Origin of the sequence: Anditalea andensis (assembly GCF_000714815.1) — a bacterium.
GTDB classification, from domain to species: Bacteria; Bacteroidota; Bacteroidia; order Cytophagales; family Cyclobacteriaceae; genus Anditalea; species Anditalea andensis.
In genome coordinates, this window is the sequence record NZ_JMIH01000018.1 from 1 (window position 1) to 115,343 (window position 115,343).

General features: G+C 39.9%; 81 protein-coding genes, 1 pseudogene and 1 riboswitch (1 of these 83 running past the window's edge). Of the genes and pseudogenes, 27 read left to right on the forward strand and 55 right to left on the reverse strand.

Features of this window, described 5'->3' with window-relative positions:
• Positions 1-202, reverse strand: a 202-nt coding sequence (locus tag EL17_RS10455; RefSeq protein WP_035073597.1) for a transposase, incomplete at its 3' end; no start/stop codon positions are given.
• A 153-nt stretch (positions 203-355) separates the two neighbouring features.
• Here EL17_RS10455 and EL17_RS10460 point away from each other — a divergent pair.
• Together EL17_RS10460 and EL17_RS10465 are read left to right on the forward strand one after the other, a co-directional pair.
• A complete protein-coding gene (locus EL17_RS10460) occupies positions 356-715 on the forward strand; it encodes a hypothetical protein (protein WP_035073599.1) in 360 nt (119 codons plus the stop codon).
• 4 nt (positions 716-719) lie between these two features.
• The gene (locus EL17_RS10465) at positions 720-1,163 is read left to right on the forward strand and encodes a BAR domain-containing protein (RefSeq protein WP_164675052.1); all 444 of its coding nucleotides are present in this window, start codon (positions 720-722) and stop codon (positions 1,161-1,163) included.
• Positions 1,164-1,589: 426 nt separating this feature from the next.
• Here EL17_RS10465 and EL17_RS10470 read toward each other — a convergent pair whose 3' ends face one another.
• Entirely contained in the window at positions 1,590-2,615 is a 1,026-nt protein-coding gene (locus EL17_RS10470; protein ID WP_035073605.1) for an alpha/beta fold hydrolase, read from the reverse strand.
• A gap of 194 nt (positions 2,616-2,809) precedes the next feature.
• Positions 2,810-2,899, forward strand: a riboswitch (TPP riboswitch).
• On the opposite strand from EL17_RS10470, the gene thiS reads away from it, so the two are divergent.
• The 6 genes from thiS (at position 2,859) to EL17_RS10500 (ending at position 7,017) form a co-directional block, all read left to right on the forward strand.
• Positions 2,859-3,161, forward strand: a complete 303-nt coding sequence (thiS, locus tag EL17_RS10475) for a sulfur carrier protein ThiS (RefSeq protein WP_051719941.1) — start codon at positions 2,859-2,861, stop codon at positions 3,159-3,161. It overlaps the preceding riboswitch by 41 nt.
• Positions 3,162-3,164: 3 nt before the next feature.
• On the forward strand, positions 3,165-3,779 hold the full coding sequence (locus tag EL17_RS10480; protein WP_051719942.1) for a thiamine phosphate synthase: 615 nt from the start codon (positions 3,165-3,167) through the stop codon (positions 3,777-3,779).
• Positions 3,776-4,417, forward strand: a complete 642-nt coding sequence (gene thiE, locus EL17_RS10485; protein WP_035073607.1) for a thiamine phosphate synthase — start codon at positions 3,776-3,778, stop codon at positions 4,415-4,417. The genes EL17_RS10480 and thiE overlap by 4 nt, the downstream gene beginning before the upstream one ends.
• On the forward strand, positions 4,392-5,162 hold the full coding sequence (locus EL17_RS10490; protein WP_035073609.1) for a thiazole synthase: 771 nt from the start codon (positions 4,392-4,394) through the stop codon (positions 5,160-5,162). Before thiE ends, EL17_RS10490 begins: the two co-directional genes overlap by 26 nt.
• Positions 5,163-5,176: 14 nt before the next feature.
• Positions 5,177-6,301 (forward strand): 2-iminoacetate synthase ThiH, encoded by a 1,125-nt coding sequence (gene thiH / locus EL17_RS10495; protein ID WP_035073611.1) that lies wholly within the window; start codon positions 5,177-5,179, stop codon positions 6,299-6,301.
• Positions 6,268-7,017, forward strand: coding sequence for a HesA/MoeB/ThiF family protein (locus EL17_RS10500; protein WP_051719943.1), 750 nt, complete (start codon positions 6,268-6,270; stop codon positions 7,015-7,017). The genes thiH and EL17_RS10500 overlap by 34 nt, the downstream gene beginning before the upstream one ends.
• 76 nt (positions 7,018-7,093) lie before the next feature.
• Here EL17_RS10500 and zupT read toward each other — a convergent pair whose 3' ends face one another.
• Both zupT and EL17_RS10510 read right to left on the reverse strand, forming a co-directional pair.
• Positions 7,094-7,918: a zinc transporter ZupT gene (zupT, locus tag EL17_RS10505; protein ID WP_035073614.1), complete on the reverse strand. Its 825-nt coding sequence runs from the start codon at positions 7,916-7,918 to the stop codon at positions 7,094-7,096.
• A gap of 153 nt (positions 7,919-8,071) precedes the next feature.
• A complete protein-coding gene (locus EL17_RS10510; RefSeq protein ID WP_035073624.1) occupies positions 8,072-8,404 on the reverse strand; it encodes a four-helix bundle copper-binding protein in 333 nt (110 codons plus the stop codon).
• 207 nt (positions 8,405-8,611) lie between these two features.
• Here EL17_RS10510 and EL17_RS10515 point away from each other — a divergent pair, with 207 nt between their 5' ends.
• Together EL17_RS10515 and EL17_RS10520 are read left to right on the forward strand one after the other, a co-directional pair.
• Entirely contained in the window at positions 8,612-9,241 is a 630-nt protein-coding gene (locus tag EL17_RS10515) for a Crp/Fnr family transcriptional regulator (protein WP_035073627.1), read from the forward strand.
• A gap of 123 nt (positions 9,242-9,364) precedes the next feature.
• Positions 9,365-10,699: an MBL fold metallo-hydrolase gene (locus EL17_RS10520; protein ID WP_035073629.1), complete on the forward strand. Its 1,335-nt coding sequence runs from the start codon at positions 9,365-9,367 to the stop codon at positions 10,697-10,699.
• A 77-nt stretch (positions 10,700-10,776) separates the two neighbouring features.
• On the opposite strand, the gene EL17_RS10525 is transcribed toward EL17_RS10520, so the two are convergent.
• On the reverse strand, positions 10,777-11,055 hold the full coding sequence (locus tag EL17_RS10525) for a CBU_0592 family membrane protein (protein WP_035073631.1): 279 nt from the start codon (positions 11,053-11,055) through the stop codon (positions 10,777-10,779).
• 90 nt (positions 11,056-11,145) lie between these two features.
• On the opposite strand from EL17_RS10525, the gene EL17_RS10530 reads away from it, so the two are divergent.
• The 4 genes from EL17_RS10530 to EL17_RS22630 all read left to right on the forward strand — a co-directional run bounded on the left by EL17_RS10530 (position 11,146) and on the right by EL17_RS22630 (position 16,841).
• On the forward strand, positions 11,146-12,030 hold the full coding sequence (locus tag EL17_RS10530; protein ID WP_035073633.1) for a LysR family transcriptional regulator: 885 nt from the start codon (positions 11,146-11,148) through the stop codon (positions 12,028-12,030).
• 322 nt (positions 12,031-12,352) lie between these two features.
• On the forward strand, positions 12,353-14,611 hold the full coding sequence (gene katG / locus EL17_RS10535) for a catalase/peroxidase HPI (RefSeq protein ID WP_035073636.1): 2,259 nt from the start codon (positions 12,353-12,355) through the stop codon (positions 14,609-14,611).
• Positions 14,612-15,744: 1,133 nt separating this feature from the next.
• The gene (locus EL17_RS10540) at positions 15,745-16,257 is read left to right on the forward strand and encodes an RNA polymerase sigma factor (RefSeq protein ID WP_035073638.1); all 513 of its coding nucleotides are present in this window, start codon (positions 15,745-15,747) and stop codon (positions 16,255-16,257) included.
• A 143-nt stretch (positions 16,258-16,400) separates the two neighbouring features.
• Positions 16,401-16,841: a hypothetical protein gene (locus EL17_RS22630; protein WP_164675053.1), complete on the forward strand. Its 441-nt coding sequence runs from the start codon at positions 16,401-16,403 to the stop codon at positions 16,839-16,841.
• A 118-nt stretch (positions 16,842-16,959) separates the two neighbouring features.
• Here EL17_RS22630 and EL17_RS10550 read toward each other — a convergent pair whose 3' ends face one another.
• A complete protein-coding gene (locus tag EL17_RS10550; RefSeq protein WP_035073650.1) occupies positions 16,960-17,586 on the reverse strand; it encodes a hypothetical protein in 627 nt (208 codons plus the stop codon).
• A 358-nt stretch (positions 17,587-17,944) separates the two neighbouring features.
• On the opposite strand from EL17_RS10550, the gene EL17_RS10560 reads away from it, so the two are divergent.
• Positions 17,945-18,877, forward strand: a complete 933-nt coding sequence (locus EL17_RS10560) for an alpha/beta hydrolase (protein ID WP_084166188.1) — start codon at positions 17,945-17,947, stop codon at positions 18,875-18,877.
• A 317-nt stretch (positions 18,878-19,194) separates the two neighbouring features.
• Here the strand turns inward: EL17_RS10560 and EL17_RS10565 are convergent, their stop codons facing one another.
• Positions 19,195-19,833 (reverse strand): fasciclin domain-containing protein, encoded by a 639-nt coding sequence (locus EL17_RS10565; protein WP_035073656.1) that lies wholly within the window; start codon positions 19,831-19,833, stop codon positions 19,195-19,197.
• Positions 19,834-20,158: 325 nt separating this feature from the next.
• Here EL17_RS10565 and EL17_RS10570 point away from each other — a divergent pair, with 325 nt between their 5' ends.
• Both EL17_RS10570 and EL17_RS10575 read left to right on the forward strand, forming a co-directional pair.
• Entirely contained in the window at positions 20,159-22,069 is a 1,911-nt protein-coding gene (locus EL17_RS10570) for a sensor histidine kinase (protein WP_035073660.1), read from the forward strand.
• Positions 22,066-22,698, forward strand: coding sequence for a response regulator (locus EL17_RS10575; protein ID WP_035073663.1), 633 nt, complete (start codon positions 22,066-22,068; stop codon positions 22,696-22,698). The genes EL17_RS10570 and EL17_RS10575 overlap by 4 nt, the downstream gene beginning before the upstream one ends.
• Positions 22,699-22,891: 193 nt before the next feature.
• Here the strand turns inward: EL17_RS10575 and EL17_RS23490 are convergent, their stop codons facing one another.
• The 6 genes from EL17_RS23490 to EL17_RS10605 form a co-directional block, all read right to left on the reverse strand.
• Positions 22,892-23,068, reverse strand: coding sequence for a hypothetical protein (locus EL17_RS23490; RefSeq protein ID WP_164675054.1), 177 nt, complete (start codon positions 23,066-23,068; stop codon positions 22,892-22,894).
• A 484-nt stretch (positions 23,069-23,552) separates the two neighbouring features.
• Positions 23,553-24,032, reverse strand: a complete 480-nt coding sequence (locus tag EL17_RS10585; protein ID WP_035073668.1) for a MarR family winged helix-turn-helix transcriptional regulator — start codon at positions 24,030-24,032, stop codon at positions 23,553-23,555.
• A gap of 30 nt (positions 24,033-24,062) precedes the next feature.
• Positions 24,063-24,497, reverse strand: coding sequence for a DoxX family protein (locus EL17_RS10590; RefSeq protein WP_394332161.1), 435 nt, complete (start codon positions 24,495-24,497; stop codon positions 24,063-24,065).
• A 107-nt stretch (positions 24,498-24,604) separates the two neighbouring features.
• Complete coding sequence (locus EL17_RS10595) at positions 24,605-28,021, reverse strand: VCBS repeat-containing protein (RefSeq protein WP_051719946.1); 3,417 nt, start codon at positions 28,019-28,021, stop codon at positions 24,605-24,607.
• Between the two features lie 365 nt (positions 28,022-28,386).
• The gene (locus EL17_RS10600) at positions 28,387-29,898 is read right to left on the reverse strand and encodes a RagB/SusD family nutrient uptake outer membrane protein (RefSeq protein WP_035073678.1); all 1,512 of its coding nucleotides are present in this window, start codon (positions 29,896-29,898) and stop codon (positions 28,387-28,389) included.
• A gap of 31 nt (positions 29,899-29,929) precedes the next feature.
• Positions 29,930-33,061, reverse strand: coding sequence for a SusC/RagA family TonB-linked outer membrane protein (locus tag EL17_RS10605; RefSeq protein ID WP_240485974.1), 3,132 nt, complete (start codon positions 33,059-33,061; stop codon positions 29,930-29,932).
• Between the two features lie 931 nt (positions 33,062-33,992).
• On the opposite strand from EL17_RS10605, the gene EL17_RS10610 reads away from it, so the two are divergent.
• A complete protein-coding gene (locus EL17_RS10610) occupies positions 33,993-35,819 on the forward strand; it encodes a 7TM diverse intracellular signaling domain-containing protein (RefSeq protein WP_084166197.1) in 1,827 nt (608 codons plus the stop codon).
• Between the two features lie 87 nt (positions 35,820-35,906).
• The gene (locus tag EL17_RS10615; RefSeq protein WP_035073682.1) at positions 35,907-39,353 is read left to right on the forward strand and encodes a ThuA domain-containing protein; all 3,447 of its coding nucleotides are present in this window, start codon (positions 35,907-35,909) and stop codon (positions 39,351-39,353) included.
• Between the two features lie 430 nt (positions 39,354-39,783).
• Here EL17_RS10615 and EL17_RS10620 read toward each other — a convergent pair whose 3' ends face one another.
• On the reverse strand, positions 39,784-40,590 hold the full coding sequence (locus EL17_RS10620) for a hypothetical protein (protein WP_035073684.1): 807 nt from the start codon (positions 40,588-40,590) through the stop codon (positions 39,784-39,786).
• A gap of 207 nt (positions 40,591-40,797) precedes the next feature.
• On the opposite strand from EL17_RS10620, the gene EL17_RS10625 reads away from it, so the two are divergent.
• Complete coding sequence (locus tag EL17_RS10625) at positions 40,798-41,133, forward strand: hypothetical protein (protein WP_035073686.1); 336 nt, start codon at positions 40,798-40,800, stop codon at positions 41,131-41,133.
• Positions 41,134-41,522: 389 nt separating this feature from the next.
• On the opposite strand, the gene EL17_RS10630 is transcribed toward EL17_RS10625, so the two are convergent.
• The 25 genes from EL17_RS10630 to EL17_RS22635 form a co-directional block, all read right to left on the reverse strand.
• Complete coding sequence (locus tag EL17_RS10630; RefSeq protein ID WP_035073689.1) at positions 41,523-42,854, reverse strand: sensor histidine kinase; 1,332 nt, start codon at positions 42,852-42,854, stop codon at positions 41,523-41,525.
• A 682-nt stretch (positions 42,855-43,536) separates the two neighbouring features.
• Positions 43,537-44,652: a Gfo/Idh/MocA family protein gene (locus tag EL17_RS10635; RefSeq protein ID WP_035073692.1), complete on the reverse strand. Its 1,116-nt coding sequence runs from the start codon at positions 44,650-44,652 to the stop codon at positions 43,537-43,539.
• Positions 44,653-44,698: 46 nt separating this feature from the next.
• Entirely contained in the window at positions 44,699-45,541 is an 843-nt protein-coding gene (locus tag EL17_RS10640) for an alpha/beta hydrolase (protein ID WP_035073695.1), read from the reverse strand.
• An 89-nt stretch (positions 45,542-45,630) separates the two neighbouring features.
• The gene (locus EL17_RS10645) at positions 45,631-47,109 is read right to left on the reverse strand and encodes a Gfo/Idh/MocA family oxidoreductase (RefSeq protein WP_035073698.1); all 1,479 of its coding nucleotides are present in this window, start codon (positions 47,107-47,109) and stop codon (positions 45,631-45,633) included.
• A 59-nt stretch (positions 47,110-47,168) separates the two neighbouring features.
• Entirely contained in the window at positions 47,169-48,533 is a 1,365-nt protein-coding gene (locus EL17_RS10650) for a glycoside hydrolase family 43 protein (protein ID WP_035073711.1), read from the reverse strand.
• 30 nt (positions 48,534-48,563) lie between these two features.
• Positions 48,564-50,519 (reverse strand): glycoside hydrolase family 97 protein, encoded by a 1,956-nt coding sequence (locus EL17_RS10655; protein WP_051719947.1) that lies wholly within the window; start codon positions 50,517-50,519, stop codon positions 48,564-48,566.
• A gap of 98 nt (positions 50,520-50,617) precedes the next feature.
• On the reverse strand, positions 50,618-51,826 hold the full coding sequence (locus EL17_RS10660; RefSeq protein ID WP_035073714.1) for an esterase: 1,209 nt from the start codon (positions 51,824-51,826) through the stop codon (positions 50,618-50,620).
• Positions 51,827-51,838: 12 nt separating this feature from the next.
• Positions 51,839-52,951, reverse strand: a complete 1,113-nt coding sequence (locus EL17_RS10665; protein ID WP_035074038.1) for an alpha/beta hydrolase — start codon at positions 52,949-52,951, stop codon at positions 51,839-51,841.
• A 249-nt stretch (positions 52,952-53,200) separates the two neighbouring features.
• Positions 53,201-54,940 (reverse strand): glycoside hydrolase family 43 protein, encoded by a 1,740-nt coding sequence (locus tag EL17_RS10670; RefSeq protein WP_035073717.1) that lies wholly within the window; start codon positions 54,938-54,940, stop codon positions 53,201-53,203.
• A 34-nt stretch (positions 54,941-54,974) separates the two neighbouring features.
• The gene (locus EL17_RS10675) at positions 54,975-55,787 is read right to left on the reverse strand and encodes a sialate O-acetylesterase (RefSeq protein WP_240485975.1); all 813 of its coding nucleotides are present in this window, start codon (positions 55,785-55,787) and stop codon (positions 54,975-54,977) included.
• Positions 55,788-55,816: 29 nt separating this feature from the next.
• Entirely contained in the window at positions 55,817-58,321 is a 2,505-nt protein-coding gene (locus EL17_RS10680; RefSeq protein WP_051719948.1) for a glycoside hydrolase family 95 protein, read from the reverse strand.
• Between the two features lie 263 nt (positions 58,322-58,584).
• The gene (locus EL17_RS10685) at positions 58,585-60,153 is read right to left on the reverse strand and encodes a glycoside hydrolase family 43 protein (protein ID WP_035073722.1); all 1,569 of its coding nucleotides are present in this window, start codon (positions 60,151-60,153) and stop codon (positions 58,585-58,587) included.
• Positions 60,154-60,235: 82 nt separating this feature from the next.
• On the reverse strand, positions 60,236-61,384 hold the full coding sequence (locus tag EL17_RS10690; RefSeq protein ID WP_035073725.1) for an endo-1,4-beta-xylanase: 1,149 nt from the start codon (positions 61,382-61,384) through the stop codon (positions 60,236-60,238).
• Between the two features lie 835 nt (positions 61,385-62,219).
• A complete protein-coding gene (locus tag EL17_RS10695) occupies positions 62,220-64,328 on the reverse strand; it encodes an endo-1,4-beta-xylanase (protein WP_164675055.1) in 2,109 nt (702 codons plus the stop codon).
• Between the two features lie 27 nt (positions 64,329-64,355).
• Entirely contained in the window at positions 64,356-65,384 is a 1,029-nt protein-coding gene (locus EL17_RS10700; protein ID WP_035073731.1) for a DUF5627 domain-containing protein, read from the reverse strand.
• A gap of 45 nt (positions 65,385-65,429) precedes the next feature.
• Positions 65,430-67,193 (reverse strand): RagB/SusD family nutrient uptake outer membrane protein, encoded by a 1,764-nt coding sequence (locus tag EL17_RS10705; protein ID WP_035073734.1) that lies wholly within the window; start codon positions 67,191-67,193, stop codon positions 65,430-65,432.
• A gap of 21 nt (positions 67,194-67,214) precedes the next feature.
• The gene (locus tag EL17_RS10710) at positions 67,215-70,208 is read right to left on the reverse strand and encodes a SusC/RagA family TonB-linked outer membrane protein (protein WP_035073737.1); all 2,994 of its coding nucleotides are present in this window, start codon (positions 70,206-70,208) and stop codon (positions 67,215-67,217) included.
• 43 nt (positions 70,209-70,251) lie between these two features.
• Entirely contained in the window at positions 70,252-72,120 is a 1,869-nt protein-coding gene (locus EL17_RS10715; RefSeq protein WP_240485976.1) for a RagB/SusD family nutrient uptake outer membrane protein, read from the reverse strand.
• Between the two features lie 59 nt (positions 72,121-72,179).
• Positions 72,180-75,590, reverse strand: coding sequence for a SusC/RagA family TonB-linked outer membrane protein (locus EL17_RS10720; RefSeq protein WP_084166191.1), 3,411 nt, complete (start codon positions 75,588-75,590; stop codon positions 72,180-72,182).
• 235 nt (positions 75,591-75,825) lie between these two features.
• Positions 75,826-75,954, reverse strand: a complete 129-nt coding sequence (locus EL17_RS24180; protein WP_262482683.1) for a hypothetical protein — start codon at positions 75,952-75,954, stop codon at positions 75,826-75,828.
• Positions 75,955-76,668: 714 nt separating this feature from the next.
• The gene (locus EL17_RS10725; protein ID WP_035073743.1) at positions 76,669-77,070 is read right to left on the reverse strand and encodes a hypothetical protein; all 402 of its coding nucleotides are present in this window, start codon (positions 77,068-77,070) and stop codon (positions 76,669-76,671) included.
• A 73-nt stretch (positions 77,071-77,143) separates the two neighbouring features.
• Positions 77,144-77,806, reverse strand: coding sequence for a class I SAM-dependent methyltransferase (locus tag EL17_RS10730; protein ID WP_051719949.1), 663 nt, complete (start codon positions 77,804-77,806; stop codon positions 77,144-77,146).
• Positions 77,807-77,860: 54 nt separating this feature from the next.
• Positions 77,861-79,693: an ABC transporter ATP-binding protein gene (locus EL17_RS10735; RefSeq protein ID WP_084166192.1), complete on the reverse strand. Its 1,833-nt coding sequence runs from the start codon at positions 79,691-79,693 to the stop codon at positions 77,861-77,863.
• A gap of 153 nt (positions 79,694-79,846) precedes the next feature.
• A complete protein-coding gene (locus EL17_RS10740) occupies positions 79,847-80,179 on the reverse strand; it encodes a hypothetical protein (protein ID WP_035073746.1) in 333 nt (110 codons plus the stop codon).
• 329 nt (positions 80,180-80,508) lie between these two features.
• The gene (locus EL17_RS22635) at positions 80,509-82,299 is read right to left on the reverse strand and encodes a DUF2207 domain-containing protein (RefSeq protein ID WP_051719950.1); all 1,791 of its coding nucleotides are present in this window, start codon (positions 82,297-82,299) and stop codon (positions 80,509-80,511) included.
• Between the two features lie 146 nt (positions 82,300-82,445).
• On the opposite strand from EL17_RS22635, the gene EL17_RS10750 reads away from it, so the two are divergent.
• Positions 82,446-83,876: a PQQ-dependent sugar dehydrogenase gene (locus tag EL17_RS10750; RefSeq protein WP_035073749.1), complete on the forward strand. Its 1,431-nt coding sequence runs from the start codon at positions 82,446-82,448 to the stop codon at positions 83,874-83,876.
• A gap of 150 nt (positions 83,877-84,026) precedes the next feature.
• Here the strand turns inward: EL17_RS10750 and EL17_RS10755 are convergent, their stop codons facing one another.
• The 9 genes from EL17_RS10755 to EL17_RS10795 form a co-directional block, all read right to left on the reverse strand.
• Positions 84,027-84,323 (reverse strand): hypothetical protein, encoded by a 297-nt coding sequence (locus EL17_RS10755; RefSeq protein WP_035073752.1) that lies wholly within the window; start codon positions 84,321-84,323, stop codon positions 84,027-84,029.
• A gap of 15 nt (positions 84,324-84,338) precedes the next feature.
• A complete protein-coding gene (locus tag EL17_RS10760) occupies positions 84,339-84,608 on the reverse strand; it encodes a hypothetical protein (RefSeq protein WP_035073755.1) in 270 nt (89 codons plus the stop codon).
• 453 nt (positions 84,609-85,061) lie between these two features.
• A complete protein-coding gene (galB, locus tag EL17_RS10765; RefSeq protein ID WP_084166194.1) occupies positions 85,062-87,503 on the reverse strand; it encodes a beta-galactosidase GalB in 2,442 nt (813 codons plus the stop codon).
• 90 nt (positions 87,504-87,593) lie between these two features.
• A complete protein-coding gene (locus tag EL17_RS10770; RefSeq protein ID WP_035073758.1) occupies positions 87,594-89,009 on the reverse strand; it encodes a hypothetical protein in 1,416 nt (471 codons plus the stop codon).
• Between the two features lie 72 nt (positions 89,010-89,081).
• Positions 89,082-90,674 carry a RagB/SusD family nutrient uptake outer membrane protein gene (locus EL17_RS10775; RefSeq protein WP_035073760.1) on the reverse strand — a complete coding sequence of 531 codons (1,593 nt, stop codon included), beginning with the start codon at positions 90,672-90,674 and terminating at the stop codon, positions 89,082-89,084.
• Positions 90,675-90,904: 230 nt separating this feature from the next.
• On the reverse strand, positions 90,905-93,982 hold the full coding sequence (locus EL17_RS10780; RefSeq protein WP_035073763.1) for a SusC/RagA family TonB-linked outer membrane protein: 3,078 nt from the start codon (positions 93,980-93,982) through the stop codon (positions 90,905-90,907).
• A 46-nt stretch (positions 93,983-94,028) separates the two neighbouring features.
• Entirely contained in the window at positions 94,029-96,878 is a 2,850-nt protein-coding gene (locus tag EL17_RS10785) for a TIM-barrel domain-containing protein (protein ID WP_035073766.1), read from the reverse strand.
• Between the two features lie 232 nt (positions 96,879-97,110).
• Complete coding sequence (locus EL17_RS10790; protein WP_035074051.1) at positions 97,111-98,535, reverse strand: cellulase family glycosylhydrolase; 1,425 nt, start codon at positions 98,533-98,535, stop codon at positions 97,111-97,113.
• 228 nt (positions 98,536-98,763) lie between these two features.
• On the reverse strand, positions 98,764-102,906 hold the full coding sequence (locus EL17_RS10795; protein ID WP_035073768.1) for a hybrid sensor histidine kinase/response regulator transcription factor: 4,143 nt from the start codon (positions 102,904-102,906) through the stop codon (positions 98,764-98,766).
• Positions 102,907-103,387: 481 nt separating this feature from the next.
• Between EL17_RS10795 and EL17_RS10800 the strand changes: the two genes are divergently transcribed.
• Positions 103,388-104,434 carry an AI-2E family transporter gene (locus tag EL17_RS10800; protein ID WP_240485979.1) on the forward strand — a complete coding sequence of 349 codons (1,047 nt, stop codon included), beginning with the start codon at positions 103,388-103,390 and terminating at the stop codon, positions 104,432-104,434.
• 193 nt (positions 104,435-104,627) lie between these two features.
• Here EL17_RS10800 and EL17_RS10805 read toward each other — a convergent pair whose 3' ends face one another.
• Entirely contained in the window at positions 104,628-105,383 is a 756-nt protein-coding gene (locus EL17_RS10805; protein ID WP_035073773.1) for an LOG family protein, read from the reverse strand.
• A 519-nt stretch (positions 105,384-105,902) separates the two neighbouring features.
• On the opposite strand from EL17_RS10805, the pseudogene EL17_RS24345 reads away from it, so the two are divergent.
• From EL17_RS24345 to EL17_RS10820, 3 genes and pseudogenes are all read left to right on the forward strand, one after another.
• Positions 105,903-106,038 (forward strand): annotated as a pseudogene (locus tag EL17_RS24345) (PadR family transcriptional regulator); the annotation flags it as partial.
• 837 nt (positions 106,039-106,875) lie between these two features.
• On the forward strand, positions 106,876-107,397 hold the full coding sequence (locus tag EL17_RS10815) for a peptidylprolyl isomerase (protein ID WP_240485977.1): 522 nt from the start codon (positions 106,876-106,878) through the stop codon (positions 107,395-107,397).
• 268 nt (positions 107,398-107,665) lie between these two features.
• Entirely contained in the window at positions 107,666-108,739 is a 1,074-nt protein-coding gene (locus EL17_RS10820) for a Gfo/Idh/MocA family protein (RefSeq protein ID WP_035073782.1), read from the forward strand.
• A gap of 1 nt (position 108,740) precedes the next feature.
• Here the strand turns inward: EL17_RS10820 and EL17_RS10825 are convergent, their stop codons facing one another.
• Complete coding sequence (locus EL17_RS10825; protein ID WP_035073785.1) at positions 108,741-109,757, reverse strand: hypothetical protein; 1,017 nt, start codon at positions 109,755-109,757, stop codon at positions 108,741-108,743.
• On the reverse strand, positions 109,744-110,286 hold the full coding sequence (locus tag EL17_RS10830) for an AAA family ATPase (protein ID WP_051719952.1): 543 nt from the start codon (positions 110,284-110,286) through the stop codon (positions 109,744-109,746). The genes EL17_RS10825 and EL17_RS10830 overlap by 14 nt, the downstream gene beginning before the upstream one ends.
• A gap of 200 nt (positions 110,287-110,486) precedes the next feature.
• Between EL17_RS10830 and EL17_RS10835 the strand changes: the two genes are divergently transcribed.
• The gene (locus EL17_RS10835) at positions 110,487-111,314 is read left to right on the forward strand and encodes a universal stress protein (RefSeq protein WP_035074055.1); all 828 of its coding nucleotides are present in this window, start codon (positions 110,487-110,489) and stop codon (positions 111,312-111,314) included.
• A 161-nt stretch (positions 111,315-111,475) separates the two neighbouring features.
• Here the strand turns inward: EL17_RS10835 and EL17_RS10840 are convergent, their stop codons facing one another.
• A complete protein-coding gene (locus EL17_RS10840) occupies positions 111,476-112,561 on the reverse strand; it encodes a quinone-dependent dihydroorotate dehydrogenase (RefSeq protein WP_051719953.1) in 1,086 nt (361 codons plus the stop codon).
• A gap of 388 nt (positions 112,562-112,949) precedes the next feature.
• Here EL17_RS10840 and EL17_RS10845 point away from each other — a divergent pair, with 388 nt between their 5' ends.
• On the forward strand, positions 112,950-113,183 hold the full coding sequence (locus EL17_RS10845; protein ID WP_035073787.1) for a hypothetical protein: 234 nt from the start codon (positions 112,950-112,952) through the stop codon (positions 113,181-113,183).
• Positions 113,184-113,336: 153 nt separating this feature from the next.
• Here EL17_RS10845 and EL17_RS10850 read toward each other — a convergent pair whose 3' ends face one another.
• The 3 genes from EL17_RS10850 to EL17_RS10860 form a co-directional block, all read right to left on the reverse strand.
• Positions 113,337-114,200 carry an IS3 family transposase gene (locus EL17_RS10850; protein WP_164675056.1) on the reverse strand — a complete coding sequence of 288 codons (864 nt, stop codon included), beginning with the start codon at positions 114,198-114,200 and terminating at the stop codon, positions 113,337-113,339.
• Complete coding sequence (locus tag EL17_RS10855; RefSeq protein WP_035073789.1) at positions 114,197-114,595, reverse strand: transposase; 399 nt, start codon at positions 114,593-114,595, stop codon at positions 114,197-114,199. Before EL17_RS10855 ends, EL17_RS10850 begins: the two co-directional genes overlap by 4 nt.
• Positions 114,596-114,674: 79 nt before the next feature.
• A protein-coding gene (locus tag EL17_RS10860) for a DNA polymerase III subunit alpha (RefSeq protein WP_035073792.1) crosses the window boundary here: on the reverse strand, positions 114,675-115,343 show its final stretch. Its footprint extends 2,250 nt past the window's final position; 669 of the gene's 2,919 nt are visible here — the last part of the coding sequence; its start codon lies beyond the right edge, outside the window; it ends in the stop codon at positions 114,675-114,677.

Here is a 115,343-nt window from a genome sequence, read left to right on the forward strand (position 1 = left end):
TCTGTTCATCTGTCAAGTGCTGCTTCCCTTTACCGGGGAAGCTCTGTTTTTCTCCAAATTTAAATTCTCGTGTCCAACGTCGGACCAAATCAGGGCCAATACCAAGTTCTTCACCTACTACCGTACTTGTTTTTCCACTCATGTGAAGTTCAACTGCCATTTTCTTGAACTCTACGTCAAATGTTCTTCTTTCCTTATTCATTGTCTCAAATTTAAGAAAAAGGGCTTAACTTATTGTCCATTCAAATATATACACTTCAGTCCCCACAATATCACCCAAACCTCGCTGGTTAAATTAAACCAAAAAACCACCCTCTCCCTGCTATGGACCTATCAGACTGGCCAGCCCATCACTTTGGGACTGCAAACTTACCGTGCCATCAATAACCACCGGATCTCCTTGGCACATTATGCCGATCAACAGGAGAATTTAAATCTTCGCGATCCCAACAGGGTATTCTTTGAAGAGGTATTACTGGTAGATGAGCTGAACAATTACAGGATGCCGGATTACCATCGCCTGGATCTGGGGCTCACCCATAAGAAAAGATGGGCCAATGACTGGATAAGAACGGTGAGTGTATCCGTATATAATGCCTATAACAGACAGAATGCCTATTTTATATATACAGAAAAAAGTGAAGCATCATTGAAATTTTATCAGTTTACCTTATTCCCTATATTACCGAGTGTAGCATATGGGATTAAATTTTAAAATCATGAAAAAATCAATTGGTATGTCGAAATTCTATTTACTTATCTTGTTGGTGGCAGGAATGATCAGCTGTCAGGAAAAAAACGAAGTGGTCCTATTTGAACCTTCTTCTGTGAGTTTTGATCCGGCACTGGACAACTTTAAAGGAAGCCCCGGCGATATATTAAATATGAATGTGATCGTAGAAGGTGAGTCGAGCTTTGTGAATTTCAAAAAAATCAAACTTGTAGGAGGACAGATGGAAGAAGAATCATTCCTATTAGAAACAATGGACGAGCAGTATCCGGTGCCTTATCATTATGAATTTTCTTATGTGCTTAAGGAAGATGAAATAGGAAAAGCCATAACTTTTTCTTTCAGAATAGAATCCGAAATTAGTGATCCCCAAAGAGGCAGAATGACTATCATGGGGCTGGAGGATTTAAAAATAATAACAGTAGCACCGTAAGGAAGTATTGAAATATCTACCTCAACCCTGATAAGAATCATACGTCAGTGTTTTAAAAGATGAATACCGCGGATATTTGTGTGAAACACAAGGTATTATTGCGCCCCTTCAGGGCTTATTTTTATACTGATCTTATTGCGATGGGCTGCACCCATCGCTATATTATTGGGCTCTTTCAGGGTTACAGTTTTGAAGCATTTTAATTACAGAAAGCCTAAAAACAAACTTATCTTTATTATAATGGAAAGCACCCCTCGCTATGTTAATGGGCCCTTTCGGGGCTACAGTTTCGAAGCATTTTAATTACAGAAAGCCTAAAAACAGTCTTATCTTTATTATAATGGAAAGATTCATAGAAAATACATACATCCAGAAACCTGAACAAAATGGGCCAATTCATGACTCATCCTACAAAGGTATAATGCATCAGCCTTGGTCAAAAACATCTTTTTTCATCAGTGAAAACATTTCCTTATGAATCTCCTCCGTATGCTCATCACTAAGGTCATGCCCCATTCCTTCCAGAAGTACCAGACGGGCACCTGGAATAATAGAGGCTGCTCTTACACCATGTTCTACTGGAATTAACGGATCATGTGTACCGTGCAGGACCAGGGTAGGGATGTTAAGTTTACTGAGCGGCCCATATCTGGATTCCAGCTTATTGAGTGCCTGGATTTGGTGCTGAAAAGCCTTAGGGTTAAAACCTTTGCGGTAATTTTCATTATATAACCCCTGCTCTACCAGTGATCTAATTCTCCTGTCTGATAGTTCTTGGGCCACTACTTTTCTTACACTAATAGTGGATTTTAAAGCATTCATCTGGGTATGGGGTATTCCATGTCTGATCCCCGTAGCTATAAATTTTGCAAATGTGCCCCTTTCTGTACTTGGCAGGCCCGGATCATTAAGATGGGCTGATGAGATGAACAAGGTCAGGGTGCTGACCCGTTGGGGCTGGTCTATGGCCATCATCTGTGCAATCATCCCTCCCATGGACATGCCCATGATGTGTGCAGCAGGTATATTGAGATTATCCATTATCAGAAAGGCATCATCGGCCATGTCCTCCATACTGAAAGGCACATCGGAGGATGATGAAAGTCCAGTGCCGCGATTGTCAAACCTGACCACCTGATAACCTGCTTCCACTAAAGGCTGGACAAAATACAAAGGCCATTCGAGGGCATTGCCACCTAATCCCATAATCAATAATATAGTGCCTTTAGGTTCACCTTTAGCTGGTATAGATTCATACCAGATCTGCAGGTCCCCAGCTGCTACCCTGCCCGTGTCACCATGGATCTGTTCTGGCAAATTTCCAGAAAGCACCTCCTCTATAATGACTTCTGCCCTATCTGGTACCGGTTCTGCTAAAGCAAAAATCATCACAATAACAGTCAGGAATAGTGCCCCTATTATGGCCAAAAAGTTTAACAAAAATTTCTTCATGAATCATTTCAAACAATATCCATCCCAAAATTTAAAGCCTAAATATTTAATGCAAAAAATCTATAAAAAATCAGGTTACAGGCATGATAGCCGAGTTAAGGTATTCTCTGGCGATTCATTGGGCCAAACTCCCTTTAAAACTAATTTCATAAGATTATTTTGATAATGACATAATCCTGTTAACTTTGTATCTAAGCGTACTTTAGGGGTGCCGTAAGGCTGAGATGATACCCTTTGAACCTGATGCAGTTCATACTGACGAAGGAAAAAGTAAACAGTCTTCCCTCCTGTTGCCATTCACTAAAGTATGATGTATATATATCAAAATCCTACGGAATGGAAGTCATCATCAATGACCAACGTAAAAATTTCCCAGATCATCATCAGATCAGTGCGGAAGAACTGGTTTCACTTACCTATCCACAAAGTCAAAAAGGAATAGCCCTCGCTATTGGAGATAAGGTGATCCCAAAAGAGCTATGGAAAGCCACCCTTATCCAGCCTGAAGACCAATTGCTTATATTCCGGGCTACCCAAGGCGGATAAAACATGGAGCTGATCCTTATTTCCTCACCCGTATCTATGCCCGATGAGTCCGTCAGGTTAAATGACTATTTTCATATGGGTCTAAAACGTTTCCATTTGAGAAAACCCTATTATTCCATGGAAAAAACAGCTTTATTCTTAGAGGGAATAGAGCCAAGGTTTTATTCCAATATCACCTTGCATACCCATCACGCTTTAGGCCAGCAGTATGGAATGGATAGGTTTCATTTTTCAGAAGGATTGAGAAAAAGTACTGCCCATGAACATTTTGATCATTTAATGGCTTCTGGTAAAGTACTTTCCACCTCAGTACATCAGGCAGAAGAATTTAATAACCTCCCCTCCATATTTTCCTATGCTTTTATTGGTCCTGTTTTCCCCAGTATCAGTAAAAAAGGGTACGGAGATCCTTTTGAACCCAAAAAATGGAAAGACTTTAGCCACCCTTCCGTATCTTCCATAGCCATAGGCGGAGTGGATAAAAACAATTTACCAAAAGTAAAAAAATTGGGATTTGAAGGTGCTGCCATTTTGGGAGCCATATGGTCCCTTCCCCATGAGGTAGCTTTAAAACAGCTCGAAGATTGTATCCGACAGCTTGAACCACCCCTACTATGAACAAATTACAATATATCAGCCAAGGTTCTACAGCATCGCTACAGCTAAACGGTATCCAAACCGTACTGGATGGCGGCTGCAAATGGATACAGCTGAGATACAAAAGCAGCTCATTGACCGATATCCATGACCTGGGTGTAAAGGTCAGATTACTTTGCGAAACATATGGTGCTACTTTTATTATTAACGACCATATAAGGATAGCCCATAACCTGGATGCAGACGGGGTCCATCTGGGCCTTAGTGATGCTCCGGTATTAGAAGCCAGAGCTCTTCTGGGCGATCAGAAAATCATAGGAGGCACTGCCAATACTTGGCAAGATGTCCTGCACAGAATAAATGAAAAAGTGGATTACATTGGACTGGGCCCATTGAGATTTACCAGCACCAAGGAAAAATTAAGTCCAATTCTGGGCATGGAAGGGTTTCAAAACATACTTTCCCAAAAAATAGCACTGGGCAACACCACCCCGATATATGCTATAGGAGGTGTGACCGGGGAAGATATTTTCGATTTACTATCATGTGGCGTATATGGAGTGGCAGTCTCCTCTGCCCTGCTGGAGGGAAAAGTGGCTGAGCGCATAATTCAAACCTTTAACAAAAAACTATATGGATCAGTTGATCATAGCGGATAAAAAATTTAATTCTAGGCTGCTGTTAGGTACCGGGAAATTTGGGTCTAATGCCGAAATGGAAGATGCCATACTGGCTTCGGGTAGTGAAATGGTCACCGTAGCATTAAAAAGAGTAGACTTGGAGACGGATACGGAACAGATCATCACCCACCTTCAGCACCCGCACCTCACTTTGCTTCCCAACACCTCAGGCGTTCGAAATGCCAAAGAGGCTGTCTTTGCAGCCCAACTGGCAAGAGAAGCCCTGGAAACCAACTGGCTAAAACTGGAAATCCACCCTGATCCCAAATACTTAATGCCAGATCCTATAGAAACATTAAAAGCCACTGAGGAACTCGCAAAACTAGGATTTATCATCCTGCCTTACATCCATGCTGATCCCGTACTCTGTAAAAGGCTGGAAGATGCCGGTACTGCGGCTGTGATGCCATTGGGTTCTCCCATCGGCACAAACAAAGGGTTGAAAGCTGAGGTGTTTTTAGAAATCATCATAGAACAAAGCAGGGTGCCTGTCATTATCGATGCCGGTATAGGCGCTCCCTCAGATGCTGCCAAAGCCATGGAAATGGGTGCGGATGCCGTGCTGGTCAACACTGCCATCGCCGTGGCTGGTGATCCTTCCAAAATGGCTGAAGCTTTTAAACTTGCTGTCCTGTCCGGCAGAATCGCCTATGAAGCCAAACTGGGTAAAATCAGTAAGTTCGCAGCTGCTTCAAGTCCGCTTACGGCATTTCTGAACGAGTAACATAAACCAGCATCATGACCATTGCTTCAAACTTCATAGACTGTTTTTCCCAATATGATTGGGAGGAGATCAAAGCATCTATCTACCAAAAAAACGAAAAGGATGTCCTGACCGCACTCTATAGCACCAAAAGAAACCTAGCAGATTTTATGGCGCTGATCAGCCCGGCTGCGGAACCCTACCTGGAGCAGATGGCACAGATCAGCCACCAGCTCACATGCGAAAGGTTTGGGAAAACCATACAGCTATTTGCTCCGATGTATGTCAGTAATGAATGCCAGAACATTTGTACTTACTGCGGTTTCAGCTTTCATAATAAACTTCCCCGTAAAACCCTTTCAGATCAGGAACTGCTAGAGGAGGTAGCTGCCATAAAAAAACTGGGTTTTCAGCATATATTGTTGGTTTCCGGAGAGGCTAACCAGACCGTGAATATCCAGTATTTCTCCAATGCCATTAAGCTGATCCGGAAACATTTTGCCAATATCTCCATAGAGGTGCAGCCATTGGAAGAAGGGGAATATGCCCAATTGCAGGAGCTGGGTGTATATGCCGTACTGGTCTATCAGGAAAGCTACCATCGGGAAACGTATAAGACCTATCACCCCAAAGGAAAAAAGTCGAATTTCGATTACAGATTAGAAACACCAGACCGCATAGCACGGGCAGGGATACATAAAATTGGCCTGGGGGTACTGCTAGGTCTGGAAGACTGGAGAACAGAATCCTTTTTTTGTGCCCTCCATCTGGATTATTTGCAGAAAACTTATTGGCAGAGCAAATATGCCATCTCCTTTCCCAGAATGAGACCGGCGGAAGGGATCATAGAGCCAAATGTCATCGTGAATGACCGAAACCTGGTGCAGCTCATCTGCGCCTATAGGCTGTTCAATCCAGATGTGGAGCTCTCCATTTCTACCAGGGAATCTGAAAAATTCAGGGAATCAATTATTCCATTGGGAGCCACCAGTATGAGTGCAGAATCCAAAACCAATCCAGGGGGATATGCAGTGGAAAAAGAATCACTGGAGCAGTTTGAAATCTCAGATGAAAGATCGGCACTCATCATAGAAAAAATCATTAAATCAAAAGGATACGAAGCAGTATGGAAAGATTGGCAGGCAATGCAGCCCCTGTAGATAGGGAAATATCTGATGGAGATTTCATAAGGTTTGAAAAACATCTGCTACTTGAGGAGGTAGGATTTGACGGACAGAGGTTATTAAAAAATGCCAAGGTCTTAGTAATAGGCGCCGGTGGTTTGGGCTGTCCCATCACCCAATACCTGGCCAGCAACGGAATCGGTACTTTAGGCATCGTAGACCACGATACCATTGCCCTCAGTAACCTGCATAGACAAATACTTTATACCGAAAAGGAAGTAGGACTACCAAAGGTCCAGGCAGCAAAGGAAAAATTACAAGCCTACTATTCTGAAATCACCCTTCATATACACGAAATCAAACTGACGAGAGAAAATGCCGCTTTGATGATCAAAGATTATGATCTGATAATAGATGGGAGTGATAATTTTGCTACCCGCTATATGGTAAATGATATGTGTGTACAACTGGATAAGCCGTTGGTCTATGGAAGTATACTAAAATTTGAAGGACAGGTCGCTGTGTTCAATCACCAGGGAGGTAAAAACCTCCGAGACATCTTCCCAGAACCTCCGAATCCTGAAGATGTACCCAGCTGTTCAGAAAACGGGGTTTTGGGTACACTGCCCGGAATCATTGGTCTCCTTATGGCTCAGGAAGCGTTAAAGTTAATACTGCAATTGCCCGTTTTGCACAATGAATGGGTAATATTTGATACGCTTCAATTCCAGATGAGAAAAATCAAATTTTAAATGATTTGTATTTTTAAATAAAGGATGCTGCTGTATACGTACCTTTCTTCCTATTCTATCCCCGTTATATAATATTTTACATCAGATAACTCAGGGTCAGGCCCATTATCACCATACCTACCAAGATGCCCCACTTGGTATGATGGGGATGATCCAGCTGGAAAGCAGTAGGCAGGATTTCAAAAAGTGAAACATATATCATAATGGTGGCCAAGAATATACTCACCACCTCCATGGCTTCCTCGCCCACGTTTTGAAAAAACAGGAAATATGCCAGAATTGCACCTATCGGTTCAGAAAGCCCCGTAAGGAAAGTGATTCCTATAGCTTTTTTCTTGTTTCCGGTCGCCCGGTAAATGGGTAAGGATACCGCCATTCCCTCAGGAATATTATGTATAGCGATGGCTATCGCTATGCCAATACCCAATTGAACATCTTGAATAGTGGCCAGAAAGGTAATCAGGCCTTCGGGAAGATTATGTACCCCAAGGGCTATGGCTGTGACAATACCTGATCGGTAAAGCTTTTTGGAACTGCCGTTATTTTTTTCGTTTGAAGTGATGCCAGATAAATCAGATGTTTTGATACCTTTATTTTTCAAAATATATTCCACCGCTTCCGTTATGATGGCTATGACCATTAATCCACCCAAAAAATAGAGTGAAGTCATGGTAAATGCCGCAGAAAAACCTCTCTGCTCAGTGAGAAAATCCAAGGCACCATATAGCATTTCGAAGAAAGAAATGAAAAGCATGGCCCCGGCGGCTAGCCCCAGACCAAAGGCGAGAAAATTATCTTTTTTGGCATAAGGTGTAAAAGCAATAAGCCCTCCTACTCCTGTAGAAAGGCCCGCTAATAATGTCAAGAAAAATGCAAAATACAGGGTACTGTCTAATTCCATTTAAAATAGTATTGGTATGTTTTAATGACAAATAAAAATAACATAGATATATACTCGCTAGATACAAAAATGTTACCTAAGTACATAGCGATATGTTTATCTTGCATAAAATAAAAAAGTGCCTGGCCCATCTATTCTATACCATAAAAGATATTAACTTTTTGATACCAGATAACCCCTACAGGCTTCAGCACATGCTTTACAGGCTTCAGCACATTGCTGACAGTGCTCATGTTCGTGTTTTTCACATTCATCAGCACATTGCCCACAGATTTCTATGCATTCTTTAAGTACATGTAGGGCATGCTGTGAATTAGCCGATATGAAGCTGGCTGTGAGCTGGCATATCTTTGCACAGTCACGGTCCAACCTGATGCATGGCACCATCATACTTATATCATCTTCCGAAAGGCAGGCATCCATACAATTTTCACATGCTGCTGCACATATGGCCAACTTCTGAATCAATTCTTTATTGTAGCTCATCGTTATAGTATTTTGGTTTATCTTTAAAACCTGCTCTTAACCAAATTGTTATCTAAAACACCAAGTTGACCTATGATACCCTTCAGATAATTGACCACGGGACTAATATGGTTTAGAGGAATTTAATGTTTTATGTATCCGAGAACTAAAACCGGTTTTTATGCCTTATTGGTTTTATTGGATTAATTTAGATGTAACTTTTCAGCTATGCATAAAAATCTTCCTTTCACCTCTCCCCCACTGATAGCCGCCATCGGTCAATACGGAATACTGCAAGAATATAAATGCGGACAGACCATCATTGAACCAGGGCAGTATATAAAAATGATTCCCATCATTTTGGAAGGCACAGTAAAGGTAATGAGGCGTGGCGAGGACGGGGATTTGTTTCTATACTTTATCAAAAGGGGAGATACCTGTGCCGTTTCGCTGACATGCTGCAGCAATGCCCGTCAAAGTGAGGTATTAGCTATAGCGGAGGAAAAAGCTACTATACTGGGGATACCCTTAGAAAAACATGAAGCATGGACCGATGAATTTGCCCAATGGAAAGAATATGTAGCATCTACCTACCAAAAAAGGTTTCAGGAGCTATTGGGGGTCATCGACGATATAGCTTTCAAAAAAATGGATGAGCGGCTGTTAAAATATCTGGTAGTAAAATCTAACCAATTGAATACCCTGGAACTGCAGGTCACTCATCAGGAAATAGCCAAGGAATTGGGATCATCCCGTGAAGTCATCTCCAGGTTATTAAAGCAATTAGAAAAACGCAAACTGGTGGAACTGGGACGAAACATCATATATATCAGAAATGGTATCGAAGAATTTCTTTAACCCTTCAGTCCATTTTATCGCTTGGTATTGCTTTTAAAACCCTATACTTTGAAGCGATAATAAAGTCACAGATTCAGGTCATTTCCTTTATTATTTTCAAATTAAATTATAAATTTAAATTACATGAAGATAAAACAATTCGAAGATAAAGGCCTGTCCCATTATTCATATGCAGTAATATCGGATAAGAAAATGATACTGGTGGACCCGGGAAGGGACCCCCAGCCATATTATGATTATGCACAAGAACAGGGGGCAGAAATCATAGGTGTGATAGAAACACATCCCCATGCGGATTTTATCAGTTCACATTTAGAAATATATCATACCACTGGAGCTACCCTATATACCAGCGGGAAAGTGGGAGCCGATTACCCTCACCGGGCTTTTGATGAGGGAGAGGAGATAGTACTCACAGAAGATGTAAAATTGATAGCGCTCTTCACACCAGGACATTCACCAGATGGAATCAGTATCCTATTATCCGAAAATGGAGCAGATAAAGCAGTATTTACCGGAGACACTTTGTTTATCGGAGATGTGGGGCGTCCTGATCTGCGTGAGAAAGCTGGTAAAATGCAGGAAAAACGTGAAGCACTCGCCAGGATGATGTATCAGAGTACCAGACAAAAACTCATGAAACTTGATGATGATGTAGTGATATATCCTGCCCATGGCGCAGGATCCCTCTGCGGCAAGGGAATGAGTGATGCCAACAGCAGCACGATCGGAACTGAAAAAGCTACCAACTCCGCCCTTCAGGAAATGTCTGAAGACCAGTTTGTAGAATTTCTTTTAGAAGATCAGCCTTTCATTCCCAAGTATTTCCCGTACAATGTAAACCTAAATAAACAGGGTGCACCGGGATATCGGGAAAGCATACATAAAGTAATCCGAATGAAGGCCAACTTCCATCCTGAGCAAGGAGCTGTCATTGTAGATACAAGAAAAGCCGATCTATACAAATCATCCCACCTAGACGGTGCTATCAATATTATGGAAGGGGATAAATTTGAAACCTGGCTGGGAAGTATCATAAGCCCCGAGGAATCCTTTTATATGGTAGCAGAAAATGAGGCTATCCTGGAAACCGTCATTCAAAAAGCTGCCAAAATAGGATATGAGCTGAATATCAAAGGCGGGTTCATATATGATCAAAAAGATGGAAAGGGGTTTGATATCTTTGACAAAGCGACATTTAAAGACAACCAGGGGGCTTATACTATAGTGGACATCAGGAATATCAGTGAGGTAAAAAATGACATCAAATTTTCAACAGCAGTAAATATTCCCCTTCATGAATTACGTGAAAGAGTGGCAGAAATTCCTAATGATAAGCCTATAGTGGTGCACTGTGCTGGCGGATACAGATCAGCAGCAGGGTCCAGTATAGTAAAAAACCATTTTCAGGATAAAACAGTGATGGATATGGGAGAGGCTATCACCTCGTTTTCCTAACCTATATCCATCAGCAGAAGGGCATATCTGCAGATAGATCCATATGTAGAAAATTTCCGGCTCTTTGCAACCAATACTTATATAGGCAAATAAGTCTTGGCAAAGGCCACTAAAGTCATCAATATCCAGATGGAATTCAATACCCAGCTGGCATGTGCTTTTTTATGGACAGCATACAGGATCAATAAAAAGCATCCTGCTATATTGAGGGATAAATATTCTATAGACTGACTGCCTACCAGGTTCAGGCTGTTCAGGCTAAATCCAAGTAATGACAGCATGGCGCCTACCCATCCTATGGCTTCGTTTTTATATTTCCGGATAGATTCTAATTTATACCTTCTTACTGCAATCATAGCCCTTATATTTTTTACAAAAGAATAGAATAATAACCCCTCTAAAAATGCTAATTTAGACTTGAGTAATGCAAAAAACAGATTAATGAAATGGAACTTCAGCAAATCAAATATTTTCTTGCCCTGGCCCAAGAGCTACATTTTTGGAATACAGCCGAAAAAATCTTCATTACCCAGTCCGCCCTGAGCAGGCAGATAAAGGCACTTGAAGATGAATTGGGCCTAAAACTTTTTGAACGGACCAAGAGAAGTGTCAAGCTGACTGCCGCTGGTGCCTTCCTACGTGACAAATGGGAACTGATGCTGGACGAAATAGACCTTATTCACAGACAGGCCAAAAAATTACAGGACGGAGAATCAGGATCGATCAGGATAGGGTATGCCGGATCGATCGCCTATGGATTTTTACCAGACCTCATCGCCAGTATATCTGCGCATTTCCCAGAACTTAAAGTCGATCTGGTAGAGCCTATCGATATCAGTACTGAAAAGCAACTATTGAATTATCAGATGGATCTGGCATTCCGAAGGGAACCTGCCGGTAACCCTGCCCTCCAGTCGGTATGCCTCTATTCCGAAAACATCTCCCTGGTGGTACCTGAAAATCACCATTTGAATGAAGAAAATTTTGGGAGCATACTGGATGTAAAGGATGAAAAATTTATCCTCAGCGGCCTGCATCACCAAACCTATTACGTGGCTAGTCTCCGTCAAATGTTCAATGAGTGCGGTATGGAGCCGAATGTTCACATCGAATCAGACTTCGGTGGGATGATCTTAAGTTTGGTATCGAAAGGTTTGGGAATATCTATCCTCCCTCACTCCTATGCGATCAACAATTTACAAGGGGTGAGGTTTATCAGACTTCCTACACTGGTAAGCCTATATGTAACCTGGAGAAAAGACGATCCCAGTGCTGTTCTTAAAAACATACTTAGACAGGTAGAGCAGATTAGTTTTAATTACAAGCAATGAAAAGTACAGGTATCGATCAAATAAGCTGATAAAATGTCCAATAAATTAAAGTTTTGTAGGTAGGCGATTTAGCTGGCCTTCCGCTTTACGCTGCAAGAAAAGGAGGGAATCACTTTTCGTTAATCAGTTGGTTTGCTAAAAAAAGACAAAAGATAAACCATGATTTAGCTCATACTTTTAAAGCTGGGCCTACTATAGGGACATCAGCGGATATCATTATAGATTTTATCTATCACTGATAGTTATAAACCATGGTAAATTGAAAACTATCTATAGAATTTTTAGTAAATTGAGCAGAGGAAATCACAAAACGCAAAAATAAATGGAAAATAAAAAGTCAAACACAGAAGGCACCCATAAGGTCTGGGAAGTAAATGAGTCCAGCAGATGCCCTTTTATGGGAGGAGCTTTAGATAAAACAGCAGGAAGCGGTACTTCCAATCGTGATTGGTGGCCAAATCTTTTAAATCTACAAATCCTCAGACAGTTTTCAAATCTGTCTGACCCCATGGATGAAGACTTTAATTATGCAGAAGCGTTTAAAAGCTTAGATTTGGCAGCTGTTAAAAAAGATTTGGCGGCACTTATGACAGATTCCCAGGAATGGTGGCCAGCAGATTACGGTCATTATGGTCCTTTGTTTATCCGTATGGCATGGCACAGCGCCGGTACCTATAGGATAGGAGACGGCCGTGGCGGAGCGAGTTCTGGATCTCAGCGGTTTGCACCGCTGAACAGTTGGCCAGACAATGCTAATTTAGATAAAGCACGTCTATTGCTTTGGCCTATCAAACAAAAATACGGTAAAAAGATATCCTGGGCTGATCTGATGATCCTTACCGGCAATGTGGCACTGGAAACTATGGGACTTAAACCTTTTGGTTTTGCAGGAGGCAGGGAAGACATATGGGAATCCGAAGAAGATATCTATTGGGGTTCTGAAGGTGAGTGGGTTGGAAACAAGGAGCGGTACTCAGGAGACCGAGAGCTGGAGCATCCACTGGGAGCCTCTAATATGGGACTTATCTATGTAAATCCGGAAGGTCCTGATGGCAATCCAGATCCTATAGGGGCTGCCCGGGATATAAGGGAGACTTTTGGCCGAATGGCTATGAATGATTATGAAACCGTAGCACTCATCGCCGGTGGCCATACATTTGGTAAGACGCATGGTGCTGCCGATCCTGTAGAACATGTAGGTGCAGAACCCGCAGCAGCCGGTATAGAAGAAATGGGGCTAGGCTGGAAAAACAGCTACGGCAGTGGCAAGGCAGAACATACCATCACCAGCGGTATAGAAGGCGCCTGGACACAGACCCCTACACAATGGAGCAATAATTTCTTTGACAACCTTTATAATTTTGACTGGGAATGTCACAAGGGGCCAGGTGGAGCATACCAGTGGAAACCTAAGGGTGATGCCGGGGCAGGTACCGTACCGGATGCACATGACCCCAATAAAAAGCATGCACCATTCATGCTGACTACGGATATTGCTTTAAAAGAAGATCCTGAGTACGGAAAAATCTCAAAACATTTCCATGAAAACCCTGAAGAATTTGCTGACGCGTTTTCGAGGGCATGGTATAAGCTGACACACCGGGATATGGGACCCATAGCCCGATATCTAGGTCCTGAAGTCCCTTCTGAAGAACTCCTATGGCAAGACCCAGTGCCAAAAGTTAATCATGAACTCATCAATGATAGGGATATATCCAAACTTAAATCCAAAATCCTTAAATCAGAGCTTTCAGTAGCCGAACTGGTAAAGACCGCATGGGGATCTGCCGCTACTTTTAGAAATTCAGATAAAAGGGGCGGTGCCAATGGTGCACGTATAGCACTGGAGCCTCAGAGACACTGGGAAGTAAACAATCCCCCTGTTTTACAGAAAGTTATCACCACCCTGGAAAGTATCCGCGATGAATTCAACAAAAACGAGCTTTTTGACAAAAGAGTATCTCTGGCCGACCTTATCGTATTGGGTGGATGTGCCGCGATAGAAAAAGCTGCAAAGGATGCAGGGCATTCCATAGAAGTCCCCTTTACCCCAGGAAGGACAGATGCTACACAGGAACAAACAGATATAGAAGCCTTTGAACCACTGGAGCCTAATGGTGATGGATTCGTAAACTATGTAAAAAGAAGACCCACCCTATCTGCCTCTGCAGAAGAAATGCTGGTAGATAAAGCCCAGCTTCTCACCTTAACGGTACCAGAAATGACCGTGTTAGTCGGAGGAATGCGCGCATTGGGAGCAAATTATGATGGGTCTGTAAAAGGTGTTTTCACTGATCGGCCTGGACAGCTTACTAATGATTTCTTTGTCAATCTACTGGATATGCGTATTAGCTGGAAAGCTACAACCGATGATCAAGATGTATTTGAAGGCAGCGACCGTACCAATAACCAAATCAAATGGAACGGTACAAGAGTAGATTTGATTTTCGGTTCAAACTCCGAGCTAAGGGCGATAGCTGAAGTTTATGGCAGCTCAGATGCTCAAGAGAAATTCGTAAAAGATTTTGTCAAAGCCTGGACCAAAGTTATGAATCTAGACCGATATGATTTAAAAAAATAATTGTTTAACTCATTTTTCAAAAAAAGGTGACCTGAAAGATGGTCACCTTTTTTTATTTAAATCCAGACCCGATACGATAACTACTAATGCAATCAATGTATTTTTTGATTATAAAATTTAAAATGTACTTAAAAAAAGTATAAAATTCATAAATCATATTTTTTTTATACCGTCAAAAGCATTTCTAAAGACAAGATTCATATCTGATTGAATTCATAAATATTTGTTTGGCTAATGTATTTTCAATACACATTTGCTATTTTTGTTTAATAATATTTAAATAATATAAAACAGAAAATCATATCTTCATTCATTAAAAATTACCGTTTTTAAGGAATCCAAATAAATTTCGTATGGAAAAATACGTAGTCAATGTAATTTCTTCTACTCAGAGGACTCATACCTTACATAAAATACAGTGTCAGCATTTACCAAAATATTTTAATGATATAGGCACATTCAAATCTTATGAACTTGCTGTTGAAAGTATCTCCAAAATAATACCACAAATACATCTATGTCCCTATTGTATAACTGAACATTCAAAGGGGTAACGAAACCTTGTTCTTTAATTAATGTCAGCATACACGATCATCTTTATATAACTAGATTTCAAATGGAAATAGGAACTTCATGCCTTAACACTTATGCATCTAGCCTGAAATAAAAAATCCACAGATATCGGTGGGGATTATCGTGCCTTTAATAACTCAAATTTACGCGTTATGTCAAAGGGTAGTTAAGGTCACACATTTGTTACCGGCTGGGCCGATTTATAGCGAATAACCTAAAATTCATATTAATGTTAGAAATTTTTATGATTTTTTTTATGTCAGCGTAACATATAATTATTTTAATATTCAAGTAAATTCAATAAATTATTTTATAAAAAAATAAATAACAAATTAAAATACCGAATTTATTATTGGAGATTTTTTATTGGGTTCTATTTAAAACTTTTTTGGCAACAGAAAGATACCTTTCTTGGGTCTTGGTATATTATTTGTAACAAAATAATAAATATTTATTCTATAATATCGATTAAATATTCAAATATCTTAATTTATTATAAAATAAGTTCAATTTTTGCTTAATCCTTTATTCCAAACCACTAGAACCTAAACATTTGATCTATGACTACTTTAGAATTCAGTTACTCGCTAAATAAGTTATCCAAATCTTTAAAGCCATTTGCGCTCAAACTAACAAGAGATTCTGATGATGCCAATGACCTGATGCAGGATACAGTAGTGAAAGCTTTTTCCAATAAGGACAAGTTCACTGAAGGAACAAATCTTAAAGCATGGTTATACACCATTATGAAAAACACCTTCATTACCAATTATCAAAAAATGGTGAGAAGAGGTACTTTCATAGATACGACAGATAATCTCCATTACATTAATTCTGGATCCAACATGATCGAAAATGAAGCCTATAGCAACTTCACTATGGAAGATATCAATTATACTTTGGATCAGTTAGAAGATGTTTATAAAACACCATTTTTGATGCACTTTAAAGGCTATAAGTACCATGAGATAGCCAAAGATCTTACCATTCCTATAGGCACTGTCAAAAACCGAATTCATATTGCAAGAAAAATTTTAAAAGATGAGCTGAACATTTACAAAACAAAATCATGAATTTTTTTATGGAAGTAACAAAGGGAATTTTAAACCAGTAAGTTTGATTCCCTTTGTTCATTTAAAAAAATCATTGCCTACTTTACAAAAATCTTAATATATAGTGGTTCTCCAGTATTATATATCGATTAATGTCAAACCATATGAATGTATACCAACTGCTTAGCTCCACATTGATCGGCACTACAAGCATGACTTTATATAGTTATCTAATATCAAAAATTGAGAGAAAAAACTATAGAGAGCCACGACTGTTAAATAAGCTAATCGAAAAATTGCCAATCCCTAGGGATGTACACCCATCCACGGGATGGATACTACATTATAAAGTTGGTTTTGGATTTGCACTTTTTTATCATCTCACATGGAATAAGTATAAGCCCTTTCGAAATATGCCTACTGCCATAACTATGGGACTTATCAATGGACTGCTCGGCATTGGCGTTTGGGATCGTGTTTTCAAGATCCATCCACATCCTCCAGACATCGATCACCGTGCTTTTTATCGACATTTAATCATTGCTCATGGTATATATGGTGCCGGGGCTTATTTTGGATATCTATTGACCAGGGAAAGAAAATAATGGATTAGAGATAGGTAAAGTAATAACGCAATATCAGAAAGTATAAAAATTACACTAACACCTAACAAGAAGGTTTATGTGTTTATCATTATCGGTATGACATAGAACATATGGTTTTTCATACGTTTTCCTGATTATGGACCAGATAATTGGTCAACTTTTCCCATTGAAGCTTCTGTAATCCTAAAGATCCGGTTTCTGCAATTATGGTGTTGATCACTTTTCTGCTTCCGGCCTTTTTACCACTGTTATTGATCTCCTCCTGCTTACCTATTTGATAGGCATAAATGGTTTTACCCGATCTTCTCACCCTAAATGTACTGGTAGCTTTATCTGTAAAGAAATGTTTGATCTCTGTCTGATCAGATATTTCTGCCCGTGGATCTGCACTGGGGCGGACTGTAAATTCAGCTATGGTTTGGAGTTCTGACACATCGATAATCTGCACCCAGTTGACGGGATCAGGCCCGGGCAGATCTATATAGATATGATAGCCTTTTTTAGGTTTCTCTTCTTGAGTGCTTTCACCATTAGTATCATGAAGGTAAAAGGCGCTGCTGATTCCGGGCAATGATGACCATTTGTTGATATCGAACAATTTGATCTTTGACTGCTCAAAAGCCAATATGGCTTCTTCGATCGATCTATATCTGTGGAAATTTGAAAACTTTTTGTTTTTGGCATGGATACCTTCCAAAAAGCCTATTTCATCCCATATATTTTTTATCCTTTTTCTTATGTCCATACCATATTATTATCGTCATTCATCCTCTATCAAAATGGATACCCAGGTCACGCTAACCCAACCTGTTCCCAATTGCATAAAAAATTTTATAACCTATAGATTGGCTGAAAAGATTTTTGATACGGTTTTTGGGATAACTTGGGTAGATAGCAGCACATTCCAGGCCCACCGTTTCAGGGAAATATTTCCAAGAAATTATATTTATTTTATCCCATATCTAAGGGTAGTGTAGCACTCTGGTTAATATTGGCACCAGTACGGTAGCAAATTGATGCACATAGAATGAGGGTCTATTTTCAGTACATGAAAACTAAATGCTGGACCCACAGGTTCATGAACTAGTGCTTCCTTTTAAGTTATGAAAATTAGTTCATGGATAATAATTACACTCTTGGCTCACTGCCCGTTGGCATTGGCACAGGAAACTATATTAAAAAACAACAGTAATGGTGATAAAATTATGATGCATCTCAATTTCTCTTCAAAACATGTAGCCAATAGATCTGTTGAAGTTTGGTTACCTCCTGGTTATGAAGGTAAAAAAGAAAAAAAATACCCTGTCATCTACATGCATGATGGACAATTCATATTTAATTCAAAGAACAACAGTCAGGCCGATTGGGGAATGGACCAGCTGCTATCCACATTAATAAGCGAGGGAAAAACTCCTGAAATCATAGTGGTGGCTATCTGGAACACACCTTATAGGATAGCCGAATATATGCCCCAGAAGGCATTTGATCTCCTGAGTCACGAACAGCTGGCCAATATCCCTAACATAAAAGGATTTAGACCACAGTCTGATGAGTATCTGAAATTTATAGTAACAGAGCTTAAACCTTTTATAGACCATACCTATCCCACTCTCCCGGAAAGGGAAAACACTGCCATCATGGGGGCTAGCATGGGAGGGTTAATATCTCTATACGCCATATGTGAATATCCTGAGATATTTGGCTATGCAGGCTGCCTTTCTACCCATTTCCCTATAGGCAATGGTATTATGTTGGAATATTTGAAAAGCCATCTTCCAGAACCTGAACATCATAAAATATACTATGATTTTGGGACCAGAACCTTAGATGCCCAGTATGAACCCTATCAGAGAAAAGTAGACCTAATGATGAAAGAGCAAGGATGGGTGGAAAACAAAAACTGGATAACTAAAAAATTTGAAGGCCATGACCACTCAGAAAAAGCTTGGAGATCCAGGGTACATATCCCCCTGATTTTTTTCTTTGGACTCAAGGAAACAGCAGGACAGCTGCAGGACCACATAGAACCGAAATGAGCTGATCACACTACTATAAACTAATGCCCACGTCCTCCCATGAATTCAATGATACGATCTTAAAAGATTCATAAGCAAAATATATAGTAATTTTAATGGTGCAGGTTATCAGCACAATTGAAAATAAAAACAATTTATTTTAATTATAGATAAATAAAAAATGGGAATACCTTTTCATAAGAGCGGTGAAACCTATGAAGAAACAGGATGATCCGCATCATAGCATTTAATAATGTATGATGAAGAAAAGTTAATATAGGGATAAATAAAATAAGCCTACCGGAAGGCAGGCTTATTTAGGTCAAAATTTTTAAAAATCAATAAAAGGCCGTAACATTTCCATCTGTTCGGACAATCCGATTGGTGATATGAATCAGTCCGTCATTGGTTTCTACATCATGTCGCATAATCTGCGCCCCTCCCACTATAATCGCATCGGGCATGGCTCCAGCTCCTACTTCACCAGCAGTCTGTATTTCGATATCATCTCCATCTGCACTTTCTAGCACATGGTTGCTCTGAAATTCACTTGCATATATTTTTCTTGGTACCATATGGGCCTGAATGACCCTGATCAGATCCCCTCTGTTTTTATCATCAAGTAATCGATCATATTCTGCTTTTCTCATCTGTTTAAATGCCTCATTGGTAGGAGCAAAAATGGTGATCTCCTCTTGGGCTTTTACTGATTTTTCAAGACCGGATTTTTCTAACAATTCTATAAAGGTGGAAAAATTGTCATCTTGCTTTAACAAATCTAACGCGCTGTGGTTTTCGGTATCCGTTACATCCTTAAATATATCCTGATAATCCATCTGAGTATCAATAGTAGCGGCTGGGCGATCTGCGGACTGTGTCTGCATCCCTCCTTGAGCATGAACTTCACCGGTAGCACCGATCATCAGTATCACCAAGGATACCGTTCCTATTTTTAATTTGTTATTAATAAGTTTCATAATGATAATATTATAAGGTTATTGAAAACTAATTTTATTATTTAATAACATAATGTGTTCCAAACTATACTACAATTAATAATTATAAGTATTTATTAAAAATATATAAGTTTAAAATTTAAAAAAACCAATTTCATAAGCACTGAACGTAGATATTCGCCATTTGAAGAATTCAGATCATTAAAATGTAATATTAGATATTGAATAATCCCTTTCAGCAAATGTACTTACCAGGCTAAAAAAAAAACACCCCGCAATAAAGGTAACAAAAAAACATATTGTGATAAACCACAATTATTTATATATTGATCACAAATTCACGTCAATGAGAGAATTTATTTTTCCATTTATACTTTTGACAGTTGTTATCTTTTCTTTTCCCTGTAAGATAGCCATAGCTCAGGATGTCCTTTCTATTACAGACCGTCCAAAGTATCCGGTTAGAAGTTTTCTCCAAGTTTATGAAGCTAAATCTTCCGAAGGTATAGCAGAAATCTTCCATAAATATGAAACGGGGCAATTTAGAAACCTCAACACAACAAGAACATTCAATATAGGAGCTACCTCCAGTATCTGGTGGTTTGCGCTTCCCCTCAAAAATCTACAGGAAACCCATAACCATGTAATCTTCATCCTAGCCACTCAAAATGCCTACCTTATAACCCTATATAACGAAGTGGAGGGAAATTTATCTGCTACTGATTATACAGGGTATTCCATACCTCTTTCAGAAAAAAAACTAAACACAAGGCTTTTTTCTTTTGAACTCTTACTGGAGCCGAAGGAAGAAAAAGTCTATTTTGTAAGCGTGGATACAAAGGGGGGAAATCTTTACTTACCATTTTATATGGATGCACCTCATCATTATTGGGCTTACGAAACAAAAAGGGCTACGCATTATGGCATTTTTAGCGGAATATTTATCCTAGCTTTAATGATATCTTTTGTACTGTGGTTTAAAACCAGAGAGCCTATATATGGATACTATGCCGCTTATATCGTTCTGAGCTTCTTTTTGATACTTGAGGAAGATGGATATGCATTTTGGTGGATATATGGGGACCATGTTCCACTTTTATCGATGATCCTAACGACTTTTAGCGGTACTCTTGGAATGGTATTCATGCTACAGATAATGTTGGCATTTCACGGATTTTCGCGGAAAAACTATATCATATATACATTTGCAAGGGTTTCTCAGGTCATCCTTCTCATTTTGGCTTTAGCAAACCTGCTTTATCTACTGGTCCCTTATCCCAATGAAATGAGGAGTATTGTCTACAATATCAGCTTCATCGGTATTATAATAGGTTCCTTTACAGCGCTGGGGGGTAGTATTTTTAAATTGCTCCAAGGCTTTAAACCAGCAAAACTTTACCTGCTGGCCATAAGTGTAATGATACCAGGGCTGCTCAATTATAGTTTAAATACATTGGGTATCACCAATTTTAATATGCTATACCCCAATGGGATAGTAGTGGGCATTACACTGGAAATTATCATTTTGATTTTTGCACTGGCCTATCGGTACCAGGATATCAAAAAAGAAAAGGACACTTTATTAGAAACCTTGAACCAGGAAAGAAAGGCGGCAGCTGACCAGATTCTGCAAACATTGGAAAATGAACGGGAAAGGTTAGCCAAAGACCTACATGATGATCTGGGAGGTCTCTTGGCACTTATCAAAATGCAACTGAGTCATTTAACCCAAATATCCCCTCCGCCTCCTTTGCTGACAGACACACTTTCGCTAGCCAGCAAAGCCTGCAATGACCTAAGAGCCATCTCCCATGACCTCATAGTAGAAAGTCAGGAATCCCGTGATTTACCTGCTATGATCAATGAAATCATCCGCTTCTATGAAGATAACCATTCCCTGAAATTTTATACTTATTATAAAGATATACCTGAACTGGAACTCAATGTCAAAATCACCATTTTCAGAATGATTAAAGAACTGATGCTGAATGTAATCAAGCATGCCGAGGCAACAGTATGTAATATTCAGCTGATTTATGATAAAAACATACTGAGAATCATGGTAGAGGACAATGGTGTAGGTTTTGATAAATCGCAAACCGCCCACCCGTCAAATGAAGGCATCGGGCTGAGCAATATTAAATCAAGAGTAGATTTCCTTCAAGCAGCAATGCACATAGAAAGTAACTTCACGGGTACTACCTTTATTTTTGAAATACCTTTTTCCATCAATGTCAGCCCATCGGTTTTAAAATGAACCTCAATACCATTCATATAGCCATAGTAGATGATCATGAACTTTTTAGCTTGGGCATGAAAGCGCTTATTGCTGGGTTTATCCCCCCACAGCACATATCAGTAATGCATGATGGTAAGGAGTTGATTAAAGCTATTGCATCTGGAACCCCTATGGACCTAGTATTATTGGACCTCCAAATGCCGGATATAGACGGGAAAGCAGTCATTCGCCACCTGCAAAACACTGGCAGCGTTATAAAAGTCATCGTGATCTCTATGCATAATGACAGGTATGTCATCGAGGAATGTAAAGAAATGGGAGCTGATGGCTATATAAAAAAAGACTCCACTACCATGATCTTAGAAGAAGGAATAACACAGGTACTCGAGGGCAAAAAATACTTCCCTGCTTTATCCTGCAAACCTGATGATTCTCCAGTTTCAGATATTATAAAAACATACGGACTGACAAAAAGAGAAATCGAGATCATCAAAATGGTCAAAAACAATTACAGTTCCCATAGAATAGCCGATATCCTGCACATCAGCTACCAGACCGTAAAAACACACCGTAAAAATATTAACCAAAAACTGAACATTACCAATGTGGTTGCTTTAATAGAATTTGCACATAAATATAAACTGTAAATCTAAAAATCCTGCCTGTATGCTACTTCTTCAATAGGCTAATGGTATGAAATTGATTAAAATCTATTACCTCATAACCTTGATTGATTTATATCTACCTATACAGTTTTTTGATTTGTCTTTTCTCCAACAAGTAAGCTGGCAGGCATGAAGTTCATTATCTATCCTAACACCAAACTTTTAGGATTACCGGCTAATTATTAGAAGTTTCCACTATTTCTAAGGCTTTTATGGCTTTTTCCCAACCTCTTTGATAACTGCTCGCTACTCCTATAAAATTCTGAAAGTCAAATTTCCACATCATTATATTCATATTCTGTAAATCATTAAAATTATGGTCTGTCCAGACTGCCATCAGACTGGTGTTCATCACATGATTGCCACATTACCTGATGGCTATAGGGCAGATCTATAGGGAGACCTTCATCATCCTACTTTTCATCTGTTTATATGTTATTTTTTAAAGGTCATATGTTGTCCCGTACCGGCTGTCGGGATAGCCTGTCCCGAATTTATTCGGGAGAATCTCGCAGGATATATAATCACCCCAGTATGTGAGCTTTTGCTCATGCTCGATTTCATAGCATTATATATGTATTTTATCTTCCCACTTTGTAAAACTATAAATAAAATTGTTTGCATGCTTCTTAAGAAATATTAATTGGAGTTAATAAATCCAAAACAGGAAACTTTACCCATTACGTATTTCTGTAAGTAAATGTCTTATCAAAATTATAATTAAAACATCACTTACTCATAAATAATGCATTTTCAGTATAATCATTTCACGTGGTCATGAACTTTCATTTACCTAAGGTGGGTAGTCAAAATCAGGGCATTCTACTCTATAAAGCCTATATGTTATCTTGCTTGGTATCATTTGGTATTTTGGCGTTTAGGGCATCTACTAACTTTAATAATGTATGCTGGAAAATTCTTATTTCTTCTGCTGTCATAGTACTGCCGGAAATGTCCCCTAAAATCTTGTCTGGAATAGACACTGCCTTCTCTTTAAGTATCTCCCCCTTTGGATATAAACTCACCACCACACTCCTTTCATCTAAACTGGAGCGTTTTCTCGAAAGAAGTCCTTTTTGTTCTAAACGCTTCAGTAAAGGAGTCAAAGTATTAGACTCTAACAAAAGTCGTTCTCCTATCCTATTTACAGTCTGATGATCCTCTTTCCATAATACCATCATCACCAAATATTGAGGGTAAGTTAGATCCAGTTCTTTTAGATACGGGCCATAAACTTTGGTAGTCAGACGAGAGGCTGCGTATAAAGGAAAGCAAATTTGATTCTCTAAATATAGTTTTTTAAAATGCTGGTTCATATCACTTAGAAATTTGGACCGACTGTATTATTATTCAGTTAATTTCGACTTTCGGGTAAGTAGATGCGTTAGTGCTCCCGTAGACCACAGCGCCCACAGAATCAATACAGGTTGAAAGAACAGCCTGATAAGTCTTTTATTATCGGTGTCCAGACCAAAACCGTCTATGGAATTGGTATATTGGGAAATGTTACCAGGAAATATAAGTATATAAAAAATGGCAAGCACAATTCCTACTTTTACCCTATATAGGTATAAAAATATCAAAGATAGCCCCAAAATAATTTCCACTATTCCCGAAGCTACTACCACCAAGTCCTGAAATCCAGGGTCACTTGGAAGCCATCGAGGCACCTGTGCCTGAAACTCTTCCCGCTGAAAAGTCAAATGGCCCAGACCTGCCAAAGTCATAAAGCTTCCCAATACTATCCTTGCTGTTTTTTGAATCCAGGTCCTTCCCATCATTAAATCGCTTATGTTTATATCGTGTACGATTTAATATGGGAAAAGTTTGATGATTTCCCTAAAATTAAAGTTTATAGATATAATATTACCATTAGGCCAAGCTAGCCTTAAGGCTCCCGAGTCCTGCTCTCCCCATTGAACTTGGTGATTTTTATATTTTGGCAATTTTCGGGTATCGTCAATGTACGGGTAGACTGGGAAAGGTATCCTGATCCATAAGGTGTTTCAAGGGTCTTTGTCATTCCGTTTTTTAGAAAAAAGGAGATCCTAAAATCATCTTTTTCTAATGGCAGGAAATTTTTAACTGCCTTTTCTCCTACTTCCTTAAATATCTGTAGCGGGCCTTGATGTGATTGTACAGCTAATAAGGTCTGACCCTTTACAGTGGAAAGGCCAGCCAAACTTCTTCCTTCTCCTGATACCAAAAAACCGCTATCTGTGACTTTTATCGTTTCATTAGTTCTACCGTCCATGACGGTTCCCAGTGAAGCATCATATCTTCCTGAAACTGTTTCATTTCCGTAAAAATTGCCAACAGTAAAGACAAGGTCACTATATTGATCCATATAAATACCATAAATTGGGGAAAATTGGGCTTCCATGGGCAAGGGTTTAATCTGAAAATTTCCTGAATCATCCATTTTCATAGCTACACTGGAAAACTCATGAACCCTTAATTCAAGGGCATTTCTTTTTTCCTCCTCAGTAAAAAAACTGTTAAAGTTTATTTTGGCAAATTCATTGTATTTGAGAAACCTGTTTCTCCAGGATGGGACCTGGCTGACCAGCATATTCCTACTGGCCACCGGATACATTCCATCCACCAGGTGGCCAAACATCACAGGATCTATACTCCCATTGCCATCAAAGTCATCGGCCAGCATGATAAGCGGATGCTCTTCATCTGCCTGCCACCGGATATTTTTTCCAAAATTTCCCAGAATATATTCCGGTTTCCCATCTTGATCTATACCCACTGAATATATACTGTTCCACCAGCCTTCAGATAATTTAGGTCCTATCTGATCGGATACATCTTTGAAAGTTGTTTTGCCATTTATGCGTCCCTGTTTGAAAAACGTAATAGGCATCCACTCTCCTACCACTATTAAATCCACTAAACCATCCTGATCAAAATCAGTCCATATAGCACCAGTTACCATTCCTATATTTTCTAAGTCTGGAATATATTGCCTGCTTACCTCTTCATATTTACCGTTGCGGTATTTTAATAAAGCCGATGAAAGGGGCTTGGGATATTCTCCAGGCATTATCCTGCCTCCTACAAACAATTCTATATTTCCATCCCCATCGATATCTGCTCCGGTAACAACGGAGCCACTGAAATTCGTCTCCGGTAGCCCTTCTTCTAAAAGACTGAAGTTCCCCTTGCCGTCATTGACATATAAGCGGTCCTGATAGTGAGGGGATCCCTGTGCATATCTGCTCCCACCACTGACCACATATAGGTCCAAATCCCCATCATGGTCAATATCCACTAAAAGGCAGCCCATATCATCTGCATTATCATCAACGAATAGCTCCTTCTTGATAAAAAGTCCATCTTGAGTCTGTAAAAATAAAGTTCTTGGAAAGCCAGCTGATCCTCCAACGAACAAGTCATCCAGTCCGTCTCCATTGACATCTCCTACCGCCATGCCCGGACCATTTTCTGAATGCTTATGAGGCAATAATACCTGTCTATTAAAATCTTTATAGGATCTATGTTGATGGGAATGTTGGATTCCCAGAGACTCAGCAATTTCAGCAAAAATTGGAGACATAGCTGTTTCCTCATTATAATCTGACTCTATAGCATTAACATAGTCCACAGTGATTGGACGGTTGGGCTCAATACCTGTCAGTTCCTGCTGTCTGCCATCCGGCCAGGTTACTTTTAAAAATAACTCAGCCGTATTGGGTCCCAGACCAAAATGAGCTGTAGGCTCTACGAAAGATTTATAACCTCGGGTAGGGTAATGTTCATAAAACTGTGTTTGGGTTTTCCCGTCCAGTTCAGATGTAAGTTCCAGTACTGCACCCAGGCCCATTGTATTGGTTTTTGGTCCTTTGATTTTTACTTTCAGATAGGAGTTCCCTTCAGGCTCCATTTCCATCAGCCTGTTTTTATAGAGAAATGCTTCTTCATTGAGGTTGTTTATGACCAGATCCAAATCTCCATCATTGTCCAGGTCGCTATATACAGCTCCATTAGATATGGAAGCATGCACAAAGCCCCAATCTATACTTTGATCTGAAAAGGTAAGGTCTTTATTGTTTTCATAAATATAGTTGGGTAACCTTACCTCTTTTAAAGCAGATAATCCTTTCAAGAGCAGTGCCCTTCGCTCTTCAACAGTGGTAAATGGGCCGAGGCTTTGTGTGAAATTAATATGATCCAGATCGGTAACGTCCTTCCCATACCCATTACTAATAAAGAGATCCCGGTATCCATCATTATTGAAATCTGCCAACAAGGGAGCCCAGCTCCAATCGGTTTGGGCCACTCCTGATAGGAATCCAATTTCGCTGAATCTGCCATTCCCCCTATTCAGCTGCAGGGAGTTTCTGACATATTGTGGTTCATAGCCCCTATCCAGATTACTCATATACAGGTCATAATTTTCAGTCGGCGAAAACATGGTTTTCTGTCTCAGGTTATCAGGAGGGAACATGTCCAGCGTGACTATATCGACCAAACCATCATTATTGAAATCCGCCACATCCACACCCATGGCATTAAAGCTCTGATGCCGGATCATCTGGTCGATTTGATTGGTAAAAGTACCGTCTTGGTTGTTGATGTAAAGTACATCATTGGTGATAAAATCATTGGCCACATAGATGTCAGGATAGCCATCTCTGTTAAAATCACTGATAGCCAGCCCCAGGCCATATCCCTCAATTAGAATTCCTGCTTCATGGGTGACTTGAGTAAATGTCCCGTCCCCATTGTTTCTATACAGCTTGTCATTACTTTTTCCTTTTCCGGTCACTTCTTTTTGTCTCGATGTATTGCGCTGGAAGGCTTCCAGTGCATTTGAGAGGATATAAAGATCCAAAAAACCGTCCCGATCAAAATCAAAAAATGCTGCCTGGGTATTAAAGCCACGATCATCTATACCATATGCCGCTGCCATTTCCTTAAATACGGGGATTCCTTCAGAATTGATTCCTTGATTGACAAAAAGTAAATTGGGATCCGGGAAATTATCATCTTGATTGGAAACACTCACATAGATGTCCAGAAGGCCATCATGATTGATGTCAATTAATGTAACACCTTCTGCCCAGCTGTTTGTTTCTATATTGGCTATTGGGCTGATATCGGTAAACTTTAAATCACCATTGTTGATGAATAATCTACATGAAACCATATTACCGACAAAAAAAATATCAGGTAATCCGTCGTTATTAAAATCCCCAATGGCTAAGCCACCCCCATTGTAGATATAATCAAAGTTTAAAATATTAAAATCTTCATTGATATCCAGCTGGTTATTAAAATTTAAGCCGGTTTGCATGTAAGGCAACAGTTCAAATAGTTTGGTCTCCTCTCTTGGATCTGAACAACTAATAAAAATTGTCGTAAAAAATAAAATAGTCAACAGCCTATCTACACATTTAATCGACTTCGGTAAGGGCAAATGTTGGAAGCTAATACACTTCATAAATACTATTTTTTCTATTATGGGTTTATTTTGATATTACTAAAATTTATTGATCAATAAAGCGTTTATCCCTATTACTTACCAAAGGTTTATAATAAAGTATATTATTACTTCGAATCAATCTAGTCAAAAGAAAGAGGCCATCCAACATATGAACAGCCTCTCACTTAAAAAATTATAATTATTGTATTAACTTGATTTAGAGATAAATCAAGAAATTAATAACCGGGATTTTGATCCGCATTTGTCAAAGCTGCGTTATTGTCTATTTCAGAAAATGGCAAAGGCATCAGATCATGGTGGGTCCTGTAATTAACTATCGGTTCACTTGCCAAAAATCCTAATCTTCTCCATCTACGGATATCCCTGTTTCTTACCTGCTCTCCTGCCAATTCCACCCTTCTCTCATGTTGGATAGCTATTCTCATCTGCTGTTGAGTGCCAACTGGATATTGCGCTGTGGGGTAAGGAGGCATGGCCACATCTGGCCTTTCTCTGGTGGCATTTAAATAAGGTAAAGCTCCTGCAGTATTGCCCATTTCATTTTCTACTTCGGCCATCATCAACAATACATCTGCATAACGGATCACCCTAAAATTGATACCCGACTGCATATTCTCATCACTCTGCTTATAGATCATGGTATATTTCCTCCAGCTTGGTCTTTCCGTGTCATCAATGGAAACCACATTTTGGCCATTGTTATAGGTGTCCCCTACTCTATAGAAATTGTATGAAAACCTAGGATCATCTTTAGCGGCACCTGTGGCCACTCTTTCAAAGGCATTAACTAAAGAAGTGTTGGGTATAAGGTTTCTCCAAGCCACCGGGCTATATTCCTGACCGCGCAATGTCGTAAAAGACATACCTGAACCATCTCCGTCCCATACATTGGCATCTCCATGTTCCCTTGTCATTTGGACTTCAAATAAGGATTCCATATTGTTCTCATTCTCCTCTTGGAAGTTGTCAAGATACCGGTTTACCAGATTATATTGACCTGAACTGATAATTTCTTCCAGTAGTGGTCTAGCGGCTGCAAAATCCCCTCTAAACATGTGCACCCTTGCCAACATGGCCAGAGCAGCTGATCGGGTAGCTCTACCTCTATCGGCACTGCCATATTCATTTTTTTCGGGTAGTCTATTGGCCGCTTCTGTAAGATCACTGATCATAAGCTGAAAAGTTTCTTCTTCAGATGATCTCGGTACTGCACTATTAACAGATGTTGCCATTTCTGTCATGATAGGTACACCTCCCCACATAGAGCCCAATTCATAATATGCCCAACCACGGAGAAAATAAGCTTCTCCTATTAATCTGCTTCTCAACGCTTCAGTAATCTCTTCAGTAGCATTATCGGCATAGTTGATTACGATATTTGCTCTATGGATTACCCTGTACCATCCTCTCCAATTGGATACGATAACGGGGTTGGAAGGATCAAGGGCCCCCTGGACAATCTGGTTTCGATGGGCTTCTAACTGTCCCCCACCTGACTGTACATCATCAGACAGCATATCATGAAAGAAAAAGTATTCCCTTATATAAAGATCTAAACCCTGCAAAGCAGAATAGATGGCATTTACCCCTGCTTCTAATTGGGGACCTGAAACGAAAAAGGTTTCCACTGAAAGCTGATTTGGGTTTATGGGTTCCAGTTTTTCTTCATCACAGGAAACCATCCCAATCAGCAGTAATGTAGCTGTAAATATTATTTTGGATTTCATTGTATATATACTTTATGCTTTTTTGATTGGATTAGAAAGTCACTTGAATGCCGCCAATAAATGTTCTGGCAGCCGGATATTGACCGAAGTCTATTCCCAGTCCCAATGTAGTATCTATGTCCTGACCAGCCGCTATTTCAGGATCATATCCGGTATAGTTAGTAAATGTGAGTAGATTCTGTCCGGATACGTATATTCTTACATTAGAGATAGATCCATTGCTAGCCCTTTGTAACACATTGGTGGGTAATGTATACCCAATGCTCATATTTTTTAATCTTAGATAAGAACCATCTTCTATCCATCTGGAACTTGCACGGGCATTTCTATTAGGATCACCATTTATCGCTCTAGGTACTTCTGTATTGGTATTTCCAGGAGTCCAACGATCCAATACCACATCACTGGCATTAAACAATCTGGTCATCCCTTCAGTATGGAATCTCAACAGATTAAATATTTCATTTCCCTGAACCCCTTGCCAAAACATAGATAAGTCAAAATTTCTATAATTGGCAGACAAGTTTAAACCATAAGTGAAATCAGGTAGATAATGCCCAAGATAAGTTCTGTCAGAAGCATTGATAACACCATCCCCATTAACATCAGTAAAACGAAGGTCTCCTGCTGCTGTATGGGTAGTAGGATCATAACCCTCACGGATACCATCATCATTAAGTTCAGGTAAATTCTGAACTGGGGCTGTCAGGGCTTCTTCATTACTCTGGAAAATGCCTTCTACATTCCAACCATAGAAATATCCGATCGGACGTCCAGCCTGGGTAAATGTCAAAGGATCACCCTGAAATTCAGGACCGAATATGGTATTTCCTGTACCTAGAGAAAGCAGCTCATTTTTTACCAAACCTATGTTACCATCAATGGCAAATTGAAAATCTCCGGTATATTTCCTATAACCTAAAGCTAATTCTACCCCTCTGTTCGAAACAGTTCCTACATTGGCTACCGGTGCTCCGTCATATCCCAAAGATGGGGGAACAGGAACTCCTAGTATCATGCCTTCGGTACGGTTGTCAAACCATTCAAAAGAGAGATTAAAATTATCGTTAAACAAGCCCAAATCGAATCCTATATTCTTCATGATGGTGGTTTCCCATCTTAAATCTGTATTAGCCAAAGTAGATATAGTACTTCCTGGTTCTAAGCTACCGCTGAAAGGATAGAAAAAATTGCTGTTTATAGTAGCCTGATACACGTAATTTCCTATTTGGTCATTTCCGGTTTCTCCATAACTGGCCCTTAATTTCAGATCACTGATAGCTGTAACTGATTGCAGGAATGGCTCCTCACTGATTCTCCATCCGGCAGATACCGAAGGGAATGTTCCCCACTTATTATTTGGGCCAAATCGCGATCCTCCATCTCTTCTTACAGAAGCGCTGAATAAGTACTTTTGATTATAGTCATAATTAACACGAGCCAAATAGGAAATCAGTGCGTATTCCACCCTTGAACTGTTGGAAGTTTGGTTTTGAACCCCCTGCAGTTCCCTGATTTCATTGGTAAGAAAATTCTGGCCACCACCAGCTAACGTAGTGCTTAAGAATGTCTGCTGTTCTACTACACCCAACACATCAAAATTATGATTATTTATAGATTTGCTATAAGAAAGCTGATTAGAGATAAGCGGTGAGAAGAAGTTGAACCTATTTTGGTTAATCACAGCAAACGGCTGTATGTGAAAGTCTCCTGACCTGTATCTAGGTGTGTACTCGTTAGTAGTACCCATTGCTAGATCAGTACCTACCAAAAATCTGTATCGTAAGCCTTCAAGAATGTCCACATTCAAATATGCTGTTCCCAAAATTTTGTATTCCTGGGTATTATTTGTCCTTAAGGTTACTTGTTGTACCGGGTTTTCAGGATCAGAACCATCCACATTGTCAGGTGTCCTGAATCCACCCAATCTGCTCTCATCTCTCACAGGTAGATAGGGTATACTTTTGACCATATGTTCCATCTGTGTTCTACCGCCGGTCATAGGCTCATTATTTCTATTGGAATAACCTATGGTTAAGGTTTGACCTACAGTCACCCTGTTGCTGATCTTAATTTCTGTATTACTTCTGAATGAAAACCTTTCAAAATCTGTCCCCAGCATGATCCCTTCCTGTCCAAAATAACCTGCTGAAATGTTATATATGACATTTTCTGAACCTCCGGAAACGCCTACATTATGGTCCTGTATTATAGCTGACCTAAACATTTCATTTTGCCAGTCAGTTTCTACATTGGCAAGTTCACCCAAATTACCAAATCGTTGTGGGGGTGAACTCCCCGCATTGGTCAGCAGGTCCCTTCCGAAATCCAAATATTGGTCCCTTCTCAACAAATCCAATTGTCTCCATGCACTCTGCGTTCCTACATAAGAATCAACTGTCACTACAGGTTTGCCAACCCTACCTTTTTTGGTAGTGACTAATATCACCCCATTAGCAGCCCTTGATCCATATATTGCAGCTGCGGAGGCATCTTTTAATACTTCAATAGACTCAATATCAGCAGGGTTTATAAGGTTAAGACCACCGGCAGGCACGCCATCTATGACATATAATGGATCGTTGTTTCCTACAGTACCTACGCCCCTTATCCTGACCACAGGATTACCGCCTGGACTACCAGGATTGGTAACCTGCACACCAGCAGCCCTTCCCTGAATGGCAGAAGCCAAGTTAGGTACCGGAAGCTCCCGGATAGTTTCAGAAGATATAGAAGTAATCGCACTGGTTACCGTAGCTCTTTCCTGGGTACCATAGCCTACTACCACCACCTCTGATAGTGAAGATAAATCTGGATTGAGTGAGACATTGAGCGAAGTAGAATTGCCTACTGTAACCTCACGTGGGCTATACCCAATAAAGGAAAATTGTAACACAGCATTAGATGACGGTACAGTAAGGGTAAAATTACCATCGAGGTCTGTCGCAGTACCGGTGGAAGTGCCTTTAACACGGATGTTCACCCCGGGAAGTGTTTCTTTGGTATCGGTATCTATGACGGTGCCTGATACTGTAAAGGGTTGATTGTTTGCCTGAGCCATTACGCTTAGAGGAAGCAATAACTGCCATAAAATGAGTAGAAACATCATACAGGAATAAAATTTCCATGTGTTTCTTAATTTTGGGTAAATTGTTTTAAACATACAGTTTTATTTATTATTAAATATACATAGGTTAATTAGTTTAGATTTTATAATACAGAGCGATAAAATGTAGACTGTTATCAAGCTATAAAAAATAGCTACATCAACACACCTTCGTTTTTAGAAATTATTTTACTGTGAAACTCCCAAAAATAACGTCTATAGCCTTTCATGTAAAATATTAGATGTTTAAATTCCTCGTCTAACTTAGATAAAATAAATATGGTAGACAAGAGTGAAATCAGGTGTTTTCACCTCATTTTGGTAGTTTATTGCACTTAAATATCCTAATAATTTCTGTCCAAAAACTGTAAAAAACAATGAATATAGCCAAAAAAGGGTGTTTTTTATTTTAACTTAAAGTTACCTGTATTTTTTCTTATTGCGTTTAGATGAAATGTGAAAAATGCGCTGTTTTGGTCTTTAAATTTAAATTTCCATCACTTAAATAAAACTACTGCCCAACCTTTCATAGAAATTTAATTAAATGTATTACCTTCAGTATAATTTCGAATGCACAACTTATTTTTATAATGTATTATTGTAATATAGTGGTGTTACCAGGGAGTTTTATACTGCTAAAATTCCAATGATTTAATGGTGGTTATCAAGCAATGATAACCACTATTACTAACTATTTTATAAAACCTCTTAACAATTTTTCTCAGCAAATAATACCTAAAGATATATTTTACATTACAATAAGGAAAACATCAGTTGTGGTATAGGTAATAAAAAAAGAACTGAAGCGAAATAAGGTATCTCATCGAAAGGATGATTATCTAAATAGCTCAATATAGTTCACAATAGATATAAATATATTTACAATTGCATTTCCGTTCTATTTATTAACAAAGTGATTTATTCAAAACCCAATCTGATCCTATTATTGATATTATGCTGCTTCACCACTGGGAAAACAGTGGCCCAGATGACACCTACAGTAGTAAACTTAGATGAAGATGTTTCCTCCATTTCAGTCATTCAGATGATGGATTTTTATCTGGACACTACATCGGTTTATGACATTGATGATGTGGCAGCTCCCTCCTTTCAGGATCGTTTCCAAAAAATATCTGATCCTCATGTCATCTATGATTATTTAGATGCGGCATTATGGATGAGACTTACGGTAAACAACCTTCAGGACAGCCATACCAAATCATGGTATTTTGAATCTTGGGGCTTTGATATTAAAAACATCTCATTTTACTTTCCTAACCCTGATGGAAGTTTTGCTGAATCCACTGCAGGATTTGACCTTCCTTTTGGTAAAAGAGATATTCATCATAAAAATTTCAACTACCTGTTAAATCTGCTTCCCTCAGAGAAAAAAACTTATTATATTAAAGTAAATAGGAATTATAACCAAGAATTTGTTTTTCATCTAAGGACCAATGAAAAATTCATCTCTCATTCCCTTAATGAATACCTGCTATTAGGCATATACTATGGTGTATTGATATTGATTCTCATTTTCAACCTATATCTTTTTTTCAGCCTTAAGGATAGATTATATTTATATTTTGTTTGTTTGATTTTGGCCTGCATATGGTTTTCTCTTGGCAGGGATGGATTCGGGTTTCAATACATATGGCCAAATACTCCCTGGATCAACAGGCTGACTAATGAAAACTTTATAGAGTTCTTTATTATCCTGGCCACGCTCCTGTTTTCCAATAGATTTGTTCAGAAATATACTAAAAGTGATAAGGTAATCAAGTTCACCTATTGGGCTATACTGGTCAAAATGGCTTTTTTCATCAATCAGCTATACTTTTTTGAACTGTACTACATCACTTACATTTCGATCACTATCCTTATATTATTGGTTCCTTTTTCTTTGGGACTGAGGTCCTTGGCAAAGGTAAACATCTATTCGTGGTCTTATATTATGGCTTATGGATGCCTGTTTTTGGTAATTATGTATTCCTATTCCAAAACCATAGATATTTTTGACAATCCGGTCTTGAACTGGTATTTTGTTTACCCGGTCATATTTCTCGAAATGGTATTATTTTCTTTCTCCATCTTCAGGCAAATCAAGTTTCTCCAGAATGAGTATATTGTAGCGAATAGGGAAAGGGCTTTGGCACTGGAAAAAAACAATCAGTTGACATTGGAGATGAACACCAAACTAAAAGAAAAGGTTAAGGCCAGAACAGAAGAAATAGAAGCTATGGCGGCAGATCTTGCCAGAAAAAACGTGGAGTTGCAGACTACCAACCTGAAACTCCAAGAACTGAATTCACAGGTTAGTCAGATGAACAAATATCTTGAAGAAAACAACCATAAACTTCAGGTAAATATGAAACAGGTGAACCAGGACATGGCATTGATGAAGGGACTTGATTTTGAAGATTTCAAGAATGTATTCCCAGATAAAGACTCCTGCCTAAAATTCTTGTCCGAGCTTAAATGGAAGGAAAGGTATATTTGCAAAAAATGTGGATTTAACAAGTTTACCAATGGGCCTAATCATTCTAAGAGATGTAAGAGCTGTAATTATCTCGAATCACCTACTGTAGACACCCTATTTCATAAGGTTAAATTCCCTATCGAAAAAGCATTTTATATGCTTTATCTGTCCAATAGAAAAGACATAGAGCTTACAGCCACCGAACTTTCCGAAATCTTAGAACTGAGAAGGGAAACCTGCTGGACATTTAAAAATAAGATTGCCCTTGCTATGGAAAAAGTTGATCACAATATTGAATTGAATGGATGGGAATCTCTTGCACTGGTACACCTGGAATAATTAAATAGTCATATCATGCATACCACGTTATAATTTACTACTTTAACCTTAAATAGACAGTCAAATTACTTTCAATAAATCCAACCTATGAGAACCTTAAATTATTTGACGAGAAGCATATTGTACTGTTTCTCAGTGATGCTCTTCATTACAGCCTGTAATGATAAAAGAAGCGATGAACCCCGAGTACTGGTTTTCAGCAAAACTGCTGGCTTTTATCATGAGTCTATTCCGGAAGGCATAGCTGCTATCCAAAAGCTTGGAAATGAGCATGGTTTTCAAGTAGATACCACTACCAGAGCAGAGATGTTTACCGAAGAAAATTTAATGCAGTATGCTGCGGTGATCTGGCTCAGTACCACGGGAGATGTGTTGAACCATGTGCAGGAAGCGGACTTTGAGCGGTATATACAGTCAGGAGGCGGTTATGTGGGCATTCATGCTGCTACTGATACAGAGTACGGGTGGGGATGGTATGGCAGATTAGCAGGTGCTCAGTTTCTTAACCACCCAGGCATGGGTGATCCGCATCCCAATGTTCAGGATGGCACTATTAATGTTACCGACAGGAATCACCCATCTACCCAATTTCTGCCAGAATCCTGGGACAGAAGAGACGAGTGGTACAGTTTCAAGAAATTAAATCCCAATGTCAATGTTCTGATGTATTTGGATGAAGAAAGTTATCAAGGTGGGCATAAAATGGGAGAACATCCGCTCGCCTGGTATCATGAATATGATGGCGGAAGGGCTTTTTACACAGGAGGAGGTCATACGCGGGAATCATATCAGGAGGAATTATTTTTAGAGCATATCCTTGAAGGAATCAAGTATGCCATAGGTGATAACCATAAACCAAATTTTAATAAAGCCACCACGCAGAGAGTACCCGAAGAAAACCGTTTTGAAAAGATACAGCTATCATTGGGAGAATTTACCGAACCTACAGAAATGACCATATTGCCCAATCTGGATATTCTAATTGCCCAGAGAAGAGGTGAAATATTGCTTTACAAGCAAGGCGATACTACCGTTCGCGAAGTGGCCAAACTGGATGTGTTTTGGAAAGCTGAAGTACCGGGAGTAAATGCAGAGGAAGGGCTTATGGGATTACAAAAAGATCCTAATTTTAAAAACAACCATTATGTTTTTGCTTTTTATGCGCCTTCCGGTTCCGAAGAAATCAACAGGCTTTCACGGTTTACTTTTGCAAATGATGAATTCGACCTTAGCTCGGAAAAAGTAATACTGGAATTCTATTCTCAGAGAAATATCTGTTGCCATACAGGGGGATCAATAGCATTTGATAAGGACGGCTTACTTTATCTTTCTACAGGAGACAACTCTACCCCTTTTGACCAACCTACGGGAAAATTTGTAAACAGAGGCTTTGCACCTTTAGATGACCGGCCTGGATTCAAACAGTTTGATGCCCGGAGAAGCGCTGGAAACTCAAATGATCTCAGGGGAAAAATTCTTAGGATAAAAGTAAACGAAGACGGTTCTTATGATATACCGGAAGGTAACCTCTATCCCAAAGGCACAGATAAAACAAGACCGGAAATTTATATACAAGGCAACAGAAACCCTTACCGAATAAGTATAGATCAGAAAACAGGCTATTTATATTGGGGCGAAGTGGGTCCTGACGCCAATTCAGATAGTTTGCAAACCCGGGGCCCCAGAGGATATGATGAAGTCAATCAAGCCAGGGCAGCGGGAAATTATGGTTGGCCGTTCTTCGTGGCGAATAATCTTGCCTATGTTGAGTATGATTATGGAAGCGGGGAGTCTGGAAGAACTTTTGATGCTGCTGCACCAAGGAATGATTCCCCCCATAATACCGGTCTCACTGAATTGCCCGAAGCCCAGCCGGCATTTATCTGGTATCCTTATGGTGCTTCTGCTGAATTTCCACAGGTAGGAACAGGTGGAAGAAATTCCATGACCGGACCAGTATATTATTCTGACATGTATACTAAAGACTCTCGGTACCCATCATATTATGATGGAAAGTTATTTATATACGACTGGGTGAGGGGTTGGATCAAAGCTGTGACCATGACTGCAGATGGTGATTTTGACAAGATGGAACCTTTCATGTCCACTACCAAATTCAATGCACTCATGGATATGGAAGTAGGACCAGATGGTAAACTGTATATATTAGAATATGGAAACGGCTGGTTTACCAAAAATCCCGACTCCGGACTTTTCAGAATAGATTTCAATGATGGAAACCGGTCCCCGATAGTAGGAAACATCCAGGTGGATAAAACTTCCGGCAGTTTACCCTTTACAGCTGTCTTTACCGTGGATGCCAGTGACCCGGAACAGGATCCTTTAACTTACAAATGGGATTTGGGCAATGGTGAAACGGTAACAACACAGGAGCCCATGCTGGAATATACCTTTGAGGAAGCCGGTGACTATGATGTAAAGGTCCAAGTATCAGATCCGGAAAATCTCACCGCTACCAGTGGTGTAGCCTCAGTATATGCCGGTAATATCGCTCCGGAGGTTACGATTAACATCCAGGGTAACCAGTCATTTTATTTCCCGGGAGAAAAGGTTTCTTATGAGGTAAGCGTGTCGGATCCTGATGATGCGGATGCTGCAGGTGACCTGTCTTCACTCTATATAAGTGCCGATTATATATCAGGAATGGATCAGGCTGAGGCATCCCAGGGACATCTTGTCATGACGGAAGCCATGATGGGCAAAAGTATTATGAGCTCGCTTACCTGCAAATCCTGTCACAAGGAAGATGAAACTTCTATAGGTCCCTCCTACACAGATGTAGCACGACGCTACAGAAGAAATCCCGAAGCTACAGCCTATCTGGTAAATAAAATACAGCAAGGCGGTGGAGGTGTATGGGGCGAAACGGTCATGCCTGCCAATCCTGAACTTAAATTTGAAGATGGAAGGAAAATAGTTGCCTATATATTATCATTGGCCGGTGGTGTGAATGAAGAAAAACCTTCTATGCCCTCAAAAGGCAAGGTAGATCCTACAGCAGGAAAGGCCATTTCAGAAAGCGGTTTACTGGTGCTATCTGCAAGTTATACCGATCGTGGAGCAGAAGGCATTAAACCGCTAACCGGAAACTCCTCTGTAGTCCTACGAAATCCAAAAATGGGTATGGAGCATGCGCGAAACCTAGAAAAATTTACTACCGCTAATTTTGGTGGAAGAACACTCATGACTATTCCCAAAGAGGAAGCGTCATTTTCCTTAAATGGAATTGATCTGACCGGTATAAAATCGATACAAATTTCAGGAGGGGGCCAGAAAGTTTCCATAGCTGGATATGAAATCGAAATCAGATTAGATTCACCTACAGGTACCAAACTGGGAGCCGGAGTATTTAAAGTAAGCGGGCAAAAACAAGGACCCATACATATGGGAACAGCTACTATTAATATTGATCAGGTTCAAGATGGGAAAAAGCATGATATTTATATCCTAACCAGACCTATGGACACCGAAATTGAAGATGCTATTATATTTGCTGCAGCGTTTAATAATTAGCGCACATAAGTTCAGCCTATCCTGCTGATGAATAACAAAAATTAAAAACCACAGTCATATAATGGGCTGTGGTTTTTTTAGGAATCTTCATTATGCTTATTCCTGCCTAGTAATAAGCAAAGAAAATATGTCAAGGTTATATTTAAGAGCCAATTGGGATGAAGTTGATAGAAATAAAGCCTTTGGTAATGTATCCTAGGTCAGCGGGTTGTCTCGTGACTACTATATGGCCCTATTTTACTTCAAGGATAAAAAAAACCCTATTGGCATGAATTAATAGGAAGATGTGGCATAAGTGTCCAGTTTGAGCATTTTGGGATAGTGCCTTTCCTCATTATTGAAAAGCAATCCTAATAAGCATCCTAAAATGAAGAGGGTAACATCCTTTTTTTTCATCCATTGGCTACACCATGCTAATTTATTCATACTTTTATTCTTCTTCGATATCCAATACAGCAGCCAAAACACCTATGCCTACTAGTGTTAGCAATAATCCGGCGCCATATCCTCTTGTAACAGAATAACTCGACATGTCATCACGGGTAAGCAAATGTTGGTTAATTCTTCTTTTTCCTTGGTTTCTGATTTTATAGAAAGATGATAAATAAAAACTTTGGGTTATGATATCTGTTTTTGAAGGAACATTATCGTCATCAAGTATAGAATAATTGATGTAACTGGTGAGATACAACGGAGCGTTTTCTTCTTCATAAAAAACAAGCCTGGTATAGATATAATCATCAAAAACAGGATAATTGGTCCATTGTCCAAGAGAATTTTCACTAACTGCCTTCATTATTTCGGGTTTTATATTGGTAAATTCACTTTCCACAAAAGCCTGAGGTGGAATATACAATGTATTAGGATTACTGACAATTGTTCCTTCCATTATCCCAAATGAGCCTACATTACCGGTCCCATAGTGATTTAAATGACCATAAATAGTTGCTTTTCCATCTACAAATCCAAATGTCCGTCCATTAATGGTCATTGCAGATTTGGTAAGATTGACTAATATGGGATGAGCAGAATAATTTTCCATACGGATATTGACCCTACCATTATAGCTATTAAAAGAATGAGATATGCCTATAGTATCATTTCTTATAGCATAATTTCCTTCATCTGTAATAACACTTTCCTGATCAGTATTCTGCCAAGTGGCTATGTAATGTGTGGTACAGCTGAATAAAAGAGGTAGAATGAGAAATGGGATAAAAATCTTTTTATAGTCCATATATTTAAATATAGTTATATCTTACTATACGATAAAGGAGAAATAAGTTTTGGTAATATATACTTTATTTAGAAAAATATAAGCATATTGTTTTAAACGTAGATATCCAGCTATGATAAAATCTTAAATATATTATATATTATATATGAATAAGATCTATAAAAATCATACGTGTATGTACAGTATTAAACCCAATCACAATACGATATGAAGTATCATCATAAGCAATTCAGGGCTGTTCAAAATACTAAAAATGGGGAAACTTCGACGGATACCGTATTTACATATTATCAACATGGAAAAATCCTTACCGGGGATTACAGTGGGGGGCAAATCCTAAAAGGCCACTTAATAGGATTGGTTGATGAGAATGGCCAAATTGACATGCGGTACCATCAAATCAATACAAAGGGAGAACTCATGACGGGAACCTGCTTTTCCAAACCGGAAATTATGCCAAACGGTAAAATCCGACTTCATGAAATATGGGAATGGACATCAGGAGATAGATCAAAAGGAACGTCTATTTTAGAAGAATTGTAAAGAAAACCGCTCCCTGGCAAAGATTTGGCATCATCCCGCCTTGTGAAGGCAAATCTTAAAAAAAGAGACAGAGAACTTTTCCACAATGGTGATGGTGGCTGCAAAAAACTTTTGTTCTTATGTTAGCTTGGAAAAGTTTCTGATGAATACCGAAACTTACTGTAAAAGAATATTTCAAAAGGAACTCAATAATATACTAACGGCTAAGGCGTTTTCAGACTAGGGATAGTTTTCAAAAAAATAAAAATTTACTTCTAAATATGCATTAGAGGCACTTAAATCAAATTAATTTAGTCGGACGACGGTAATTACAAAAAATAATTCATATCGGCCCCACCCTTATATTTTATTGACATTGTCTGCAGCTTCCCTTTTGTAAAAAGCTATCTTTAACGGTCTAAAACTTCCAACTTTTGAGGTATACCAGTCATAGGAATGTGTACCTTTTTTTCCAGTTTAAAAGTAGATCCACCTGAGGAAGAAGTAACAAACGATAGGGAAACATCTATGCTATTCGCTATAAATTTACATAAATAAAGTCCTATACCCGTTCCCCGTTCATGGTTGGAACCTTTTTCAGGATTTACTTTAATATTGAAAAGTTCAGAGGCGACCTTGTCAGGAATACCGGGGCCCTGATCACTAATCTCCCAACTAATGGCTTCACCGCTGATCTTTAAGCATAGGGTCAGTGGCAATCCTTCAGGGGTAAATTTAATCGCATTATCCAATAAGTTCCGGATAATTACCTCTATCTCATTTTTTTCAAATGAAAGTGTAACAGTATCCGTCAGTTGTTCAGTTTTGAAATCTATGGTCTGATTTTTTTTCTCTAACCTGGCTTCAAAGGAATTTATAATAGCTTCAGTAAAGCTGAAAGGATCAATTTCCTGACGGACATTGGCACTGATCGATCCATTGATTTCTGACATCACAAAATCCAAGGTAGTGGTAAGCGTAAGGTCCAGATCCCGGTACCGCTGTTCCAGACTTTTAAATAAATAGAAAGTATCTTTAGGACTTAATGCTTCTGATTTATAAAGCTCCAGGATTTGGCCTATAGACTTGATAGGGCCACGAAGATCATGAGCTATTACCCCCATCAGGTTCCTTTTAATGTCATTGGATACCTGCAAATTTTCCAGGTTCCTGTCTAAGGCTAATTGGGTTTTTTCTAATGTATGACTTTGCTCTACATAATTTTCTGTAAACATTCCATTTACATAAAATATGAAAATTCCACATGCCAAAAACACAAACAAGTGATCCAGATATAAAGATAAAGGATCATTATAGCCATTGGTAATCGTTACTATCTCAAAAATATCCAGATACATGAGGAGTGAATAGGTCAATAAAACCATACTAAACCAAAAATTTCTTGCCTTTTTTGGCAATATCAGGGTGAATACACAAGCCTGTATACAAAAACCATAATTAGTCGGGCCTAAATACCCTCCATTGATAAAAAAATTGATGGACATCATGATGAGATTCCCCCCTACTAATGTATGAAGGGCCAAAGCTACCTGCTTTCCGCTATTGAGTAAATGATAGCTGAGATAAAATGCTCCGCTAAAAATAAAGACCAAGATCCCGGCAGGCACATTACCCAATGCAAAATTGATCGCACTGAAAGATAAAATCAGACAAAAACTGAAAAATGACAGTTTAACAATTAATTTTCGCTGAAGTGACTCTATGGTATTTTCCTTAAACAAAGGAGTATCGTTTTTAATAATTAAAAACGAAATTAAATATTTACATTTAATAAGCAAAAACATATATGTACTGTAGACCAATATTTAACATTTCAATATTTGGTCTATTGTTCAGAATTTAAAAAGTATATTATTTAATTTAATATTCCGATAAGTTGATCTCCAAATAATAATACTTTATTTATTCCATATATAACTATTATATCACGCAGCAGACAGTCAGATGAGGAGATAAAATAATATAAACTGTAAACCATCAACCGGGACCTCCTTTCTATTATGGGAGAAAAAAGGGGGTTATGGCCCCTTTTTTAATTACTATGTTTGCAGGTTTGTAATATTTAATTAAATATAATATTAGGTTTGATGTAAATAACACATTGCACTAGATCTCATACGCATATGATCCTGTATATAAACGTAATTCAACAACTACGTCCAAACACCCCAACTCATTATTGACATTAAATATATATGATAGGTATATCGATCAGTTCTTGACAGCAAGTTTTATACACTCTAGCCAGCATAGAGGAAGGTCACATCATGGAAATGATGGGCACATTCATGATTTAGTATTTAATCGTACTTCAAACCACTATTAAACCCTCATATATAAATTTATTAACTCAACTGTCAACTGATTATGGATTTTAACACAAACGGGTCATACCCTTTAGGGTTAGGATAAATTTATTTCTTCTCTAGTTCCACTCGCGGCGGCTTTATAGATAGCGTCAATGATTTTCATGTCCTTCACACCATCTTTTCCATCTACAGGGACTTTGGGCATTTTACCATCGAGTATTATCTTCGCCATTTCATCCATTTGAGTAGTTTGATGGGTTTCATGAGGAAGGTCGAGCCTGCCTTTGTGCGTAGCGCTTCGGATAGGTCCATACCCCGTCGCAGGCTGCAATTCGGCAAAACCTTCTGTTCCGTTCAGAAAAAACCTATCCAGATTTCCCATACTATAGGTCGACAGGCAGGATGCCACTACACCGCTTTCAAATCCTAACTGGAAGGTAATGGTTTCATCTACTCCTTCTTTAAACTTTTCAGGATCGGTTTTTACCTCTTGGGCTGTCACCCAGATAGGCTCCTCCCCTACCATATACCTGGTGCCGTTTATCGCATAGATACCGATATCCATCATAGCACCGCCTCCTGCCAATTTGGGATCCAGTCTCCACTGGTTTGGATCGCCTATTTTAAAGCCAGACAAGCCTTGAAAAAATTTGATATCACCAAAATCTCCCGCTTCCCGCCTTTTTATAATTTCAAGCGTATTGGCCTCAAAACGCATTCTATAGCCTATCAATAATTTCACACCTGCCTTTTCGCAGGCATCTACCATTTCTTGCCCCTCCTTCGCATTGATAGCCATAGGCTTTTCGCAGATGACATGTTTACCAGCAGCGGCTACTCTCAGACACTGCTCGTGATGCAGGGCATTGGGGGTGATGATATATACCGCATCTATATCACCGTTATCCTTTATCGCATCAAAGTTTTCATAGTTATAGCAGTTCTTATCCGGGATACTAAAGCGCTTTTGCCAATCAGTTATTTTTGCCGGCGTACCGCTGATGACTCCCACTACTTTAGCCCGCTTAGCATCTTTCATGGCATCCGCTACCCTATTTGCATAGCTGCCAAGACCCATTAGGGCTACCCGTAATGTTTTTTCTTCAGGTATATTGCCCAATGACCAACCAAATGAATCAGGAGTAAAACCTAATGTAAACGGGATCAGCCCCGCCCCAATATTTTGTAAAAATCTGCGTCGTGAACTCATAGTAAATGATTTATATGTATAAATACCAGAAAGTTATCTTTTTAATTTAATCTTCAAAAACCAACTGTGCGAAATAATAAAGTTCATTTTTCCAATATTCAAAATTGTGATGGTGATCTGGAATAATCCTGTAGACATGTTCGATATTATGCTTATTTAAATAATCGTGTGTTCTGGTGGTGAAATTCATCAACTGGTCCTGATCACCACAACTTAGAAAAAGCAAATGTAGATCTTCGCGGGCTTTTTCTGTATCTGGAATTAAGTCTTCCCCCTCTTTAGTATTTGGTGCAGGAGAAAATGCCCCTACCCAAGCAAAAGTATCTACATTATTTAAGCCAAAATTTAAAGACTGACCACCACCCATAGACAGTCCTGCTATAGCCCTATGTTCCCTGTCGCTATAAACATTATAATTATTTTCTATAAACGGTATCAAATCTTCCAGTAGGTCCTTTTCAAAGGTAGAAAATGCCTCCACCCTTTCCGGTTCAAATATATTACCTCCTGCCCTGTCATCTTCCATGGCCCTGCCATTTGGCATCACTATGACCATTGGATGGGCTTTATTGGAAGCATACAAATTATCCATAATGATATTGGGATTACCCTGATCTAACCATTCTCTCTCATCACCACCGATTCCATGTAATAAATACAGAACAGGATAAGTCTCTGATTCGGAATACCCCGGAGGAAAATAAATATTGGCAACCCTGTCTTTTCCCACAGTTATAGAAGGATAAGTGATTTGCTTTACTTCGCCCTTTGGCTGGCCTGCTGATAGTTTATCGAATCCTTCCGGCGCGATGGAACTGCTTTCCTGCCCATAGGAATAATTGGACAATAGTGTGGTTAAGACTAAAATAGTTATTTTTAAACTTTTCATTTCTTTAAATTTATATCAAGAACCGATCTTTCGACCACCTATAGCCTTTGGATTTATCTATCCATGATTGTCTTGGGTGATTGATAAAGTTAAATTTTATAATATTCCTCCCATCCCTTTCTGGGTGGAGCCCCATTTAGAAGCGCATTGGCCTTAGGGTTATTGATGATAACCTTTTTATCCCTATCAAATTGTAAATTTGTATTCATCTGCTGGGCCAATACCCCAAGTGAAAATATCTGGCTCAAAGGTCCGGATACTTCAAAAGGCGACCTGGTTTCTTCATCCCCTTTAACTGCCAAAAGGAAATTGGCATAGTGGTTTGAAGTGCTTTTGGGAACTTCCGGTAACTTACTTTTCATATCATTGGCCGCTTCTTCTGGAATAATAGACAGCGTGCTCCCATGAGAGCCTCCTTTAAAAGTCAGGTCCTTGGTATAAATTATTTTCCCCGGATTCAGGTTTCGGGTTTCTATCTGCCCAGTGCCAGCCGCAGGTATATCGGAGCTTAGTTCAGAGCTCCCGTATCCTTCAGGAAGCGGCGGTAAATTTTCCAATCCGTCATACCACGACACATTAACAGGTGGTCTATCTCCTCTTTTAGGAAACTTAAATTCCAAAGTAGTGGCTTGAGGATAAAACAGAGGATTATGACCCTCCAATTTCACTGCATTGATTTCTTCTGGCAGTCCGAGCTCCAAGTATCTGTGGAAACTATCCATGATATGTGCCCCCCAGTCTCCCAGAGCCCCCATTCCAAATTCATACCAGCACCTCCACTGCCCATTGGCAAAATCTTTATTATAAACATGATGTTCAGCAGTGGTCAGCCATAGGTCCCAATCCAATGTATCAGGTATAGGATCAGGTTTGGGATATGTCGTCACAGTAGTATCCCATCCGTGCCACCTTCTTCTGCTGTTCATATGGCAGGTGATGGCATGTACATCTTTAATGATCCCAGCATCCACCCATGATTTAAACTGAAAAGCATTGGCCTCAGAATGCCCTTGGTTACCCATTTGTGTGACTACGCCATATTTTTTGGCAGCACGCATCATCAGTTCTACTTCCTGAAAAGTCCGTGCCATAGGCTTCTCCACAAATACCGGTCTGCCAGAGGCCATGGCATGCATGGTGATGGGGAAATGCGAAAAATCCGGGGTACATATTACCGCCGCGTCATATTTGAGTTCATTTTGATCAAAAAGCTCCCTGAAATCTTTAAAATGCTTTGCTTTGGGATACTTTTCCATTATAGCAACTGTATGTGGAGCTCCCATGTCCACATCACAGAGGGCTACTACATTTGACATCCCTGTTTTGCCAAACTCATTGACCACCTGCTCTCCACGGTTTCCTATCCCTATACACGCTAGGTTAATCCTATCACTGGGAACTTTTGAAGCCATCTGCACTATTTTCCCCGCCCTGTTTTTGATCTCCGGTTTGGAAAATAATACGTGGCTGGGTATAATTTGAATAGCACCGAAAGCCAATGCACTCTTTTTCAAAAAATCTCTCCTGGCTTTTTGCGTTTCAGTTGAACTGGGTTTATCATTTTTCATAGTCAGTATTTTTGGTAGGTATTCTTAAAGCTACTAATAATATTGAATAAACCAGTAACTCACCGTGTAAACGTCCAATAATCGAAGTACAAGATATTGGTTTTTGCTTTTCCTTTAAAAACAAAAAATAGATCATGCACGCCACTGACATTTTTTACGTCTGTACTGACCAAAGTCCACCTGTCATCGCCTCCTGTATTGGGCACGTTTATGGACGCAATCAGCTCACCATCTTTGCTCCCTAGCCTGATTTCCATACTTACATCACTGTTGTGAGTAGTGCCCACTCTAGCTGTAAATCTGGATGGGCCGTCCTCCCTGAAATCCACCCCGACCACTTTGGTGTAAGCATCATTCTCCTTTGCGGTGATGAAGTTTCCGACCACATCATTGTGCTTTGCTTTTACGCCCTCGGACCAGGCTATGGTCTCCGCTTCGTTTTTTAAATAGGGATTGATGGACCCTAGGCTTTCCGTGATGCCTTCAGTCATCTTCATAGGCAGTATGGTCCCATCTTCATTGAAGGTAACTTCCTCTACGGCTACGGATCTGGTAAAACCACCGCCGCCGGGCAGGGCTCCATTGTGATAGAAAAAATATGTTTTGTCTCTAAAATCTATGATAGCAGGGTGATTGGTAAAGCTACTTCCTTCGGTAGGCATCAATACGCCCTGATATTTCCATGGACCTGTAGGACTTGGGCCGGTGGAGTAGCCGATATGCTCAGGAATAGGACCTGCCGCAAATAGCAAGTAATACAGATCATTTCTCTTATAAAGCCACGGACCTTCTTCATAAGTGGTGGGCCTTTTGGGATCATCTCCTTCCCTTTTACCAAAAGACGCTACAGTGTTAGGAAATTTACCTACCTCCCCCTGGAGAGAAATCATATCTTCATTTAATTGAACCCAATAGCACTCGGGGTTTCCCCATAATAAATAGGCCTGTCCATCATCATCCACAAAGACTGTAGGATCTATGTCTGCCATGGTATTGCTGATCAAAGGTTTGCCCAAAGGATCTATAAAAGGTCCATAAGGGCTATCAGCCACAGCCACGCCGATACCATTTCTGTTTTCCCGGTCGGTGATCGGTACATACATGAAAAACTTGCCATTCCGCTCTATACACTGTGGTGCCCAAGCATTCATTTTGCCCCAGACAAAATCTTTATAAGTTAAAATAGCTCCATGATCAGTCCAGTTGACCATATCACTGGTGGTATATAGCCTCCAATCGTTCATCGTAAACCAGGTGGATTCATCCTCATCATGAGAAGTATATAGATATACTTTATCATTGTACACCATCGGTGCCGGGTCGGCCGTGTATGCTGTCTGTACTATTGGGTTTTGCCCAAAGCTATTTTCTGTCTGTATTAATAAAGCTCCAAAAAGGAAATATATACCAAAATTATGTTTCATTGGGAAATAGGTTTAATAAGGTTATATAGCTTAATGATCTGTGATGACAAAGCCTCCTCTAGGTTGGATGGAAACGGTGACTTCTCCCCCTTTCTTAATGTTTATCGAACTTAGGGTAGGTTGCCTTTTCTTATCATCGTTATATATAGAAACTTTTTTACCGTTTAGCATGGGTAGTTTTAACGTCAAGGTTTTGACCGCTTCCTCAGCATTGACACCTGCTATATACCAGTGTTCTCCACTCCTTCTGGCGATCACAGTATACTTTCCGGGATAACCGTCTATGTAAAGGGTTTCATCCCAGGTAGTCGGCAGTTTTCTTAGAAAATCGAGCTCAAAAGCAGGCAATTCAGTCAGATTATTCGGCGTAAGTCCAAACATCTGAACGGGATTCTGGAACAGCACTCCTGTAGCCAACTGAAAAATATCGGTAGTCAATCGCTCCTGGCCCTTTTCATTTCCACGGTTCAGGAATTTATTCAAAAGCACACCGCCATATTCCATGCTCCCCACTGTATTTCGGATAAAGGGGTGCAGGGTTGCATATAAAGCCTCTTTTTCTCTAACATCCTGTACGAAGATCAGCATCTCGGAAGCTATGACGGCTTCACTTCCCACAAAATTGGGATACATTCTCTCCCATCCTCTCGGCAGAGTAGCTCCATGAAAGATGACCATCAGTCCATGTTCATTTGCCTCTACCAGAATATCTTCATACAGGCGCATGGTCTCCTGTTTGTCACCGCCAAAGAAGTCCACTTTAATGCCTTTAACACCGACACGCTGAAGCCATTTCATTTCTTCCTTTCTGGCAAAGGCAGTATTCATTTTGTTCAAAGGCGTCTGAAAGGCATCATTGGCTGCCCCGTTTGAATTATACCAAAGGAATACATCGACACCCTTCGCGCCGGCATATTGTATCAATTCCTCCATTCTCTGATAACCGATATTTGCATCCCACCAGGCATCGATCAGGATGTACTCAAAATCCATTTCTGCAGCCAGGTCGATATACTTGACCTGATCATCATAGTTCATGCTGTTGTCCTGCCAGACTATCCAGCTCCACGTGCCTTTACCAAAGCGGTAAGGTTGTGAAGCCTCATACAGGGGTTCTACCACATCAAAAGGGATAGTGGTTTCTACTATAGGCTTTAAAGATTCACCTACGGTAATGGTCCTCCACGCAGTATGACCGGGCAATCCTAACTGTGTACCTGTACTGGCGAAGCCATTGTTCTGTTCCATCTGTGGATACTGGACAGTATACAGGCCATTCTCAAAGCGGCTTAAGTGAGCAGCATTAGAAGTACTTCCCACTCCGGTTTCGGACAGTAACACCCAACCCCTATCTGCAATCTCAAATAATCCGGGAAAAACATAACCATATTGGGCGTTGGTATTTTCCAAAGGTGTCTCTACAGTATAACCGGCTTCATAGCTTGGGGCCGTCCGGGCAAATCCGGTCATCGGCTTCATCATCGAAGATAAAAATGCTTTGGAATCCGAAGGAAAACGGAATCCGGTAACTTCACTTTCCACAACAGCCGCTCTGGTTTCCCCCCACTTTGGCAGTTCATATCTAAAGGCTATATCATTATCACTGACCTGAAAATGGATCGATATTTCCTTGTCTTCCTGATTTTTGATGATATAAGTAAGCGTATTGGCTTTATATTCTTTATCCGAGACTTTTATCCTATCCTGACTATAGGATTTTTCTACTTGATCTGGAGAGGAACTCACAAAGCTCATATCCCTGGTAAAATCGCCCTCATTGGTTACCAGGCCAAGCGGGGAGTTTTCCAGCATTACATGCTGATTATATGATACCGAATACATCGGTTTGCCACTCACCATAGATATATCTATACTAAGCTTGCCATCGGGACTGGATACGGTTTTCTTATCCTGGGCTAGGGCTAAAAATGATGTAAATAATAAACAAAAAGCAAAACATATTTTCGTAATAGTAGATGATAACATATTTGTATAGTATTAATTTTCAATTAGATCCCTCACATTTCTCCATCTAAGTCACCTGCTTAAAGAGGCGTAATATATTCCTTTAACTGATGATGTTGCTATTGATTTTTTTCCCATAGATTGGGAAGAAATTTTTCATATAATAGGTGCCGCCAGGTAGACCAGTCATGACCGCCGTGGCCACCTACATAATACTCGTGCTCAATTTGATGATTCTCCAGTGCCTCAATTAATGATTTGACCCTTGCACCAAAAAAACCTTTCGCTTCCTCTGTACCCTGGCCGACAAACAGGTAATCCACTTGGTCATTGATGTTGGGATCATTCAAGAACTCCCTCAATGATGTCTCTGCCTCTGTATCCCCTGCACTTAGAATCCCGAAATTAGCGAAAAGGTCAAGGGACCGAAACCCGATAAACATACTGTGCCTTCCACCCATGGATAATCCCGAAAGCGCTCTACCATTGGGAGACTTTACTGTGCTGTAGTTTTGGTCTACCAAAGGGATCACATGATTTCGGAGTTCTTTCTCAAAGACATCAAAAGTTAATTCTGCATGTTGGGGATGATTACGATGTACCACCTGATTATTAGTAATAGCGATCAGCATAGGCATAGCTTTGTTTTCGGCCAGTAAGTTATCCATGATAAAATTCACCCTACCATCATAGATCCAGTTGGAGGGCAATTCTCCGCTACCACCCGTTAAATATAATACAGGATAGGTCTTCTTTGGATCATATCCCGGCGGGGTGTAGACATACATTTCACGCTCTCCCTCAGTTACTTCTGAATGATAGACATGTCTGGCAACATTACCGTGAGGTACATTCTTAGCATCGTAATAAGCAGGCCCATCTCCATGGACGATCAACTGACTGTACGGAGGCATGGCAGTAAAGGCTGCATAAGTATTACTAGGATCAGTGATCTGCATGCCATCCACATTAAAGTGATAAGCATACATATCAGGCCTGATCGGACCAACAGTCAGGGTCCAGATTCCATCTTCTCCTTTTACAAAGGGGACCTGTTCATTTCCCCTTCCCAGCCACATGAGTAAAGCACCCCCGGCCAATTTGACATCCTGGGCTTTTGGCGCTTTTAGCCGAAAGGTGACAGTTTGGTCGTCATGGACTTCCGGTGAGTTTAGGGGAGCGGAGAAAGGAATAAGCCCTTCTGTATCTTTTTGAGGGTTATAATCAAGGTTGACGTTAGCCTGTTGCGCTATTCCTTTATGTACAATAGTTATTAAAAGGAGCGTAATAAACTGAAATAAATTATTTTTAATGCACCTAATATTCATATCTATATGGGATTATTGAAATAGTAAAGGTGCCAGCTGATATAGACTTCGACGCCATGTCAAAAACTCGTGGGCCGTTTTATCTGATACATATGTTACCGCATTGATACCTGCATCCTGCAGTTTTTTCCCTGCCTGAATTACCCTATCCGGATTTTCTTTACTGCCGCTGCTGATAAATATTAATTTGAGCCCTGAATGGTTTTCTACCTCCTCCGGTGCAAACACTCCACCACTCATTAGTGCATAGTGCGAAAAGACCTCAGGTTTGTTCATGGTGATCATCTTGGTCTCCATGCCACCCATAGAAAGTCCTGCCATAGCCCGATGCTCCTGATCTGCGATTGTTCTAAAATTAGTATCTATATACGGAATCAATTCATCAACCAACACCGTCTGAAAAGGAGTGATATCAAAATCCCTTAAACCGCCAAATTTGATTTCATTTGTCATTCCATAGGTCATTACGATGATAAACGGCTCCAGATTTTTTTCTGCTATCAGGTTATCCATGATAAGATTAGCACGGCCCTGGTTGGTCCAGGCTGTCTCATCTTCTCCCCAGCCATGCTGCAGGTATAGCACGGGATAGCTTTTGTTTACATCATTCCCATAACCCGGCGGTGTATACACAAAAGCCCTTCGGGAGGTGCCGGTACTTTTAGAAGGAAAAAGAATCTGCTGTACATGTCCATGAGGTACATCTTTCAGTGCATAAAAATCTTCATCGTGCGCAGGGATTTCAATACCGCTTTCCCACCGGGTAGAACCATAAAAATTGAGTGCACCGGGATCATTAAATTTCCCACCGTCCACTGTGATATTGTAATAATGAAAGCCTTCATCCATAGGGCCTTCGGTAGTTCCCATCCAGGTACTGTCAGCCTGCTGGGTAAGGACGGTCCCTCCGCTGCCGCCTAAACCAAGACTGACCTTAATGCTTTTGGCCTCGGGGGCTTCTATGCGAAACCTGGCATATCCTTGGGAGTTAACCATTGGATATTCCTTACCCGGCTGGTTTAAACTGGATGGTTTAAAATCTTCAATGATAGCATTGTTTTGGGCAAAGGATACTGAGCTCAAAAAACACAGAAAAATCCCCCCAAAGATCGATTTTTTAATCATAGTCATAGGTTTTTAGGTTTAATTTAAGATCGATAAGTAGTGAAATCCTGTGTTGACCATCTAACTGTAGACAGTGATGCTATACGGGACTAAAGAACCGTTACTTTATGTGAATTCCATGCCTGCACATCACCCTTGCAGACATGGAAAATCATGATATATTAAATTGAATTCTAATTGGTGTCACTCAAGAAATTAATAATCTTCTATCAGATAAATAACTTAAATGACCCCCCAAAAAAAGGCTGATTAATCAGGAATGGCATCATTTGCGGTAGTCGCATAAATACCTAATAATGTCCCTGTAAAACCTCCGGCCACATTGGTGGATAAAATATCTCCCGAAACCGTACCGCCCAGATTTCTAAAATCCTGGCCATCTAATGAATAGCCAAACTCATAGTCGTCTCCTGTTGCCTTTACCTGTAAGGTTATAGGCTTAGATAGGTCAATGTTGGTAGAAGCTAATATCTCGGAACTAACCGTACGGTTTCTACCCTGTCCTTTACCCTCTGTCCGCTCCAATACCAACATGTAATCTTTTCCTACTCTGGTAACTCCAAAAACATAATTAAAGGCTTCACTCTGCAAACATACTATCCCTGCCAATTCTTTCTCGGACTGTGGTTTAAAGTCCAATGTAGTAGTGAAGGAAAAATTTTTGTGCATCTGACGTTTGAATAAAGTAGAAGTAGGCTTTACTTCTTTGATGTTCACTGCAAATGGATTGATCTTTAACCCTCTATTTGTATACTCAATAAAATCTTCTCTTGGACCTCTCAAGCCTATCCATCTGTAATCAAGGTCTTTTGAATTAAAATCTTCTGTATAGGTAAAGTTTCCGTTTGGAAAAAACCCTTCTTCACCTCTTTTATTGGTTACACCTTCCGGCACCTTTAACTTGGGCTCCATTGGAATTAGACCATTTTCAAATACAGGCCATTCACCGGACCAGTCCACTGGAAGAATAAAGGTCTCCCTTCCGGTATTCACCCTACCCTTGTCATTTGGTCTTATACCTAGAAAGACACCATAATATTTATCATCAGGCCCCTGTACCAGATCAGCATGGCCTGCCCAGTCCACTCGGTTTTTTCTATTATCCCCAAAATACCGCTGAGTCAATATAGGATTGGATGGTGCAGGTACATAAGGCCCCATCACATCATCACTGGCAAAGATCACTTCGCTGTGATTTCCTCCGGTACCACCTTCAGCACACATCAGGTAATATCTGTTGTTCTTTTTATAAATATGTGGCGCTTCTATCCATATAGGATTTTTAGCTGGGTCTACCCCTCCATCTACTATGATTTTGTCAGTTCCGGCTACTACCTGATCAGCTTCAAGATCATATTCCCATATTTTAATAACGCGATGTCCTTCATACCTCTCTTCCCCTTCATTAGGTGCGTCATTATGGACCACATATGCTTTGCCATCTTCATCAAAGAATAAGGCAGGGTCTATTCCTTCAAAGTTAAGTTTATATGGATCACTCCAGCCCTGCAGAGGATCTTTGGTTTTCACTACCATATTACCTATACCTCCGGCAAACTGGGTGACGATCATGTAGAAGGTATCATTATTAGAATTATAATTGATATCCGGGGCAAATATCCCAGCACTGATACCTGTATCGTGTACCTTTAACTGTGACTTTCTGTCCAATACATGCCCGATCTGTCTCCAATTGACCAAATCTTTGGAATGGAAAATCGGAACACCCGGAAACATCGCAAAGGTAGAGTGCACCATATAATAGTCATCCCCTTTTCTGGTGATAGCCGGATCAGGGTAAGCACCTTGAATAATGGGATTATAGAATTCATTCTCTGATAAAGGATTGTCTATATAAACCTGGTCTTTCCCTTCATAGACTACTTTTGAGAACACAGGGGAATTCTTCTTTTTGCGCTGTCCATATCCTTCATATGAGAATAAAACAACTGCCAAAAAGGCTAACATAATCAACTTGAGATTTTTCATTTAAACTTATTTATTTTAAGAAATCATAAAATTTTTAATAACCCAACAGAGCAAGCATCTGCATCCCATACCTTTTGCCCAACTCCCGGTACCCCGCAGCCGAAAAATGCAAACCATCCTCTACCGCATCGCATTCAGCTGATGAGACCACATAGGCATTTGGAATCACGGTAGGCAGAGTGTGAATGAGGGGGTTCATACTGGCACACTTACCACCTTGGGCTTCACTTACCATTTCACCTGCTATCAAGGGAAGAGAATCCGGTTCCAATCCCAGATCGCTAAGGATATTTTCATATACCCCTTTCACTTTAAATGGCCAGGTTTGGTCCCCAGTATTGGATTCTCCCTGATGAAGTAAAATACCCTTGATAACCCCATCATTTTGTGCGATTTTGGCCAGTTCTATCAGTCTCCCATACGGATCTCCATCATACTCTTTTACTATATTCTGCAGCCAGTCAGGGGAAGAGGCCACGTATTCTTCATAGTTCTTTTCAAAAAGCTCTATTCTGGTACCGCCTACCGAGACATTGATGATACCTATTTTGATATCCTTGGGCAGATTTGCTGTCAGGGTTCTTCCAAAATAATCAGCCGGACCCAAACCGGTGTGGCATCTGGTCAGCGGTGCAGTGGCCGGATACCACTGCCCCCGCTCCCTTCCCAGATTCTCACAGTCCACAGCCTGCAATACCTTAAAGCGCTCATCTTTTATAGTATCCTGCTCTTCAAACTTTGCAAACCCCTCCATATTGGACTGGCCAAAACTCAAGAAAACATAGAAATTTTCATCCTGTGCGCTTGCTGTTAAGCCATAGTTTAATAAGAGGCATGTTAACAGCATAATTTTTATTTTACTTAATTTTCTCATCATTACTTCTTGCTATAAATGCTATAGTTTTGCCCTGGCTCTGTCTTAATATCATATTCATAAATAGGTCTTAATTCAATATCCTGAATCCTGTCCATATCTTTAATTATTGGTTTTTTGATGTCCGGTAATTGATAGAATTGATTGGGATTATCACCTTCTGCTTCCTTCAGGCCTTCTCCCTCTAATGGATAGTAAGACCTGATTCGGCAAACTCCTCCCAGGTTTGATAATATATTGATCTCTTTGGGATGGTGGTCATCCCACTCGATACCAATCTCAAAACCGCCACGAGCCCTCAATCCACTTACCGAACCCTTGCTCCACTCATCTGGAATGGCCGATAATATATGGATAGCGCCATCATGACTTTGCATCAGCATTTCTGCTATACCCGCGGTACATCCAAAGTTTCCGTCTATTTGGAAAGGCGGGTGTGAGTCAAATAGATTTGGATAGGTCCCACCCTTCTGCTTGCCGTCAGGAAGTATGGCTGGGCTCAGCTGATCTTTGATCAACTTATAGGCATGGTTACCGTCTAGAAATCTGGCCCATAGGTTCACTTTCCATCCCATAGACCAGCCGGTGGATTCATCCCCACGCGCTTGGAGGGATGTTTTGGCCGCACTAAATAGTTCAGGAGTTCTGTATGGAGATATTTGGTTAGAGGGGTACAGGCCATATAGATGGGATACATGTCTATGGTTATCCTTTGGATTATCCCAGTCTTTCTGCCACTCCTGTAGCTGGCCCCAGCTTCCAGTCTGCATGGGTGGAAGCCTGGCTAACTTTTCTTCCATTTCTTTGATCACTATATCTTGATCACCCAGGATTTTAGCAGCCTCTATGGTCCGGGTAAATAAATCAAAAAGCAGCTGATTGTCCATTGTATTACCGGCAGCCACTGCTGAATTATGAAATTGATGGGGAACATTTTCAGGAGACGTGGATGGCGTTACCACCAGGTATCCCGTATGGGGATCTTCTACCAAATAATCCAGAAAGAACATGGCCGCCTGTTTAGCTACCGGATAGACAGACGCCAAGTAGGTCTGATCACCGGAAAAATCATATTTTTCAAAAAGGTGCTGGGAAACCCATGCTCCCCCTAAAGGCCACATCCCTGCCTCTGCAAAATCCACAGGGCCGGTGATCCTCCACAGGTCGGTATTGTGATGCAGGACCCATCCTCTAGCCCCATACATATCTTTTGCAGTTTTTTGGCCAGTTTCTGAAAGGTCCTTTACCATCTGGATGAATGGCTCATGTAATTCCGTAAGATTAGAGATCTCGGCAGGCCAATAGTTCATCTCTGCATTAATATTGACTGTATACTTACTATCCCAGGCAGGATATAACTGATCATTCCAGATACCTTGCAGATTGGCCGGCTGTCCTCCAGACCTGGAGGCGGCTATCAACAGGTACCTGCCAAACTGGAAATACAAAGAAACCAGTTGTGGATCATTACCTTGGGCAAACTGCTCAACTCTTACATCTGTGGGTAAATCAGCAGCCCCTGTACGTCCCAAATCCAATTTTACCCGATCAAAATGTAGTCGGTGATCCGCCACATGATCTGTATATACTTTTTCAAATGACTTGGAAACAACTTTGTTTAAATAAGATATAGCTCTGGATGAAGCATCTCCAGAAATATCTCTATAATTAACAAAATTCGTAGCAATAGATATAAATATCGTCACTTCATCAGCATTTGCTATTTCTATCTTATTCTGGTCTGCCCGAATGCTTCCCCCTTTAGGAACAAATTTTACATTGGCGACAAACGTTACTGCACCTTCGATCCCTTCATGGTCGGTGGAAGTACCGGACATTTCCAATAGGTCGTTACCTATCACGCGGAAGTCAAATTCACCTGGCCGGTCCATGGAAGCAGAAAAGCTGATAGCACCTGATTGGTCAGCTGTGAGGTGAGCTACTATGACCTGATCCGGGTGGGAAGACAGTACTTTGGTAGCATAATTAATCCCAGACTTTTTAAAGTGGTTGGACACTATAGCATTTTCAATATCCAGTTCTCTATAATAATTTTCTACTTCAGTTTGATCTTTATAAGTAAGTCTGAGATTACCTATCGTCTGGTAAGGCATCCCATGGGGTCCTCTGAAAAAATTATCATCAACCATTTTTTGGGCCGCTACGTATTTCCCATCGAAAACAAGGTCACGTACATCTCCTAATCTTTTTAAAGCATCCGGGTTATCATTTCGGTAAGGCTGCCCTGCGTAAAATGTATTCTCATTGAGCTGTATGACCTCATCCTGCGGATTTCCAAATATCATGGCCCCCAGTCTTCCATTTCCAACAGGCAAAGCTTCTACCCAACGCTGAGCCGGATGACCATACCAGAGCTTCATATCAGTATTCTCCTTTTGATGCTGGGCATTGGCTTGAAAAACACCCCCCATACTCAGTCCTATGCAATAAATTACCCGCAAGAATATAACTGCGTTTTTGTTTGATGTATATTTTACTAATTTCAATTCGGCTATGGTTTAACTGTTTTTTTATATACTTAAATAGGACTATCCAAACTTATTCGATACGGTAGTGACGTTTCTATTATTTTTTTCTAAATCCAAATTTGTTCCTTACCGAAGGTCACTATGGAACATCACTTGCGTATCTACTTACTTATCAGCGTCTTTTAAGCTTCCTTAATAGAGTGACGCCTTACTTGATCTCATTTAAAGTGCACTTATGCTAACCATATTTCCTCTGACCCGTAGTTCCTGTAAATTCCCTTTTAATAGGTTATTTGATCATCGATCTCGTAATGATCAAACTTCACCTGTCCCCCAGGTTCTTCTGTAGCAAAATAGAAAAGGCCAAACCGGTACCCCATAAAGTGTGGCAATGTGTATTTCATCTGGAGGACATCGCCCAGCTGCTTCCACTGTTTTCCATTGGTGCTGTAAAAGAAGGTGGCTTCATCTTTTGCATCCTTAAAATCACAGACAGCTCTGAGCAACACAGATTCCCCAGAAAACTCAATAGATGCTATCTCTTTTTCCTTCTCTTCAGTTGCTTTTTTCATCACCAGCTTTTTTTGCCCTTTCTGAACCTGAACCCCGATAAAACCATAGTCTTTCTGCAATAAAGTCAGCCCGGCTAGATCTCCCTCCTTCATATCTGAGACATCTATTTTTATGGTCCCCATGCTTTCAGGGCCTATGGTACGTTGCGTCAGGGTATTTCTGGCGGCTAATAGATCCTTATCTATTCGGTCGGTTTTCATGCTGAGATATCCTTTTTTACCATTGATAGACCATAGTTTATCTACAGGATTATGGTTCCATTGCCATACCAAAGGAAGCGCTCGTTCACCCTTCTTTCTCTTAAAATTATCCGAAGCTACTATACCGGGAACAAGCCCTTTATTTATCGGCAGGTTGTCTAATTCCATCGGAACCACACCTTCCACGCCGATTTCAGGCCATCCGGCTTTCCATGTTATGGGGACTAAATAGGGAATCCTACCCACGGCCCCATTGTCCCGAAACAGAAAGGCATACCAATCACCTTCTGGTGTATCGATCAATCCTCCCTGGGCTACACCTTTGTCCTGTAGGGCTATCTTTCCTTTATATGGTCCTTTTAAACTATCCGCCCTATGTATGATCACTGTCCGCATACCTCCCCGTGGCCATGCAATGTTGAACAGATAGTATTTGTCTTTTACCTTAAACATCTGAGACCCTTCGGCAGGTAACATGATCTCCTCCTGAATGGGATCGTTCGCATTTTCTATCAGTACTTGCTCTGAATCGGGTATGATTCCACTTAAGTCGCTTTTCAATTCCACTATTTTAATGGTACCTGCGCCCCAAATCAAATACGCCTTGCCCTCTTCAAAAAACAAAGTATGGTCGTGCATGGAAGGTTTGAATTCTATGGTTTTCCAAGGCCCTTCCTCTATGTTTTCAGTAGAATATATATATGTTTTGCCTGTATTACCAGAAAATGTACTTACATAAAAAATCCCTTCATGATACCTCAGACTACTCGCCCATGAGCCTTTCCCATACATGTCCTTACCATTTTCTAATTTCAAATCATCTGTAGATCCCAAGGATGTAGATGCATAACTTACTATTTCCCAGTTGACCAAATCTTTGGATTTCATTATGGGCACACCGGGATTCATGTGCATGGTGGTACTGCTCATATAATAGGTGTCGTCCACGCGTATCATAGAAATATCTGGCACATCTGCATGGATGATCGGGTTAATTGCTTTTTGTCCATATGAGGATAGCGTAGCTGCGCCGTTTATTACGAAGGCAATCAAGGCGATTGTATAGAAATGATACATCTATATAAATTAAATATTAAAGGCAGGCCATATACAAAAGTGTATATGGCGCTACATGGTACAATAGATTAATAGGTATGGTTTAATATTGCGATGCTAGTTGAACAATATCCTTCACGACGCTTTTTGGCGTATTATCTCTATTAAATAGAAGCGGATAATCAGTCCTCCCCCTTACAGGCCACCCATTTTTCCAAGAATCCCCATCGTTTATTCCCCATAAAGTCACTCGCGAAATCTTATCATGGTGATCCAGAAACAATTTAAAAAATGCTAGATATCGCTCATCAAATTGATTTTGAACAGAATCAGGTAAACCCTCCGTATAAGGGTTCAGGCTTTTTTGATATGCTACATTAGTGGAAACTTCGGCACCCATATCTCTTTTTGGAGAGGGCAGAACACTTAGGTCCAATTCTGTTATCATTACGGTAACTCCCAAATCTGAAAAGGCCAATATGCTTTTTTCAAATGCTTCTATGGTGGGATATTCTAAGCCTACGTGACCCTGCATGCCTATTCCATCAATCTTGACCCCCTGGTCCTGTAATTTTTTGACCATGTTCACCACTCCATTTCTTTTGCCAGGATTGGCCATAGAGTAATCATTATAATAAAGCTCTGCTTCTGGATCAGCTTCATGGGCATATTGAAAGGCAAGTTTCATAAAATCTTCGCCCAATATTTCATAAAATTTACTCTGTCTCCAAGAACCATCATCTAGGATGGCTTCATTGACCACATCCCAGCCTTTAACCTGACCCTTATATCGACCAACTACTGTTTTGATATGTGTTTCCATCCGTTTTGACAAAACCTCAGGGCTAACATCATTACCTTCATCATCTGTAAAAAACCATCTAGGTGCTTGTGAATGCCATATCAAAGTGTGACCTACAATATGGAAATCATTCTTTTTGCCGATTTCGATAAACTTATCTGCTTGATCAAAATTAAATTCCCCTTCCCTTACCTGTATCATTCCACTTTTCATCACGTTTTCTGCTACGATAGAATTAAAATGATTTTTTAGAACTTGCATAGAAGCTTGACCTTCATCATTGATATGGTTGGCACTCAAAGCTGCCCCTATATAAAACTTGCCCTCGAAGGCATCTTTTAAGGTATTATCGGCTCTTTTTTCAGTTTTCACCATACAGCTTAACCCTATTAGCAGGATCACAGCCAATGGAATTGCTACTATGAACTTACTCCAAATAGTCATCTTCATTATTGATATAATTAGTTATTAATATTAAAGTTTATATATAGTTATATAAAGATTACTTATCATTACCGTGAATAAAGGTACCCGCTCTTACTTATCAATCATACCTGTTTATCACGTTATTGTCATGAATGGCTTCTACTGTTTATATTTTTCATCAAAAGTCAGAACTAGCCCCATACCAGAGGTCGGGGTGGAATCTAGCCATTGATATAATCATCGCAGGGTGTGTAGTTTACTTCATGCTCGATTTCATCTGTTTATAATTGTTCTTTATTGGTCAGATGGAATCTCTCATAGTTATAATCCTTCCGGTGTGTGAGGTTTTCCTCATGCTCGATTTTATATGACCATTTTAAATATTCTAACTTAAACTTAGCTTTATTTCACCTTTAAGCTCGGCAATTATAAAGGAAGATAAGTTTATGATCTCTAAAGGTTTTTTTATAATATACTTTTCCTGGTTTTTTCTTTCCATTTAAGATCTAAATTTGGAATTCCCAATCCAAACAAAAAGATCAATTTGATTGACTTTTCTTTTTGTTACTTAAAGTGTTAATGATTTTATTAGGTACCAATAGCTAAAATATCAACCTTTACTTCAGCAATAATGATAAACAATGAAGTGATGAAGAAAATGATAAAACCCCCGTAATACCACTTCTCCACCGACTCCATTGCCATTTTTTTTTCTCTATCACATTTAAACTTCTCTATACCTTATTCCCGGTTTAGGCTATAGACCACTTGTAAACTGGAATGAAAGGCTAGCAATAGAGAAATCGGCTTTTCTAACCTATTTCTCTATACCAGCACTGCACTACACTAACCCAAAAATTCAATTTTTTAACCCTTCGGCAAATCCTGCATAAGCAGGTTTACGGGTAAAGTTGGGACTCCACAAGTAACCATAATCAGCCCCATCTGTAACCCCTCCAATAGTAACCCCATACCGCTGCTGGACTGGTACATGCTCCTTGTACAGCCTTAAAACATCCTGATACATATCTGCTTGCTGCATGAGCATCACAGGGGTAGGCTGTCCTGTGCCAAGAGACACTGATAAGTTTGTAATTTTGATCAGCTTACCTGTAGCTGCCAGCAATCTAAACATCTCTGCTATCTGTTCGGTACTTGAGCTTAGGTTCAAACGCATATGTGTGCCAATGCCATCCACCAAGGCGCCATTGTTATCCAAATACCTCACATATTCTATCAGACCCCTACACTTATCCAAATTGCTTTCTAAATTATGATCACTGATAAATAATAGATCATCATTATTCCCATGCACCCTTGCCAAATTGAACGCCAGTATACCATAATCTCTTCCTAGGTAATCCTGCCAGAAAAACTGCCCACTCCCTGCTCCCTGAAGTCCACTTCTTAGTTGGGATGGATTGTTGTCATCCATAGGTTCATTTACTACATTCCATGCGCTAACATATGCAGAGGCGGCAGGCACTATACCTGATATCCAGTTTTCCATTTCAGTACTTACTATCTGACGTTTTTCTTCCGGAGTTCTTTCTACTATAGTAGTAGAGCCCCCCTGCACAGTAGAACTGCTCAGTACAAACTCATCCAGGTATACAGTGCCTGCAAATTCACCATAACTGATGATCAATCTTCCTCTATCTGCTGCTGAAGCTGTAGCCGTAAGGGATACATACTGCCATTCATCAGTTACATATACCTGCCCAAATCCATTGGATGAATAATCGGGGCTTTGTATTTCTGGTCTTATCACACCTGTAGCATCACCCTTTACCCAAAAGCTAAGGTTATAGGTTTCTCCCATTTGTAAAGGTTCTGAAAATTCATATACCGTCTGGACTTCCCAAAACCCACCAGTGGTGGAGGGATTAGTGACATAAAAAGCACGTCCTGAATTATTTACACCCTGACCATCAGGAGTGACTCCCCTTATAGAATTATTTCCCCATCCCCCCCATGCTGTACCGGTTTCAAAGTCACCATCAGATATCAGGTTATTTACAAGCGGTTCACCATCTGTATCATATACATAGAGGTTTTCCAAATCAATATGATAGGTTACATTTGGAGTATAACCCATATCAAATTTGATTCTAAAGGAATCTCCTTCAAAATCCCTTACCTCAAATCTAATTTCACTCCATGATAAATTGGTCATGAAGGTTTCGGAAATCTCTCCGGTATTCATCCAGTCTATTTGAGGTTCATTATTGATTAATCCTTCAAAAGTAAGACGTCCTTCTCCTGGAATGTCAGATTTTATGTATATCACTATTTCATAGTCATTGCCAGGTATGACTGATATAGACGGAGTCACCAACTGCAAATCAGTCGGAGAACTGGCGTTAGGCCCTGAAAAGAGTTGAATTGCTTTAGAACTTCCGCCCATTCCTTCATTATCTACCACGGATACATTATTCCTCCCTGGGCTATATGACCAGTCCTGAAAAGTACCGTCTGATAAACCTGTTTTATTCAAAGAATTCACATAGGGTGGAGAATTTACTACCAAAGGAGCTAGCAAACCATTGATATAAGAGGCATTTTGATTGGAATGCCAAACCAAGGTATGCCCAAACGGAGATAACCCCTGCTCTTCTGCCAAGGAAAGAAATTCAAGTACATTAACCAGATTATGGCTTCCGTTAGACTGAACGACTGCGCCATGTGTCATACCCAGATCGAGGTTGACCTCATTGAAATTGTTATTTATAAGTCTGAACAGTACATCCCTATTCATATATTGGGACTGACTTACGGATGTGCCTATTTTGAATCCTTGGTCCCCTTCATTAGTCAGGTAATTGACCAGGTGATCATAGGCATTTATCTCCTCCTGCATTGCCACATTTTCAGGTATTTCTACATGGAAATCCAGAGGATCCAGGTCTGCACATGAGATTGCCAGCAGGGTACCCAGTGCATAAAGCCATATATTGTTTATTTTCATAGTCTTCATATTTTTAAAAGCAGAAAATTACCTCAACATTGGAGAAAAGGTTTCCATAGCCACTCCCCTATTTCTCATTACTAAAGTGTCTGTCACCTGGATGTTCATGTCCTCTAAATCTATTTGGTAATTTAGATAGAGCGCATCTCTATCTTGTGCTCCCCAACTGTTCCTTTCTCCCCTTTTCACAAAACTACCAGTACCTGAAGCTGTAAAATCTCCTGAGGCTGCGGTCACCGTACAGTTTTCTTCTGCATCAAAAGTAAGAAGTAAATTAGCCTGTATATTCTGCCCACCTGAATCCTGAAAGGATAAAGGGAATTCAACCTGCCGCAGTGAATAGGTATTTAAATTGTTTATTTCATCTTGCTCCACATATTCTGCCCGTCTAATGACAGTATCATTCAAATCATTGTTCCCATTTTTGCCAGTGATGACATCCACTCCGCGTCGAAGGTAGAAACCATGCCAAGGGTTGATATATTTGACTGCATATAAAGTAAAATCTTTAGGGGCTGATACCCAATCAGCTTCCACAATTTTGCGGGGATTATTTACCAAAGGATTCCCGGATAGTATGGAGTCTGCATTCACTACATTGGATATCACCATGGGGATCACATAAGTGTTTCTGATCGCCAATGGATCATTAAAAAAAGCTTCGGTGAGTTGTATTTCCACTCCTCCAATCAGACTACCTCTAGGAATGATAATATTTTCAGAAAGTATTCCGTAATAGGTAGAGGGCATAGGTCGTATTTCCTCCCCACTGTCACCAAATACCACGCCTTCCAACAGGGAATTGTCTACAGTGAAATCCAGCCGAATGTCAGCATTATTAGAATACACACCGCCTGTAGTAGCCATGATTCTGAATTTCCACTCATTATCCATAGATGTGTCAAAGATATCTTCTCCTAAGGTGATGGTTCTCACTGGATACTGGTGGGCAAAATAAACAGTCTGATAATCGAAATCAGGAAAATCCCAATCCTCATTCTGACAGGAAACAAAGAAAACAGCTAGGATGATATATATGTAAAATTTATTTTTCATGATGTGTGTTTTTATAATAAGAGATTTGATCGAGCTGCCCTATGATCACCATCCGGAATTTTGTTGGAGGGCATTGAATTTCAGGAGTTCGCTTAAAGGAATAGGCCCATATATCATATGGTCACCAAATACCCGGTTTTCCACTTGGACATATTGATGAACGCTATTTTGAATACGTACACCTTGGGCGGGTTCTGTGAGATTGGACATCCAACGCCGCAGATCCCAAAACCTGAAACCCTCAAAACAAAGTTCTAATCTTCGCTCATTCCTTATCATTTCCCTCATAGCAGTCTGATCGCCTTTAATAGATTCCAGGTAGGCATCTCCATTATCAGTGCCTATGCCCGCGCGGGTACGGATAGCTTTGATTACATCATATGCTGAATAGCCATTTCCACCTGTACCTAGAGGCCCCCAAGCTTCATTTGCGGCCTCAGCGTATATGAGGTATATTTCTGTATATCTTATCCTAGGTTTGTAGCGCAGCTGGGAATTAGTTGAGACCGGATCTAAATTTACATCCTGGCGAAGCAATTTTCGCATATAATAACCTGTGCGGGTAGACGTCTCTACCTGATTGAATCCATCAATGGTACCGGCATCTAGTGCTGTACGCACCACAGTATTGTTTGGACCGGCGGTCCCACCATTTACAATTATGAAATGACGCAATCGTGGATCTCTGTTGGAATAGGGATCAGCTTGGTCATAATTACTAGCTGGATGTGTGACTGGATAACCATTAGCCATCGGAAAAGCATTTACCAGGTTTTGGGTAGGATTGAGTAAACCATTTCCAAAGAGTGTTGGAGGGTAATGTTGGGATTCCAAATCATTATTAGGGCCCTGTAGGTCTGTCCGCCATAGAATCTCTGGTGGGTTGATACCAGAACCTATAGCATTGATCTCTCCTGTATTTGTGAACCAGGTAACTCCATTTGGAGCCAGTCCAGACAGTCCCCCATTGAGATCAATCACTTCTGCAGCATAATTGGCAGCATCTTCCCATCTGGTAGAATTGCTGCTGCTAAAAGCAGGACTTGCCGCCAATAAAGCTGCCTGTGCTCTGATGGCCCTTACTATCCGGCCACTCATTAACTGTCTGGCATCTTGCCCAAAAACTCTGTTGTAATCATCAGCGTCGGCACCTGCAGCCCGGTATTTTTCAGGTATCTGCTGGGTATTTCCTATATTGTTATAATCCATGGGAAGAAGGTCCAATGCGCTTTCTACATCTTCGTACAATTGCTGCATACTTTGCTCAAAGGTGGCTCGAGGAATATTAAAAAGAGAGGCAGTCCCTTCAGGTTCCAAAACCAAGGGCACTCCCAGCAGCTCACCACCTACTCTTCCACCATGTGCCTGTAACAAATGGAACATAAACAAAGCCCTCAGTCCATATGCTTCTCCCTTTATACGGTCATTGAACATGTTCCTTACCACTTCATCTTCGCTCCAGGATACCCTCTCTACTTCATCCAGCATGATATTGAGGTATTGAATTGCTGCTCGGGAATTGGTCCATTGGTCCAATGGATTATTATCCGCAGCCCACTGTCCGGTAGCTACTGTAAAATAGGGATTAGTCTCACTGTTACTAACAGCATCATCAGTTGCCATATCATTGAATGACCAGCTATTGGTAGGTATTCTGACATAACCATTAATGATGATTCCCTGAGCAAACCTCGGTTCACCGTACATGGATTCTACATCGCGATTATTTTGAATGGCTGGTTCAAAAAGATCTACACAACTGGACAGCAAGAGGATGCAGGAAACCAAGAATAGTTTATATTTATTCATTTTCTTTAAATTTAAATCTTGTTAAAACATTGCTCTGAGCCCTATATTAAAGAACCTAGTCTGTGGAGCACCTCCCACATTCATTTCCATGATTTCCCGGTTAGGGGATACAATCAATAAATTAGCACCGTTTATATATGCACCTAACTCCCTTACAAATGTGTTTTCCAGATAGTTAGATGGAAAGTTATAGGAAAGCTGAACCCTGCTGAGATCAAATCTATTGGTGCTGTAAAGCCAGAAATCAGAATTTCTGAAGTTATTGTTTCCATTTAAAGTAGTCAGACGAGGGTAGGTAGCGGTATCACTGGTCTCTTCGGTCCATCGGTCACGTACTACTTCGGAATATTTATCTTCACCGCTCATCCAGAAATAAGAACCGCTTCTCATGGCATGTCCTCCCATACGGGCCACTCCCAGAGCGAAGAAGGTGAAATTCTTCCAATTTGCTGTCAGTGTAACCCCTCCGGTTAAGGGTGCTCCATACCATCCACCCCTTCCCAGGTATACTTCATCTTGGGCATTGATGATACCGTCCCCATTTTGATCGACATATTTGATATCTCCTGGCCTCACTTCACCAAACAGCTGATTAGGTGAGCTTTCTATATCATTCATATCTTTAAAGAAACCATCACTCTGTAGGCCAAACAGCGCATCCAGTGGTCTACCTTCTCTATTCTGGTAACCATCTTGAAAAATCTCCGCCCTCCTTGTGGCCTTTGTGGTAAAATATAAACCAGTCAAACCTAAAGACCAGTTGACTTCCCTAATCCTCTTGTTCAGATTGATATTATAATCAATACCTGCCCTTTGATCATTATTATAGTTAACATAAGGAATAAAAGACGAAGTCGGCCATCCGGTAGAAAAATAGTTAGGATATAAGGCGGTATTTTGGATAAGCAATCCGGTCATCTGGTTGATATAAGCAGATCCCCTGAAGGTGATAAGGTTATTAAAAAAAGAACCGTCCAGTGATACACTCAATTCTTCCCTTTTAGGAAAGGTCATGTCTGGATTTTCACCCCTTCTTACATCTGTACTGCTATTGTTTAGCCCATCTCTCCAAGTATACCAGGCACCATCAGTCTGCCTATATATACTTTCATACAGATAATAATCTTCTATATCTAAATCTGTATGCAGTATCCCCGCTGATACAGATAGATTCAGATAATCCACACCAGCTGCTGAAGCCATAAAATCCTCATTACTGATTCTCCAACCTAAAGTTATTGTGGGAGAAAAAGCCTGTCTATTATGTTCCGGTAGCCTAGCTGAATGAATGACAGCCCCATTAAATTCTGCAAAATATTTTTCCTGGAAATTATATCCCAAATGCAATCCTAAATTTGCATTGCTCACCCGGTGGTAAATTCCAGATATGCTTTGCTGAAATCCCCCAGCTATAAGCATGGCAGAAAAGTTATGCCTGCTGTTTACCTGCTTAAGATAATTTAATTGTGCGTTGAACGATAGTGTTTGACGAAACCAAGGATCACTAATATTCTGAGTCCTGGTACTGGCATCCTGCCCGTATCTGGTCAGGCTACTTATCTGATCTATCCCGGCATAATTGTTCCAAGTGGCCTCATATACGGCATAATCATTATTAAAAGAAAGATTATAGGATGTAGCATAATCCACTCCAAATGTGGAATTGAAAGACAAGCCTTCAAGTACATTATCCAGATCAGCATTCACTCCTGTATTGAATTGAAATTGCCTACTGGTAAATTGATTGGATCCCCCTGCATAGATATCTGCAAATGGGTTGTTTTGTTCTAACTGGGTTCCTCCCAAGATATACCTCCCCTCAATGATATGGTCTGAGTTCTGTACTAAATTAGAGGAAGCCTGATCCCCTTCTTCTATCGCACTAATCGGGATTAAAGGTACAAATCGATGCGGCCTTCTAGTGGCAGCATTTGCCCAATAATCAGTATTTACTCCTTTGCCGTTATAAAAGAATATGGCCGCATCTGCGAAAGCACTGATATGCTTGCTGATTCTCATATCCACATTGCCTCTAATATTTAACCTTTCATTCATATTGTGCTGAGCCTGACCGAAATCCAAAAGGGATCCCTCATTCCAATAGCCTATATTGGTATAATATTTAGCATTTTCATTGCCTCCCGCTATTTCTACAGTGGCATCATATCGACTGTATGTTTTTTGCAGATATTCAGGAGAATAAAAATCTACATTGGGATACCTATAAGGATTAGTTCCTGCAGCATGATGATATATATCATCCTGAGCGTATAACTGGCCTAACCCGTCATTCGCTCTGGCTTCATTGTACAGGGTCATATATTCCGCGGAGCCTAAGTATTTGGGAAACCTTCTGGGAGCATGAATTCCGGCATTGGTACGAACTGAAATCCTTAACTCACCCTCTTCACCTCTTTTAGTAGTTATCATGATGACCCCTTTTGCTGCCCGGCTGCCATATAATACCACAGCGGCAACACCTTTTAGGAATGTAATCTGGGCAATTTCTGTTGGCATTACACTGCCCACATCCCGAGGCACGCCATCTACTAACAATAAGTATTCATCAAATCCCCACAGGTTTCCGTTAAAACCTCCAACAAAAGCTTCCATATCTGCCAGACTATGAGTGATATAATTTTTATCTAATATTTCAGGCATATTCACATGAGAAACAGTGCCTAATGACTGCTGTGGACTGACTCTACGGAAAGGCATCTGTACTAAACCATCCTGATCAGGGCTTATTACGTAACCTACCTGATTGACTGTATCAGTAACCCGGGTAGTATCAATACTCAGTGAAAGGCCTAATGAAGGCAACCATTTTACCGAATTAGCTTTATTTTTATCCGCTTGAAGCCCTTTCGGTATTCCCGATTTATAAACCGGTGCGCCATTGTCACTTATATACAGGGTATGGGCGTCAATCTCTTTCTCTGTCTGAGCAAATAATTCAGGTGGAAAAAGAGCCACCCAGATACACATAACTACTCCTATATTTATATATCTCATAATATTCTTCTAGTTAAAATGATTGAAACGGGGTATACATAAATTACCATCCTGGATTTTGTCTAAACTCAGGGTAAATCGTCACATCAGAAACCTTAAGTGGCAGCCAATTATGCTGTTCAGAAAAGTCCCTTTCCAATATCACCGCTTCCCGAACGTTTACGATTCTGCTTTCAGATGGATTTTCCGAATTGTAGCCCCCTGGTGCGCGGTCAAATTCCAAAGATGTTTTTAATGTATATGGCCGTTCAGCCAGAAGTAACCATCGACGAAGATCATTAAAGCGGTGTCTTTCAAATGATAATTCAACTGCCCGCTCCCGTCTGACTTCTGACAGAAAATCATTTATAGAAGCTAAAAATTTAGTGTTCACTGGAGCTACCCCGGCGCGTGCTCTTACCACGTTGATAGCATCTACAGCCGTTTTATCAAAATTGGGGGCCTTCCCCGTAGGAGAACTATATCCCATAGAAGCAGCTTCTGCATACATGAGATAAATGTCAGCCAGTCTCATATAAGGGACATTGATATGTAGATTATTTCCAAAACTATGCCCCTCATCATACATATTTGATTCTATTGGTATAAATTTCCGGTTGGCAAAGCCAGTTCGGCTACCTGTCCTCACATCTCTGTAGCTTCCTCCTGTAAATAAATTGGCAAATCTATGTTGCACTTCATTTGGAGGCATTGATCCTTGTACTACTCTTACCCCATCGTATATGATATCATGATAAAATCTTGGATCCCGGTTGCGCCACATATATGCAGGATCGTATCCTGATTCAGGATCTGCCTGAGTAATATCTTCTGGCAAAGGCAAGCCATTAGCCATGCCGTAATTTTTAATATAATTAGCCGTAGGCATAAACTTGGTGGCATCACCACCACCTACTATAAGCGGAATGTATTGCTTACTGGTACCCCAATTGGAATCATTCGCATCACTATAAGGGGATCTAAATATAGCTTCAGTCCCACCTGGCATGGCCCAATTTTGCCCCCTGGTATAAAAATTCCGATTATAATTAGCAAATGATAGAAGTGAATACTGAGTGGATCCACTTTCGGTAAGATTTAACAATTCACCAAAAGCCGCAGCGGCCCTTTGACTCAGATCACTATTATATGTTCTGCTTCCGGTAGATTCCAGATTCATCAAAGGACTACTGGCCCAAAGTAAGTTTTTACCTAAATAACCTAGGGCCATTATTTTATTGATTCTTAATTCATTTTTACCAAGCGTTCGCCTACCTGCTACAGTTTCATCCCAGTTTACCGGTAATAAATCAGCTGCCCTTCTTAAGTCTCGGGCTATATTTTCAGCTGATTCATGATAACTTAGGCGGGGCAACCTGAGAGGCTGGTCCCCCGGCAGGACTTCATCTATATAAGGAAGGCCCCCAAAATATTGGATAAACATAAAGTGAAACCATCCTCTGAAAAATAACAATTGTCCTTCAATCAGGTTTCTCTCCTCTTGGGTAGCATCTGTCATCAGATCAAGGTTAGCTAAACCTAAATTTGCCTTTCTAATACCATACCACCCCAGTGGCCATAAACCTTTAAGCATACGGGGATCATCTCCATATTGAAAAGAAGTATGAGCATTGTTTCTATCCATCCATCCTGCACCCCAGCCATCGTGTTCCGCCTGCCAACCCCAGAAATTTCCTCTATCTATTTTGAATGAAATATGAAAATCTCCTGCACTGGTTTCTATTTCATCTTCACCCCAGTTCCACGAGTTGGTCCAGTATCGATTAGTGAAATTAGGAACACAGTGATATAACTCTTCGGTAAATCCCTGAAAATTGATAAAGTTCTGAAAAGCCTGCTCTTCGGATATAATGGAATCTGGTGTTCTTTCCAGATAATCTTCACAGGAAGCTCCCATTATTAATGCAGCCATAACCAAACTACATTTAAACAACTGTTTAATATTTATATACCTATTCATAATATCTGCTATTAAAATGTCACATTAAGACCCAGGTTAAATCTTCGGACAGTAGGATAAGCACCTTGTGCTGCCCAACCCGTCCCTGCAAAATTGGACTCTCTATCATCTGGCATATCTGTCCATAAGAGCAGGTTGTTACCGTTCAAATAAACCCTAAGGCTTTCTAACCCTAGCGTTCTAACCCAGTTGGTTTGAAAACGGTAAGCGATTTCGGCATTTTTAAGCCGGAGATATGATCCATCAAAAAAGTACCTGCTTCCACTATTAAAACCACTGGCAAGGGCCAGCCATCGTGGCATAGGAGTGTCTGGATTAGGATTATCCTTAGACCAGTAGGTACCTTCTTCATATACCAGGTTTCTTTGGCCTGTCAAGCTGCTAAACACCACCTGTCTGGTTACATTATTAACCCCATAAAACTGTAGAAAACCACTAAATCCTTTCCATTCAAAGCCTAAATTGGTATTGTAGGTATTTTGGGGCGTACCAGAAAAACCGTAAGGGGCAACATCATACGCATCTATTATTCCATCCCCATTCATATCTAGGATGTGATAGTTGCCAGGTATTTTATTTTGATTGTTGGTATTATGGGGAGTGCTTGCATATAGCTCATCCCAAGTGTTATAAAATCCGCTGCTGATATGCGTACGGGCCTGACCTAATTGAAAACCTCTCTGCTGTTGGTAATCCGGCAATAACTGTGGATCATCACGGTCCAATATCTGATCTTTGGCATGGGTGATAGCAAAATCAGCAAACAATCTCAAGCCATTTGCAAAGGTATGATTGACACCCAAAGTTATTTCAAATCCCTCCGTCTGAACCCTACCTAGATTAGCCGCTGGAGCCGCGGTTCCAAAATAATCAGGAATAGCCCTATCCCCTCTCATTAAAATGTCTACCCTATTGTCCCTAAATACATCTATACTGCCTTCTACCAAACCATTTAAGAAACTGTACTCTGCTCCTAGATTATATTTATATACTGTTTCCCACCGTACAGATGGATTACCGACCATGTCTTCCCTGAACCAGGTATAAGGGCTGTATTCGCCTTGCCAGCCTATTGTGCCCAGTTGTGAATTATCTCCATAGGCCCATTGGTTCATGAATAAAAACCGGCCTCCGATATTATCATCTCCCACCTCACCATATGAGGCCCGTACCTTTAAAAAATCCACAAACCTGAGGTTTCTCATAAAATTCTCTTCGGATACTACCCATCCTAGCCCACCAGATGAGAAAAAGGCAAATCTATAATCAGGAGCAAATTTTTCTGATCCGTTATAGGCTCCATTATACTCAAACATGTACTTCCTGTTGAAATTATATGTTCCACGGAATACCCAGTCCTCTCTATACATCGGAATCATGCTCCCGATAGCATCTTCCTGGCGGTTTACAAGTCCCATGACAGTATAGTTATGTCTATCGTCTACAGAGCCTGCATAATTTATCTGGCCCTGATAAAAAATCCTACGCTGAGCTCCACCTATGGCTATATTTCCTGCTGATGGATTCCAAGCTACCCCCTCATTAAAATCGAACCGGCTGTTTGGATCAAATGCTTGTTTATAAACCTCCTGACCAGTATTGGGATTAATCCATTTTAATTGGGAATCATTAAACTGATCATTTACACCTCTTTCATTTTCTACAAATGCATTATCAATAGAGACATTCCCCCTGACACTCAAACCTTCCAATAACATCCCGAGATCTTGCTCTAGTGTAAAATTAGTCATCAGGTTTACCGTAGTATTATATTCTACTCCACTTACTGAAAGTATTCTTACAGAGTTTAAAGCAGCTTGCTCATCCAGTCCATAATACCCCCAAAACCCATCTGCATATCTGGGTACAAATGCATCGGGAGGATTACTGTAGGCTGCACTCCACAGCCCCGTACTGTTACCACCGCCCCATGGGCTTTTCCTCACCCCATATATTCCACCTAGATTGACTTTAAGGACAGTGGATGGTGTCAACTGAAAATCCAGGTTACTCCTTACATTTAACCGGTTAAAATCATAACCAGGATTATATCCCCTGTTATTCTCAAAATCCCGCATCATGTCACCCTCATTCTGAAAATCGATGCTGGCAAAATACTTAGTAACTCTAGTACCTCCTCTTAAGGATACATTGGCATTATAGGCCATGGCATAGTCATTAAATAGGACATCTTGCCAATCTACATTTGGATATCTCTCCGCCTGTTCAATACTCGTCTGATTTCGGTACATCTGCAGTACGCCCTGTGGTAGAAACTGGTTCCAGCTGGCAGGACTCCTGGACAGCTCATATTCTATGGCCCTGTTCCTGACACTCAGGGCATCATATGAATCATACTTGCCAGGCAATTGAGAAACAGTTTTAACGGTAGTATTGAAAGATGCTGTGATTTCCGCCCTTCCATCCATCCCTCGCTTAGTGGTAATGATGATTACACCATTGGCACCCCTAGATCCAAATACTGCAGTAGCAGAAGCATCTTTCAAAACAGATATGGACTCCACTGAACCTATATCCATGTTGTTAAAAAATTCAGGGCGCTCTACGCCGTCCACCAAAATCAATGGACCAGATCCATTCCAGCTGTTTTGACCCCTAATAAGGATCTGTGGCTGTTCCGCTCCAGGCATACCCGTACTCGCAGTAGTGATAAGGCCTGGTAAGTTACCGGTAAGAGCCGCAGCAACATTGGAAACACCTCCTGTTCGTTGCAGTACTGCACCGCTGGTCTGGGTCACCGCTCCTACAATGGTTTCTTTTTTCTGCTCAGCATAGCCCACTACGATGACTTCTTGAAGTGCCTGAAAATCTTCGGTAAGCGTAATATTCAAAACGGTCTGCTGCGTGACAGTCACCTCTATGGGAGCAAACCCTATGAATCTAAATACTAAAACTTCACCAGGTGAAGCGTCTATAGAATACCGTCCATCCATATCTGTAACCGTACCCCGGGAAGTCCCTTTAACTGTCACTGTTACTCCGGGAATTGGGAGATTGTCCTGAGTATCTGTTACCACACCTGTGATTTCTGCAAACAAAACATTGGTTTGAGCTGGTATAGAACTTGATTCGAAGCCAATACTTCTCGGTGTAGCAACGGCATTTATATCCGGTCGGGCAGTAAATTTAATGGGATGTGCCCTATGTAAAAGTCTTTCTTTCACTTCCTGTTGGGTATTATTCAAAAGGCTATCTTCTGGTATGCCCACATTAGAAAAACTGTTTATCTTAGTAAATAGCCTAAGATCGCCATGTTCCGAAATTTCCTTTTCAATGTAGTTTAGTTCATTTAAATAAGCATTCCCTGCAAATGAATTTAAAGTGAACATGAATTGAACAGCTAGGAAATACTTCGTTTTTCTTGAAAAGAAAATGTGTTTCCATAGTAAAATTTTATCCATACTAGTTTAATATAAGGTTAAATTAGGGTAGTATTTATTTTTAGTAAGACCACTAAACGCTAGTTTCCCTTACTGATAAGTACTGTATCAGCACCTCCATCCCTGACTATTCTTTAGCATTAAAAATCTAAAATCAATAGATAAGTGTATATTATACGCTTAAAGAAAATTCAATAATTTTGTCGCGATTTTTTAAGATGTATGGTACATCTATATCGGATCTATGAAATTTGAATCAATACTGTTCAGGAGGTGGAGTGCTTTTATGAAAAAAAGATTCGGCTACTTGAAGAGATACCCTACCTCCCATGAACTTATATATGCCCCTCAGATGGGCATGCAGATTGTAGTAAAAGTTCTTCATTTTATCTTGGGTTTATTAGTTATTGTATGAACCAAATATAAAAAAGAAGTCGAAAAAATCTAAAATACTTACCAAAGGATAAAAACCTAACAATCACATACATACAAATTTTATTGCGCTTAATCGAAAGCTTATTTTTCTGCAAAAAGTCGGTTTAAAGCCTCTATAGGCCTTTTTTTTTGAATGATACATCACATTTCTATTTCACTTAAGTGAAATAATTGATAATCAATAAATTACAATCAATGTAACGAATTTTTTTTTAAAATTAAATTTGTATTATTTCGATGATAATAACATTAATTCACATCTACCACTTTTCTATACATATCCTTTCTAATTAAAGTCCTATTTATAGCAAATTTTATTTTGTAGCCAAATTTAATTTAAGGCATTATAGAAAGATAAGGTGCTATCACTTTAATGAAATATTCTACAGTAAGCCATAGATAGGATTTACATTTTTCTTATTCTTAAAAAATGAGATGTATATAAAATAAAGTTTTATGTAAAGCCATTTCACTAACACCCATCTTTTGTAGGCAGATCTGGGACCATTCTCAACTACCTGCCCTATTTCTAAGGATCCCCGAATTTTATACGGAAAAAATCCCCCTATTAACCTCTAATTGTAAGTTTTGCATAAATAAAAAAGAATCAAAAAACCCTACCCACTCGTCAATAGGCGCCACTAAAATAGCGGTAATCAACTCCCTAAATAATCGGATTTATTTCAATGATAAGTGTATTGTTTACTGCACGAATATCTTTGATCAGAAAATCTTTTTGGGCAGAAGACAAAGCTGGAATCTGGAAAGGATGCAGTATGTATTCATTTCTTGATCCTCCTGATTCTACAAAAGGCATTCTGTCAATAAAGGATTTTAATATGCCCAATACGTTAAAAAGTCTAGCCATGACACCGTTGATAATCCTATATTCTAGCCGTACTGCACTGGCGCTTTTATCTATGATACTTACCTCAAGCAGTGTATTGGTCTTAAACTTTCTGATCCTGACCCTGATCTTATTCTCATCCATAGCTTCCAACATCACTTCTTGGGACTTTTTATTGATCATCGTCTGCAAATCATTTATCGGCAATTCTATTTTCATGACAAAAGGGATATGTTTACAATAAATAATAATATAGGTAAAAATGGTAACTCATGCAATCTGCGTGCTATAGTTATATATTTATCAATGTATTATTATGGTCACATATAGGTAAGGACTTTTGGTAAACGATGGAGCTTATAAAACCGGAATAGAAGGATGCCTCATGTATGGCGCTATAGTGGTTCCTATCGAAGCAGAAAGATATGTCCGGTAATGTACGAACTTCAAGATTACAAATAGGTTTAAAAATAAGATACATGAGCTTTACCAATAATTTTGTCCAAATACGGCAATTATGCAAAGTGAAGTCTGCATAAAGCCATACACCTGTACCGGTGAGGTGTGGTTCTATTGTTTGAATTATTAATTCTATAGAGGCTACTGCATAATTATCAAACAGAAAAGGGACAAGGACCACATCATATCTCCCTATAAGTGTGCAGTCCTGTATAGGCTTACATTCGAATTTCACTTTGTTCGATCCAATGTTCCTCTTTTGTGACCGCTCCATCATACTCACAGACTGTTCAACATAAGTGATGCGCAATCCTGATGCATGTAACGCCGTAATATCCTCCAATATCCATCCAGTCCCTCCACCTATTATCAAAATAGTGGTTCCAGGTCTGATGTGTTGCAATAAATAAAGTTGTGATTTCCTAATCGAACGACCAAATACAATCCTAGAAAAGAAATCATAATATTTTGCTATAGTATCATAGTTTGCACGCATATAATAAAATTTTATAATAGTGAGCTCTTCACTCACCTATATCCTCAAAAACCGCTATTGATACCCTGCTGCCTGAAGATGAAACAATTCGGCATACAGCTTGTCATTCACCATCAATTCTTCATGCGTTCCGATCTCTAATACCGTACCGGCTTTAAGTACCATGATCCTGTCAGCTATTCTTACGGTACTGAACCTATGAGAAATAATCACAGCGGTTTTGCCTTCGGTAAGTTTGATGAATCTATCAAAAGCTTCTGTTTCTGCTCTGGCATCCAATGCGGAGGTAGGCTCATCCAAAATGAGTACCTCAGCATCTTTCATATACGCACGGGCGATGGCAATCTTCTGCCACTGACCTCCGGATAGGTCTTTACCACGTTTAAACCTTTTCCCCAAAGGCTGCTCATATCCCATAGGCAGATCTGTTATCACCTGGTCAGCCAGACTCTTTTCAGCAGCTCCATCAATGCGCGGCTGATTATGGATTTCAGAAATTTCCCCCATGGCTATGTTTTCACGGATGGTCAGTTCAAACTTCACAAAATCTTGAAAAATCACGCCAAAATATTGCTGGTATGCTACCTGATCATATTGCTTAACCGGTATACCGTCCAAGAAAATTTCTCCTTCCGTGGGAACATAAAACTGTAGCAAGAGTTTGATCAGAGTGGTCTTACCTGCGCCATTTTCTCCTACAAAAGCCATTTTCTCTCCTACTTTAAGATCAAAACATATATGCCGTACCACCCAAGTATCTGATTTCGGGTATTTGAAGCCCACATTTACAAACTTAAATCCCTGTTTAATCTTATTGGGAAGTGGCAATTTATAGTCGACATCACCATGCGAATTTTTTAATTCCAGAAATTCAAAATAATCCTGAAGGTACAGGGCACTTTCGGTTATTGCAGTAAATCGGGTAAAAAAACCCTGTAATTTTCCCCTTAGTCTATTGAATGATCCGGATAAAAATGTCAGATCACCCAGCGAAAAAATACCAGCTACCGTTCTAAAAACAATAACAATATATGCTCCATAATATGCCCCAGTACCTATGATATTAAATACGGCACCCCACCCTGCCCGCTGTTTGGCCAAATGTTTACTCTTATGATAATATTTATCGGATAGGACTTTGAACCTGTCAGCCAGGTAGTTTGAAAGCCCAAAGAGCTTCACTTCTTTTGCTGTCACATCACTAGCCCCCGCATATCTTAAATAGTCCAGTTCCCTTCTTTCCTGGGTCCAGCTCCGGGCTAAAGAATAGCTTGTCCCGCTAAATTTTATCTCATTGATAATGGTCGGTACTATGGAAAATAGAAGTAGCATAATCAGCCAGGGTTCGAAGGATACCACCCCTATCAGTAGGGAAAGAATGACTATAATATCTTCTCCTTGGGTCAAGATATTAGACATCAACCCCACGCGGCCGTTGGTCTGCTGTCGGGCCCGCTCCAGTTTATCATAAAATTCGGAATCCTCAAGCTGATCCAGGTTTAGTTCGGATGTTTTTTTTATGATTCTGACCGATGTATTGATGGAATATTGATCACCTAGCAAAGCATCAGATAAGCTGATGCCTCTGCTCAGCAAGTCGGAAAGAATAGCTAAACCAAACTCCAAACCTACCAGAAACCATAGTCTACTTAAATCTCCCGTTTCTGCTGCTATCTGAAGCACTACCTCATCGATGATTAATTTCCCTACCCATAACATCACTACAGGCAAGGCCGCATTTACCAACCGGCAAAAAATGTTTGTATAAAAAAGCAGTGGGTTTACTTTTCTAATTTCACGAAAAAACCGGGGCACAAATTTTAATGAAGCTAACCCCTCTTTAAAATTGAATGCAGATGGCTGGATAGATTTTTTTGGCTTAGGCAAGGTAGACTGAATGTTTAATGCAATGTAGCGAATATAATAAAGCTTCAATATAAATCTGATCCAGATTCCTGCCTATTGGCATAGCTTGATAACCGTAAATGGATTATAGAATGATCCTTCATTGAAATCCAATAGTTTAATCATATCTACCTATCACTCAGGTAGCTTTTTTAGATTATGCATCTGATCGTAAATTTTATTCAGCAGCAAAATCACTGTATTAATCCCAGCAGACACCATGACGGTAAAAATCAGTCGTGCTATGGTCAGTACACTGAACTCCGCTATTCCGCTAAAATGTGCCAACAAATATACGATTATACCCCACCACGGTGTCATGCATACCGGACAATCAAAAAAAGGCTTTTTTATGTATGAAGGCAGCCAAACCAACTTTTCTTTTTGATTATAGAAAATCATGCCTTTCCAGGTGGAAGCCTTAATAAAATATACTATAAGGGCAATAATGGTAGCTTGTTCCAACATGGGGTGAAATTAAAATTTGTAACTATTCTATGATAAACTCTTTTTGGAAGCAATTCAGCCACTTACCTACCGAAAAAAATATAATATATCAAATCGAGCATGAAGTAAACTTCACACCATGCCATGATTATAAAGCATGCGAGATTCTCCCGAATAAATTCATGACAGGATATCCCGACCTCCGGTAGAGGACAAGTTATGACCATTGAAAAACAAAATATAAACAGATTAAATCATCCCTATAAGCAAAAGTGCTGTAAATTGGTTGCACATAATTTTACCCCAAAGATGATGGCTATATATATATATAACTAACATTAAACCCCAAATCATCTAGCTCCTCCCCCACCTGCCGAAAAACCACCTCCGCCTCCAAAAGAAGCCCCACCACCTGTCCCTCCTACAGAACTCATCTGAGTACCTGCAATGGTTCCTGCCATATTGCTGATCGTTTTGGACATAGAGCCAGGCTGTATTCTATTACCATATAATATCACATACCAGTATAGGTAATGGTGATAGCTGGATCGGGGAACAGAATTTAACAATCTGACCATCTGATTTTTAGTCAGTCCAAAAACAGTACCATAGACCAAATGTTCATTGACCAATTCATAGTTGATTGCCATATTACTTTTTTGCCCTAATATGCTTTTTAGGTATTTTCTATAACTTATCCATTTATAGTAAGCTTCCTGGTAACTTTTACTGCGATGTCGGATCATCGTGGTCAGCACCACCACTACTATACATAGAAGGAAAACAAAAAGACTCCATATTTTGAAAAATATTATTGAAACCATAAAAAGAAGAAATAACATGGCAGATAGACCTACCATGATCCACATCCCTTTTACACTATCTCTGTTCCATATGCCTAAAGTTCTCCCATAGGCTGTTACCTGTTGGTTAAACTTTGTGGTCATGCGGTGTAAAGCCATTGGCGATTTGGCCATATCAGTAAATCTGATTTCTTTTATCCCACCCGCAAAAAGATAATCTATCACTTCTATTTCAAAACTTTTCAACCCTTCTTTCTGCCTATCGTATTGGTCGCTGTTCAATATCCAAAATAACTGCTTGGTAAGGTTTTTGTCTTCTTCGTTTCTATCTTCTATGGTAATTATCTTTTTTTGTGCCAGTAGATAAAGTGTGGCATTAATTTCATTTCCAAGCTGATATCCATAAAGCAAATAATTGATCAGCGCGGGGTGTAGGTCTGTAGGAGGCTTGGTATGTGTAGTAGTTGTTTTAGAAACATCTTCCTTTGAATGGTATGTTTTGAATATCCAAAAGACAATAGCCAATACTAGGGCATATAGTAAAAAGATGGTATATGGTGCCCATTCATATAATTTATCAAAACTGGCTTGGCGATCTAAGGCGGCAAGTCTTCGTTCATTAGTCTCATCTGCCCATAATTTCTCTTCTGCCATGATCGCTGCAGCCACTTCATTATTTATCTGAAATACCTCCTGAAACCATTGGGGAGGGTAAAGCGCTCTGACCTCTAAAATATCTTTTTTTGAAACTGAATGGCTTTGCACCACTATCTCCCCATCCGCTCCTATTTCTGAATAGGCATGTGCTGGCCCATGCAGCCAATGTCTGTTAGCAGGCAATTCTTCATAAGGTCCGCTATACCGAATGGTAAGGGATACATTTTGTTGATCCACCTTCCATTGGCTGTCTATAAATTTATAATACAGGACTGCTACATCTTCATGACGTTTTATGATATCCTCTACCGTATAGGTGATGGTAAATTCTTTTGCTTCATCCCTTGCCTCAAATGACCACCCTACTTCTATATATTTGTTTTTTTCAACTATTACAAAATGTCCCTGCTCTTCTTTATCTGAAAGTGGGAGATGTCTGCCGTCTGCCATCACCTTAAAATCAGTTACCCGAACACCTTCATGATGAGGAAACTGCCTGTATGCATAGGTAAACTTACCATTAAAATGATATGTCCGGGTTTCCGACACAGTCATTGATCCATTGGGATGCACTTCTGCTTCTATATGCACCCTTTTTATCTGAAAACTTTTTTTTGCTTCGACCTGAAAACAAAAACAGCTGATCAATAGGAACAGGAGAATATTTTTATTTAATAACATAAGGTGGCAATATTTTCTAATAATAAATTTAGAAGGAAAATTTAGTATAAAAAAGTTATAATGAAATAGCATTTTCACAATCAAATTATATATTTAATTCCTTGGGCAGGAAATTTGTTTATGGCATTTAAACTGGCCATTCACCTATGTCTTTACATCATTCTAAATTTTTATTTAATTTTTTCTTCTTCTCCCTTGCCATCTCTCCATTATGCAGAGCGCAGCAAGCCGAGCAATTTGAAAAAAGAATACTGGTGGATCGTCTGGAGGATCCATGGAATATCATATATGGGCCAGATGACCATCTCTGGGTCACAGAATCAAAAAGTTATAAAGTATTAAGGATCAATCCAGAAAACGGTAAACGAAGGACTGTATTGGATGTGAGTAAGGATAAAAATTTTGAAAGAAGCAAGAACAAACCTTGGCCTCAGGGCGGGCTGATGGGTATGGCGCTCCATCCACAGCTATTGCTGGGTTTCCCTTATATCTATGTAGCCTATGTACATGAGTATATTGAAAGCCAGGGAGAGGATGCCCCTATCGGTAACCAGGGAAATTATTTTAAAACAAAGCTGGTAAGGTACACTTACGATCAGCAAGACCACACCTTGTCCGATCCTCAAGTCATCACAGACACCATTCCCGGTAGCAATGACCACAACGGGGGCAGGATGTTAATATCGCATATCGATGGTGATTATTATCTAATTTACAGTGTAGGTGATATGGGAGCAGGACAGTATCAAAATGCCGCGAGGAATAATCATGCCCAGGATACAAATTACTATGAAGGGAAAATTCTAAGATTTAATCTCGAACCTAATGAAGAGGGAAGCTGGATACCGAAAGACAATCCTTATGGAAACGAGAAAAAAACTGCAGTTTGGAGCATAGGGGTCAGAAATACCCAAGGTCTGGTTGCCATATCAATAGAAGGTAAAGATATCATTTATGGATCAGATCATGGACCGTTTTCTGATGATGAAATAAACATCATAGCAAGAAGAACCAACTATGGACATCCCTTAATAATAGGTTATGCAGATGGTAATTATGATGGGCTGGCTGCTGGGGTCACCGACAGAAATGAGCTTCCTGGAATATGGAATACTACTTATCCGCAAATCAATAATGAAAAAGAAATGTCCCTGAAGTTACAGAATTTTAAAGAACCTATACACAGCTTCTATCCCTTGGATCAAACGTCGCTAATGGATATATTGAAAAAAGAAAGTTCGGGTGAAAGTGCAGATTGGGAATCAGTGGCCCATTCAGGAATAGCCGCCTATAGCTCGGAAGCCATTCCATACTGGCAGCACTCCCTACTGGTCACTTCCCTGAACCAAGGCTGTCTTTACAGACTGAAATTAAGCAAAGATGGCCAAAAAGTCGAAAAAGTTTCTAAGCTTTTTGAAGCTGCTGTCCGATATAGAGATGTAGCTGTATCTCCTGATGGCCTTAAGATCTATTTAATTACTGATAATTCAGAAAAAACTTCTGGACCTTCTGAAGAAAACCCACAAAATTTAAAAGATAAAGGTGCAGTTATCGAATACCGATATAAAGATCAATAACAATCAAAGTTTAAGTGAATAAGGATAATGGTTGATCAGGCTTACCAAACTGAACAACAATCATACTCCATTAATAATTGACATTCAACGTATTTGGACATTAAAAGGACGACACATTAATCAACCCATGGTTTACCAGTATAAACCGTATCATAAAAAAGCAGATATAATCCTTCCAGTGAGGTTTATAAGGTAATGCTTGGGTTGCATCATATTATAGGACTGTACCTTTATTGGATTGGAGAGCAAACGGTCTGAGAGGTAGTAGTTCTCTGCTTTGCCCCACTCTTCAGTAAGCTCTCTTTCGATGTGGCTATCTGCATCAATTCTATTTTTAAGATCAGCAAAATCTTTTGATTCCTCAGCACTTAACCTTCCTTTACTGATTTTCTTTATCAGGAGACGTAAGTATTGTGCATTATCCTTACTTTCGATTAAATTTCCCATTATGTTGGATATTATTTAAAATCTTAATTTCTTCAAAAAATTAATAAATGGATGCTTTTCTGATTTAGATGCTTTGGTTAAAGCACTGGCTTCCTGGATACATTTAGCTTCTGCTTTGCTCCAAGAGTCCATCAGTTCCTTGGCCAACGTGCCATCAGGGTCAACTTTATTTTTTAATTGATCCATTGACTCTTTTTCTTTTGTAGTCAACCTATCTTTACTGATCATTTTTACCACCAAACTTAGGTACTGACTAAGCGATTTGTTATCAATGACTTTTTCCATATATCAACCAGATTAATTTGTATGTAAAAATATCCATTACCAGACTAACCCCTCTTAATTCACGGTTAACTTTAAGTTATCATTTTAAAAGTATTTTTAATGTAAAATTAGTATAAGCTGACATATTGTTAGGACCAGAAAAATTTTATCATAATAGGCGCATATAGACCGTTACATGACGGCTATATAATAGGCCTAATTGATATTTATTCTTAACACTAAATTAATCTTTGATGAAATCGAGCATGAGGAGAACCTTACACACTGGCATGAATGTCGGCGGAAGCGAGATTCCATCTTGTTTCCATTGTCACCATACAAGTTATGGCCTTTAAAAAAACAATTATAAACAGATGAAATCCTTTTCATGATCCCCAATAAAACAATCTGTTTCAATGTCCATAATCAAGTTCTGTAATATAAGTTCGAATGCTATATATGGACAGTAGGTTGTTACTGAGAGACAAGTTCGATCGTCGCATTTTCTAATCCATCTCCATGGGCACGGAGTATTACTGATCCTCCTACTTTGGTGGTTTTGATAAAGACCATGGCAAGACCATTAAATAATTTGCGCTGATGAGACTGAAAAGATGACAGGTCTGTAGGGTCACCATTATCTGTGGCAGCTATGGTGGCATTCCCATTTATTTCAAAGCGGATGAGATTCTCGGCACGGGGCACCATATTTCCATCTTTATCCAAAACTTTCACCGTAATGAAAGCCATATCCTTTCCATCAGCTTTTAAGTCCGACCGATCAGCTTCCATTACGATTTTTACCGGTCTCCCGGCTGTTTCTATTTCTTTTCTCTTTACTTCCCTTCCAGCAGATCTAGACACTGCTCGAATAGTACCTGGCTGAAAATCTAACTTCCACATGACATGCAACTCATCACCTTGCTTCTTTTTGATACCCTGCGATTTTTCATTTAAAAAAAGTTCTACCTCATCAGCATTGTTATAATAAGCCCATACATCTACTTTTTGACCAACTTCCCAGTTCCAATGGGGAAAAACATGAAGAACAGTATCCTTCGTCCATTCACTTTGGTACATATAATATGAGTCTTTGGGAAAGCCTGCCAGATCTACCACTCCAAAAAAAGAACTTCTGGCTGGGAATTCATAAGGTGTAGGTTCTCCTAGATAATCAAATCCCGTCCATATGTACATGCCGCTCAGAAAATCATGCTTTTTAATCAATTTCCAAGTCTCTTCATGAGTAGATCCCCATGGGGCACTGACATGGTCATAAGCAGAAACAGTGAGGTCCTGATTACCTTCGATGAATTTTTGATCCCACCTGATGGGCCATCTTCTGATACTATCTGAAGGCATATCATAATGTCCTCTTGTAGCAAGGGCAGATGTGGTCTCGGCCCCGATGAACTTCTCACCTGGAAAAACATCAGGAAAGGTTTCGAAATCCTCATGATGATAATTAAAACCTACCAAATCCAATGCCCCTGACCTGTAAATAGAATTGTCCGGATATGGATGGTTCAATCCGGCAGTTATAGGCCGGGTAGGATCCATTTCTTTTGCTATTTTACCCAATCTATTGGCTATTAGCAATCCTGTATCTTCCCACTGCTCCGGAATTTCATTCCCGATACTCCATATAAAAACACTGGGATGGTTCCTATCTCTTTTCATCATATCCCTTAGATCCTGTTCATGCCATGCCTCCCAGTGGCGGCTATAATCAAATTTACTTTTTGATTTTGACCACATATCAAAAGCTTCATCCATGACTATAAACCCCATGCGGTCACAAAGGTCCAATAATTCAGGTGTAGGTGGATTGTGTGCCGTACGGATACCGTTTACTCCCATACCTTTAAGTATCTCCAACTGCCTCTCCAAAGCCCGCGTATTCACGGCAGCTCCCAATGCTCCTAAGTCGTGGTGATTGTTGACACCTTTGATGATCATTTTCTCTCCATTTAAGGTGAACCCCACCTTAGGATCAAAACTGAAATACCTGATGCCTATGGGCGTCTCGTACCTGTCTACCATATTGCCATCTAAATATACCGAGGAGACTACTTTATATAGGTATGGTTGGGATGTACTCCAAAGTTGGGGAGTGGTTATATGTAAGTTTTGTACCACTTCATTTTTGTCAGCAATGATGGTAATATTATCATTTTTAATGCTAGCTACCTCATTTCCGTCCTGGTCCAATAGAGCAGACTGTAGTGTAAAAGTTCCTGTTACGTTTTTACTGTTTCTGACGGTTGTATTTATCTTTATGGTAGCTGAGGTCGTGTTTATATGAGGAGTAGTCACAAAAGTGCCCCAATGATCTACATGTAAAGGATGTGTTTTCACCATCCATACATTCCTGTAAATACCTGAACCGGAATACCACCTAGAATTGGGTTGCAGTGAATTGTCAGCTTTTACGGCTATCACATTTGGTATCCCATCATAGTGGAGGTAGTCAGTTAGTTCATACCGGAAAGAAATATATCCATTTGGCCTTTTACCTAATAACTGACCATTAATATATACCTCACTTTCTTGATAAACTCCATCAAAATCTATATAAATCACCTTACCTTTATCATCTTCAGAAAGTAAAAAAGACTTCCTATACCAGCCTATACCTCCAGGTAAAGCACCTCCTCCATACCCTGCAGGATGATCTTTAGAAAAGTTCCCTTCTATGCTCCAGTCATGGGGCAGATCGAGGGTTCGCCAGCCTGAATCATCCAGATCTGTCCTGTAAGCATCATCCGGAGCATCAAGTGAAAATTTCCATGATTCTGTAAACAAATGTCTACGGTCTTCCTCTATCTCATGTGGCTGGCAGGTATGGCCATTGCAGAGTATGAATAGACTAAGCCACAGGGGATAATAAAACACAGGTATATGTCGGGGAGTCATAATTACAGATAAATTAGATAGGACTAAGAATAAGAAGACAACCTGCCTACCATTGGGCAGATTGTCTCCAATAGGTTTGAGAGCTATTGATTACCTTAAAATATAATGGAAAGATAACCATTCATCTCCATCTTCATCATAGCTGGTACCAAACCAGATCCCCTTGCTGGTGGATTCTCCAGGAAAGGCTTTGACTACCCTAATGGTACCCGCCGATGGACTCATCCAGTGACCGGGGTTTTGTATGAGTGTATTGTTATCACTGAGTGTAATTTCATTGGTGGCCTCATTTATAATAAAGGTACCGGTGAAAATCTGTCCGTTTTGATTTCGGGTATAATTATTCTGTCCGCCAAATCGGTCGAATTGAATATACGACGTTTGGGCTATTGCTGTCCAATCACCGTTCCATCCCCAATCATAGGAATCCTCATAGGAAGAAGTCCAACCCTTACCAGCTGATATCCAGTCTACAGGATTGCCCTCACCATCCAGGTACCATTTCCTCCCAGAAGATGGTCCTCCTGTGAGTAAATTAAGCAATTCTCCAGAATCAAATTCAGGGTCAAATCCCTCATCAGGCCCTTCGTCTTCTTCCTCTCCAGGCTGCCAATTATCTACATATTCCTGTGAAACAAAATTATACACCAATAAGGCAGGGCCATCGCAGGAGTCTCTTCTGAGTACTGCTATCTGTAGCGTTTCATCCGTAATCGACATTATCCGGATATCACCCCAATTGGACACACAAGCCGCATTCCCTTGGTTATGAAGCGGGGCAGCACCAGTCATGGTCAGGGTTTTGTTGTTTACATCCAAGAAGTACGTTCCCTGTTCTACCCCTCTATTGGGCAGCATCAGATGGTTCACCGTTACAAAGGGACCTCCCCGTAAATTAAAAGTCATGGTACCATAGTCTCCATAATCCATCAGCCACTGATTACCTTCATAATCTGGTTCCCATGCCCAGCAATCGTCCCCATAGCAACCTGTATCTCCACCTTCCCAAGGTCCGCCTTCCGCCAGATAGCCATTGTCTGTACCATAAAAGTATAATGGCCCGTTAAAGTATCGGGCATCTATATCCAGGATCCAAGTTTTCTCTTCACCCACTCCTCCTGAAAGTGCAGTCCACATGGGGTCGTCCACATAGTTAAGATTGTCTTGGGTGACTTCAATCGTAACTGGTTCCATTTCTACTATTCCGCCACCTGTCATAGCAGAAAATCTGATTTCGTACTCTCCTTGGAAGGCAAATCTTACCGTATCTATCTGACGGTTGGATCTACCAGTCCCATAATCCCATATCGATACCGTTTCCGGGGTATCATTGATGAGGATTACCGTATTTCCCCCTGGATCTACATCATAATCCTGGACCACCCTGAAATGTATCTGGGAAGGGTCTAACAATTCGCCTAAATCATATTGGTCATCTACGATACACGATGCTACAAAGGCCATCGGTATGAAAATCAGCGCAAGTAATTTTCTATAGCTTTTCATAATTAAAATATTTTAAGCCCACACCAAAGTATATAGATAGGGCAGGCCATCTTTTTAAATGATAGGATTAAATTACCAACCTGGATTCTGCTGCAAAACTCTATCTGATAGCAAAATCTGATTGTTGGGGATCTGCTGCAGGCCGTTTGTTTGTATAATATTGCCTTCAGAAATAACTTTGGCCACGGGAGCACCTGCATTCAGTACAGTGGTCGATTCACTGATAGTACTTGCCGCTACATTTATCCCCTGTCTGAGCAGATCCCAATACCTGATGCCTTCTCCCGCAAATTCAAATCTCCTTTCCGCTAAAATATTGGCTGCATTGACCGATACTTGGCTAAAGTTATTACCATACGCCCGTCTCCTTACGTCATTTAAATAAGTTTGGGCATTGCCGCTTCCCAGTTCGGCAGCCATCAGCAGCACATCAGCATATCGTATGACTATATAATCCTGAAACTGCCCTATCATGTGATTGGGAGCCCCGAAATCTAGAGGTAAATCCCTTCCTTCCTCATTTACCATAGGTGAATACTTTTTATTATAATATCCTGTATATTCTCTTTGGCGGGTCTGGTTAGTAAAGGGTAAACCTTCTTCCTGTATAGCTATGATACTTGCTTCTCTTCTTGTATCATTAGCATTATATGCGCTATACAAACGAGGATTTACCGTACCGCCTCCCCATCCTCTTCCATAAGGAAAGAATGATTGCTCTCTAATCCCCAACATTACCATCCAGTGGTTTCCATCTGTATTACCGTCATAGTCACTGGTATAGGTATAGCGTATATTAAATATATTCTCTAAATTCCTTTCTCCTGCATAATCTTCTAAAGAGGCTGCTGGCCATAAATGAGCAAAATCCTCTACCAGACCATGACCACTATTGGTAATTACGTCTTCCAGATAAGCCATTGCCTGGTCACGGCTGATCACCCCAGCCAGATCCACCTGTTGGTAATAACCAGTATAATAAAGGTATACACGACCTATGAGTGCCTGGGCAGCCCATTTGGTGGCTCTTCCAAATTCAGCCGGAACTTGTGCGGCAAATGGAACAGGGTTCAGATTTTCTGCGGCAAACTGTAAATCCTCAGCTATGGCCCTATAAACCTCTACAGGGTCAGCCTGTGGAACATTGTCAGGGGAAGGGCTGGTCAGCAATGGTATATTGCCCCAAAGTCTGACCATATCAAAATAAAGAAAAGCTCTTAAAAACCTGGTTTCCGCTTCATATGTGACCCTAAGTTGATCATTACCCTCCCAATCGATTTGATCCATTCTTTCCAAAAAAGAATTACATCGAAACACGGCACCATAATAAGCTGCCCAGTTGGCCTGAAAGAGATTTTGGTCGGCTGTAGAACGGGACCGGTCAAACTCATCCAGCATTTGGTATCCAAACCCATCTGCCGCACCTGTTCCACCAAAGGCATTGTCAGATAGTATTTCAGAAGCAACTGGAAAACTTACACCTTCTGCCCAAATCATGTGCAGACCTTCATAGTTACCCACCAAAGCCCGGTAGGCATCATCTGTAGTTCTATAGAAATTTTCATCGGTAAGCTGGGTAATCGGCTCAGTATCCAGAAAATCACCTGTACAAGCAACTGTGGCGGTTATGCCTATAGCGAATAGATATATCTTTATATTTGTCATCTGTTTAAATTTTTTACAATGGTCTTAATATGTCCTTTACCAATAGTCAGCATGAACTTTTGCATATATCCCTGACCGCCCCCCTTAGGGTTCATACCACGGTAAGAAACTCTGATTATGCTAAAATTCATATTTGAGTATTTTGATATTGATAGTATATTTAAATCGCGCTTCTAGATGCGGATAGGAAAGAATTTATGGCAAATTCTTTTCATGATCTTTTACTTACTTTAAAACCGGATATTAGCTCCTACCATGAAAGTTCTAGGCCTGGGATAAAAGCCCAAATCTACCCCAGAAGAAAAACCACTACCATAGCCCACTTCTGGATCCATGCCTTCATAATGGGTGAAGGTATATAAGTTCAGTACTGAAGCATAAACCCTCACTTGGCTAAAGTTCCTATGGTTTATCAACCTACCGAAGTCATACCCAAGCGTGATATTACTGATTCTCAAAAAGTCTCCATCATGAATATAAAGATCGGAGAAGTTGGTCCAGTTTCTAGCATCTTCTGTCACTCGGGGCATTGTATTAGAAGACCCCGGACCATGCCACCGGTCCATGATGGCGGCAGTATATGGTGCAAATGGATTCGCATGATTGCGATAGGATTGGACAATTTGGTTTCCAGCTACCCCGTTTGCAAGAAAGTTTATATCAAACCCTTTATATTCTGCTGAAAAGGTAATACCGAAGGTATAATTTGGATTGGGATCCCCTATCATGGTACGATCATCATCATTGATCACACCGTCACCGTTTCTGTCTACGTACCTCACATCACCAGGTCCGGCGCCGGGCTGAATCAGGGTTTCTCCTATCCGGTGTTCCATTACTTCATTTTCACTTTGAAATATGCCATCCGTTTGAAGGCCCCAAAAATATCCTATCGGAAATCCATTTTGTGCTCTATAAAATTGCATGGAATTATCAAACAACTGATTTGGCTCACCCTGAATGATACCATCTCTGGTAGGAATATTGCCTACTCTGTTACGATTATACGCACCATTGACGCCTACATTATAGGTTAATTCCCCTATCTCATCACTATACTGAATGTTCAATTCAACTCCCGTATTTCGGACATCACCTCCATTTATAAATGGAGGTTCAGCCCCGGCAGTAGCGAGAATCGGAGCAGCTATCAACCAGTCTCTTGTAATTTTATCATACCAATCAAAATTTACAGCCAATCTTCCCAAGAAAAATCTCGAATCAAATCCGATGTTCAATTGCTCAGATGTCTCCCATCTTAAATCTGGATTGGAAAGCCTATTTGGAAAAGCACCAGGCACCAGACCAGTAGTGCCTTCCCCAGGCCCAAAGAAATAATTAGTATTGGCCACAGTAATCGGTGCCATGTATTGAAAAAAACCGATTTCCTGATTACCTACCTGTCCCCAGCTGGCTCTTAATTTGAAAAAATCCATGGTATTGGTAAATGTTTCCATAAATGGTTCATTAGTCAGTACCCAACCAGCAGAGATGGAAGGAAAAAAACCAAACCTATTGCCCCTAGCAAAACGAGAAGATCCATCTGCTCGGTAGGTTAGATTTAAAAGATAGGTTTCTCTGAAATTATAGTTCAACCTTCCGAAATAGGACATCCTATGGTCAGGATCTATAGGTCCTCCCCCTAAATTTATGTTAGCGCCGTCTACGTTGGTAGCATTTGATAACCAGGCATACCGGAGTGAAGGCACGATCAAATCTCTATTACCAGCAAACATAAAGGAACCCTGTCTTTGGAACATGGAGCTACCGATCATGGCTTCAAAGTTATGGTCATTTTGAAACGTGAAATTGTAGGTGATTAAATTATCAAACAAAAATGTACGCCCTTTTCCCATGTTTTGTGATACGCTGGTATATGGATCAAAAGCAAAAGCGGACAACTGATAGGCTGGAGAAAAAGATCTGCCCTCATTGGTATAAAAATCCACACCTAAACTTGTTCTGAATCTCAGATTTTCTATCGGCTCTACCACCATATAGATGTCACCCAAAATTCTTTGTTCATTGTTCCTGTTTTTGTTTTGATAGTACATCAAGGCATAAGGGTTTGCCTCATTTGGATTCCAATCAGATTGGCTGTTATCATAAAAACCGCCGTCCTCATTAAACATCGGTACAAATGGACTGGTATTGAATGCTCCTCTGAGTGCGTTGGAATATTGGTCTCCTACACCTATACCATTACTTTGTCTGTGGGACATGGTAAGATGCTGGCCTATGGTAATCACATCATCATATATACTATGCTCGGAATTGATCCGGACATTATAACGCTCAAAATTAGATAATTCCGACCCGCCGACTATGCCTTCCTGACCAGTGTAAGCCAGGGATAAAGAATAAATAGATTTATCAGAACCTCCCTGTACACCTAATACATGATTTTGGGTAACGGCATTGTCCACAAACATTTCATTCAGCCAGTTTGTCCCCTCACCCATAGCGGCTATCTCTGCATTGGTAAAGTATGGATTGCCGCCGGAATTGACAGCTGCTTCATTGACGATAGTAGCGTATTCACGGCTGTTTAACATATTGGTTTTACGTGGCACATTTTGAAGGCCATAGAACATATCATATGTAATCTGGGCACGCTGTCCCCTCCTGCCCTGCCGTGTAGTCACTAATATGACACCGTTAGCAGCCTGAGAACCATAGATAGCGGCAGATGCTGCATCCTTTAGTACATCTATGGATGCTATATCTGCAGGGTTCAGGTAAGCTATATCATTGGTAAGTACCCCATCTACTACATAAAGCGGATTGGCATTTCCTATCGTCCCTAGGCCCCTTATTACCACCCTCATTTCTTCACCCGGCTGACCGGAGGTGGATGTGATCTGTACTCCAGGAGCCTGACCTTGTAGGGCATCCAATGGCTGTACAGTACTCAATCTTTGGAGGTTATCACCATCTACCTGTACAGTGGCTCCTGTTACTAACTTCTTCTTCTGGACACCATATCCTACGACCACCACTTCCTCTAATGATCCCATATCCGGAGCCAGATCTATGTTCACAACTCCTCTATTGCCTACCCTGATTTCCTGACCCTGAAAACCCAGGTAGGAGAATACTAAAGTTGAATTCTCACTTACACCTCCTAGAGTATAGTTACCATCCAGATCTGTAGTGGTACCTGAAGTGGTGCCCTTTATCAGGATACTTACCCCGGGCAATGGCTCTTCTGTCGAAGCATCCCGGACTGTTCCGGATATTTGCTGCTGAGCAAAAGCGGCAGGGAGCAGCCATACCCAGCATAAACTAATAAGTACTAAATGTTTCATAAATTTTCGGGTTTAAGGTTATTGTCTATATTATATTTCATCCAGCTCAGCGTAGTCTGACTGTGGTAGTTGTACCATTATATACTATTTTATGATCAGCTACTATCTCAAAATCTAAAGCCCTGGGATGATTTTTTCGTACATATACTATTTGGAAAGTTCTATTATCCAGTCTCCCATCAAACGATTCCCCCTGCTTGTCCCCAAAAGTCAGCTCACCGGATTGATCATCATATCTAATAGGTATCTTTAAATACTTTCCCTCCTCGTAATTATAATTAGTGTTTTCATCTTCATATAAAGTAAAATCTCCATTCTGTCCTTCATAGACATACACCATAATTTCTTCGGCCACCTTTTCTGTACTGTATTGAATTTCAGGCCCAAAAGGCAATATAGAACCAGCTTTTACATAGATAGGCATGCGTTCATATGGCGCATCTACTTCTATCCGCTGTCCACCTTCCGTATACTTACCATGATATAGATCATACCATCCCGTTTCCTTTGGCAGGTACAGGACTTTTTTTCGGTCTTTATATGCGGTCACCGGATTGATCAGTAAAGATGGTCCAAACATATATTGGTTACCGATATCCTTCACATTTTCATCCTCAGGAAAGTCCATTACCAATGCCCTCATGATAGTATAATCATCATGGTATACTTTACCAGTCAAAGAATAGATATAAGGCATCAGTCTATAGCGTAGCTTTGTATAATATAAAATGCTTTTATATGCCTGATGGTCTTCAGGTGCTATATGGTATACCTCCCTATATGGGTATTGACCATGCGCCCTAAAGAGTGGGGTAAATGCTCCAAACTGATACCACCGGGCATTAAGCTCTCTCCACTCCTCTAATGCTTCACCCTGGGGATCTGGTCGGTCATATTTATCTTCCACAAAGAAGCCCCCGATATCGGTAGTCCAGTAAGGAAGTCCAGACATGGCAAAATTAAGGCCTCCCGCTATCTGCCTTTCCATCTCATCAAACCGCGAAGATATGTCCCCACTCCAGGTAGCCGCTCCAAATCTTTGGATTCCGGCAAAGGCTGACCGCGTAAGGATAAATACCCTCTGATCCGGAGCGGCATCTCGCTGTCCTTCATAGATGCCTTTGGCATTCATGAGCGCATAAGCATTAAAATACTTTTCGGCCACCCCCAGAGCTGTTGGATTCATCAGGCTTTTTCTTTGTACAATAGATGCATTGGAATGGATGTCCGGTTCCGTAGCATCCAGCCACCAAGCATCTATGCCTTTGGAAAAGAGGCTTTCATTCAGCTGATTCCAAAATTCTTTTCTGGCATTTTCATTATAGGCATCATAAAAAGTAGACGTATAGCCATCTCCTATCCAGTCTCGCTGCTGATTTTCTATATTTTGCATATAGAGCATCCCTTTTTCTTTCATATCATTATAATTGGCTATGCCTTCATAATATTTAGGCCACACAGATATCATGATACGTGCATGATGCTCCTCCTGTACTTCTCTGATCATCTCCTCAGGATCAGGAAATCGATCTTTATCAAACTCATGACTTCCCCACTGATCTTCAGCCCAATATGACCAATCCTGAACTATATTATCTAAAGGGATACCTTTCTCACGGAAAGTCCTCACCGTTTCCAATAACTCCTCCTGTGTTTTATACCTTTCTCTGCTTTGCCAAAAACCCATAGCCCACTTTGGCATCACCTGGGCCTTTCCTGTCAATGTCCTGTAGCCACTGATTACCTCATCCATGTCTTCTCCATGAATAAAATAATAATCAAGCTGATCACCTGCTTCTGAATCAAAACCAAATAAAGCAGCCTGCTCGTCAGTTTGTGGTGATAAATATTTTAAGGATAAAAATGACTGATCCGATTCCGGAATCCATTCGATCTTGACTTTATGTTTACCGTTTTCGGATAATTCATGCTGAAATTCCTCAAAACCAGGATTCCAGCTTTCTCTCCATGTATCTATTTTAAGCTCATCATCCATCCATATTTTAATGTATCCTGAATAGACCATTTTAAAAGTATGATTACCGGCATCTTCCGAATCCATGAATCCAGACCATGTTACTATGCCCTTTGCCATATCAAATACAGGCATTTTTTCTAGAGATGGTATGAAAGGGTAGTCGATGACATTTTCTATATTCTCTACCCCTTCTTCAGGATGGTCTCTATCAGAAGCGTAAATAACCTTTAAACCTTTTGGGCCGGCCTTTTCAGAAGCATATAAATTAAGAGCAGAGAGAGGCTGCACAGGCCTGGTATCCCCAAAGGTAGTTATGGAATAATTATCCCAAAGTATACCATATCCATTAGTAGATACCATAAAGGGAACCACTGCTACGCCGTTGTACTGCGTAAGGTCTACCTGTCTATGACGGTAATTTATCAAGCCGGACTGATGCTGACCTAGCCCATATAAAGCCTCATTATCGTTGGCTTTAAAATGCTGCTGAATATGATAGGTGCTTTCTTCTCCAAATTGTACATTTCTAAAGGATCTGCCGTTATCTTCTTCCCTTAAGAGGATCTTGCCGTTTTTATCCTTGAATACAACCTGGCCTGTCTCCAATGAAACCTCTGCATCCATTGCGCCTGTCTTTAAGACCACTTTCCCCTCACCTTCCTCAATTTCCCATGATGCCTGATATTCAAAATCTTCTTTTAATATAAGGCTGGGACGATCTGCAAAGCCATTAACTGGGCTGGCTGATACGTGAATGATTTTGTCATTTACAGCCTGAAGCCTCACCTGTCGGGGCTGTCCATGAGAGGATGGAGGTAAGTGTATAATTATACCGTTTGGAATTTTTACATAAGGGTTATTTGAAGGATTTGGCCAAAAGAAAAAGGCACTGAGAAGGAAAATTAAAATTGAATTCATAAAATACGATTTTGGGTAAACTGTTTTGCAATCGATTGATTTACAATTTCAATATTCCTTTTTAAACTTGGGGTTCCATTTGTAAACATTAGGGGTATCAAATGTTAAATGTGCCTTCATTCCCTATCTAAAGGCATTTATTTATCATTTTATACCCCTATAATGACATTACAATTTTTTATTTTGAGTGTTTTTTTTCTTAGTATGTCTATAAACTCCCATATCTGTAGCTTTAGTCTACACTATCCATAATGGCATTTACGATTTCAGGATAAATCCTAGCGCCGGTATTTCGGTCAAATATGGCAAAACCATGATTGCCACTATACCCATTGTCCCAATAAAAAGGCACTAAACCGTGTCGATGTGCAGACCTAGTAATGTATTGGATATAATATTCCCTATACCCTTCATGCCCTTCCACGTTCAGCCGGGATATGGCCCCATATTCTCCCAGTATCACTCCTATTCCCTGATCTATAAAGCTATTTTTGATTTTTTGAAACTGTCTGTCTACATAAGGTTCATTTGCCCATGTTTCTGTAGCAGTTGGGTCTGTAGCATCTTTGCCCCATTGGGAGACCAGACTGTTTTCATTAAGTGAAAAATTATAGGGATCATAATAATGTACTTCCATCAATATCCGGTCTTCTGTTGTATCATCAGGTATCCGAGCAAAATTTACCGTATGGTCTATGTTAGTATTGAATCCCTGAACAACCAGATGTCTATAGGCATTTCTTCCTCCGGTAGTCCTTACCGTATTTACAAAAGTTTGATTATAGCCATTTTGGACAGTATAATATTCTTCAGAAGGTGTACTATAATCCCCCGTGACCATGACTTCATTGGTTCCGGCAAACAATAACTTATCATCATAATCTCGGAAATTTATAGCTATCTGACGCCACATCGCTTCCAGTCGCTCCGTGACATATTCCTGCTCGGCAAATGTTGGCTGTATCCATCCATTATCCCAATGTATATTGATAATAGCATACATATCATTATTGAGTACATCATTTACCACTTCTTCTACCCTATCCATCCATGACTCATCTATAGTAAATGTATTGGCATCCGAGAACCTACTCCAAGCGACAGGTATCCTTACAGCATTAAATCCGGCTGCTTTTACAGCATTTATAAGCGTTTCTGAAACTGGTGGATTTCCCCAAGCGGTTTCTCCTCCTATTGCTTCTAAAGAATTGCCCAGGTTCCAACCTACCTTTAGTAGTTTGGCCATTTCCAGGCTGCTCAGATCACGCATGCCCGTAGCATCTGGCGGTAGATTATGAGATGCTTCCTGCTGGCTGCCTTGCTGTATGACCTGAACATCTAGGGTAAGTTCTTCCGCTGTGAAAGTTATCATTGCTGCTCGATGAGAAGTAGAGGGGTTGGGACTGACGCCGACTACCAGTAACCCGCTTTGGCTGGAAGGGTGATTTGATAGTGTGATCCAGTCTACATCAGTAGAGGAGGACCAGAAGGTATTGGACGTTACCTCGATGGTTCCCTCTCCACTTTCAGGCCCAAATTCTAAAGCCCCAGGGGAAACTTCCAACTGCACCTCAGTAGGAACAACCTGCTCATCGGCACAGGATGAAAAGTAAAATAGAAATAATAAGTGTGCAAAAATGGTTTTAAATGACTTCATATTCATGGGGGTTTATTGTTATAAATCATTATAGCTATCAATGGCCAAAAGGTAGGCTTTGATTATGTTAATGTCCAATATCACTATAATAGCGGTAGGAAATGGATATGATTTGTAAATAGGTAGGGGACCATATGTTAAATATGGGCGGTATGCCAAGTTTAATGCTCTTCTAATGTACAGTTTACAATACCGATACCCATATGCAGGCAAAAAAGAAAGGTAGGTTTATGACATCGGTGTTTTTTTTTCTGCTGCGGCATAGGCAGAGGGGATCATATTGTAAGCTGCCTTAAAGTATTTGGTAAAGGTTTTAGCATTATTAAAACCTACCTTATAAGCTACTTCCGACACGGATAACTGGCTCTTTTGTAAATATTGTAAAGAGCGCTGAAGTCTCATACACCGGATAAATTCTATTGGTGTTTTGCCGGTAAGGGTAGAGAGTTTATTGTAAAGATGCACTCGGCTCATCCCCATCTCCCTGCTCAGGAATTCCACAGAAAAATCCGGATCAGAAAAATTCTCCTCTACTATTTTCATTACTTTAACAATTAATTTATCATCCATGGAGGTAATTTCTGCCTGACTGGTCTGAATACTTACCTTTTTCTCGTATTTCTGTTGCAGTAGCTGGTTTTGTTTGATAAGGTTATTGATCCTGGAAAGCAGCAGATCAAAATTAAATGGCTTAGTTACATAATCATTTGCCCCAATATGCAGCCCTTCCAACTTTTGGTCTTCTCCGGTAAAGGCTGTGAGCAAAATGACGGGGATATGGGCAGTACGGGGATCATTTTTGATTTTTTTACATAAAGCTATGCCATTCATTATCGGCATCATCAGATCACTGACTATCAAGGCGGGCATACCAGCCAAAGCTATTTTCCAACCTTCTTTACCATTTTTAGCTTCCAATACCTCAAAAAACTCTTCAAGACCGGTCTTTAAGTACAACCTGAAATCATCATTATCTTCGATTAATAATACCGTTAATTTCTGTAAATTGACATCATTTGAACCTGTATCCGTAGCTGGTTTATCTGTGGTTTCCCTCACTATTCCTGTAAGTTCAGAAGTATTGTTAGCCAAACCCTTTTCTACTGTTTTTAGTGGAATGGAAATCTTAAATGTACTGCCTTCCCCAGGAGTACTTTCCAGTTGAATGTTTCCGCCATGAAGTCTGACAAATTCTTTGGTGATAGAAAGACCTATACCACTTCCCTGATTGACCATACTATCCGGTACTTCATGTGTATAAAAACGTTCAAAAATCTGTGCCTGTCGGTCCTTCGGTATGCCGATCCCCGTATCCTTTACCCATATCGTCAATTCACTTTTTTCATCGTCTTCAGGAATATTCCTACAAAATACCGCTACAGTGATTTCTCCTCCTTCAGGAGTAAATTTAAAAGCATTGGATAATAGGTTAAAAAGTATTTTTTCCAGCTTATCTATATCGAAGAATGCTATTAAGCTTTCCGTATCCGATTGAAATGATAAACTGATGGCTTTGTTTTGGGACAATTCATTAAATGAATAAACGGCCTCCTTCAAAAACTTGATGATGTTTCCTTTGGAAAGGTGTAGTTCCAGTCCCTCTACTTCTATCTTTCTAAAATCAAGCAGCTGATTTACCAAGTGTAGCAGCCTACGGGCATTTCGATGGATCATCTGGAACTGGAATTTTTGCCGATCATTGTTGGGCTCCTTTAAGATTTTTTCTATAGGTGCCATAATGAGAGATAGCGGCGTCCTAAATTCATGGCTGATATTGGTCAAAAATCGGATTTTCATCAAATCCAACTCGTGCAGTTGACGTGATTCCCTTCTTTCCTGCTCTATCAGAAACCGGTTTTTTGCTTTAATCAATAGCCATCTTCTGGACATGTATAGCATTCCTATGATCATAACGAAGTACACAAAATAGGCAGTTGGTGTAAGCCAAAAAGGCGCTAGCACTGTAATATTTAATTGTGCGGGTACTGCTGACCATACACCATCATTATTGGCTGCTAATACCTGCAATGCATAAGAACCAGGATCGAGATTGGTATAGGTTACCTGCCTATTATTACCGTCCAAAGTTATCCACTCTGTATCAAAGCCCTCCAGTTTATATTTATACATATTCTTTTCAGGATGGAAAAAATTTAAAGCAGCAAAACTCACAGAAAAAACATTTTCAAAATGCTTTAAGGTAATTTTTTCAGTATTTTGTAAAGAAGATTCCAAGATGGCCCGTCCATTGATCTCTTTTCCTACCGATAATGACTTATTAAACAGTTGAAAATCGGTAAAAACCACAGCTGGAGAATTTTTGTTCGTTACCAATAACTTTGGATCAAAAATATTAAACCCGTTTGGCCCTCCAAAAATCATTTCCCCTTTCTTGGTCTTATATGCCGCATTTTCATTAAAAGCATTATCTTGAAGTCCATCCAATTCATTATATCGTAGGATTTCATATTCATCGTCATTATTATACTTTAAGCTAGCAAGCCCATTTGGAGTACTCATCCATATCTGACCCTCATTTTCTAACAGCGTCAGCACCGTACTATGAGGAAGTCCATCCCTATCAGTAAAATTTTTAAAGCATTGGTTACGGGAGTCATATAGACTTAATCCTCCCTGAGTACCTATCCACATATTGCCTTTATGGTCATGTAAAATGGAAAGCACATTATCGTGGACCAGACTTTTATTTTTATGTATTTCGTGAGAAAAATGCATCACAGATCCTGACTGAGGATTTATTATATCCACCCCAGAAGTTCCCCCCACCCAGATTCTTCCTTCGCGGTCCTCTTCAATAGCAGCTACATAGGATGCATTCAGCATGCTATGGCCGTCTTTAATGGGTGGATCTGAAAATTGTGTAGAGCCACCCTGTAAGTAATATATACCATTTGATAAAGTTCCAATCCAAATATTACCTTTTGAATCTTCAAAAAGCTCCCATATATTTTCATCCAGTAATCCGGGGCCATCCCTTGTTATGGGGGAAAACTGTTTACCGTCATACCTTATCAACCCTCCAAAATAGGTACCTACCCAAAGCCTGTCATGGCTGTCATACAATAAGCTAACGACTACATCGCTACTTAATCCATGTGAATTTTGCTGTGTAAATTGGGTAAATTTCTGATTACCACGGTCCATAAAAATTAATCCTCCCCCATTTGTCCCAATCCATAGGTTACCATATTTATCTTCCACAAAACGGTTGATGTCATTAAATGGAAGGCTTTCTTTACGGGATTTATGATGTCTATAATGGGTGAATCTGATATTGTTTTTATGAAAATAATTCAGGCCATTTTTATAGGTCCCCACCCATATGATCCCTTCCTGATCTTTGTGAAGGGCATAGATGCTATTTTGTGACAAACTATTAGGGTTCTCGTTGTCTTGCATGATATGCCTCACCCCAAAATTGCTTTTATCCAAAAGGTTAATTCCTCCATGATCAGTGCCTATCCAGATGTTACCATCTTCATCTTCTATCACGGCACTTACCAAATCAGAGTTTAGCCTATGGCCTTTACTTTCTTTATGGATATGATGTATTTTATTCTCTTTGGCATTAAAATAAAAAACACCTCTTCTTTCATCAGGCAGATATATCCATATATCCCCATCACGATCTGCTAAGAGTTTATAAGAGAAATATTCTTCAGAAAATAAAGCATTTATACTGTAGTCCCGAAAGAGGATTTGCATGGAGGCACCATCTCTTTTCTCCAGTACCCCATTGGTGTAAATGACCCATTTATGTCCATTCATATCTCTTACAATATGAGATACGCCCCCATCTGAATCGGAAGGAATAATGAAATTATCCGTTTTATGATGCTCCGGATCATATCGGCTCAATCCGCCATTCTTATGCAAAAACCAAAACTGGCCACTATCATCCGCAATTATCTCTTCCAATTCATGATCTATAAGTTTATATGGATCCAAAAAAGGTGTTAAGTTCTCAGAAAATTGTTCCAGCCTGGCATCATATACATTTAATCCATCTAAAGTCTTTACCCAAAGATTATCCGCAGGATCTAAAAACAGTTGTTTTATAGCATTGGAATTAATAGTAGTAGTATCTGCCGGATCATGTTTATACACTTTTACATGATATCCATCAAACCTATTTAAACCCGAAGCCGTACCAATCCAAAGAAATCCTGTTTTGTCCTTTAAAAAGCTATTCACCTGATTATGAGATAATCCATTTTTTGTACCCAATTTGGTAAACCTATAGGGATCGGTGTCATAGGGAGACTGCTCACCATATACCCCAAAAGATAGAAGCGCAAAACAAATAGAATTTAAAAACAGAAAGTACTTTACCATTATTAAATTTAACATTTCCACTAATGTAATCAATTAGAAAAAAATTATGACGCACGAACCTATTATTTTGAACAGCTTAAGGAAAAAAAATTAATTAAGTACCTAAAAACCCAATAGTAGATTTTAGCAAGGTTATCATGTAAACGTTAAATTGATTCAATCATATTCCTGAGGAACATACTGGATTTCTGTACTTGTATCAATGCTTCATCAGAAGTAAATTATAACTTAAATTCCACGCACCATAGAAGCATCAGCCCCATAAAAAAATGGGAATCATTTATTTAGGTCCATATTTTGCTCCAATTGGGAATTATGATCAGCTTTTGAAATAAAAACTGAAATATTATGGGCTTTTAACTTGATCTTAAATATCCTATAATTTAAAAACTACCCTAACCGCTGATGTTAAACGGTTTTTTATATTTTAATCTTTCATAATTACACACTACGTATGGCAAAATTAGGAATCAGCAAGATAAACAGCATACTAATAATGGTTCTTGCCCTAATAGCAATTTTATATTTAGGTGAATCTTTTTTAAAACCCATTACCTTGGCATTTTTTTTCGCCACATTAATGAAACCCGTTTGTGTATTATTTGAAAAATGGGGAATTGGAAGGGTAATTGCATCACTTCTTTGTACGGTAATTGTATTTTTAAGCGTATCAGGTTTGATATTTTTAATTGTCCGTCAAGCTTCTGAATTTGCTGACGATCTACCAGAATTAGCTGAGGAAATAAAAGGATTTATACCCGAAGTACAGAATAAAATTGCCAGTTCTACAGGCGTATCCACTACCCAGCAAAGTCAAATGTTCGAGGATCAGTCCGATGGTATATTTGAAGGATTACAAACATATGTACAGGGAATATTGCAGAATACATTTACCACCTTCGGCCATTTTTTCCTCACCTTGGTATACCTATTTCTCTTTTTGATCCACAGATCAAAGTTTAAAAAGGTCATCTTAAAATATATACATCACAAAAATAGAGAAAATGGACATAAAGTGATAGATAAAGCTGCCTCTGTATCCCATCATTATCTATGGGGCAGAATTAAGGTGATGACTATATTGGGTATCATGTACCTGATTACTTTTTTGGTATTTGATATTCGGTATGCCTTGCTATTTACTATTCTGGGCGCCCTGATTACTATTATACCATACATAGGTCCTCTCCTGAGCGGAGTATTGCCTGTAGCATTTGCTCTTCTGGAAGGTAACGACACCTCCTTTATGCTTCTTTTTGCCACAGTTATATTGATCATACAACTGATAGAAAGCTATATATTGGAGCCGTGGATTATTGGTAATGAGGTCAGTCTTACACCCTTGTTTATCATCATAGCCATCATAATAGGCGGAATGCTATGGGGCATACTGGGAATGATATTATTTGTTCCCTTATTTGCCATCGTAAAGATTATTTTTGATCATATTGAAAAATTCAGACCGTTGGCTTTTTTAATGAGCAATGTGGATGATGCCAGCGTAAGCAATAGGCTTAAAGAAGAAAAGGAGTACCTTACATAAGAGCTTCATAGCCTGCTGAGACACTTTTGTTAATACAGCATAACCTCGCATAATAATAATATCTGCAAACATCTTATAACTTACCTCATCAGGAAGTGCATGTTTGGCTATATCGATCATCGTCAGCTAATGTCGCACTCCTTTTCTTTAAGTATATTCATATTCAATTTCCTTCTATGGTTTTTGATATCTTTCAAATACCTTCTTCGCCCAATAAAGTGGACGGTTTTACTTTTTGAGATCGCTGAAGCTTAAAACCTTCAATGGCATATTTTCTGATATGTTCCTGCATTTCTTCCACTGAATCCGTCAGAAGAAACAGGTCAAGGTCTTCCTTGTTTATAGTACCGTACTCTGCCATGTATTTTATATGTGCATAGATGTGCCTATGAAAATCGCTACACATCAATACCACGGGGAAGGATCTCATCACTCTGGTCTGGATAAGGGTAAGCGCCTCAAAAAACTCATCTAAAGTTCCAAAACCACCAGGGAGTACTACAAATGCATAACTGTATTTGGACAAAAGCACCTTTCTGACAAAAAAGTACTTAAAATCCATAAATCTATCCAAATAGGGATTTTGAAACTGCTCAAAAGGCAAAATGATATTGCAGCCGACAGATTTACCCCCTACATTTTTGGCACCTCTATTGGCGGCTTCCATTATTCCTGGTCCTCCGCCCGTCATCACAGTAAAGCCCATCCTACTGACGGTTTCGCCCACCTTTACACCTAACTGATAAAATTTATCATTTTCTTCAAACCTAGCAGACCCAAATACCGTGACGCATGGCCCCACAAAATGCAGCATTCTTAATCCTTTTATAAATTCACGGGCTACCTTCCATACAAATTTCAGGTTTTTGATCCTGGTCTGAGGGCCTGCAAAAAACTCTTTTTCATCCGGATGCGCCAAAGGATGAAATTCATCTATTTCTTTTTTCATCTGTCTATAATTTTGTTAAAGATCATAACTTGTCCCATACAGAAGGTCGAGAGGAAAGCTGTACTGAATGCTTCCATATATCGTAACTTCTGTTCTATTCATAAATTGATACTGGTAATTGAGAGGTACATTTGATAATAGTGGAAATGAGGTTAAATAAGTACGGCTACATTCAATTATTGTTTATGTTGAAATACATTAGAACCCATATTCTTCTTAAACATAATGAAAAGAAGAGAGTGCTAAAAACACCATTCATTCAAATACCATACAAAAAGACACCAAATTGAAAAATACGTAAAGCTTTTTGAAAAAAGACAGGTAAAAATTTAATAGCACCAAAACAGTATGGCTAATTCAGGTTAATTCAGTTCGAGTAATACTAATAAGTTAATGGAACTGAACCCCATTAGGGATCAATAATTTAAATAAGAAAAATCAATTCAAAGCAATAGAGGCATACATAAACATCTTAGGTATAAGATTTTTATGTATTTAAGCTATCATTAACATCAAACTATGTCCAATAATAACCTTATAAAAAGGATGCCTTCAAATGATCACCCTCAAACTATTGAAGCACTATCAGCGGATGTACGGTAATGAAATCACCCAAAAAGTCAAAGAACTGACTGCCGGTGAGATTAAGATCACATAGCCCATGCTCCATCAGCAATATCTTGGAGACAGCATAGCTGGAAGCGTAATAGTATCTGGCATATTTCTTTTACCGTTGCTCCAAGTTTGCAGGGGAAAATATGCCAGAGAGTTTAAATCTTACCGGAAATATGCTTCGTTACGCCAGCGTATCTATATCCTCATGCCTTTTGGAGGTAGGAATCCAATTTTTATTTCTGTTTACCAGCAGATTAGGAAATATTAATATGGGGAAAATTGCATTTATAGGTTACTGGGTGTGGTTGGCCATCGCTATTGTATTTTAACATTTTGGATATTGGTTTGTATTCGAAAAAGTCTGAAGAACAGCATGGCCAGAACAAAAAAGCTCAAATATATTTACCAAACCACATAAATTATAAATTCAGTTACTTTAAACTTTAATCAGAAAAGCCGATTAAAACATGGAAAGCAAATCCTTTTCCAAGAGCATTACTAATTATATCTAAGCTTAACAGTAATCCCAAAAACACCATAGGCCTGTCCATAAATGTCCTAAAGCCAGAGCTATTGCCTAATATGGGCAATAAATCCAAAACAAGATATTTTTAACTGGCTTAGGAGGTCCAATTAATGTCCGTTTTATGTTTTCATTACAATATCTTCAATGCGAGAAATATTGTACCAACTTAAAATATATAGTTGATAGCAATACTTTATAAACTGTAGCCACCTATAGCGTGACAATAAGACAAATAAAATGATTTAAATATCGCTATCTTTAACTTTTCCACTTTCTATGCAGCATATGATACATAATTTTCTTTTTCCACTCTTAGTTTTTTTTCAGTTTCACATATCGGACATAAATAGTGTGCAACCAGTCGGATTGATAGAAACCCCATTGGGAAACATCTACATCCTATTTCATGAACAGACGCCAAATCATAGAAAAAGCTTCATCCAACTGGCAGAAGCAGGCTATTGGGATTCTTTGACATTCAACAGGGTGATACCAAATTTTGTAGCTCAGGGAGGATGTCCTGATACGGAAGAAGGATTTAACGATCCTGAGTATCTACTATCCCCAGAATTAGACAGTGACCTTACCCATATCTACGGAGCAGTAGGTGCGGGCAGGGATGAAAACCCAGGAAAAGTCTCGGCTACCTGCCAGTTTTACATCGTCCAGAATCCAAAAGGACTGCATAGACTAGATGGGGACTATACTATTTTCGGACAGGTAATCAGGGGGATGGATGTCATCGACCAAATAGTGGGCATACCTACTTCAGCAGAAAACACACCTATCCGACCGATATCTATGATTGTCAAAATTCTTCAGATGGAGGAAAAGGAAATAGATAAATTAAAAGCAGTGGATAAAATTATATAATAAGAATCAAGCATGACGAATACGGTAAACAACCGTATGCCTTCCCGATACTCAAGATAGTACGGGGCACCGGGAAAACCACGCTAGATTCCATCATTAAATTTGCTACGGGACCAGTTATGACCTATGAAAAACAAAAATATAAACAAATGAAATCGAGCAGGAGGAAAACCTCACACACTGGCATGATTATAGGCCCTAGCGAGATTCCATCCCGTTTCCTTCGTCACGGGAGAAGTTATGACGGTTAAAAAACAATAATAAACAGATGAAACAAACCATCAAAATACTAATAGTCGGTTGTGGCAACATGGGTGCTTCACATGCCATGGCATATCACATAATGCCGGAATTTGAAATTTGTGGTCTGGTATCCAGAGGAAACAGTAAAAATAAACTCAACGAAAAGTTGGGGAGCAGTTATACCCTATTTTCGGATTATGAGGAAGCTTTGCACCGATCCAAACCGGATGCCGTTTGTATCTCTACCTATCCGGATACGCATGAGGAATTTGCTATAAAAGCATTAGAAAACAATTGCCACCTGTTTATAGAAAAGCCCATAGCAGCAACACTTTTAGGGGCAGAAAAAATCATATCAGCGGCCAAAAAGACAAATAGAAAAGTAGTAGTTGGCTATATATTACGTCATCATCCCTCCTGGCAGACGTTCATCACCGAAGCACAGAGGTTGGGCAAACCTCTGGTAATGCGCATGAACCTCAACCAGCAGAGCCATGGCTACATGTGGGATGTACACCGTAACCTGATGAAAAGCCTGAGCCCTATAGTAGACTGTGGCGTCCACTATATAGATGTGATGTGCCAGATGACCCGATCCAAACCAATATCCGTATCCGCAATAGGTGCCAGGCTGACAGAGGATATACCAGAGGACAATTATAACTATGGGCAGTTGCAGATCCGATTTGAGGATGGGTCGGTAGGCTGGTATGAGGCAGGCTGGGGCCCTATGGTGTCTGACAATGCCTTCTTTATCAAAGATGTATTTGGTCCCAAAGGTGCTGTATCCATCCAAGCAAAAAATGCAGGTTCGGCTGGTAAATCAGATGACGTAGACTCCCACACCAAAACAGAAAGTATTAAAATCCACCATTCGGAAATAGATGATGAAAACAACTTCACCAAAAAAGATCAGTGGATCGATCTACAGGATGAACCCGACCATCAGGAACTTTGCAATAGGGAACAGCAGTATTTTTTAAATGCTATCCAGGAAGATTTTGATCTGGCAGAACATTTAGAGGATGCGTATAATAGTCTTAAAATTGCATTTGCCTGTGACGAATCCATACGTACAGAAAAAACAGTTTATCTTTAACCTACTTAAACAACTGTTTATTCCATTTCATATAAAACTCCATAAGCTGTAAATACTTCTTTGTCTCCTGCAAATGATTAAATTTGTCTTCAGGAGTCTGATCAGACCTCAGGGCATGTACTTTGGCCCGAATATTTGCTCTGAGGCACTTGTAGTAATTAAATATAGCACTGTCTTCTGCTATTTCAAAACAAGGAACTGCCTGCGTATAATGCGCCAAGAAACTTTCGGAAAGATCATACCGATCATGAACCTCCAGCTCCATACACAGAAAAGCTACTTCATAAAGTAAGTCTATCTGCCTAAAAGATTCATTAAATTCTATCCCATCAAATAAGATAGGCGTATCATATAAGAAGATATTTCCGCTATGCAGGTCCCCATGCACGTCCCGCTGAAACCCAATCTTCACCCTCTCTTCCAGTCTGTGTTGATAAAGAACCAAAAATTGATCACTCCAAACCATCGATGAAGTAATAATGTCCCGGAAAACAGTTCCCAGCTGAAATTCCACCAACGCACCAACTTGTTCTAAATCGTTGAAAAGACCGGAGGATTCAGATAGGCTAAATGGATGGTATGTCATATCTGCATTGTTATGAAATGAACCGATCAGCTCAGCCAAGGGCTTCATTGAATCGCTACTGACAGCTGATTTTTTAAGAAGTGTGTCCATTTGTTTGGCACTATCCATTCTTTTCATCTTTACGGCATAATCCATTATATCCCCAGCTTCTCCGCCCAGTGACCATTCCCCATTATTTAATGTAACAGGAACCACACCCAGGTAGATCGGCGAATACCGACTGTTCAATATGATTTCTTTCTCACAGTTGCCTTTTCTTAAATCAAGAGAGGTATAATCCAAAAAAGAAAGTTTTATTGGCTTTTTGATTTTATAAGCCAAATCATCTGTCAGAATTACCCAAGAGATATGTGTATCTATTACATGCCCATTTAAAGTCTGGGCACCAGTTTTACCCCTTTTAGCCAGTTCAAGTACCTCAGTTTCCGTCATGGCTTTCCTTTATAAATAACGATGCCTTTTCCAGCATTTCTGAAATATTGGAATCCCTGGACTGAAGCACTAGATGTGGTCGACTGATAGGTTCAAACTCCCGCTTGACTTTTAAATAAATACTAAAATCGGCATCACTGTCGGCCCGGGGTTCACTGATCCTTTTTCTTATCAAATCCTCTTCTGCAAAAACATGGATGATCAGACAAAGCGTATGATGTTTCTCTGCCAGTTCATAGAAAAGCCTACGCACCGACTTTAAATAAAATGTAGCATCAAGTATTAGATCATGGCCCTGTATAAGCAGCTTTTCAGCCATGCAAACCATCTGATCATATACTTCCAATTTATCTTCTAAATTGTATCTTGAGCCAATACTCAGCTTCCGGATGTTATCACTGCTCAGATATTGACCGCCGAGGCCAACAGAAAGCTCTTGGGCAAAATAACTTTTACCTGATCCCGGGAGACCGGCTACTAGTATCATCATCAAAATAAGATCATGGTGTGCATGATTACAATTTAACATATTCAAAGGACTATAGAAATTCTAAAGCAATATTTTTAACCATTTCCTATCCTTGAGATCAATCAGGTCTTATCATGATCTATATCATTTATTTAACCAATTGATATTATGATATTTAAATAAATTAAATGATTCTCCTTATCAGGTATAGATTTCATAAAATCAGCAAAAATATTATTCCAGATATAAATAGTAAGAAGATGAAAAGGATACTAGTCCCCGTAGATTTCTCAGTATATTCAGAAAATGCATTTAAAAGTGCTCTCAAGATGGCAGAGAAAAGTAATGCCAGCATTACCTGTCTTAATGTGGTAAATTCCACTATAGATTGGAACAATCTATCTCCAAAGGCCAAAGCTAGACATCAGGACATCCTCGATTCGGAAGCAGAGGCAAAAGATAAGTTACAATCATTTATAAAAGATCATAAAACCAACGAAACCCCTGTGGAAGCGGTGGTGGAAGTAGGTATTCCAGCTGCTCAGATTTTGGAGATAGCCGGAAGGCAAAATGCAGACCTGATCGTCATAGGAGCCTATGGCATAGGTCATGAACCAGGTAAATTTATCGGGTCTACCCTACAGACAGTCATGAGAAAAGCCAATTGCCCGGTGCTCGGTGTAAAGAAAACAGTCAATGGAAATGATCTGAAAAAGATCACCTTTGCCTCTTTGTTCAGTGAGGAGAGTAAGCCTGCCTTTGGCCGGATCAAACCGATCATAAAATCCATCGGCTCTTCGGTGCACTTCCTGTACATCAACAGTCCCCATACCTTCTCTACCAGTGAAAAAATGGAAAAACTGATGCTGGACTTTAAAAGTGGACAGGAAGACCTTACCATCCACCAGCATATCTATAACCATGACGAGGTGGAAAATGGCATTATCGCCTTCAGTGAAGGTAAGAAAACAGGCATCATAGCAATAGTTGCCAAGCAGAGGAGAATGGCTGCCTACCACACAGGCGTCACCGAAACGGTTTTGTTCAAATCAGATATACCGGTATTGAGTGTGAAAATGGAAGAGTAAAAAAGGATGCAAAAAATAAAGCGGTAAGAAAACCTGATCATCTTACCGCTTTAAATTAATCTGTTCCAATTATAATATAATAAAATTGTAATTATTAAGTAGCTTTTTGATGCTATAATCTATATACTATCACCTTGGTACTATACTATTTAACACTAATATCACGGTACCAATATACCTTCGCCCCGTTTATGCTTTACACGCACAGCGTAAGCCTCACAGATATCCTTCATCAGATGTGGCCCTTCGAAGATCATCCCGGTAATGAGCTGCAGCAGATCTGCGCCTGCCTCCAGCTTTACCATGGCATCAGATACTGTAAGAATGCCGCCACAACCGATGATGGTGAATCTACTGCCCCAGTGCTGCTTCGTCTGGCGGATCAGTTCATTGGATAGATGAAAACAGGTTTTTCCGCTCAGTCCGCCCCGGTATTCTTTTGGAGCCTCCTCGGGATAGACCGCATCTTCATAGTTTTTATTCAGATTTCCGATCACCACCCCATGGATGTTGAATTCATCCAAAACCATTAGGAGGCTGTTAAACTCTTTCCATTCGGTATTGATGGGCATCTTTACATACATAGGCTTGGCGTGTTTCACAGCCGTCAACTTTTCGAGCAGCTTCCGCAGCCTTTCGGGCTCTGCAAAATTTTCGCCTCCATGCACATTTGGGCAGGAAATATTGATGGTATAGAAGTCACCGATATTTTCTTCTGCCAGTCTTTTGAGGGAATAGTGGTAATCGGCTATTCCACCTTCCAGAGTGGAACCTCCCTCATCGTTGGTTTTTGCAATGCTGATTCCCCAGACAAACCCCTCAGGCTTTTTTATACCTTTAAGTCTTTCTATGATCTTGTCCACCCCCTGATTACGCAGGCCTTTATACACCACCAGAGATTGGGATTTTATCATGCGCTGTAACCTGGGTTTGGCATTGCCTTCGCAAGGTCTGGCAGTGACAGAACCTATCTCATCCGCTCCGAAGGCCAGGCAATCCAGTACATGGGCCAGCTTGCCGTTATAGTCAAAACCTGCGGCCAGTCCGACAGGTGATTTATAGGTAATACCGTCTACCGTCTTGGAAATATCCGGACCTTTGAAGCCATACATGGAAGATAGCATTGCCCTCCCGGCACCTACCTTGCCCGCCACTTCCCCGAGGTTCACAAAGGCATCATGGATAAACTCCGGATCAGTCTTGAAGAGAAGCGGCTTCAGCGCTTTTTTATACAGAAACTTGATCATGATTTCTACTGTTTAAGTAATTGATAATGTTCTTTTACTACTCTAAATTTCGGTATTTCTAAGGGTAAAAAATATGACGAAAGTCAGGAGATGGGGATTATTTGTCGGATGACGGATGTCAGATGAAGTACGAAGTACGACAGTGACGAAAATAAAGTAAGAGGTGAAAAGTAAGAAGATGAGATTGAACACACAACTGTGCCGTAGGTACGGAATATTTTTAGAGATAATAAATAAAGCTTCTCACCGTGTGGCCTGCCTGCAGTAGGTAGGTACGGAATATCAAAGCTTTGCACCTAGCAGCCAAGGTATTGAAATAGAAGGAAAGTTTAATAAAAATCATTAGCCTTTGATATCATTCCGTATATTCATAATTAAAAGCTACACAATGGATTTACAAACTAGAAAAATAGAATTCGTTCAGGAATTCCTAAAACTTCAAGATGAAGAAGCTGTGGCCCGACTTGAAAAATTATTGGAAAAAGAAAAGAAAACCGATAATATGAAACAGGTGAAACCGATGACCAAAGAAGAGCTGAACCAGCGAATTGATCAATCAGAATCAGATTTTAAGAACAATCGGTTTAAAACTACTTCGGAATTACTTTCTAAATACAATTAATAGATTGCAGAACCTTTGGCTCGTATTTGTCCAAATGTTGAAATAAACAATCAACGCTATTTACTTCATTATTCATCATTCTATATCCAGACTTTGAAGATTCGTAAAAAAGTAAAAATGTCGAATGATGAATGACACCCTGTCGATCCCTGATTAGTGTTGACCGTTTTGTAATTGGTTTTCGTTATTAAATATAGTCATTATTGGTCTGTTTTCCCTGCTGTAAGTTGACCACTCTTTTTCAAACTGTAGAGGGGTTAGCTTATTCAGGCTTTTATGTAACCTTTTGGTATTATAATGATTAACAGCCCTCTCGACATTTTTGGCTATTTGACTATATGTTGAGGGCTTCCAGTGGCTAAGATATTCGTCCTTTATTGTCTGGTTTATTCTTTCAGCATAGGCATTATCTTGGGCGGTTAGCCCCATACTTATTTGACAACATTCAGCTAGTAAAATATTGATATACAGTTCATAAACATATTGACTACCTCTATCCGAATGATGGATAAGCGGAGGTTTATTTTCCTTGAATGCCATTTTTAAGGCTGCTACATTTGCCGTTGCACGCATATGGTCCGAAACCTGGTATCCTACAATCTTTCTTGTATATACATCCAGAATGAATACAGCATAATAAAACTTTTCTCCAACCCTAAGATAAGTAATATCGGACTGCCAAATGACTGAAGGACTGTTGACCACAAAGCCTTTTATCAGGTTAGGATAGAACTTGTTGGTCGAATAGGTGGTGCGGTGGTAGTTCTTATATCTCCTCACCCGATATCCCAGTTCCATAAATAGTTCTATAAACCTGTCTCGACCCAAGAAATCCGGCATCAGCGTATCGTACATTTTCTCCACCCCACATCCTGGGTGATCCTCCCTGAGCTGCTCAACCTCTGATATAAGGATTTGAATATTGGTATCAAAAACCTGCTGTCTATCTTTATATTGCCTATAACCCTGCTTGGTAATACCTGCCACAGCATAAAGTTTATTCAGTGAATATTTCACCTGTGCCCTGTTTTGGGTGTACCACTCGAGAGTTTGGTGCAGGAATTTTTTTTTAAGTCCATGCCCAGGTCATCTCCGGCTATCTCAATAAGTTTTTCAAGATAATCAATTTTAAGCTGCTTCTGGCCCACTGCACGCTCCAGTTCTCTGATCCTTATTTCTTGATCTTTAAGCTTTTTACTTGTGCTGTCTTCCATTTCAACGATCCTATAACCCTTTTCATTAAAGGTAGAAAATTTATAGATCCAATTATAAATGGTCTGGAAATGTATTGAATGAAGACGGCTCAGTTGAAGGACACTGAGGTTACCTTTTTCAAATTCGGCAACAATTGACTTCTTAAATTCTTCACTGAACTTCCTAGCTTTGTTGATTGATTTTAAGTTTGCTTTCATGATATAGAATTGAGTAAAAGTGGTCAACCTATATCAGGGACATACACCCAATCATAAATCCTCATTCCTAAATCATAAATCACCCCTTCAGCCCCACCAGCTCCATATGCATCACCTCCAGCGCATAGACCCCAAACTCCTCTGTCACCTTGCCGGTAATCCGATAGAACCCCAGGCCTTTGAAAGGAAACCTTTTCAGCATATCCGGGAAATGGACCGTATCCAGCCAGTTTCCCCTCTCATCCAGAAAAGTCCCGAAGGCCATGTGCTCCCGCCTTACCGTCCGGACATCTTTGGTGGTCACCAACCGCCCGAGTAGGGTCACTTTTTTATTTAAATAAAGAGGCAATTCTTTGGCATAAATCAGCCCTTTCCTGTCATCATCGACCAGCCTGAAAGAATCACCCAAATTAAACCCCAGCAGTTCGATCTCATCATAAGCATCTTCCAGCGGTTTGACCGGGAAATCCGGCAACTCAAAATGTACGGGTTCCTCCCGAAAAAGGGCCGCTGTCTCTGGCTGTTTATCCATCCTCTTTCTACGGAAATTAGCCCGCCAGAGCAGTTCTTTTTTGGTCATCCCGGTGAAATTCAGCGCCCCTACCCTGATCAGGATATTCAGCTGCTCCATATGGGTGCGGGTCCTTTCGATAAAGTCCTCGAGGCTCAGATAAAAGCCGTTTTCCTCCCGCTCGGCCAGTATCTTTTCGGCCGCAGCCTTTTCCATACTATGGATATGGATAAATCC

Excerpts from the sequence above, each read along its gene's own strand:
- EL17_RS10465 (WP_164675052.1), top strand. The coding sequence starts at position 720 with ATGAAAAAATCAATTGGTATGTCGAAATTCTATTTACTTATCTTGTTG.
- EL17_RS10470 (WP_035073605.1), bottom strand. The coding sequence starts at position 2,615 with ATGAAGAAATTTTTGTTAAACTTTTTGGCCATAATAGGGGCACTATTC.
- thiS (WP_051719941.1), top strand. The coding sequence starts at position 2,859 with ATGCAGTTCATACTGACGAAGGAAAAAGTAAACAGTCTTCCCTCCTGT.
- EL17_RS10480 (WP_051719942.1), top strand. The coding sequence starts at position 3,165 with ATGGAGCTGATCCTTATTTCCTCACCCGTATCTATGCCCGATGAGTCC.
- thiE (WP_035073607.1), top strand. The coding sequence starts at position 3,776 with ATGAACAAATTACAATATATCAGCCAAGGTTCTACAGCATCGCTACAG.
- EL17_RS10490 (WP_035073609.1), top strand. The coding sequence starts at position 4,392 with ATGGATCAGTTGATCATAGCGGATAAAAAATTTAATTCTAGGCTGCTG.
- thiH (WP_035073611.1), top strand. The coding sequence starts at position 5,177 with ATGACCATTGCTTCAAACTTCATAGACTGTTTTTCCCAATATGATTGG.
- EL17_RS10500 (WP_051719943.1), top strand. The coding sequence starts at position 6,268 with ATGGAAAGATTGGCAGGCAATGCAGCCCCTGTAGATAGGGAAATATCT.
- zupT (WP_035073614.1), bottom strand. The coding sequence starts at position 7,918 with ATGGAATTAGACAGTACCCTGTATTTTGCATTTTTCTTGACATTATTA.
- EL17_RS10510 (WP_035073624.1), bottom strand. The coding sequence starts at position 8,404 with ATGAGCTACAATAAAGAATTGATTCAGAAGTTGGCCATATGTGCAGCA.
- EL17_RS10515 (WP_035073627.1), top strand. The coding sequence starts at position 8,612 with ATGCATAAAAATCTTCCTTTCACCTCTCCCCCACTGATAGCCGCCATC.
- EL17_RS10520 (WP_035073629.1), top strand. The coding sequence starts at position 9,365 with ATGAAGATAAAACAATTCGAAGATAAAGGCCTGTCCCATTATTCATAT.
- EL17_RS10525 (WP_035073631.1), bottom strand. The coding sequence starts at position 11,055 with ATGATTGCAGTAAGAAGGTATAAATTAGAATCTATCCGGAAATATAAA.
- EL17_RS10530 (WP_035073633.1), top strand. The coding sequence starts at position 11,146 with ATGGAACTTCAGCAAATCAAATATTTTCTTGCCCTGGCCCAAGAGCTA.
- katG (WP_035073636.1), top strand. The coding sequence starts at position 12,353 with ATGGAAAATAAAAAGTCAAACACAGAAGGCACCCATAAGGTCTGGGAA.
- EL17_RS10540 (WP_035073638.1), top strand. The coding sequence starts at position 15,745 with ATGACTACTTTAGAATTCAGTTACTCGCTAAATAAGTTATCCAAATCT.
- EL17_RS22630 (WP_164675053.1), top strand. The coding sequence starts at position 16,401 with ATGAATGTATACCAACTGCTTAGCTCCACATTGATCGGCACTACAAGC.
- EL17_RS10550 (WP_035073650.1), bottom strand. The coding sequence starts at position 17,586 with ATGGACATAAGAAAAAGGATAAAAAATATATGGGATGAAATAGGCTTT.
- EL17_RS10560 (WP_084166188.1), top strand. The coding sequence starts at position 17,945 with ATGAAAATTAGTTCATGGATAATAATTACACTCTTGGCTCACTGCCCG.
- EL17_RS10565 (WP_035073656.1), bottom strand. The coding sequence starts at position 19,833 with ATGAAACTTATTAATAACAAATTAAAAATAGGAACGGTATCCTTGGTG.
- EL17_RS10570 (WP_035073660.1), top strand. The coding sequence starts at position 20,159 with ATGAGAGAATTTATTTTTCCATTTATACTTTTGACAGTTGTTATCTTT.
- EL17_RS10575 (WP_035073663.1), top strand. The coding sequence starts at position 22,066 with ATGAACCTCAATACCATTCATATAGCCATAGTAGATGATCATGAACTT.
- EL17_RS23490 (WP_164675054.1), bottom strand. The coding sequence starts at position 23,068 with ATGAACACCAGTCTGATGGCAGTCTGGACAGACCATAATTTTAATGAT.
- EL17_RS10585 (WP_035073668.1), bottom strand. The coding sequence starts at position 24,032 with ATGAACCAGCATTTTAAAAAACTATATTTAGAGAATCAAATTTGCTTT.
- EL17_RS10590 (WP_394332161.1), bottom strand. The coding sequence starts at position 24,497 with ATGATGGGAAGGACCTGGATTCAAAAAACAGCAAGGATAGTATTGGGA.
- EL17_RS10595 (WP_051719946.1), bottom strand. The coding sequence starts at position 28,021 with ATGCAAACCGGCTTAAATTTTAATAACCAGCTGGATATCAATGAAGAT.
- EL17_RS10600 (WP_035073678.1), bottom strand. The coding sequence starts at position 29,898 with ATGAAATCCAAAATAATATTTACAGCTACATTACTGCTGATTGGGATG.
- EL17_RS10605 (WP_240485974.1), bottom strand. The coding sequence starts at position 33,061 with ATGTTTAAAACAATTTACCCAAAATTAAGAAACACATGGAAATTTTAT.
- EL17_RS10610 (WP_084166197.1), top strand. The coding sequence starts at position 33,993 with ATGACACCTACAGTAGTAAACTTAGATGAAGATGTTTCCTCCATTTCA.
- EL17_RS10615 (WP_035073682.1), top strand. The coding sequence starts at position 35,907 with ATGAGAACCTTAAATTATTTGACGAGAAGCATATTGTACTGTTTCTCA.
- EL17_RS10620 (WP_035073684.1), bottom strand. The coding sequence starts at position 40,590 with ATGGACTATAAAAAGATTTTTATCCCATTTCTCATTCTACCTCTTTTA.
- EL17_RS10625 (WP_035073686.1), top strand. The coding sequence starts at position 40,798 with ATGAAGTATCATCATAAGCAATTCAGGGCTGTTCAAAATACTAAAAAT.
- EL17_RS10635 (WP_035073692.1), bottom strand. The coding sequence starts at position 44,652 with ATGAGTTCACGACGCAGATTTTTACAAAATATTGGGGCGGGGCTGATC.
- EL17_RS10640 (WP_035073695.1), bottom strand. The coding sequence starts at position 45,541 with ATGAAAAGTTTAAAAATAACTATTTTAGTCTTAACCACACTATTGTCC.
- EL17_RS10645 (WP_035073698.1), bottom strand. The coding sequence starts at position 47,109 with ATGAAAAATGATAAACCCAGTTCAACTGAAACGCAAAAAGCCAGGAGA.
- EL17_RS10650 (WP_035073711.1), bottom strand. The coding sequence starts at position 48,533 with ATGAAACATAATTTTGGTATATATTTCCTTTTTGGAGCTTTATTAATA.
- EL17_RS10655 (WP_051719947.1), bottom strand. The coding sequence starts at position 50,519 with ATGTTATCATCTACTATTACGAAAATATGTTTTGCTTTTTGTTTATTA.
- EL17_RS10660 (WP_035073714.1), bottom strand. The coding sequence starts at position 51,826 with ATGAATATTAGGTGCATTAAAAATAATTTATTTCAGTTTATTACGCTC.
- EL17_RS10665 (WP_035074038.1), bottom strand. The coding sequence starts at position 52,951 with ATGATTAAAAAATCGATCTTTGGGGGGATTTTTCTGTGTTTTTTGAGC.
- EL17_RS10670 (WP_035073717.1), bottom strand. The coding sequence starts at position 54,940 with ATGAAAAATCTCAAGTTGATTATGTTAGCCTTTTTGGCAGTTGTTTTA.
- EL17_RS10675 (WP_240485975.1), bottom strand. The coding sequence starts at position 55,787 with ATGCTGTTAACATGCCTCTTATTAAACTATGGCTTAACAGCAAGCGCA.
- EL17_RS10685 (WP_035073722.1), bottom strand. The coding sequence starts at position 60,153 with ATGTATCATTTCTATACAATCGCCTTGATTGCCTTCGTAATAAACGGC.
- EL17_RS10690 (WP_035073725.1), bottom strand. The coding sequence starts at position 61,384 with ATGAAGATGACTATTTGGAGTAAGTTCATAGTAGCAATTCCATTGGCT.
- EL17_RS10695 (WP_164675055.1), bottom strand. The coding sequence starts at position 64,328 with ATGAAAATAAACAATATATGGCTTTATGCACTGGGTACCCTGCTGGCA.
- EL17_RS10700 (WP_035073731.1), bottom strand. The coding sequence starts at position 65,384 with ATGAAAAATAAATTTTACATATATATCATCCTAGCTGTTTTCTTTGTT.
- EL17_RS10705 (WP_035073734.1), bottom strand. The coding sequence starts at position 67,193 with ATGAATAAATATAAACTATTCTTGGTTTCCTGCATCCTCTTGCTGTCC.
- EL17_RS10710 (WP_035073737.1), bottom strand. The coding sequence starts at position 70,208 with ATGAGATATATAAATATAGGAGTAGTTATGTGTATCTGGGTGGCTCTT.
- EL17_RS10715 (WP_240485976.1), bottom strand. The coding sequence starts at position 72,120 with ATGGCTGCATTAATAATGGGAGCTTCCTGTGAAGATTATCTGGAAAGA.
- EL17_RS10720 (WP_084166191.1), bottom strand. The coding sequence starts at position 75,590 with ATGGATAAAATTTTACTATGGAAACACATTTTCTTTTCAAGAAAAACG.
- EL17_RS24180 (WP_262482683.1), bottom strand. The coding sequence starts at position 75,954 with ATGAAGAACTTTTACTACAATCTGCATGCCCATCTGAGGGGCATATAT.
- EL17_RS10725 (WP_035073743.1), bottom strand. The coding sequence starts at position 77,070 with ATGAAAATAGAATTGCCGATAAATGATTTGCAGACGATGATCAATAAA.
- EL17_RS10730 (WP_051719949.1), bottom strand. The coding sequence starts at position 77,806 with ATGCGTGCAAACTATGATACTATAGCAAAATATTATGATTTCTTTTCT.
- EL17_RS10740 (WP_035073746.1), bottom strand. The coding sequence starts at position 80,179 with ATGTTGGAACAAGCTACCATTATTGCCCTTATAGTATATTTTATTAAG.
- EL17_RS22635 (WP_051719950.1), bottom strand. The coding sequence starts at position 82,299 with ATGTTATTAAATAAAAATATTCTCCTGTTCCTATTGATCAGCTGTTTT.
- EL17_RS10750 (WP_035073749.1), top strand. The coding sequence starts at position 82,446 with ATGTCTTTACATCATTCTAAATTTTTATTTAATTTTTTCTTCTTCTCC.
- EL17_RS10755 (WP_035073752.1), bottom strand. The coding sequence starts at position 84,323 with ATGGGAAATTTAATCGAAAGTAAGGATAATGCACAATACTTACGTCTC.
- EL17_RS10760 (WP_035073755.1), bottom strand. The coding sequence starts at position 84,608 with ATGGAAAAAGTCATTGATAACAAATCGCTTAGTCAGTACCTAAGTTTG.
- galB (WP_084166194.1), bottom strand. The coding sequence starts at position 87,503 with ATGACTCCCCGACATATACCTGTGTTTTATTATCCCCTGTGGCTTAGT.
- EL17_RS10770 (WP_035073758.1), bottom strand. The coding sequence starts at position 89,009 with ATGAAAAGCTATAGAAAATTACTTGCGCTGATTTTCATACCGATGGCC.
- EL17_RS10775 (WP_035073760.1), bottom strand. The coding sequence starts at position 90,674 with ATGACAAATATAAAGATATATCTATTCGCTATAGGCATAACCGCCACA.
- EL17_RS10780 (WP_035073763.1), bottom strand. The coding sequence starts at position 93,982 with ATGAAACATTTAGTACTTATTAGTTTATGCTGGGTATGGCTGCTCCCT.
- EL17_RS10785 (WP_035073766.1), bottom strand. The coding sequence starts at position 96,878 with ATGAATTCAATTTTAATTTTCCTTCTCAGTGCCTTTTTCTTTTGGCCA.
- EL17_RS10790 (WP_035074051.1), bottom strand. The coding sequence starts at position 98,535 with ATGAAGTCATTTAAAACCATTTTTGCACACTTATTATTTCTATTTTAC.
- EL17_RS10795 (WP_035073768.1), bottom strand. The coding sequence starts at position 102,906 with ATGTTAAATTTAATAATGGTAAAGTACTTTCTGTTTTTAAATTCTATT.
- EL17_RS10800 (WP_240485979.1), top strand. The coding sequence starts at position 103,388 with ATGGTTCTTGCCCTAATAGCAATTTTATATTTAGGTGAATCTTTTTTA.
- EL17_RS10805 (WP_035073773.1), bottom strand. The coding sequence starts at position 105,383 with ATGAAAAAAGAAATAGATGAATTTCATCCTTTGGCGCATCCGGATGAA.
- EL17_RS10820 (WP_035073782.1), top strand. The coding sequence starts at position 107,666 with ATGAAACAAACCATCAAAATACTAATAGTCGGTTGTGGCAACATGGGT.
- EL17_RS10825 (WP_035073785.1), bottom strand. The coding sequence starts at position 109,757 with ATGACGGAAACTGAGGTACTTGAACTGGCTAAAAGGGGTAAAACTGGT.
- EL17_RS10830 (WP_051719952.1), bottom strand. The coding sequence starts at position 110,286 with ATGTTAAATTGTAATCATGCACACCATGATCTTATTTTGATGATGATA.
- EL17_RS10835 (WP_035074055.1), top strand. The coding sequence starts at position 110,487 with ATGAAAAGGATACTAGTCCCCGTAGATTTCTCAGTATATTCAGAAAAT.
- EL17_RS10840 (WP_051719953.1), bottom strand. The coding sequence starts at position 112,561 with ATGATCAAGTTTCTGTATAAAAAAGCGCTGAAGCCGCTTCTCTTCAAG.
- EL17_RS10845 (WP_035073787.1), top strand. The coding sequence starts at position 112,950 with ATGGATTTACAAACTAGAAAAATAGAATTCGTTCAGGAATTCCTAAAA.
- EL17_RS10855 (WP_035073789.1), bottom strand. The coding sequence starts at position 114,595 with ATGAAAGCAAACTTAAAATCAATCAACAAAGCTAGGAAGTTCAGTGAA.